Origin of the sequence: Thalassospira sp. MCCC 1A03138 (assembly GCF_002115785.1) — a bacterium.
Taxonomy (GTDB): domain Bacteria; phylum Pseudomonadota; class Alphaproteobacteria; order Rhodospirillales; family Thalassospiraceae; genus Thalassospira.
The window spans coordinates 1-115,343 of sequence record NZ_JFJY01000004.1; the positions used below are offsets into that span (position 1 = coordinate 1).

Below are 115,343 nucleotides of genomic sequence, written 5' to 3' on the forward strand. Positions count from 1 at the left end.
CCGCACCCCGTCGGTGGAGGCGGGTTATAGGCCCCACCCAAGGAACTGTCAAACCCTTTTTTGGAAAAAAACGCGCTAAAAACGCAAAAAGTTGGAAAGCCGCTTTTCCCTTAATTTCCGCCACAACCCGCCATATCACTGTCTGATTGAGTGCGCCGCAGCATCATTTTGACCATATGGTTAGGAATTGCATTTCCCCGATTACGCCAACCGCAGAAAACAGCCGTTTCACCCTTAGCACCACCGCGCCACCATTTTGCACAGCACAAAACGGGCATCCACAGCCTTTCACCCCACCCCGGTCGTCTTTTGCGAACACATATATATAACGAGCCGTCGTGAAATCAGATTTCCCCCGAAAAGCCTATGCCAAAACACCGGGCCATCACCGGCAATTTACACACATATATATAAGTGTACGAATCATGGAGTGCGCCGGATGCCGTCCGGCCCCGGCAGCGCAACATTCAGGATGGTGATTCGCAGATACCGGCACACATTTTGGCCAGCGATCATACGCATCGACAAAAGGTGTGAATTTAAATGGTTAACACGCTGCCATTTTCTTGCCATTCTCGCCATTCAGATCAGCGTCGTTCTTGTGAAGCGCCTGCCTTGATCATTTCAACGGTTCGTAAACCATATCCCGGCATCATGACCTTATCGGGACAGTGTCCGACCAGTTGCGAATTGGCATTTCACATTTACGAGTCTTTTTTGTATAAGGTTCGTGCCGATGTTGCCGCAAAGAGCAACTCGCTGGGCACACTGCATTATTAGTTCTAGGGGAGTTCTGCGGCAATGGCCGGAAGAGACTTGGTATCTATTGCCACCATCATGGCAATCTTGGGGGGGACTGCGGGTTTCATCCTCTCTGACCATTACTCCAACGCTTCGGATACCGCTTTATCAGCCAGTGCTGCTGAAAGCGAGTTAAGCGCTTCTCCCCCATCCGGTGTGACCGAAACGGCCAACCTGCCCGATAACGAACCCCGTCTTGAAACGGTTGTGTTGGAAAAAGGTTCCAACCTGATGGCAACTTTAACTGCGGCGGGACTGGAACGGTCGGTTGCGTTCAATGCCATCGAAGCCCTTCGCGATGTTTACAATCCCCGCAAACTGCGCGCTGGCCAGGAATTTGACCTTGTTTATGCCAGCGACACCGAGGGTGACAGCGGACTTTTTGACACGCTCCGTTTCCAGCCTGATCCCGAAACCGTTGTTCTGGTTTCCCGCACCGATGACGGCTTTACCGCGTCGAGTGACAAGGTCGCACTGACCCCTGTGCGCAATGTTTCATCCGGCGTAATTGATCAGAGCCTGTTCCTTGCCGCTGAAAAGAACGGTATGCCGCTTTCGGTGCTGATGGAACTGATTGAACTTTATTCCTACGAAGTCGACTTCCAGCGCGACATCCAGCCGGGTGACAGTTTCGAGGTAATGTTTGAAGAATTGCGCAACGATTCCGGCGAGCGCGTTCGCTATGGCGATGTCGTTTATGCCAGCATGACGCTGAGCGGCAACAATGTCCGTCTTTATTCCTATAAAGACAGCAATGGCGATGTCGACTTTTATAACCAGAAGGGCGAATCGTATCGCCGTGCCCTGATGCGTACGCCCATCAACGGCGCACGCCTGTCATCGGGCTTTGGTGCCCGCAAGCACCCGATTCTCGGTTTTACCAAAATGCATAAGGGCGTGGACTTTGCCGCCCCGCCAGGGACCCCGATTTTTGCGGCCGGTAACGGTACTGTTGCCAAAATCGGTCGCAATGGCGGGTACGGGAACTATATCCGTCTGCGCCACAACGATTCGTACGATACCGCATATGCCCATATGAAGGGCTTCGCCAAAGGCCTTAAACAGGGATCGCGGGTCAAGCAGGGGGATGTGATCGGATATGTCGGCACCACAGGTGCTTCAACCGGGCCCCACCTTCACTTCGAAATCCTGAAAAACAATGCACAGGTCAACCCGATCAAGGTCAAGATGCCCAGCGGCAAGACCCTGAAAGGCAACGAGCTGAAAACTTTCCTGGCCAAGGCAGAGGGGCTCCGCGGACAATATGCCGAACTTTCGATGCATAACCGCAAAGTCGCCAGCGCCGAATAAACAGCACTTCCTGAAAATTTAGCAAGCCCGCCATCTGGCGGGCTTTATGCTTTTGGTGCCTGTTCACCACCCAGCATTTTATCCAGTTCAAGAATAAGACCGTCATAGAAATCACGTGCCATACCCGATAACGGCCGCACGTTGGACGTAATGATTTCCAATGGCTCCATAATGCGAGGACGAAACGGCAGCAACCGGATATTGGGAAAGTTGAAGGCATCGCTGAAATACCGGCAATTAAGAGCATCTACCAATGTCAAACCCATGCCGAGATTGACAAACGACATGGCATGAACCGTCGTATGGACCTCGATGATACGATTGAACGTGATCCCGGCATCGTCATAAGCCCGGCGCAATTCCCGTGTGGTGGCATTTTCCGAATCAAGCGTGATCCAGGGGGATGTTCCGGCATCCGCCAATGTCACTTCATCAAGCTGTGCCGCAGGATGATCAAGTGGAACGGCACAGAAGCATGGCAAATCCATCGAAACCGATTCATGGCTCAGCGAGCTTTCGGATTTATCCACCAGTCCGATCTGATACTGCCCGGATGCCACCCCCTGCCGGATCACTGAACAGCCGGCATGGTGCAGGCTGACCTGCACACCGGGATTCTTTTTCATGTAATCGGCAATCAGTTCCGGCAAAAAGCGATAGGCAGGCCCAAAGATTGAACAGATCCGCAGACGCCCGCCCTTATTATTGCGCGCCGCTTTCAGACTGTCTTCCAGATGGCTGAGCCCCTGCAGGATTGAATAAACTTCATCATGCAGAAAGTGCGCTTCGTCGGTCGGCAGAAGTTTACCGTTATGCCGCACAAACAGCTTGTAACCGATTTCTGCCTCGAAATTCGCCAGCATCTTGCTGGCAGCAGGCTGGCTGACGAAGCTTCGTTCGGCCGCGCGGGTGATGCTGCCAGTGACAAAAACCTCGTGAAATATCCGTAAACGCTTGATATTCATCAATCATAACTCAAAGTTATCGAACCATTAAAAACATTCAATACCATTATTCTTGTTCTTATCCTAGGATCACGATGATTTTGCGCCGGGGGCCGGAAATCGCGTCTGATGCAGCGGCATCACAGACTGCGATACGGAAAACCGGTTTGCAGAAACAGCATCAACAAGAACCTTAATCAGGGAAGCATAATGAATAAATTTGCCTCGGCTCTGGCTGTCAGTGCAGCCATGATTTTCGTCCAGACGTCGGCCAGTCAGGCCGAAGAAGGCACATCGACACTTCAGACCGTCAAGGATCGCGGCAGTGTTAGCTGTGTGATCGGGAACTCCTTCCCGGGCTTTTACAGCCTGAACAAGGAAGGCGAATGGCAGGGCATGGATATCGATATGTGCCGTGGTGTTGCCGCAGCCGTTTTCGGAGATGCAGGCAAGGTCAACTTCCTGCCGGTTCAGTGGGCACAGAGCTTTACCACGATCAAAAGCGGCAAGGGCGACATCCTTTCCAAAGGCATGACCTGGACGCTGTCACGTGATGTAAGCCAGGGCCTCGACTTCCTTGACACCTATTTCTATGACGGTCAGGGCTTCATGGTCCGCAAGGACCTTGGTGTCACGTCCGTCAAAGAACTTAAAGGTGCGACGGTCTGCGTGCTGACCGGCACTTCAAGCGAACTGAACCTTGCCGATTACAGCCGGACACATGGTCTGGACCTGAAAACGGTTGTTTTCGATGATTCGGCCGTGCGTAACACCGCGTTCTTTAACGACAACTGCGATGCACTGACCAATGACAAGTCCGGCCTTGCGGCACAACGTTCCGCCGCACCGAACCCGGCAGATTATGTTGTTCTGCCCGAAACCATTTCGAAAGAAGCCCTGTCATTTGCCGTCAAACAGAACGACAGCGAATGGGCCAATGTCGTGAAATGGACCTTCCAGGCGATGGTGGCCGCCGAGGAATACGGCATCACCTCGGAAAATGTTGATGACATGCGCGCCAATTCGGAAAGCCCGATCGTCCGTCGTATTCTGGGGGTCGAAGGCGATCTGCATGTCGGCCTCGGGTTGCCGCAGGACTGGGCCTATCAGGTCATCAAGAATGTTGGCAATTACGGCGAAATCTATGAACGCAATGTCGGCCCGAACAGCATTCTCGGTCTGGATCGCGAAGGCACGCTGAATGCCCTTTGGCAGGATGGCGGCCTGATGTATGCAAAGTCATTCCGTTAATTCCGTACATTCAGGCGGGCTGGTGATCCAGCCTGCCTGAATGCCCCACATTCCCACGGTTATCCGGTATGAACTTTATTTCGCCATCGCGTCCAAAACCTGGCATCGCGAACAGCATTTTCTCCTGCCTGAACAAGGATTCAACACGTGGCGTGGTCATACAGGCCGCAACGCTTGGCCTTGTGCTGGCAGTTCTTTTGTATCTGTTTTCAAATTCGGCACAGAACCTTGACAGGCTCGGTCTGAGTTTCGGGTTTGACTTTCTGCAAACGACCGCCGGCTTTGACATAAGCTGGAGCCTGATCGCCTATGACCCGAGCATGAGCTATTGGCGGGTCTTTCTGGTCGGGATCGTCAACACCCTGTTCCTGTCCTTCTGTGTCATTGTCTTTGGCACCCTTATCGGCACCATTGTTGGCATTTTGCGCCTGTCCCATAACCCGTTGGTATCGCAACTGGCGCGTTGTTATGTCGAGGTCGTCCGTAATGTCCCGCTGCTGATCCAGATTATTTTCTGGTTCACCACCGTCTTTTCCGCCCTGCCGCCACCGCGCAGTGGTTACGGGTTTGCCGGGCTGGTCTTTTTGAACAATCGCGGCTTTTACATGCCATCCGCTGTCACCGATATGTCCGGCTGGCTGATTGCGGCAGGAAGCCTGACTTTGTTTGGCACACTCTGGTTCCTTCTGCGTGGCATACGTCGCCAGCAACGCCAAAGCGGATCGGTCAGCCGTTCGTATCGGATCGCCTTTGCCCTCTGGGGGCTTGTGTTATGTGGCATGGCCCTGATCGTTGGCAGTTCATTGCGCTGGTCCGTCCCGGCGTTGCAGGGCTTCAATATCGAGGGTGGCATGTTTTTGCCCTCGGCATTTGGCGCGGCCTTTATCGCAATGACGGTTTACCGGTCCGCCGCCATTGCCGAAACCGTGCGTGCGGGTATGGAATCCATCAGCAAGGGACAACATGAAGCCGCCGCGACCATCGGCTTTTCACGGTTTCAAACGCTTCGCCTGATCCTGATTCCGCAGGCCGTTCGCGCCATTATTCCCCCGCTTGCCAATTCCTGGCTGGTCGCGACCAAGGATTCGTCGCTTGCCGTTGCCATCGGCTTTCCCGAACTGGTGTCGGTCTTTATGCAGACATCGGTCAACCAGACGGGGCGCGCGATCGAGATCATTTCGATGGTGATGGGCTTTTACGTCGTGGTCAGTCTGATCATTTCATATCTGCTCAACAAATATAACGCCCACGTGCAAATCAAGGCGAGGTAAGCAATGTCTGAACAAAAGCTCAAACATTTCGTTCCCACCCCGCCCCGCCTTCCGGCCACGAACGAGCAAAACCTGCTACGCCGCATTCAAAAGCAATGCTTTAACAGCATCGGCAACAGCCTGCTGACCATCTCGGTTCTGGTGCTGATCTACTATGTCGCAAAATCGTTTCTCGACTGGGCTGTCTTCAACGCGGTGTGGAATGCGGCCACCCGGCGCGAATGCATGGATATAAGCCCGGATGGTGCCTGCTGGGCCGGTGTGATCGACTGGTTTAACGGCCTGATTTACGGGCGTTATCCGGATGAAGAACAATGGCGCGTCAATGGCGGTGTCGTCATGGGGCTTTTGTGGTTATTGCCCCTGATGAACCGGCGCATTGCCTATCGCAATTCCATCCTGATCAGCTGGATCACCCTGTATCCGTTTCTTGGGGCCTATATGTTCCTTGGCGGCACCTTCGGACAGGATGTCGGGATCATTCATATGGTCTTTACGTCGCTGGCGGCGGGCTACTTCATCCTGCTTTATCTGAACTGGATGCTGTGTGCCGCCGGGCAATCTTCGCTGCCGGAAAGGGTGACACCGCTGACATCAAAGCTGTTTCGGCGCGGGCAACATATGAACGGTTTCCTGCTGGTCTGGGCCGTTCTGTCGATCCTTTGCGGCGTCGCACTGGCGCAGGTAAATCTGGAACCTGTTCCAGTGGATCGTTGGGGCGGATTGTTCCTCACACTGATCATCGCGTCCTTTGCGATTACCATGTCCATTCCGGTTGGTATTCTGCTGGCACTCGGGCGACGCTCGAAACTACCAGTCATTCACTGGTTATCGATGATGCTGATCGAACTGGTGCGCGCGGTGCCGCTGATTACCGTTCTGTTCATGGCCGTCACCCTTTTGCCGATCTTTTTGCCAAGTGGTGCCGAGCCCGACAAACTCTCGCAAGTCCTGTTTGCGGTTTGCCTGTTTGCCGGGGCCTATATGGCCGAAAACATCCGCGGCGGCCTGCAAGCCATTCCCGACGGCCAATATGAAGCCGCCCAGACACTGGGGCTTGGCTATTGGCTGACGATGGGCCTGATCATTCTGCCACAGGCGATGCGGCTGATGATCCCGAACATCATGACATCCTTTATCAGCATGCTCAAAGACACGACCCTGGTTTCGATCATCGGCCTGTTCGACATCATGCTGATGGCGCGCAATATCTCCAACGACAAAAACTGGATCGGCCTGCATACAGAGCCGCTTGCCCTGATTTCGATCCTGTTCTTTGTGATGTGCTACGGCATGTCGCAATACAGCCTGAACCTTGAAAAACGACTGAAAGCGCATCGCTCATGACTCTGTCTGATCCGCAGGCACCGGCAGGCAAACTGTCCCGCCCGGCCATTGAAATCGATAACCTGAACAAATGGTTTGGATCCTATCACGCATTGCGTGACGTCTCCCTGACCGTTGGCGAGCAGGAAATCATGGTGGTGTGCGGCCCCTCTGGCTCCGGCAAGTCCACTTTGATCCGCTGCCTCAATCATCTTGAAGAATATCAGGAAGGCCGGATTTGCGTCTTTGGGCAGGAGCTTGCCCGCGACCAGAAAAGTGACCGGTTCATTCATCAAACCATGGGCATGGTATTTCAGAACTTTAATCTGTTTCCCCATCTTACGGTTTTACAGAACTGCACGCTTGGCCTGACATGGTTGCGTAAGAAAACCGAAAGCGAAGCCCGCGATATCGCCATGGGATTGCTTGAACGTGTTGGCATCGAGCACCTTGCGGATCGCTTCCCCGGGCAGCTCTCCGGCGGTCAACAGCAGCGCGTGGCGATTTCGCGGTCACTCGCGATGGATCCGAAAATCATGCTGTTTGATGAACCGACATCCGCCCTTGATCCGGAAATGGTCAAGGAGGTGCTTGATGTGATGGTCAAACTTGCTGAAACCGGCATGACCATGGTGTGTGTCACCCACGAAATGCAGTTCGCCCGTCAGGTCGCAGACCGCGTGGTGTTCATGCAGGACGGCGAAATTGTTGAAGTTGGCCCACCTGAGCAAGTCCTCTTGCATCCGCAATGGGATCGCACGCGGGAGTTCCTCAATCACATTCTTTAGGTCCTAGTCCCCTAATCCCCGATACACGCCCTGAAACGGAACACATCGAGATGTTGGCAAAACATTCATCGAACTATATCCATGCGCCTTATTGGCAGGCGGCCATCGCGCCGAAAAAACCTGAAACATCGCTCAACCATCGCGATCTTCCCGACCGTGCCGATACCGTAATTATCGGCGGGGGCTATACCGGCATCTCGGCCGCCATCACCCTTGCCCGCGCCGGTCAGAAGGTCGTCGTTTTCGAAGCCGACGCGTTCGGCAACGGTGCCAGCAGCCGCAATGGCGGGATGCTTGGCCCAAGCTTCAGCAAGCTGGGTGAAAATGGCCTTGAACGCCAATATGGCCGCGAACAGGTTCACGCCACGATCCGCGAAAGTCTGTCGGCCTTTAACTGGCTGGTGAATTTCATTCGCGACGAACAGATCGATTGCGACCTTCAGATATGCGGACGTTTTCGCGGCGCCAGTCACCCCGCTCACTATGCCGGTCTGATCGAACAGGCCAGCGAAATCGCCAAGATTGTCGACTTCCCCGCGATTGAAATCAGCCGCGCCCAACAGGGCGACGAAGTCGGATCAAACGCCTATTACGGCGGTGTGGTTTATCCGACTGATGGTGCGGTTCATCCGGCCAAGCTTTTTCAGGGCCTGTGTGAAATTGCAAAGCGCGACGGGGCATTGCTGTTTGATCACAGTCCCGTACGTCAGGTGATCAAAAACAACAGCCAGTTCATCGTCGGTGTCGATGACAAAAATATCACCGCCGATCATGTCATCATCGCGACCAACGGCTATACCGGCGGGCCGTTTGGTAAATTCAAACGCCGCCTGATTCCGATCCGATCCGCGATGATCGCAACCGAAGAATTGCCGGAATCCGTCATCCGGTCGGTGTCACCCAAACTACGCTGTCATGGCAGCACCGAACGCCTGTCGGTCTATTACCGCCCCTCCCCCGATGGCAAACGCATCCTGTTTGGCGGGCGGTCGCTTGGTTATGGAGATTGCCCGCAGATATATCATAAATACCTGCAAAACTTCATGACGCGCCTGTTCCCGCAGCTCTCAAACGCAAAACTTGATTACGTCTGGTCGGGCAAAATCGCCTACACGTTCGATCATGTCCCCCATATCGGGGTAATGGACGGCATGCATTATGCCATGGGCTATTGCGGATCGGGTGTGGGACGGGCGAATTACTTCGGACGCAAGATTGCGCAAAAGGTGCTTGATCAGGCCGAAGGCTACACAATCTTTGAAGAATTCCCCTTCAAGACCCGCCCGTTCTATACCGGCCATCCATGGTTCCTGCCCGCGATCATGAAATGGCACAGTCTGGCGGATCGACTTGGGTTTTAGGGGCGGCATTAATCCCCTCGGAAACAAGAAAAGGGCGGCCCGACGGGGCCGCCCTTGCTCGTTTTTCAATCCATAGCCGATTGTTAGCGCCTATGCCGCGTCCTGTTCGAACTGCAACCTGGCCAGACGTCCATAAAGCGGGTTTGATTCCATAAGTTCCTGATGGGTGCCAATAGCAATCAGCTTTCCGTCATCAATCACCGCGATCCGGTCCGCATGCAGCACCGTTGCCAGACGGTGGGCAATCACAAGTGTGGTGCGGGTTTTCATGATGGTTTCAAGTGCCTTCTGAACCACCTGCTCGCTTTCGGCATCCAGCGCACTGGTGGCTTCGTCAAGCAGCAGTACCGACGGGTTGCGCAGGATTGCGCGCGCAATCGCGATGCGCTGGCGCTGCCCACCAGAAAGACGAACTCCCCTTTCCCCCAGGAAGCTGTCAAAACCGTCGGGCAACCGATCAAGGAATTCGGTTGCATGGGCAGCATCAGCCGCCGCCCGGACGTCCTCGTCGGACGCGTCAGGGCGGCCATAGCGGATGTTTTCCCACGCATTGGCGGCAAAAATCACCGGATCCTGCGCCACCAGACCAATCCGCTCGCGTACGGCTATCGGATCGGCGGTGCGAATATCGACATCATCAACCTTGATCACGCCGCTTGCCGGATCATAGAATCGCAGCAGAAGCTGAAACACCGTTGTTTTGCCCGCACCCGACGGGCCGACAAGCGCCACGGTTTCCCCCGGTTTGACCTGCAACGAAAAACCGGTCAGTGCCGAGCGGTCCGGACGCGCCGGATAATGGAAAGTGACGTTTTCAAAACTGACATGGCCAAGATGTTTTTGCGGCATCTGGACCGGGTTTGCCGGTGCGGCAATCGCCGGTTCGGTTTCAAGCAACCCCATCAGGCGTTCAGCCGCGCCCGCCGCACGTTGCAGATCACCGATCACTTCGCTGATCGCGCCAACGGAACCGGCAACCACAATGGCATAGAACACAAAGGCAGAAAGGTCCCCGGCCGAAATCGTACCATCCAGCACGTCATGCCCGCCGATCCACAAAATCGTCCCCACCGCACCAAAGACCATGACGATAACGATGGCGGTCAGAAGGGCGCGTGCCGAAATACGCGAAATCGACGTTCTGAATGCACCTTCGACGAAGCCGTCAAACTTTTCGCTTTCGATCTTCTCGTGGGTATATGCCTGCACGGTGCGCAGAGCATTGAGCGATTCTTCGGAAAAGGCACTGACATCGGCGATGCGGTCCTGTGCCTCACGCGAGAGGCGGCGCACCCGGCGGCCATAGCCGATAATCGGCACAACCACCAGCGGCACGACGAGCAAAACAAGTGCAGTCAGTTTGGGGCTGGTGATCGCCAACATGGTCAGACCGCCGACAAACATCAGGATATTGCGAAGCGCAATCGAAACACTTGATCCGATCACGACCTGCAAAAGGGTGGTGTCGGTTGTCAGCCGCGAGAGGACTTCACCCGTGCGGGTAACCTCAAAGAATCCCGGATCCAGCCGGATGATATGGGCATAAACCGCCGAACGGATATCGGCAACCACGCGCTCCCCGATCCACGATACCAGAAAGAATCGGGCATAGCTTGCCCCGGCCATAAGCAGCGTTACGGCAAACAGAACGAAAAGCGCCTGATCAAGCAGGGAGGCATTGCCATCGGCAAACCCCTGATCAACAAGCATGCGCAACCCGCTGCCAAGTGCAAGCACCGTGCCCGACGCAACAACCAGTGCCACCATCGCACCGGCAACCTGCAACCTGTAGGGCCGAACGAAGGGGATAATGGCGCGAAGAGCGGAGAAATTACGACTGGAGTCCCTGTCTGCAAGACGGGGTGAAGTACGAGGATTTAATGCCACAGCAGCCTTCCAGTTTACGCTTTTCCTGCCATTTCCATGATCGGATCAGTCGAGATCAAGTCGCCGACCGGTCTTCACCGCAAGATCAGCCGAAAGCTGATCGGTCAGCGTCGTCGACCCGCGGGTCGAGGTCCAGCTTTCATTGTCTTCATCGAAATCATAATGGCTGGCTCCGCTGACCGGCGAGGACATCCATATCTGGCGGTTCGGACCATGTTTATTGATGATGAACTGTTCACCCGAGTCGAGCTCGATCGTCAGGATTCCCGATTGCAGATCGACATCAAGATCATCGCCCATCTCGTCATCTATATGATCCGAGAGGGTTTCGATGGTGTCATCAGCAAGCTGATGGAAGCGGGTTTCATCAAGGGCCACGATCAACACTCCGTCTGTCAAAAGGGGCAAAACGCCCCCTAGCAAGGCGACAATTTCATATGTTGGCGCACCATACTATATAAAGAGTCTCGCGCAAGTCTGCATCACACAGGAACCACGGATTATTACCCGATGCGGTGTGCAATATCACCCGGACCGCTGGGAAAAAACGCCTGCCGCAACCGTTAATCAGGCTTTATCCAATAATTCCCGGATACAGGGGTTGCATAGGTCGATTTTTTCCCTTATACACCGCGCTTCAAATTCCGGAGTGATAGGCGATGAAAAAAGATATCCATCCCGATTACCATGAAATCACCGTTCAGATGACGGACGGCAGCAGCTTCACCACCAAATCGACCTGGGGCAATCCGGGCGACGTTCTGAAGCTTGACATCGATCCGAAAAGCCATCCGGCTTGGACTGGTGTTCATCGTCTGCTCGACAGCGGCGGTCAGCTCGCGAAGTTCAAAAAACGCTTCGCCGGTTTCAATATCGGTAATAACTAAGCAGATTTCGCCTTTCTGGCGATCTATGGGATCAGCGCCCGCTAGCGTCTTCATGATGCTGCGGGCGTTTTTCTTTTGTGCTGTGGTACGGTCAAATAGCCTCTCCCAAATGTACTGCCTGCCCTCTGCAACCCAGCTATACGAGGGCATTAGCCATATTTGATGGTCATCTGGACATTTTCTTGCCATAATCTTCAACCGGCGCTATACCGCGCGGAGAACGGGGATGGGGTCCCCCTATTGTCAGGAAGACTGGGCGAACCGAATGAACCAGGTGATTGCGCGCACCCAGGTCAGTTATGAAGTCTATGTAAAAGACCGTTCAGGGCGTTGGGAAATTCACGCCCACTTTACCGGTGCGCAAAAAAAGCAGGCAGAGGAAGAGGCACGCTCGCTTGAAAAGATGGCGCACGTCTCGGCTGTGAAGGTCATTCGCGAAGTCTATAACCATGCGACCAATGCCGCGGATGAATATGTCATCTATGAAACGCGGCAAAGCGGCGCAAAGGACAAAGCCCAGACAACCCCACCTGCACCATCCCGCCCGACCCCGGCGCGCGCGCCGACAAGCCCCCCCGAAAAGGTTTCAACCCCGGCCCTAAAACCGGCCCGGACAAAGGTCAAAACAGCAAGCCCCGATGAAAGCCCGGGCCTCATTGCTGTGGCGCTGAAACTGGTGATGGCGTTTTGCATCGCGATTGCCATCGGTCTGGCCGCGATGCTTGGCGCATCTCACGGGCTTGAATATCTGCCGCGTATGGGGCTTTCGATCAGTCAGGGCTTCTACGACAAGGCCAATTTCATATCCTTTATTGTCGGCTTCCTTGCCAGTGCGACACCGATGCTGATGAGCATCACAAGCAAATTCAAGGGCAAGGCACGAAAAGAGCCGGCGCAGCAGCCCGTGGCCAAACGTTCCGCCAGACCGGGGCGCAAGGCGGCATCGCCGAACCGGCCGTCCTTATCAGGCAGTTTTGCAGAAATGGCAGCCGAGGTTGCGCGTTCTGAAAATGAAGCAATGCCCGACATCGATACGGATGAAACCGAAGATACCCAATCCGCATCCGAACAGCGCGATGACGGCATCCCCGATCAGCCAATGACCGTAACGCCAGCCCTTCAGGCCACGCGCGAGGTCATGAAATCTTTCATCGCTGGCTCGATCGAAGCCATCAAGCGGACCGTCCCGAACATGGACGCCTATCACAAGTTCGGCGTCAATCTTTACGTTGCCGGTGCCTGTGACGCGTGTAGCGAGAAGAACGCCCTTGGCACCAGTCAGGGACGAAGTGTTCTGAAAGACTGCATTTCCGCACTTGGGGCAACCCGCAATATGGCCGACACATTCTGCAAGAATGTCGACAGCTATATCCTGGAACCAAAATACAAGGACATGTATGGCGCGGGCAGAAGCTCGATGGATGCCTACATGAAGGATGAGCAGAGCATCACCACATCGGTGTCGCGTGCGATTGCGTCATGGTCCGAAAAGCCGACTGGCGCGCCAGCAAACGCAAATAACAAGCTGCATGCGCTGATGTTTACCGACATCGTCAATTCGACCCAGATGACCCAGCAACTGGGTGATGTCGGCGCCCAGAAGATGGTGCATATCCACAACCAGATCGTGCGCACGGCCCTGATCAATAACTATGGCAAGGAAGTGAAGCATATGGGGGATGGCATCATGGCCGTGTTCCCGTCATCTGCAAGCTCCGTCGAAGCCGCCATCGAAATTCAGCGCAACATGGCACAGCATAATGGCCGCGAAGATCTGAAATTCCAGATTCGCATCGGCATCAATGCTGGCGAGGCCATTGCCGAAGAGAACGATCTGTTTGGCACTGTCGTGCAGCTTGCCGCACGTGTCTGCGCACAGGCGGGCGGTGATGAAATTCTGGTATCGCAGAACGTGAAGGATACCTACGCCGGCAGCCGGGCGGTCTTCACATCCAAGGGCACACGCCAGATGAAAGGCTTTGCCGAACCGATAGAAGTCTTTGCCGCGACCCCGCGCGCCTGACGGGCACTGTTTACCGGCATCGGCACGCAATTCCGCATAAGGTGAAGGTGGCTAAACCGTTGTTCAGGCTGAACAGCGTGCCGCGACCTGAAGCTCCATCCGCGCCGTTCGCATATAAAGCGAATGGGCCCGTTCCATAAGATCGCGAAGGGCGGGGGGAAATCCTGTTTCTTCGTCGCAGTCGTCGCGAACACAGATTTTCAGATCGACCATCAGATCATCAAGATCAACGGCATCTTCCCAATCAATCTCGCCCTCTTCAACCGCCCGCACCGCAAGCAGCCACGCCATCGCCCGGATCAGGCGGCTGGTCATACGCATCTCCTCAACGAATTGCTTCATTTTGGCACTGCCGTGAATCCCATGGCGCGATGCGGTTCGATTTGCGGAAAGATAATTACGCGCCTCCACCAGCAGGGTGAAAGCCTCGTCATAGGTTCGCGAAAGAGGAACAATCGCGAAGTTGCTTTGATAGGGTTGCCCGATCCCGGTCGGGTGATCCTTTTTTGCCATAAAGCTTATATGGGAAACGGACACCGGGCTTCAAGCATCCGCCAGAATTTGCCCTGAATTTGCCCCGAAATAGAAAGACCGCCCCAAAGGGCGGCCTTGCCTCAACCTGCTAAACTTGCCGGACTTTTTTGTTATTCTTGATCTTGTTTGTGGCGGAACTCTAGCCAGCGGTTGGCAAGGGGTCAAGGTAATTAATGTCGGAAATATGACAGTACGTATTAATACGTACCGAAATACGTATAAACAGTACGTAGAAGGCGAAAACATAAAAAGAACCGCCCTGAATTTGGGCGGTTCAGTTTAACAGGGAGGCATCGAAACATCACGTTCGACAAGGGGCCAAGCTCTGGCCCACTACTCATATATAAGACGGGAAGCTTAACATTCAATTAACCGGAGGTTTAAAAATATATCCTCACGTTTAATGTTTTGGCGCACCCGTCCCGTCAGTTCTTGAAAAGCGCCTCGGCCCCGGCACGCACGCCATTGCGATGCTCCATTGCCGCATCGACGCGCACCAGTTCCTGTTCAAGGGCGGATCGATAATCGACAAGGTTTTCAATCGACATTCCGTCAAGGTTCCGCGGCAGGCCGAACATCGCGGCCAAAGGTTTTTGCAGGTCGTCTTCTTCCACAGTCATCCTCCTTTGACATTTTGCCCTTGGCGTTTTTCCCGCTATTACATAGTGACCGAATTTATCATTCGCCATGGAGTTTTGTCATGACCTTGCCAGACCTTGCCCCGGACCTTGCCAAAGACATGCAGGCAATCGAAATCCGTATCGACGGCGACAACCGGTATCTTGCCGCTGGCAAGGTGGCGACGCCCGAAATCGCAAAGGGCGAGGTTCTGGTCCGCATTCATGCCGCCGGCGTCAACCGGCCCGATCTGATGCAGGTGGCCGGGATGTATCCGCCGCCCCCCGGCGCGTCGGAAATCCCGGGGCTGGAGCTTTCGGGCGAAATTGTCGCCACCGCCCCCGATGTCACGCAATGGAAAATCGGTGATCGCGTCTGTGCCCTGGTCACTGGCGGCGGCTATGCCCAATATGCCGCTGTCCCCGCCGCGCAATGCCTGCCGATCCCGGCCGGTCTTTCCATGACAGAAGCAGCATCCCTTCCCGAAACCTTCTTTACCGTCTGGCATAATGTGTTCGACAAGGCCGGGCTGAAACAGGGCGAAACATTCCTTGTCCATGGCGGCACATCGGGGATCGGCACCACCGCGATCCAGCTTGCCAGGGCTTTTGGCGCGCGCGTGATCACAACGGCGGGCACCGATGAAAAATGCCAGGCCTGTCTGGATCTTGGCGCGGACATCGCCATCAACTACAAAACACAGGACTTCGTCGAAGAGGTAAAAACCGCAACCAACGGCAAGGGGGCGGATGTCATCCTTGATATGGTCGCAGGCGATTATGTCAGCCGCAATTTCAAGGCGGCTGCGATGGAAGGCCGTATCTTGATCATTGCCTTCCTGAACGGACCAAAGGCCGAAACCAACTTTACCCCGCTTCTGTTAAAACGCCTGACCCTGATGGGATCAACCCTGCGCGCCCAGCCGGTTGCCAACAAGGGCGCAATCGCAGGCAAACTTCGCCAGCAGGTCTGGCCACTATTTGAAAACGGCACGATCAAACCGGTCATTTACCAAACCCTGCCGATGAATGAAGCCCAGGCCGCACACGACATTTTGCGGGGTGGCGCACATGTTGGAAAAGTGGTACTGGAAGTGCCTTGATCGTTTACGGATCGGGGTTGAAGGCATATTCGGTCAGTACCGGCTTCACCCTTTCCTGGCAACTGGCCTTTGATTGCGGGACGAAAAGAAATATTCTTTTCGATAACCTGCAACAGATTGTTGCTTTTAACCGCACATTGATCGAAAAGAGCGCTGTGGCGGTTCCAGCGACGCGCGGCACCCACTTTGGGTTGCCTTTGCAGCGTTGCCGGAACACCAAAACAGATTATATTCTGGGGCAAATATTCCCGCGTTTTTGGGGTTCATCCCATCGCCGGTCTCCAGATGAGAAAGAGTAAACAGGAGGAATTATGGCTCAGCCCCTCATGCCCAAAGCAACGGCCGTATGGCTTATCGACAATACCGGCTTGTCGTTCCGGCAGATTGCAGCCTTTACCGAGCTGCATGAACTGGAAATTCAGGCCATCGCCGATGGCGATGTCAATCAGGGGATTGTCGGCCTTGATCCGGTTGCCAATGGTCAGTTGACCAAAGACGAGATCGCCCGCTGCGAAGCCGATCCGCGTGCATTGCTGAAAATGGCAAAGTCCGATCTGCCGCGTCCGCGCGCGCATGGCAAAGGCGCACGTTACACCCCGGTTTCAAAACGCCAGGATCGCCCGAATGCGATTGCATGGCTGCTCAAACACCATCCGGAACTCTCGGATGCGCAGATTTGCAAACTGATCGGGACCACCAAGGACACGATTGGCAAAATCCGTGATCGTACGCATTGGAACTCGGCCAACCTGACGCCGCGCAACCCGGTGACCATGGGTCTTTGCATCGAACTGGACCTTGAAAAACAGGTCGTGATCGCGCGCAGCAAGAACCCGGAAAAGGTCGTCAAGAATGTCGAGCCCGATCCGCTGCCCGAAGAATTGCAGATCAATCCGGAACCGGATTATCCCGGCAAGAAAGACGATCGCAAAAAAGACGAACCCAAAACATCCGATTACATGGAAGCAGCAGAAAACCTGTTCCGCTCCTGATCGATGCAAAGGCCGCCCACCGGGGCGGCCTTTTCTCTTTGGCGACCAACCCAAAAGCGAATATGTTTTGTTTCATATGAATGCCGTGAAACGGTAATATTCCTGAAATGAACACGACATAACATTCGTTTAAACAAAATCGCGAAACAACCGCCAAAGAAGCCCCTCATGCAAAAACGTCCGACTGAACGTCAGGCCAGTATCGTTGAACTTGTCCGTGCTGACGGTTTCAAGACCATTGAACAGCTTGCCGAACGTTTTCAGGTAACCCCGCAAACCATCCGCCGCGATGTAAACGCCCTTTGCGACGAAGGATTGCTGCGCCGTCGCCATGGCGGGGTTGAACCGGCGCTCGAACATGAAAACATCGCCTATCGGGCGCGCAAGGTTCTGCATGTGAATGAAAAGCGCAAGATCGCGGCACTGGTTGCGCGCGCCATTCCCGATGGCGCATCGCTGTTCTTTTCAATCGGCACCACGCCGGAACTGGTCGCAAGCGCGCTTTTGCAGCATCGCGGTTTGCGGATTTTCACCAACAATCTCAATGTGGCTTACGTCGCCGCCACCAATGACAGCTTTGATGTCACCCTGATCGGTGGCCGGTTGCGCAATCGCGACCGCGATGTGCTGGGGCCAGAAGTCGAGGCATTCTTTAACAGCTACAAGGTCGATTACGGCATTTTCGGTGTTGGCGGCATTGATGCCGATGGCAGCCTGCTTGACTTTGACGAACAGGAAGTCCGCGCACGTTCCGCCATTCTGACCAACTCGCGCCAGACCTATCTGGTGGCCGATCACACCAAATTCGGGCGTAACGCCGTGGTGCGGGGCGGCTCTGTCACACAGGTCACTGCCTTCTTCACCGATTGCGCACCGCCCGCTGCAATCACCCAGATGATCGAAAAAAACGGCGTTGCCCTGCATATCCCCGAACCAAACGCCGAATTCCCGACCTTCTACGTCCCCGAAGAGGACTAGGCACCCGTCCAGTCCCGTGCCGCCGCAATCAATCCATTGCGGACTTCGCGCAATCCGCTGCCCATCACCTTATCACGCCGGACCACAAGCGCCAGACTGCGCGCTAGGTCCGGGGCAAGCTTGCGGGTCTTGATCGGAAACTGTGTGCGGCCCAGCCGTGCCCCCATCGCGGGCAAAATCGTTGCCCCCAACCCGGCCCCGACCAGCTCCTTGATCGCCTCGACACTGCCCAGTTCCATGATGGAATGCCCGGCAACCCCCGCCGCACGCAGCCAGTCATCGACAATGGTGCGTGTCTGGCCGCCGCGTTCATACAAAACCAATGGAATATCTGCCAGATCAGCCGGCCGAACCAGATCGGGCACATCCATCCCGTCGGGAAAGATCGCGACAAACGGATCGGTCAGAACCGGCACGATATCAAGACTGCGCCCGCTGGCGGGCAATGTCACCAGCCCGATATCAAGGCTGTTTTCCTCAATCGATTTCAGAACGTCGCTGGTATTGCCGGTCCGAACGATGATTTCCAGCTTCGGGAAACGCCGCTGCAACTGTTCCAGAACCTTTGGCAGGAAATAGATGCAGGCCGTTGCACCGGTCCCGATGCGCACCTGCCCGACCGTGCCACTGGCAAATCCCGCCACCGCATCCAGGGCGTTCTGAACGGACGCGTCAATCTCCCCCACCCGATCCAGCAAGGCCTGCCCGGCCGGTGTTGGCATCGCGCGTTTGCCGACGCGCTCAATCAACCGCACACCAAGACGATCTTCAAGCTGGCGGATCTGCTGACTGATCGCAGGCTGGCTTAAATTCTGCCGGGCGGCGGCGGCAGAAAAACTGCCAAGTTCGATCACATCGGCAAAGGCATGCATCTGATCAAGGTTAAGACCACGCATCTAAAACTATTCCTTATGATTTGCATAAGAATACAAATCTTATCTTATTTCAGATGACCGGCTAATGTCACGCCATACAGTTAATCTCTGATATGGAATCCCGATCAATGTCGACCGATACACTGCCTGCAACCGCCAAAACGTCCGATCTCGTCATACGCGATGCCAATCATTCCGACATTGCCGCCATCACCGCGATTTACCACCACCATGTTCTGACCGGCACCGCCTCGTTCGAAGAAATCCCGCCGTCTGAGACCGAAATCACCAATCGCTTTGATGCCATCCGTGGCTATGGCCTGCCCTATCTGGTCGCCCTGCGCGGTGATGTCATCGTCGGCTATTGCTATGCCAGTCTCTATCGCCCGCGTTCGGCCTATCGCCACACGGTGGAAAATTCGATCTATGTCGCGCCGGATTGTATCGGGAACGGGATCGGGGCGGCCCTGATGGCGGCTCTTCTCGAACGCTGCGAAGCAGGTCCGTGGCGGCAGATGGTTGCCGCCATCGGCGATAGCAAAAACCACGCATCCATTGCCCTGCATCGGAAATTCGGCTTCGACATGACCGGCACCTTCCACAATGTCGGCTACAAGTTCGGCAAATGGCTGGACTCGGTTCTGATGCAACGCCCGCTTGGTTCCGACAAACCGGTCATCCCCGGCCCGGCCGATAAATGATCACCCGCGCGCTTGTCATAAAGCTGGGGCTTGGGCAGCTCATCAGTTGGGGCACGGCCTATTATCTGATTGGCAATTTCGGCACCCTGATCGCCCAACATCACGGCTGGTCCAGCAGCGTGGTTTATGCAGGCTTTTCGCTAAGCCTTCTGACCATGGCTGTCGTCTCCCCCTTTTGCGGCAGGATGATCGACCGTCACGGCGGGCGGATCATCATGACGATGGGATCATGCCTCAATGCCCTTGGCTGTCTGATCCTTGCATTCGCCGATCAGCAGGTGCTTCATTTCATCGGCTGGATCATCCTTGGGCTTGCCATGCGGGCCACCCTTTATGATGCGGCCTTTGCAACCCTCGCCCGGATTGGCGGGCGCGATGCCAGACGGGCAATGGGGCAGATCACGCTTTTTGGCGGCTTGGCCTCAACCGTCTTCTGGCCGCTCGGGCATTTGATCCAGTCTGAATTCGGCATCACCATCGCCCTTGTCGCCTATGCCGGTTTTGCCCTGTTGACCGTCCCGATGTACGCCGCCATCCCCGATGCCCGACATGGCGCACCTTCGGGAACGGGAACCAACCCGACCAATGATACCGATGACCACGGACTGGCAACGCATCAACGCCTGTGCGGCTTTCTGTATGCCGTAATCGTCACCCTGCTCAATGTCGTGAATGCCGCGATGTCGGCCCACATGATCGCGATCCTGATCGGTCTTGGCTTAACCACCGCCGCTGCGATCAATGCCGCATCGCTGCGTGGCATCGGCCAATCCGCGGCGCGTGCCGCCGAAATCCTGTTTGGCAAACGCATCGCCCCGGCAAGCCTGACATTGTTTGCAACCGCCGTTTTACCGCTGTGCTTTGTCCTTGCCTTCTGGGGCGATCAGTTTGCGCTTGCCGCCATGACCTTCACCCTGCTTTACGGGGCTGCAAACGGCGTCCTGACAATCACACGCGGAACCCTTCCCCTGATGATCTTCGGCAATGCCCGATACGGCCATCAGGTCGGACGATTGCTGGTGCCGGGCTTTATCCTCTCCGCCCTCGCGCCCAGCCTCTACGAACGCGCCATCGCACACTGGGGGCCCAGCGGCGCGCTCTGGCTTTCCATCGCCCTGCTGGCCTGTGCCTTCGGTGCAGCCATGTGGCTTTATCTGCTCTTACGCCCGCAAAGGTCTGAACCCCGCCCTGCGCTGATTGCCCGATAGATATTTCTCATAAAAAAGCCCGCAAATCAAATCTGCGGGCCTCACTAGCATCACGTCGCGTTCAGAACTTCAGGTCTAAGGTAATCATCACATCTGCGCGCTGCGCAGCCGGATCCCCGGACAGGCTGAGCTTGCTCGAAAATCTGTCATCAATATCTGCCAGTGTTGCGCCAGCGGAAATTTCAGGCGTGCCGCTATCAGACAGGCTGGTACCGACATAAGGCGACGCCGTTCCGGCAAAGCTTCCATCCCGCCCCGTAAACGAAATACCATAAGCAACCAAACCGCTCAGGGTATATTCGCTGTAGTCATCACGCCCAACCATGCGCGACCCTTCGATTGACCCCGACAGGCCAGTCCCGCCCGAGGCAAACCGCACACCACCACCAAGGTCAAACGCCCCGGCATCGCCGTTGGTCTGGTCGGTGAAATCGTGGATATAACCCGCTTTGACATATGGCGTCAGGGACGTCTCGCTTATCTGGAAAGAATAGGCCAGCTCGGCATTCGGCTTTAACTGAACGGTATTGACCGAGGATTCAGCAACCCGGCTACCGTCACTTTCGGTATAGGCAGCAAGCGTATTGCGCGACGTCAATGCACCCAGCCCCCCCGTAACCCGAAACGGGCTATCTGCAATTGGCTGGAAAGTCTGGCGTGCATCAACCTGCAGATACCAGGTCTGGCTGTCGGTATTTCCCGTCACAGTGCTATTGCGGCTTCTGGCGACATCCCCGAACGCATATCCCGCAATCGCCGAGAAGGTCAGCATGTCCGACGGTCTATAGATCACATAGGGCGAGAGGTTCCACGTATCCTCTTCGTAAGTGCCGCTCTCAAAGGTCGTCGTAATGTCGGTTTGAGCGTATCCAACGGACATACCCGCCACCAGTGCGGGCGAAAAACGATAGTCCGCACCGACATTGTACCCCCAGACGCTGCCGTCGTAACGGCTGTCCTCGCCCGTCCGGTTGCGCGTATTCTCGATATCGGTAAAGGAGCCATACCCCCAGATCGTAATCGGACTTTCACGAGACAGCAGCGTTCGTTGTTCCGCCCCATCCGTTGCACTATCAGCGTTTTGCGCCGCCGCAAGCACACGTGACGTATCGAAAGACGCAAGCATCGCCAACCCGCCCAGGGTTGTACCCTCCGTGCGCGTTTTCTTGTCCATCGGATCATCAAGCAAGCCCGCCGAAGCAAAACCGAATTGCTGTGTCGATGTGGTGTTCGTATTAGCCGGCGCCGTTTCAACGGATGCGCCAGCGGCCACATTGGCCACCCGCGATCCAAAATTCTGCCCGATGATCACGGATTGTGACCGTGTCACCGACCCCTGAACCGCGCGCAGGGCGGCGGCCGAGCCCCCCGAAGATGCCGCGTCAACAGTCGTGATTGTGACCGATGCACTGTGGAAGGTCGTACCACCTCCTACCACTAGGGTATAACTGACGGTCATCTGGATCGTCGCCCCATTCTCCCCATCAATGGTGACCGTCGCGGTTTCATTAGCGGCATTTAGGCGGTCACTTGTGCAATGAGCACCAGCGGGGGCGTTATAAGCGCCAATCCGACATCCTCTATGCGCAGTATCGTCGCTGCTACCCCCAGTTCCGATCCTGAATTGCTCGGCTGAGAGGTTCGCGTTTTGGACCTGGAAGACGATATCGCGCAATGCGGTGCTGAAGTTAGTACCACTTGCCGCATCGCAGCGGGCAGCACTGTCGTCGTAGATCACATAAGCGTTTAATCCAGCGGTTGCTGCGGAGACGTCGCACGTGATTGTCGTCGTTGCCGCAAATGCGTCACGCCCATCACCGGTCATAAAGCCACAAAAGATGGTCATCGCCAAAAGCAGCGACGATGGCAATTTAACGATATTGATCATACAGGTCCCCCCGAACCATTCCGCACCCAACAGCTTAACCACAAGCAACTCTGCGTTGCATAACAACCTGATTAGCCAAAATTTTTATTGTGATCAACCTTTTATGAGCCACAAAAACGACGCGCGGCTCCAACGCGCGCGCACTTTCGGCCCTGTGTCGCTTCTTTTTGGTCGGGAGCCTATCTTCAATCCAAAGTGGTTTAACCAGCCTTCTATGCGATTTACAGCATGTCCGAAATCGCTTTGTAAAGATGCCCCGACACGGGCAAGGTGGGCGGTATATTTCCGGCAATCATCGGACAACGGATCATCCATCGGTACCTTGAACGCATCACGATAATAAATCATGTCATCAATACTCTTCCCCGGCGCATTGGCCATCTGTCCGTAACTGGCAGTTCAAACCCCGCCAAGGGCTGGATAAATCAACGCCGCGCCCGGACCGCAATCCCGGCAGCCAACATGCCACCTGCACTGTCGCCAGCCAGAACGATCTTCTTGCCTGAATGCGCCCGGCGATCTGATCCGTGCCTTTGCCGATCCGCCGGTCTTGCATTTCACGGGTTGGGCTGGGCTGGGCTGGGCTGGGCTGGGCTGGGTCGGGTCGGCTTTGCTCGGCTCTGGCCCTGCCATGCCTGCCCCGCCATTCCGATGCCGCCTTTGTGACATTGGCCGGGCTTGGCGGACGTGATCCAGCACGGGCAACGGGCAAATCCCCTGCCCGGCCTTCGCATGGCTTGGCGGTCTGGCAGTCTCGCGGCCTGACGGTTTCGCAGCTCCGCCGTCTGGCGATCTGGCATCGACGGACCAGTCGGCCCTGCCGATCTGATCCAGTCGCAATTCGGCCCTGCCGCAACCACAGTCATTGCCATCGTCACCCTTTTCGGGTTTGCCTCTTTCGACTTCCCGACACTTCCGGCACGTCCCCCTGCCCGAAGGACACATTTCTCCCGTCATGACTAACAACCGTTTTTCGCCAATGCTCCCCGAAACTTATCGAGGCTGTCGGGCATCACCGCCCGGACGCACGTCCCCCGTAATGACTTTTCCATCCGCCATCAATACCCCTGTGGCAACGTCGTCGTCGCCCTTTCGGCCTGTCATATCGCTGAACATTCATTGTCACTTTCCTGTCTTCCCGGCCCGAATACGCAAAAACCCGCGAAAGCGCATCACGCTTTGCGGGTTTTTGATCCGGGTGCATTTGTCCCGTTGACTTCGCCTTTATGACACAAACAAAAGAACAAATAAAGAACATTTTACCGAAAACTCGAAAAAACTTCCGGTGAAAACTCACTCTCCAGAAAATGATTTGTTTTTCAATATGTTATGAACCGCATCCCCGGCCCCAATAAAAGCCGCCCGCAGGATAAATCCGGCGGGCGGTCAAGTTGGCCCGTGCTTATCCGGGCATCAGGAGTTTGCATTACTCGCTGCTTACGCCGATTTGGCGTAACCGATATCTTTCAGGGCTTCGGCAATTTCCGGTAAAATGCCCGGATCATCAATGGTTGCCGGGGCGTTGTAGGCCTCCCCATCCGCGATGGATCGCATGGTTTTACGAAGGATTTTGCCCGACCGGGTTTTGGGCAAACGGTCCACGATGGTTGCCTGCTTAAACGCCGCAACCGGCCCGATCTGATCGCGCACCATCGCAACCACTTCCTTGATGATCGCCTCGTGCGGGCGGTCCACCCCGGATTTCAGAACCACAAAGCCAAGCGGTAATTGCCCCTTAAGGTCATCATGCACCCCGATCACCGCACATTCGGCGACATCGGGATGACCCGAAAGCACTTCTTCCATTGCCCCGGTCGACAATCGATGCCCCGCGACATTGATGATGTCATCGGTTCGCGACATCACATAGATATAGCCGTCCTCATCGATAAAACCGGCATCCCCGGTGGCGTAATAGCCCGGAAATTCTTCAAGATAGGCCGATTTAAACCGCTCATCATTCTGCCAAAGGGTCGGCAATGTCCCTGGCGGCAACGGCAACTTGGCCACCAGTGCGCCGATCTTGCCACGTTCAAGCGGCTTGCCGCCCTCATCCACCACCTGCACGTCCCAGCCACAGGCCGCAACCGTCGGCGAGCCATATTTGATCGGCAGCATCTCAATGCCGCGCGGATTGGCACAGATCGACCAGCCGGTTTCGGTCTGCCACCAATGGTCAATCACCGGTACGCCAAGGCTGTCTTCGGCCCAGTGCAGCGTATCGGGGTCGGATCGTTCCCCGGCAAGATAAAGCGCCTTCAGGCATGAAAGATCATAATTGGCCATCAACGCGGCCTTGGGATCATCGCGCTTGATCGCGCGAAATGCGGTTGGTGCGGTAAACAGGACCTTGACCCGATGCTGTGATATCACCCGCCAGAAGGCCCCGGCATCCGGCGTTCCGACCGGCTTGCCTTCATACATCACCGTCGTGCATCCGGCCAGAAGCGGCGCATAAACGATATAGGAATGCCCAACAACCCAGCCGACATCGGATGCTGCCCAATAGACATCACCGGCCTCGACGTCATAGATATTTTTCATCGACCAGTTAAGCGCCACCATATGGCCGCCATTGTCGCGCACGACCCCTTTGGGCTGGCCGGTCGTGCCCGACGTGTAAAGGACATAAAGCGGATCGGTCGCCGCCACCGGCACACAATCAGCCGGGGCCGCCTTGGCGCATTCCGCCATCCAGTCAAAATCACGCCCGTCAATCAGGGGGGCCGAACATTGCGCGCGCTGGAACATCAGCACCGTTTCGACCTTGTGCTTCGCCTGATCAATCGCCCGGTCCAGAAGCGGCTTGTATTCGATCACGCGTGATCCCTCGATACCGCAACTGGCACTCAGGATCAGCCTAGGCTTTGCATCATTGATCCGGGTTGCAAGCTCGTTGGATGCAAAGCCACCAAACACGACCGAATGGATCGCACCAATGCGCGCACATGCCAGCATCGCCATCGCCGCCTGCGGGATCATCGGCATGTAAATGATCACCCGGTCACCCTTGGTCACCCCCTTGGCATGCAGGGCTCCGGCAAGGCGCGCAACATCATCGCGCAGCCGGTTATAGGTGAATGTTTCGATCGTATTGGTGACGGGGCTGTCATAAATCAGGGCCGCCTGTTCGCCGCGGCCATTTTCGATATGACGATCCAGCGCGTTAAAGCAGGTATTGACCATCCCGCCTTCAAACCAGCGATAAAACGGCGCGTTGCTGTCATCAAGCACCCGGTCCCACTTCTTGTACCAGGACAGACTTTCCGCAGCTTCTGCCCAGAAACCTTCCCTGTCCGCGATCGAACGATCATAGATTTCCTGATAGCGACCCGTCATTTGTGAAACTTCCTCCCGCGCGTCTGGATCTTTGCCCAAATATACGCGTCTGGCTTGTGTGCTGCGTTACCGCGACATCATCATCCGCAAATGTTGTGACATCGCCTGCCCGATCTGCGTCAAGGACCGGATCAAAGACCGGACCTTAATTCGGCATCATAATACCGATTTAAGTTTCCAATGCCCCTTAGACATTGGTAGAGGGCAGAAAACCGGGGTTTTGCGGATTGAAATCAATCCAGGAAATATCTTTCCGCGTATGCTGTCCTATACAGATCGGGACGCCAAAAGGTGCTTACAAGAATGCCGCCTCTCGTTGTGGGCGACAATCGGAGGCGGCAAAAAATGAAGGAACTGATCCTGTCGTCAGGAGATGCATTTTTCAGGCAATCGGCGCAGCCTTACCATCACGCTGTGCGGATTTTGCCAGCATCCTCTTGACGGCTAATGGGTTATTCGACTTATCTCGTCCTTGATTTCGAGCTTGCGGCGTTTAATGTCTGCGACACGGGAATTGTCTGGCGCCGGGCGGCGCTGCTCGTAGTGGAGTTCCTGCTCAAGTGCAGCATGTTTGGCAGTGAGAGCTTCGACATGGGATTGAACACTCATTCGCCTACTCCTCAGTTCTGACTTTGCCCACACAAAGATGGTAGTAATTCTGTAATATGATTTCCAGTCTTTCGACGACGCAATCGTTCAAATAGTGACCCGGATAACACACAAAATGTCTCAAAAGGATCGACTTATCATTGGCATAACCGGCGCGTCCGGGGTGATTTACGGCATCCGTTTTTTACAGCTGCTGAAAAATTCGCCAATCGAAACCCACCTGATTCTTTCAAAGGCAGCCGAGCGCACAATCGCTTATGAAACCGATTTTAAAATCCGCGATATCAAAGAGTTGGCAGATGTTGTCCATGACAATGCGGATATCGGTGCCTCAATCGCATCCGGTTCTTTTCGCGCACGCGGCATGGTCATCGCCCCCTGCTCGATGAAGTCCCTGGCCGAGGTCGCAAGCGGAGTCGCAGACAACCTGATCGCACGCGCCGCCGATGTGATGCTCAAGGAACGCCGCCGACTGGTTTTGATGGCACGTGAAACGCCGTTGCATGCCGGCCATATCCGCAATATGGCATTGGCGACTGAAAACGGTGCGATCATTGCCCCGCCGGTGCCCGCCTTCTATGCGCGTCCGCAATCGCTTGATGAAATGGTCACACAAAGCTGCGGCCGGATCCTTGATCTGTTTGATATTGATCTGCCGGAAACGGCCCGCTGGGGTGATCCGGATGCCCAAAACCACATTCCGGTCACCGGCAAACCGCGCAAAATGGATTAATATCCGCTGCCTGCGCCTACGTACCTTGATTTAACATCATAAGACCGCACAGCCGATCCAGCGTTGCATCGCATTCTGACTGGCTCAGTTTGAAACGTGTCGGCGATAGATAAGCCCTTGCCGGCGCCATCGGATCACCGGCCGGGATGGTTTCAACCACCTTGCACAGCAGTTCCTGTTCGATCCGTTCGGCTGCAAGCTCGTCATTCTTGACCTTGCCACGCAGTTTTTGCGCACTGTCCCAATCGGCATTGCGCAAAAAGCGACGGGTATTGCGCAACGGTACAATCACTTGTTCACGCCAGTCCCGCACCGCATTTTCAAGGGCGGATATGCTATGCGGTGCCTGCCCCTTCTGGCCAAGATAGAACATGAACAGCAACATGTTCACATCCAGATCACAACGTTCCTGCAATTCCAGACAAAGCGGCGCGACACCGTCCCGTCCATACATCTCGACCGTAAAGGCCCAGACTTCCTCTGCGTTCATATCCAACCTGTGCGTTTTTCGTTTTTATAAGCGTGCGGTCTTTTGATCAGACCGTCTTTGCCGTCCGCGCTGTTTTTGGCGGATGCCCCAGATAGGCACCAAGCCCTTTTGCGGTCGATACCATGGTTCCATTGGTATCAACAAGTCGCGGACCGACAATCACATCGGCCATCGCAACATCGATCACCTTGCGCTTTGACCAGGCGACGACACGGTCAAAACTTTTCTGCGCAATCAGGTCCACCGCATGCACCCCGAAGGCCGATGCAATCACCCGGTCGCGCGGCGATGGAATCCCGCCGCGCTGCACATGGCCCAGCACGGTCACACGGGTTTCCCAGCCGGTTCGTGCGCCCAACTCATCGGCCAGCCAATGACCGATCCCGCCATAACGTATTTTCTGGCCATCATCACCTTGCGTTACCGCCGCACCGTCATCACGCTTGACCGCCTCGGCAACGATCACCAGCGCATGATTGCGTCCACGCTTGCGAATGTTCAGGCAATGCTCGGTCAGGGCATCCAGATCGTAATCCATTTCCGGGATCAGGATCGCATCCGCCCCACCGGCAACCCCGGCAAAAAGGGCAATATGCCCGGCATCGCGCCCCATGACTTCCAGGATCATGATACGGTCATGCGACGCGGCTGTCGGCTGCAACCGATCCAATGCCTCGACCGCAACATTGACCGCCGTGGTAAAGCCGACCGAATATTCCGTCAGTGCCAGATCATTATCGATGGTTTTGGGAATCCCCACCAGATTGATGCCACCCATTTCGGCCAACCGATGCAGGATCGCCATACTGCCATCCCCGCCAACCCCGATCAGGGCATCAAGGCCAAGCTTGCGATACCCGGCAATCACTTCGGCCGAACGGTCGGCAAAACTGCCATCGGGCATCGGATAATGGAACGGATCCCCCTTATTCACGGTGCCAAGAATCGTACCGCCAAGGCGCAACATTCCGTCATTATTGACGTAGTCGTTCAGATCAATCGCCTGCGGCGGGTCCTGCATCAAACCGTGTGTTCCCTGCCGGATGCCAACCACGTCCCAGCCATAACCAAGTACCGCACGGCGCACAACCGCCAAAATAACCGCATTCAGGCCCGCGCAATCGCCGCCACTGGTCAGAATTCCGATCCGCATCCGTATCCTCCGTCCTGTCCGATCTTATTCACTAGTCACATTACAAATCATATGGGTTGCCAACCCGAATTCTGATAGTATTACAGGCTCTTCGCGTCGCTAACCAAGCTGGATCAAAAATGGACGAAATCAATCAGATCGCGGTTGAAAAAAGACTGCTGTTTCTGCGCGAGGAACATCGTGATCTCGATATCGCAATCGAACAATTGGCCCACGGGGCCCATCACGATCAGTTGCGTCTGGGGCGCATGAAAAAGCGCAAACTCGCGCTTAAGGACGAGATTCTGTATCTCGAGTCGCAGCTCGTACCCGATATTATTGCCTGATAAACAATCCGGCTTTTCCGGCCCAATAACCATTTCGGAAAATACGAAAGGCACGGCAGGACGCCGTTCTCGCCTCAAAGGCCGCTTGGAATACGTTGTAATTGCGCTGATTTCATTTCTTTTTCAGCACGCAGTGCATAATCGACAGATACCAGCGCTTCTTCGGCGGTTTCCCCCGATTTGACGTGATAAATGCCAAATGCCAGAACGATGGTGATGTATTTTCCGTTCCAGAAATAGGGATGCTTTTTCAGCCGACGCGTAATCGCGTCTGCCCGCTGCCAGGCATCCTGTTCATCCATGTTGTAAAGCAGCGCAATGAAATCGTTGCACCCAAGATAACCGACCTGATGGGGCGGCATGATGAACTCGGTAATAGTGCGATACAAAAAGGTAAACACACCTTCCTTGCAGCCATGCCCGTGACGCTGCAATATATCGTCAAGATTGGCTATCTCGCACAGCAAAAGTGCGCGCATCGTCCGATCCGACCCAACCAGCACCATTTCATTTTCAACGATCTGCATGAAACTGTTGCGGCTGAGCGCGCCGGTAAACGGATCACGTCCCTCTGCGCGGGCCAGTTCCACCTGATGACGCTGCAATTCGCTAAGGTTTTCAGAAAGTCCGTTCACACGCAGCATCAAACGCGAAATCGCCCGCTCCACCGCGGGGGTAACCTGTTCATCCGGTATGCCCAGCACATCGGCTATGTCATGAATATCGGGCGTCACCGCCGGTTCGGCGATCAGGATATCGCGATTGATGATGTCAACCTTGTGCTGATCGGCGTCGGAAGCACCCTTCTTGCGCACCTGCTTGCCATAGGTGTACGCAGCATAAGGATTGGATGGATACCGTCTATCGCCCGCCCCCATGGAAGATGGGGTTGCGGAACCGGGTCTCGTGACTTTCATGTCTGCCCTCTCTTGTGCTACCTGCACAGAGATAAAAATTAAGATGAATAACTATAAACCCAAAATACTTATAATTCACTTAAATTATCAACTGTAAGCAAGGATAACATCCCTACCCTTATAGCTACCTGCACGCAATATTGCGTGCCATGCAAAATGATGTCCGGAATGGCGTCGTGTCGGGCCATTGGCGGGCTTGCATGATCACCCTTCCTGCCTATAATGCGGGCCTTCTGATAACGCCCGAAAAACGGAGCCGCCAGCATGAGCGATCAACGCCCGGTCATCGGCATTATCATGGGCAGCCAGTCCGACTGGGAAACCATGAAAAATGCAGCAGATGTCCTCGATGCGCTGCAAGTCCCCTACGAAACCAAAATCGTATCGGCCCATCGCACCCCGGATCGCCTGTATGACTATGCCAAATCCGCAAAGTCGCGCGGCCTTAAGGTGATTATCGCCGGTGCAGGCGGTGCCGCCCACCTGCCGGGTATGGCCGCGGCCATGACCCCGCTTCCGGTTCTGGGTGTTCCGGTGCAAAGCCGCACGCTTAAAGGCCTTGATAGCCTTCTGTCGATCGTTCAGATGCCGGGTGGCGTTCCGGTTGGTACCCTTGCCATTGGCTCCGCAGGGGCGAAAAATGCCGGCCTGATGGCCGCCGGGATCATGGCACTGATGGATGATGCGCTGGCCGGGCGTCTTGATGACTGGCGCGAACAGCAGACTGACGCGGTCGCCGAAGAACCGGTTGATCCCGCACTGTAACGCATCAGGCGCGCCCGAACGGGCGCGTTTTTCTTTGGCATCATTCAGGCCAATGATGCCCGCCCCAACCGGGGAATGTGAAGGAATTCGAGGAATAAATGACGCAGGATTTCGCGACACGCATCATCGCACCGGGCAGCACGATTGGCATCATGGGTAATGGCCAGCTTGGCCGCATGGCTGCCCTTTGTGCCGCCGAACTCGGCTATAAGGTCCATGTTTTCGGCCCCGGAACCGACAGCCCGACCGAACAGGTCTGCGCCAAGGCCACGGTTGCTGATTACACCGATCTCAATGCGCTTCGTGCCTTTGCCGCCGATGTTGATGTCGTGACGTTTGAATTTGAAAACGTGCCCCATGACAGCGTGAAACTGCTATCCGAACTGGTGCCTGTCCGTCCGGGCTGGAAATGCCTGCATCTGTCGCAGAACCGCCTGCGCGAAAAGACCTTCTGCAATGAAAACGGCATCGGCACGGCACCTTTTGCCGCCGTCCGTTCGCTTGCCGATCTTGAGGCCGCCGTTGCCAAACTTGGCCGCCCCGCCGTGCTTAAAACCACCGAAATGGGGTATGACGGCAAGGGGCAGGTCAAAATCACCGATGAAACCAGCCTTGCCGACGCATGGGCGGAAATGAACGGTGCCGAGGCCATCCTTGAAGGCTTCATTTCGTTCGAACGCGAAATCTCGGTCATTGTCGCACGCGGGGTCAAGGGGGACACCGCCTGCTTCTGCCCGGTTGAAAATGTGCATACCAATCACATTCTTGATGTCACCATCGCCCCGGCGAAAATTCCCGCCGATCTTGCCCAAAAGGCCGAAGACATCGCCACCCGTCTGGTCGAGGCGATGGAATTTGTCGGGCTTTTGGCCGTCGAAATGTTTGTGACCGCCGATGGCGACGTTCTGGTCAACGAAGTCGCCCCGCGTCCGCACAATTCCGGCCACTGGACGATTGATGCCTGTGTCACCAGCCAGTTTGAACAGTTCATCCGTGCTGTTTGCGGATTGCCACTGGGCAATCCGGCTCACCATTCAAATGCCCGGATGAAGAACCTTCTGGGCCATGATATTGATGACTGGCAGGCAATTTTGGCCGAGCCGGATGCAAAACTGCACCTTTATGGCAAGGCCGAAGCCAAAGTCGGTCGCAAGATGGGTCACGTCACCTGGGTCCTGCCCAAAAAGGACTGATATCCATCCGAATGCAATTTATGCCAATGCCCCGAACCATGCTGGTTTCGGGGCATTTTTCATTGGATCACAGACACTTCGCCCGACAGGCAGTTTCTTCCTGCCAAACTGGCATTGCGCTTGCTGATATCCCGGCAGGAAATACTTTTCGGGTAACAGGCGTGATGAAAAAACTTCTTCTCATCCTTGCAGTCATAATCGGCTTTGCATCAGCCACCGGCACAAATAACGCCGCCCACGCCGCACCGGGGGCCGCGGGCTTTCCGGATGTGTTGCAGGGCGACCAGCTTCGGTTTGGCAATATGATTGTCGAACTGTTTGGCATCCGCGCCCCGCGACCGGGCATGATCTGCCGGGCGGGCAGTGTCGAGTTTCAATGCGGAGCCGCCGCCGCACAGGCGCTTGACCGCATCATTGAAAATTATGCTGTCGCCTGCCAGCAGGTTTCGGATTCCCAGCTGTTCCCAATGCTGACCGAATGCCGCATGGGGCAGACCGATATCAACCGTTTGCTGCTGCGTGCCGGCTGGGCGATTGTCGACATGAACAGTTGCGATGGCAATCCCAACTGCCTGACCTATTTGGCCGATCAGGCCCATGCCAAGGAAAACCGCAAAGGCATGTGGATGGGTGACTTGCCCTATGAACTGGTTGCATTGGCCGCCAAACCAAAGCCGATTGATATCGACAACGCCAATGGCGAAACGGAAGTCGCCAACAACAACGGTGCACCGTTCAGCATCAATCTTGCCGCCGAAATGGAACAGGCGAACAAGCCCGATGAAACGCTACTAAGCTTCCTGATGCGCTAGGCGCAATCGCGCCAGCTTCGTCAAGAACTCCTCCCCAACGCAAAACGCCGCCCGATGCAGGGCGGCGTTTTGTCTTTGAAATATAAATCTGTATCGGGCTATGCCCCGAACTGGCGACGAACACGCCCCGGGGTTGGCATGCATTTGGCCAGCTTCGCACCAAGCTTGAACGGGGTTGCGGCGAATTTCCCGGCCTTTTTGACCGCTCCGGTGATTTTCGGGATCTGCATGACATTGCCGATCCGGCGATCCAGAAAGGCCCAGCTGTCCGCATGGCCTTCGGATTTGTCATCCAGCCAGTAGGCAAGGGTTGAACCATAAACCCCCGCCAGCAACATCCGTTTGGTGTACCAATTGTGATCTGTCGATGTATCACCGGCCGCAATCCACATCTTGTCGACTGTACCATGCGTCAACTTAAGGCTAAGCGGTACGTTTTGCGGCAGGGTTAGATAGGAAAGGGCGGCGCGCACCGTATCCTTTTCGTGCTCCACCAGCGACAGACGGGTTTTGACCGCAGTCGCGATCCGTTCACGGATTTTCATCGATGGCAGATCAAGCTTGTCGAGTTCCTCGACCATTTTGCAATCCGTCATCTCGACATAGGTAATGATGGCCTGACGAATGCCGCCGGGCAAAAGACGATCCACCTCGCCCGGTGCAAGTTCAAGGTCCTCGGCACCGCTGCGAAGGGCGGCCATGCTCCAGCCGTCAAACGGGATATGTTGAAGTGCCGCCGCAACCAGCGCCTCGCGCTGCGTACGCAGGCGGTTCATGCTTTCGGAAACGGTCATTTCAGGCCTCCTTGCTTTCGTCATTGGCACCATCATCGGAACTTTCACCTGATGATGCCCCCTGTCTGAGGGGCGTCTCGGGCGGGTTTTCACGCAACTCGTCGGCAAAGCCCAGCAACGCCATGTCTTCCATACGTTCGGGATACATGACCCCGATCAGATGGTCATATTCATGCTGAACAACGCGCGCATGGAAACCGCCGGCAATGCGTTCAACGTCCTTGCCATATTCATCTAACCCACGGTAACGGATTTTGTTCCAGCGCGGCACCACGCCCTGCAACCCGGGAATGGACAGACATCCTTCCCAGCCATCAACGATTTCATCGCCAATCGCCTCTATTTCCGGATTGATCAGCACGCTTAACGGCACTTCCGCATCGTCGGCATCATCGCTTTTGCGAAAGGCCGGGACATAAAAAACCATGATCGCCTTGGACTGAAACACCTGTGGCGCCGCAAGGCCAACGCCCCCGGCATCCTTCATGGTGTCCTTCATATCCGCGATCAAACGCTGGATTTCTGGATCAAGCGGGTTTTCGACCCGGTCCGCGACCCTGCGCAGAACCGGGTGGCCCATCCGGGCAATTTTAAGGATCGACATGGCTCTATATCCAACCAAAACACCCTGACTGTAAAGCCCCTACGCATGATCCGCCGCCTAATGAGCCGACAAAACCAGCGTCTGTAGCGGCCAGAGCAGCGCCTGAATACGCAACAGCAAGGCATGCACGATCCCGACCGTCTGCACCATATGCAGGAACAACCATTCGCCCGTACCGATTTCCGGGTTTTCAAGCTGATCATGGGTATTGGTATAGGCATTGGCAACGCACTGGCTGCCCCTTGGCACATCCTTGATCTGCTCAGGATAAAGCGGGATCATTTTGGCAAGGAACGTACCCGGTACGGCCCGTTCCGAGATATCTAGCAATCTGTCTGTCGGGCGGAACTGACCGGCAGCAATCACCGGTTGCACGCTGGTTACTAACATCGGGATGACTTCAAACGGCAGCGACGCACACGACATTTCCGCAAGAACCCCGGCTTTGACAACCTGGGCGGAAACCTGCTGAAAACCGGCTTGGAATATGACCTCCTCGGGTTCGGCTGGTATAAGGATACCGGCCGGGCGTAACAACGGATTGACGATATCACCGATCTGCAATGCAAATTGCTGTATCACGCCATCGACGCCGGCCCGGACAACGGTTTTGCCAAGGGCAACCTCGGCCGAACGAAGCGACGCTTCCGCGCTGGCAAGCTGGGCAGGCAGAAGCGTTTCCATTCTGGTTTCCACGGCATTGACATTGGCCTTGGCCGCATTAACCGATCCCTGTCGTGTGGTTAAGGCCACTTCAAGCCGTTCGACCTCCCGCCGGGAAACCGCATTGGTACCGCGTGACAAAAGATCAGCCTTGACCGCCAATTCCTCGCGCACCTGCTCATAGGCCCCTTGCGCCTCTTCAAGATTGCCGTTCGCCACCGCAAGATCAGCCTGCGTTACCGCCATCTGTGCACGGATTTCCTGCACCTGCTGCCGGGCGATTTCGACCGCTTCGGTTTCTGTCCGGTCATCAAGGCGGAATAACGGTTCGCCCGATTTTACCTGATCATCGTTATCGACATAAATCTCGACCACCCGGCCATTTTTCTCCGGCAAGATGGTCAGGGTCCGATAGAACGACGCAACGTTCTGGCTTGATGGGTGGTAATAAAAGATCAGCGTAATCAGCGAAATTGTCAGGATCGCACAGCCGACAATCCCGTATCGCAGCTCATACCAGACCGAAAACAGGGTGATTTCCTTGCCGATACGTTTGCCCTGCGCATATCGGCGGATCAAGTAATCAGGCAGGATCGTAAAAATGGAACATAGCATAAGTTCAAACATCTTTACGGCCCTCCTGCACATTCATATCGGCGGAGATCGTCGTGGCATCACCATCGGTGACCGGTTTTGGCCCGGTGGAGTCGCTCATTACCCCCTTTTCCCGTGCCATGGCCTTCACGGCATCGGCAATCGCATTAATCGGGGTGTGAAAATCGGGAACCTGAACCACGGCAATCACCAAAGCCGCCAGCCAAAACAGGTTGTTATGGGTAAACAGCGCCAGAAGCGTCAGGATACTGATAAGCTGGATCTGGGTGTGATTGGCATGATGGGCCAACCGTTCAGGCAGGGCATGCAGGCTCAGATAAAGCGCCCCCAACCCAAACACCCCCAGAACGACAGACCAGACAACAATCGTGAACAGCACATCCGACTGTCCGGGCCCGGTAATGAAGAACGGCGCATGTGCAATTGCCGTCTCCCGCAATGAGCTTTCCATGTCCAAATATCCCACCGTTATGAGGGCTCTCCGTGGATGCAAACCTACGCCACCGGCGGCATACCCAAACTCACCCCCAGCGATAAGCCCAATTTTGTCAAAGCATTATATCAACTTTTTAGTTTTTTTACGCCCACACAATTCGCGCTTAACGCAACATAACAACACCGTCATCAGAAAATGCGGGTTTTGCCTTGGCGTTTTGCGCCTTTGGCTCAACAAACGCCAAAGGCGAATATCTCCTTCCCTCTTTTCTTTTGCACCGCTTTACACTATATAAAGCCCACGGTCATACAGGCCGTGTAACCAACCGGAAGGCATGATGCTCTTCCGGGTGTTTTTGTTTTTTTGAAAGGAGCGTGGTTTCCGTGCAGGTAATCGTTCGCGACAACAATGTCGATCAGGCTCTGAAAGCGCTTAAGAAAAAGATGCAGCGCGAGGGCATTTTTCGTGAGATGAAACTCCGCCGCCACTTTGAAAAGCCGTCGGAGAAGAAAGCTCGCGAAGGGGCGGAAGCAGTCCGCCGTTCCCGCAAGCTGGAGCGTAAGCGCATCGAGCGCGAAGGCTTCTAGTCTTTTTCACTTTCGGGGTTCCTCGAACGTGACTGTACGATCGGTTTTGGCTTGCTAAAACCGGACCCGTGCGCCAAGCCCGCCTCGGAGCAATCCGGGCGGGTTTGGTTTTTTATACCCCCCCTTTTTCCAAATCTCTCCCCGGATCGCATAGCTGTCATTCCTGCTAAGTTTTTTGTCTTGGCATTGGATTGTTTTAAACAATTACCCGGCAGGTCTTCACCCGCCATGCGCAAACACTTTTGCGCCACCACCAACCAGTCAATCGGGGAGACATGACTGTGAACACACAAACCGATACCGGCAACGCCCCCGCCGGATCCGATTTCAATGGATATTACCGACTGACCCGCGTCCTGCCAGCCATCGCCGTGATGGTTGCGATCTATGGCATTGCCGCACTGGTCGATTACCATATCAATGCTGTCTTGCTGACCATCATCGTCATGATTGCGCTGTGTCTTTTGCGCGTGCCCGTACCTATCGCATTGATTTCCGCCGCCTTGCTTGGCGCATTACACGCCGGGATGGATACAACCACCGCCATCGGCGCGCTTAATGACAACCTTCTGGTCGGTGCCCAGGTCGGCATGACCTATGTGATGATCGGCGCCTTTGCGGTTGCGATTGCGCGTTCGGGCATTCTTGATCTGTTTGCCCAAAAGATCGCCGCGCGTGTCGGAAGCGATGCACAAAGCACGTCAAAGGGCCTTAAATGGTTCCTGTTTGCGATCTTCATTTTCTGCTCGTTGATTTCGCAGAATCTGGTGCCGGTTCACATCGCCTTTATCCCGGTGATGATCCCGCCGCTTCTGGCGGTCTTCAACCGTCTGCGGATTGATCGTCGTGCCGTTGCCTGTATCCTCGCCTGTTCGATCAGTTTTTCCTATCTGCTTCTGCCGACTGGCTTTGGGGCGATTTACCTCAATGAAATCCTGATGGCCAATGTCAACGAAGTTGGCGCGGCCTACGATCTTTCCATGACGGCCGATATGGCGCCCAAGGCCATGTTCCTGCCTGTTATGGGGATTGTTGCCGGGATGCTGGTTGCGGTTTTCATCACCTATCGCAAACCGCGCGATTATGTGACCGACCCGTCTGCCGAGCGCCATATCAATCCAGCGAAGCCCGTGTCGATCAATCCGCTTCAACTGCTGGCAACCGTTGCGGCCCTTGCCGTTGCGCTGATCTGCCAGTTGCAGTTTGACAGCCTTCTGGTCGGCGCGATGATCGGCTTTGTCATTCTGGCCACGGCGGGTATTTTCCGCTGGCGGGCACAGGATGATGTCTTCACCGAAGGCATGCGGATGATGGCCCAGATTGCCGTGATCATCACCATCGCGTCGGGCTTTGCCGGGGTGCTTGATGCCACCGGCGAAATCGCCCCGCTGGTGCAGGCAAGTGCCGAACTGATCGGCGATAACAAGGCACTTGGCGCGCTGATCATGCTTCTGGTCGGCCTGTTCATCACAATCGGCTTTGGCGACAGCTTCGCCAGCGTGCCAATCCTGGCTCCGATCTATATCCCACTCGCACTGGCCCTTGGCTTCTCACCCATGGCGACCATCGCACTTCTGGGGGCGTCCGCTGCCCTTGGCGATGCCGGCTCGCCCGCATCAACCATCACGTTGGGCGCAACATCGGGCCTTAATGCCGACGGCCAGCACGACCATGTGAAGGATTCCGTGATCCCGACCTTCATTCACGCCAATTTCGGCATGGTTCTGTTTGCTTGGGTGGCAGCGATGATCCTTTGATCAAATCGGCACAATAAAGCCGGGACCAAACAACAAACCCGTCCGATATTCGTCGGACGGGTTTTATTTCGACCCGAACAGCCAGTTAAACAGACCATCGACAGCGCCGTTGCTGGTCGCATCCGACTGTGCGGCGTCTTCGCGTACCAAAAGCCCGAACTGGCTTTTATAGACCGTATAGGTATTGGCTACCTCGATGTCGGTGAAAGTCGAACTGCCATATTCGGCATCAATCAGAAAATTCCAATCCGCCACCAGCTTGCCAATATCGATCCCCTTGGTCGCGCCAAGGTCATAGGCCATATGCGGACGGGTGTTCTGATCTTCGATGTCCTGATATCGACCTTCCAACCGCACCAGCTTGTAACGGGAATCCACACCAAGAATATTGGCCCATGGCTTGATCTTCACAAATTCCGCATCAATCCGCCATTGGTCACCATAAATCACGTATTTGCCGGGAATATCGTTGCCCGGTAATGTCAGATAAGCGTTGTATTCCTGATCCCCGACTTCCTCGAACGTAATCCGCGCCACCGGCTCCTCGGCTGTCAGCCGGAAATAGGTGATGAAAATCCCCGAAACCGATGCCACCACCGCCAGCGACAACAGCACAATCGTAAAAACGGATACTTTCAGAAGTCGGAACACTCAGCCCTCGAGATATGATTTCTGAATAAAAGATCACGAAAATTCGTATTTCGTTTCACATAGAAAAAGGGCGACCAAATGGCCGCCCTTCTCGTATTCGAACAACAAGCCAAATCAGCTATCCAGATGCATAACAATCTCTTCGCACATCTTTTTGGCATCACCGAACAGCATCATCGTATTGTCCTTGAAGAACAACTCGTTCTCGATACCGGCATAACCGGCCGACATCGAACGCTTGATGAACAGAACGGTTTTGGCTTTTTCGACCTCGAGGATCGGCATGCCGAAGATCGGCGATGACGGGTCGGTTTTGGCTGCCGGGTTGGTGATGTCGTTGGCACCAATCACAAAGGCCACATCCGCCGTGCCGAAATCACGGTTGATTTCTTCCATTTCAAGCACGTCGTCATAAGGCACACTTGCCTCTGCCAGAAGGACGTTCATGTGCCCCGGCATACGCCCTGCCACTGGATGGATAGCATAGCGGACATTAACGCCTTCGGCTTTAAGGATATCAGCCATTTCGCGCAACGCGTGCTGAGCCTGTGCCACCGCCATGCCGTAGCCCGGCACGATGATCACATTTGATGCGTTCTTCATGATAAAGGCCGCATCATCGCTGGAGCCGGATTTGACAGCCCGATCACCGGTATCAACGCCGCCTGCTGCGGCACCGGCTTCCGCGCCAAAGCCGCCAAAGATAACGTTGAAGATCGAGCGGTTCATGCCCTTGCACATGATGTAGGACAGGATCGCACCCGAAGCACCCACCAGTGCACCGGTAATGATCAGGGCGTTGTTCTGAAGCGTAAAGCCGATGCCGCAAGCCGCCCACCCCGAATAGGAGTTCAGCATCGAAACAACGACCGGCATATCCGCCCCGCCAATCGGAATGATCAGCGTCACACCAAGAACAAGAGCAAGAATAACCAGAATCCAGAATGCGGTGTGGCTTTCAGTCGCAACAAGGATGACACCAAACACCACAATGCCAATTCCGATGGCAAGGTTAAGCATATGCTGCCCGGTAAAGCGTACCGGCGTACCCGATACAATCCCCTGCAACTTGCCAAAGGCAACAAGCGAGCCAGTGAAGGTAATGGCACCAATGGCAACGCCAAGGCCCATTTCAATCAGGCTGGCAGCACCGATATTGCCTGCAGTACCAAGACCATAGGCACCCGGCGAATAAAGCGCCGCCCCCGCCACAAACACAGCCGCCAGACCGACCAGCGAATGGAAGGCAGCAACAAGTTGCGGCAGTGCCGTCATCTTGATCTTGAGCGCAATGACCGTACCGATGGCCCCACCGACCAGGATGCCGACAATGATGGTTGTATAGGACACGACTTCGGGTGATGCCAGGGTGGTCAGAATGGCAATCGCCATCCCCACCATGCCAAGGATATTCCCGTTACGTGCCGTTTCCGGTGAAGACAGACCGCGCAGCGACAGAATGAAGCAGACGGACGCCACCAGATACAGGAAAGCCGATAGGTTTTCCGACATTGTGTGTTCCCCCTACTTCTTTTTCTTGAACATGTGCAGCATGCGCTGTGCCACGATGAAACCGCCAAAGATGTTGACCGACGCCAGCACCACGGCGAGGAAGCCCATCGCCTTGGACAGGTTCATCTCGATCGGGCCTGCCGCCAGAAGCGCGCCGACAATGATCACCGATGAAATGGCATTGGTCACCGCCATCAGCGGCGAATGAAGGGCCGGGGTTACTTTCCACACGACGTAATAGCCGACAAAGCAGGCCAGAACGAAAACCGTCAGGCCAAGCACCGTCGGGCTGACACCGCTTGTATGGACAACTGTGGTCGCCGAACTCGCCATGTCGCCCGCCTGATTGGCAAGACTATCGGCAAGTTTTGCGGCCTTTTCGGCCAGACCAAGGGCCGCATCGCGCAGCTCGTTGGCGTTCTGGGCGGCATTTTGGGTTACGGATTGATCAGCCATTTGCGACCTCCTCACCACCGAATTTCGGATGAACAACCTTGCCATCACGGGTCAGCATGGTTTCGGCAATAATCTGGTCTTCGGCATTGAAGGCCAGCGCGCCTTTTTCCTTGTCGACCGACAGCGTGATGAAATTCAGAAGGTTCTTGGCATACATCGCCGTTGCATCGGTTGCGACGGAACTGGTGATGTTTTCCGGACCGATGATTTTCACACCATTGGCCGTGACAACCGTTTCACCAAGTTTCGCACCCGCGACGTTGCCACCGCGTTCGGCAGCAAGATCGATGATGACCGAACCGGGCTTCATGCCCGCGACCATATCGGCGGTAACGATTTCCGGTGCCGGACGGCCCGGGATCAATGCGGTCGTGATGACGATGTCGGTTTTTGCCAGAACTTCCTTAAGCTTGGCCGCCTGTTTGGCCTTGTATTCGTCCGACATTTCCTTGGCGTAACCGCCTGCGGTTTCGCCGTCGGCTGCGTCGTCTTCAACCTCGATAAAGGTTCCGCCAAGCGACTGAACCTGTTCCTTCACCGCCGGGCGCACGTCGAATGCGGAAACCACCGCACCAAGGCGTTTGGCAGTCGCAATCGCCTGAAGACCGGCGACACCGGCCCCGACAACAACGATACGTGCAGGCGGCAATGTCCCGGCTGCGGTCATCATCATCGGATAAATCCGCCCGAATTCATGGGCAGCATCCAGAACGGCACGATACCCGGCCAGGTTGGATTGCGACGACAGAACGTCCATTGATTGCGCACGCGAAATACGCGGCATCAGTTCCATGGCAAAGGACGAAACCCCTGCCGCAGCCATTTTTTCAATCAGGTCCTTGCGATCATATGGATCAAGCAAGGCGATGACGGCAGCCCCTTTTTTATAGGCGGCAAGCTCGTCGGTTTTTCCATCAACAACCGGTGGGCGCACCTTCAGGATGACATCGGCATCCTTGACGGTGGTTTTCATCGTCTTGGCAATGGTCGCACCGGCGTCGGCAAAGCGATCATCCGGTATGGCGGCGTCAGTTCCGGCACCAGCCTCGATTGCAACGTCAAACCCCAGACCGATCAGTTTCTTGACGGTATCTGGCGTAACGGCAACGCGCTTTTCCCCGGGCCATATTTCCTTTGGAACGGCCAGTTTCATCGCGTTCAACCTCCTTCCCTATCATTATGAATAAGCACGGCATTTTTGTTTTTATAAAACGCGGTCCGCGTCCGGTGCCTGCGCATCAGACTGGCCACGATTACCCTTGCCCGGCAAGAAAAAAGGCGGTTCTTCCGCTTTAACAGAAGAAACCGCCCACTTTCCCACCACGCATTCCGAGGCAAAAAGCCTTGGCGACAAGTCAGGTCCCACCCGTCATTGGTGCTCAGGACAAACAATCAATGACGCCCTGCCTTGTCTGCGTTGAATGCAAGATGCGATTTCTTCCGGCCTGCGACAACATCAAAACCCTATAAAAAATCACTTTAACTTAATTTAAGTTTAAATTATCTCAAAACACATATGAGCGGATTTTCGCACATATTATTTCCTCCCTGTAACAGGTCCTTATCCCGAACAGGTAGAATCAATCCCTTGATTTATGGAAGTTTCCCCTATTTCACGCCATCGCGGTAAGTGAATATTATTTGAAAAACACACCCATAGGTTTCCTATCAAACCCATCACAACGCAAGAAAAGAAAGGAAAAAGTTTTCAACACCCGGGGTCGTTCAAGTCGGGAAATTTCGGATTAAATAGCAGAAAAAGGATCATGCAAAACCGTATTGTTCCGAAATAGCCGATCAATTCGCAAATCGGCCCAACCGATTCTTTCGATCCGGAACGTCAAAAATAAAAATCACAAAACAGGGAAATCGGATCAGTTTTCTGGACGATCCAGCCCGACTTTGGAAAGGGCAGCGTCCTGATTGCGGGTCAATATGTCCGCATCAAAGTTTCCGACCAGATCGTTGAATATCTGATACCAATTCAGATGCGCATCAAGGCGCAGGAACACCGCACCAAGCCCAACGGCCGCACGATCCACCAGAACAAATTCACGCGGCGGCTTGACCCCACCGACGCGGCGCAACTCACGGTGCACCCTACCCGCGACCTCGGCCCCATAGGCCACCGAATTGGTTTCATCCATCCGGCGTTCGCGATCATCAAGGATCGGGCCATAGACAAAACCAGCCCAGATATTAAGAACATCAATCAGTTCTCGTGACGGGTTATCGAATCCCCAGCTTTGATAGGCATGAACCGCTTTTTCCTCGTCCTTATCCCGCAATGCTTCATAAAGCGTGATGACGGCATTGACGAAAGCAGGCGGGAAAATACGGATACAGCCGAAATCAAGCAGATTGACCGACAGATCGTCGCGCAGCGAATAGTTCCCCAGATGCGGATCGCCATGAATCACACCATAACGATAAAATGGTACATACCAGGCGCGAAACATGTTCAGCGCCACCTGATTGCGTGCTTCCTGCGACGGATCACTATCAAGGAATTTCTGGAATTTCTGCCCGGTCTGCCACGTCATGGTCAGAAGCCGCTTGGTCGTAAGGTCCAACACGGGTTCGGGCACATGCACGCAATCCTCATCGGCCAGCATATGGCGATACAGCAGCATGTTGCGGGCTTCGCGTTCGTAATCGAGTTCTTCACGCAGGCGCGCAGTCAGTTCCAGCTGAATGTTTTCTGCATCAATTGCACTGTCATACCGGCGATAGATCGCAAAGGCGGCGCGAAGCTGTTTAAGGTCGGCCTCCACCGTTGCAGACATATCGGGATATTGCAGCTTGCAGGCCACAGTTCGACCATCATCAAGTGTGGCACGATGAACCTGCCCAAGCGATGCGGCGGCCACCGCATCACGGCTGAAATCGCCAAATCTTTCCTGCCATCCCGCCCCCAGTTCGGTGCGCATCCGGCGTTTGACAAACAGCCACCCCATACTTGGCGCATCGGCCTGAAGCGTTGCCAGCGCCTGGGTATATTCCTTTGGCAAGGCATCGGGAATTGTCGACAGTATCTGCGCGACCTTCATGAGCGGGCCCTTAAGCCCGCCCAATGCAGAAGTCAGTTCGGCGGCATATTTCGCGTGATCGATATCGCCGCCGAACATTTTCCCCGTGGCAAGGCGTGCAGCCAGCTTCCCAGCTGACGCCCCCACCTTTGCATAACGACGAACCCTCCCGCCGAACCGATTGCTCTCGTTTTGGGCGGTATAATCATCGTCGTCATTGCTCATCTCAGGAAAGTTCCTCCAACTCGTCGATCATGCGTTTGATCATGTTAAGGCCGCGCTGCCAGAATGCTGGATCGGAGGCATCCAGACCGAACGGCGCCAATAGTTCCTGATGGCGTTTGGTGCCACCGGCTTTCAGCATTTCGAAATATTTCTGCTGGAAACCGTCTTCGGCATTTTCATAAACGTCATACAGCGAATTCACGAGGCAATCGCCAAACGCATAGGCGTAAACATAAAACGGCGAATGGATGAAATGCGGGATATAGGACCAGTAATATTTGTACTCGTCCTCGTAGCGGATCGCATCACCCAGACTTTCATGTTGTACGGCAAGCCAGATCTCGCAGATCTCATCGACCGTCAACTCACCTTCGCGGCGCTTGGTATGGACGCGTTTTTCAAATTCAAAGAACGCGATCTGACGCACGACGGTGTTGAGCATATCCTCGACCTTGCCTGCCAGCATGATGCGTTTCATCTTCGGATCGGTTTCCGCACGCAGCATCGACTGGAAGGTAAGCATTTCACCGAAAACAGACGCGGTTTCCGCAAGTGTCAGCGGTGTATCAGACAGGAAATAGCCTTGATCGCCGGCAAGAACCTGATGAACCCCGTGGCCAAGCTCATGCGCCAGCGTCATCACATCACGTGTTTTGCCGTGATAGTTCAGCAGTAAGTACGGATGAGCCGACGGTACGGTCGGATGGGCAAAAGCGCCTGATGATTTACCGGCACGCGGCGGCACATCAATCCACGGATTATCAAAGAATTGCTGACCAACCTCGGCAAGCTCGGGCGAAAATTCACCATATGCCTTAAGCACGGTTTTGCGTGCGGTATCCCAATCGATATGGCGATCATCATCATCGGGAAGCGGTGCATTACGATCCCAGTAATCAAGCTGATCAACGCCAAACCATTTGGCTTTCAGGCGGTAATAACGATGCGACAGATCGGCATGGCTGCTGGCGACCGCGGAATTGAGCGCTTCGACCACATCGTCTTCGACCTGGTTTGACAGATTGCGCGCCGACACGGGGGTTGCGAATTTACGCAGCCGGTCGTCAATTTCCTTGTCCTTGGCCAGCGTATTGGTGATATGGGCCAGAAGCTTGATGTTTTTGCCCAGGACATCGCCAATCGATTTTGCCGCGGCCTTGCGTTCCGCGACCTTGGTCGAAGACAGCATATTGGCGACATCCGACATGGTCAGTTCTTCGCCATTCATCGGGAAACGCAAATCGGCCATCGTCTGATCGAACAATCGCACCCATGCACTTGAACCGGCAACGCGGCGTTCATGCAGGACTTGTTCGACCTCGTCCGAAAGTTGATGCGGACGGAAAGCACGGTTTTCATCAAGCCACGGGCGATAACGGCGAAGGGCGGCACTTTCGTCATACTTGGCCGAAAGGATGTCTTCTTCGATGCGGTTGATTTCAAGACCGAAAAACAGCGAAAGGCAGGAAATGGTGGTCATTTCTTCCTGGACAGACTGATAAAACTGCCCAATAGCGGCATCCGAACTATCGCCCGCATAAAGCAGCTGCGCAAATGATCCGATCCGGCCACAGACTTCGCTGACGGCTTCGTATTCGGCAATCGCGGCGGCAAGTTCATTCCCCGAAAGACCGGCAAGCTTGCCCTGATAGTTTTTCTGGAAGGCGTCCGAGCGGGCTTTCGCATCATCAAGATCACGCCGGATGGCCGGGTCTTTGGGATCGTTATAGAGATCGGTCAGATCCCAGGTCGGCAAATTCTTGTCGGTCGCGTTCATTTGTCCTCCAGACAGTCGATTATGCCATCAGGCCTTTTGCATTCAGGCCCGAAACATCCATGCCCCGATATATGCTGGCCGGGGGGCCTGCGCCAGTGCCGATCAAAGCTTTGTCTGCGCGCGCACACCAAACGGGGCGAATTTCAGTACCGACAATAGCGTTTTGAACCCGGCTTGTGAAATCGCTAACATCGATGAAACCCAACGAATTTTTCCTACGGTGTGAAGTCGCACGCATTTGAATGGTTCAAAGATCATTTTCCGGCTGCGTAACGCCGCAATCCCTGATAACAAAAGCAATGTGGCCCCGTGCATCTGTGATGGAAGCGCCGAACTTTTGATAGTTTGCGATCACAATGCGGTGACAGACGTAAACAGTGACGCCAAGATCACTGTATGAAGGTAAGAGAAACGACAACAAGGCAAGGAAGCGTCATGACGAATTTGCAGGATTATGCCGATTGGCAGAACTTGCCGTCGATGTTTTTCAAACAGGCTGAAAAATACGGGGATTCACCATTCTTATGGACCAAGGATGGTGAGACGGGCGATTTTGTCCCGACCAGTTGGAATGACGCCGCCGATCAGGTACGTGCATTGGCGCGTTCGCTTTACAAAATTGGCGTTCGCCCCGGTGATCGGGTTTTGCTGGTGTCGGAAAACCGCACCGAATGGGGTATTGCCGATCTGGCGATCATGTGTGTAGGCGCGCTTACCGTTCCCGCCTATACCACCAATACCGAACGCGATCATCTGCACGCGATCGAAGACAGCGGTGCAGGCATTGCCATCATATCGACCAAAAAACTCGCCCAGCCGTTCCTGCATGCGGCCCTTGATAGCGGGCGCTGTCGGCATGCCATCATGATGGAAGACTGGGGTCAAAGCTTTGTTGGCGACATTACCATCACCCGATGGGAAGATATGATTTCGCAGGGGCGCGGACTAACCGATGATATCGATGCATGGGTTGCCAATATTGAACGCGATCAGCTTGCCTGCCTGATTTACACATCGGGTACTGGCGGTGCTCCCAAGGGCGTGATGCTCAGCCACGGGGCGATCCTGTCAAACTGCATGGGGGCGTTTGATATCATCGAAACCCTCGGGATCAAAGAAGAGATCTTCCTGTCCTTCCTGCCGCTGTCGCATTCGTATGAACATACGGCGGGCCTTTATTTCCCGATGAGCATCGGCGCGCAGATCTATTACGCCGAAAGCCTTGATCGGCTTGCGGCAAACCTTGCCGAAGTTCGTCCGACCATCATGACCGCGGTGCCGCGCCTTTATGAAATGCTCTATCAGCGCATGAGCCGCATGGTCGAAAAAGAAGGCGGCTTTAAACAGAAGCTGTTTAACCTGACGCTCAAACTCGGCCGCAAGACCTACGAAAAAGAACCGCTCAGCCTGATTGAAAAAATCCAGAATTTCGTTTGCGAGATTCTGCTACGCCGTAAACTGCGCCAGCGTTTCGGCGGCCGGATCAAGGCCATGGTATCGGGCGGAGGTCCTCTGAACTATGAACTGGGTGTTCTGTTTGTTTCGTGTGGCATTCGTATCCTTCAGGGATATGGCCAAACCGAATTTGCCCCGGTCGTGTCATGCAACCGTGCTGAAAACAACAAACTGCGTTCGGTTGGCCCGCCGATGGTCGGAGCCGAAGCAAAAATTGCCGATGACGGTGAAATCCTGCTGCGCGGCGAAAGCATGATGAAGGGTTACTGGAACCTGCCCGAAGTCACTGCAGCCACCATCATAGATGGCTGGCTGCATACCGGTGATATCGGCAAGTTTGACGAGGAAGGCAGCCTTGTCATCACGGACCGCAAAAAGGATATCATCGTCAATTCCGGGGGCGACAATATCTCTCCCCAACGGATCGAGGGTCTTCTTACGCTGGAAACCGAAATTTCCCAGGCGATGGTTTACGGCGACGACAAACCTTATCTGGTTGCTGTCCTGTGGCCGGACGAAGATTTCCTGCGCGAATTCGCCAAGGAAAACCGGATCGAGGACAATATTGATCTCCTTGGCGAGAACGAGGAATTCCGCAAGAAAATCCGCACCGCGGTTGATCATGTTAATCGCCGTCTTTCGACGATTGAAAAGGTCAGAAGCTTTACCTTCGCCGAAAGCCCGTTCTCGATTGATAACGAGATGCTGACGCCATCAATGAAAATCCGTCGCCACAAGATCAAGGCGGCCTATGGTCAGGCTCTTGATGCTCTGTATCAGCGCAAGCGTGGCGGGCAGTAACAGAAACCAATGGCAAATCATTTGGCGGACAAACCGATATTAACCCTGATCCGGGGCCTTCCCGGGTCAGGCAAATCAACCCTTGCCGCCGCGATTTGCCAGATAACCGATGCAGTCCATCTCGAAGCCGATCAGTTCATGATCGACCGCAACGGCAATTACCGGTTTGATAGCCGCAAACTGCGTGACGTTCATGCACGCTGTGAAGCCGAATGCGACGGGCATCTATCAGCCGGGCAAAGCGTCGTTGTTTCCAACACATTTAGTGAAATCTGGGAAATGCAGGCCTATCTCGACATGGCAGAACGCCACCATGCCGCATTGCAGATCATCGAATGCCATGGACGATTTGGCAATATCCATGGCGTCCCCGATGATAAAATCAACGCCATGCGCAAACGCTGGCAACAGCTTCCTGAACGTTATAGCTAAGCCGTTCAGTTCACGGTCGAAAAGACCTTTTTCAACACATCCGTTGTCCAGCGCGCCGGGTCGTTGCGGATATCGGCTTCCTGTTTTGCGATGTAATAAAACAGGCCATCCATCGCCTTGTCGGTGGCATGATCGGAAAGTGATGCCTTGATATCGGGCACCATCGGCAATGTGTCGTACTGCCCCATCATCTGATCATAAAGCTGCAACGCGCCGGTTTCGGCCAATGCTTCGCCAATTACCGGCCGCAATCTGCTTTCGATATCCCCGCCCGATACACGGCGCAGATATTTCGTCGCGGCATCTTCCGGCCCATCAAGAATACCCTTGGCATCTTCAAGAGTCATGCGGCTGACAGCATCGGCGAGAATATCGCCGGCATCCCGCATGGTCTGTTCGGCTGCACGGTTCATTCGCAATTCAATTTCCTCGCCATAACTGCCAAGCCCGGCAGCACTTAGCAGGGATTGCGCATGCTTGACGCTATCAGGCAGCGGAATATGCGCCACCGGATCAGCATTGAAGCCATCCGTCACGCCAAGATCGGTGGTGACAACCTCAACCCCCTTATCAAGCGCCTGACGCAGGGCATCGGAGACCGTTTCATCGGATAACCCCGCCATCGACGCAGAACTGCTGCCCGATCCGCTGCCAGTCGTGTTCCCTGTCACGCTGCCAAGTGCTTCCTTGGCCTTGTCAAAAAACGATTGCGCAGAAGCATCGACCGATAGTCCGGCCATCAGGGCCAGAAACGACGCAGACACAATCAATCGAGTAAAGGTCTTGGGTTTTGGTGGCAGTGATCGCATGGATGTCCCCTTGGATTTGGTATTTTCATCATCCTGCAGGCAGATCATGGCCTTGAAAAGACAAAACCCCGATCCGGGACCGGGGTTTTGCAAGATTTCAAATCTGCGATGATCAGTCGACCAGTTCGACCTTCTTGCCGTTCAGAAGCAACTGACCGCCTTCGGCAGAAACCGGAATGGTATCGCCATCCTTGATCCCACCTTCAAGGATTTGCATCGCAAGCGGGTTTTGCAGATAGCGTTGAACGACACGTTTAAGCGGACGCGCACCATAGACCGGGTCATATCCCTTATCGGCCAGCCAGCTTTTGGCAAACTCGTCGAGTTGCAGGGTGATCTTGCGATCAAACAGCAGCTTTTCAAGACGCCCCAACTGGATATCGACAATCGTATCCATCTGGGCACGTTTCAGGCGATGGAACAGAAGGACTTCATCCAGACGGTTCAGGAATTCCGGGCGGAACGACGCTCGCACAACTTCCATCACCTGACTACGCAATTCGCTGCTATCATGACCTTCTTCCTGATTGGCCAGAATGTCGGCCCCCAGGTTCGACGTCAGGATGATCAACGTATTGCGGAAGTCGACCGTGCGTCCCTGCCCATCGGTCAAACGACCTTCGTCAAGGACCTGCAACAGAACGTTGAACACATCGGGGTGGGCCTTTTCAACCTCGTCAAACAGAACCACCTGATAGGGGCGACGCCGCACCGCCTCTGTCAGTGAACCGCCTTCCTCGTACCCGACATAGCCCGGAGGCGCACCGATCAAACGCGCGACCGCATGTTTTTCCATGAATTCCGACATATCAATGCGAACCATGGCCTGTTCATCATCAAATAGGAACTGCGCAAGCGCCTTGGTCAATTCGGTTTTACCAACACCGGTCGGGCCAAGGAACAGGAACGATCCCATCGGCCGGTTCGGGTCCTGCAACCCGGCACGTGCACGCCGTACTGCATTTGAGATCGACCGAACGGCTTCATCCTGACCGACGACGCGTTTGCGCAGGATGTCTTCCATCCCCAGCAGCTTTTCACGTTCGCCTTCCAGCATCTTGTCGACCGGAATCCCCGTCCAGCGCGACACGACCGAAGCAATGTGCTTTTCAGTCACTGCTTCTTCTTTCATGCCGTCGGCCTGATCGTCTTCGGCCTTTTCAAGCAACCGTTCCAGTGCAGGGATTTCTTCATATTGAAGCTGTCCCGCACGGTCGAGCCGCCCGTCACGCATCGCACGTTCAAGTTCGCCGCGTGCCTGATCAAGCTGCTCCTTAATATGGGTCGATGCCGCCAGTTCCTTTTTTTGGGCTTCCCATTTCGCGGTCAGTTCCGCCGATTTTCCTTCAAGCTCGGCCAGTTCCTTGTCAAGACGACCCAGACGATCTTTCGATGCCCGGTCTTCCTCTTTCTTAAGGGCTTCGCGCTCGATCTTCAGCTGAATGATGCGGCGATCAAGTTCATCGATTTCTTCGGGCTTGGAATCAAGTTCCATCCGAAGACGCGAAGCCGACTCATCCATAAGGTCAATTGCCTTGTCAGGCAGGAAGCGGTCCGTGATGTATCGGTTTGAAAGGGTTGCCGCCGCAACCAGCGCATTGTCGGCAATACGCACACCGTGATGGAGTTCGTATTTTTCCTTGATGCCACGCAGGATCGAAACCGTGTCGGAAACGCTTGGTTCGGAGACAAACACCGGTTGGAAACGACGGGCAAGTGCCGCGTCCTTTTCAATATGCTGGCGATATTCGTCCAGGGTTGTCGCCCCAACGCAATGAAGTTCGCCGCGCGCCAGTGCCGGTTTCAAAAGGTTGGAGGCATCCATCGATCCCTCGGCCTTTCCGGCCCCGACCAGCGTGTGCAATTCATCAATGAACAGAACAATCTGCCCTGCTTCAGCCTCGATCTCAGACATCACCGCTTTCAGACGTTCCTCGAACTCACCACGGAACTTCGCACCAGCAATCAGCGCGCCAAGATCAAGCGACAGAAGTTTCTTGTCCTTGAGCGTTTCGGGCACGTCACCCTTGACGATGCGCAATGCCAGACCTTCGGCAATGGCGGTTTTACCCACGCCGGGCTCGCCGATCAGAACCGGGTTGTTTTTTGTCCGGCGCGACAGAACCTGAATCGCACGCCGAATTTCTTCGTCACGGCCGATCACAGGGTCAAGCTTGCCCTCACGTGCCGCCGCCGTCAGATCACGCGCGTATTTCTTAAGCGCATCATACTGGCTTTCCGCACCGGCACTATCAGCCGTACGGCCCTTACGGATATCGTTGATCGCCCCGTTAAGGGCCTGTGCGGTAACACCGGCATCGGCCAGAACCTTGCCAGCCACCGATTTTGGATCAAGCGCAATAGTCAAAAGCAACCGTTCGGCTGTGACATAGCTGTCACCGGCTTTCTTGGCGACTTCCTGTGCCTGATCAATCAGGCGGGCAAACTCGGATGATAGATAAATCTGGCCATTGCCGCCCGAAACCTTGGGCAGTTTTGCCAGTTCCTGCGCACAACGATCCTGTGCGGTTTTGGGCTTTCCGCCCGCTGCCTTGATAAGATTTGCCGCCAGACCTTCTTCGTCGTCAAGCAGCACTTTCAGAAGGTGGATCGGCACAAATTGCTGATGGTTTTCACGCAGCGCCAATGATTGCGCCGCCTGAAGAAAGCCTTTGGACCGGTCCGTAAATTTTTCTAATTCCATGCCTGCCACTCCTTGAGCCAACAGTATCGTAACATGCGGACCTTCTTGGAAGCATCCGCGACCTTAAGTGGTTTTATCCGCAATGGAAATTATCACCCTTTCCATTGCCAACGTCTTTGATATGTCTCAGTTTCAGGGCTTTGCAAGACGATACCCCTACAAAAGTTGCAAGAATTAATTGTGCATCGCAAAACCGTTTTCTGGCATCATTCAATATTGCGACGAAAGGCACTGTCATTCCCGGCAAATCCGTTGCGCAAGACCGCACAGGAGGTCTTGCCCTTGGGAATGCAAGGCATTAACGTCGCCCTTCATATTTTTACGGCTTGCAACCCGGCCCGCCCCGTTTGCCGATATGCATATTATGCCACACAGGATCGAATGCCATGACTGTCCAGCTTAAAGCCATCAAACGTTACCCCGTCAAAGGGCTCAGCGGCATTGAAATGCCTGCCGCCGACATCACTGCGCACAAGATGCTGCAAGATGATCGTCGCTTCATCATCGCCACCCAATCATCGGTCGGTCAGGACGGTGTGCACGAATGGGCGCGTAAAAGCAATTTCCTGCAACTGGTCAACACGCCAAAGCTGGCTGAACTCGGCATTGAATATGACGATGCCACAACGACACTGGCGATCCTGCGCAACGGCCGGGCAATATGCAAAGGCAGTATTCACGACAAGATGGGCCGCACCGTGATCGAGGATTTCCTGTCGGCATTCCTGAAAAACGAGATCGCCGGAACACCCAGAATTTATTCTGTCCCCGATGTCAGCTTCGGCGATATGAAGGAACCCTATATCTCGATCATCAATCTGTCATCGGTGCGCGATTTCGGCGACCGTGTCGCCCAGACAGAAATCGATCCGATGCGTTTCCGCGGTAATCTGCTGATTGACGGGCTTGAACCATGGGCGGAACTGAAATGGGAAGAAGGCCAGATCATTCAGATTAACGGCGTTGATTTCCGCGTTATCCACCCGATCACCCGATGCAAAGCAACCAGCATCAACCCCGGCACGGCAGAGTCCGATATCAATGTGCCCCTGCTGCTGCGTAAAGGTATGAACCACCTTTATATGGGGATTTATGTCGAAGCACTCGGTTCCGGTGCCATCCATCCGGAAGATATAGTCACCGTTGCATAATGCTAGCTGAATGTCGGGGCATGGACGGCCATGCCCTGAAACATCTCGTCATGGTACCAGTCGATCCGGTACGCCCGGATCGGCGGGGTTCCTTTGCGAAACAGGATCTGTTCTTCGACCGGGAAACGCGCAACTTCGGTTGATCGCAGGATTGGCTGATTATCCTGGGGTCGCAGATGCACCGGGCGATCACCGCTGACACCGCCCCCGGTATCGTCAAATTTTGACATCGCGGTCAGCCCGGCAACCCAATCCAGGTTGAAAGCCCCATCCTGGCTCAGCACCGAAATCGCATCGGCCTTCCCAACGACATTTTCCCAATTCAGGCAAACATCCATCAGGCCGCTAACACCTGAAAAACCGGGCCAGATGATCATGCCATCACCAAGTCCGCCGCCCAGAAGGCGTTCAAACAACGGCATCCGGCCAACGGCCTCGATACCGTCCAGCAGCACCAGAAATTCCGCGTCCCCACTTTTCCAGTCCCGACGGGTAATCAGCTGCATCATCGCACCAATCATCACCCGACTGAATGCGGTTTGGGTAGAGGGTGCATCCCCGCCCATTTGCCCAACAATAAAAATCGAAACCGGTCGACCGATCAGGTCATCAATGCCAAATGTGCTGTTACTGACGACACGCGCAATTGCTGGATTATCGAAATCGGCGGTCGCCATCCGGCACGCTTCGATAATCGACATCCGCTGATCCTCCGTCATATCAAGGATCGTCAGGGCGATATCGGAAATCCTGCCATCGGCAGACTCGATTCCCATCAGCTCTTCCAGAATTTTATAGAAGCGGTGCGATGGCATAACCAAGTTGCGCCGAACTTCGGCAAGGCTTCGGTTCTCTTTCAAGCTCTTTTGCATGGTATAGACGATAAAACTCTGCAAAAGGGTACGAGCTGTTCGGGTTTCCTGTTCATTAAGCGCCTGAACGAAAATTGGCGCCAGTAGTGTATCAGCTATCAATCCTGCATCGGAAATCAGTCCTTCGCCTTGCTGACGCATAAAATCACACGGATTAAACTGATCAGTCTCCATCCCGGTCTGACCATGTGGATCAATAAGGATGACCCTCTGTCCCAAATTCTTACGCCTCTCGTGGACAGCACGATAAATGCCCCCATAACGTTCGTAGACAAACAATGCTCCAGTGTGGAGCAAGGCATTGGGCTCTGCCGACACCCGACAATATTCTTCTGGTTTGCTGGTAAATGTAATGACCCTGCGCACGCCAGACGCCCCGATCAAACGCTTTTCCCCACCCCATCGTCCTAGAACGATTGATGGCTTTGTATCAAAAAGCTTCTGGCGATCAATATCCTCTGCGTTCGCCCACTGGCCTTCCGCCTTCATCTTCGCTTTCAGCATTGGCGAAACAGATTGTTGTTTCTGCAACGGAGACGATTGCATGCGTCTGAACACGATCACAAAGAGTGGCAGGAACATTGGAATGATAAAGCATACCGCTCCCATCAATGCTAATTCGTAGTCAGCAGTGAACATACCGAACGCGACAACCATCGCGCCCAGCGCCCATAGCAGCACCGTGATGACACGGAACAATCCGGTCCCCATCATCGCCCCCCAAGAATATTCACTCGTCTTTTAGCGAAACAACCCCATTGGCACTAGAATGCCATTTGTCTCGCAAGCAGGTCCAATTATTATCGAATAATACCAGTTAATGCCTGCACCCACACTACATCAGAAAAAATTAATTCAAAGGATTTCATATACGAGACCCAAGCGACGGTATTGTAGATAATGCAATCGGCAAACGTCACCTTGCCCAGCCGTAAAACAACAAACCCCGTGGGATTTCTCCGACGGGGTCTGTTGTAATCGTGACAAGCCAAAAGATCAGGCAGAAACCGGCTCCGCTGATTTGTCTTCGCTTGTACCTTCATCGCCATCTTCGCGACCGGCAGCACGGCTGCGGCCGCGACGCGCTGTCGGATGACGGCCACGTGTGCGGCTTGTTCCGGCAGCAGCTTTGCGCGGTTTCTTCTCTTCGCCGTCCGCCGACGTATCGGTATGAGCATCGGCATTATCAGCTGGGCCAATATCCAAAGACGGCTGATCGCTGTCTTCGGATGCCGCTTTTGGCGGGCGGCCACGCGGCGCAGCACGGCGTGCACGCGGTGCACGTTTTACCGGTGCAGCATCACCATCGTTGTTGTCCGTGGAAGAAGCAGCAGCAGAAGCTGCAACATCATTGCTATCGGCCGAATTGGCGCCGGTCTCATTGGACGTATTATCTGCCGACGCCACAACATCATCCTGATTGACAGAATTGTCGCTGCTGTCGTCCCCATTCTGATTCTCGCTGCGCTCGTCACGGTTCGGGCGGTTGTTGCCCCGATCGTTACGGTCATTGCGATCATTTCGCTGCGGACGCGGGCTGTTATTGTCGCCACGCTCTTCACGACGCTGGTTTTCCCAGTCAATCGCGGCTTGCAGGATACGATGATAGTGTTCCGCATGCTGGTAATAGTTTTCAGCAAGGACCGGATCGTCAGTACAATCCTTCGCCAGCGAAACGTATTTTTCGTAAACCTGCTGGGCGTTTCCACGGACGCGCCCGTCCGGACCGTTACTGTCAAAAGTCTGAAATTTCGGATTTACAGGACGTTTATTCGGCTGCTGCCGACCGCGCGGACGCTTATTGTTGTTGTTGTTGTTGTTGTTATTTCTCATATCAACATGTCTTTGGTGTTGAAGGACAAATCCGGATTCATAAAGGAATCCCGGAACCACTCCGTCTGAAAAACATATTTCCCGCTAAACAGCACCGATTGAACGGCACTACGACAAACCTGCCGAAAACCTTAAAGGGAACGGAGATTCATTACTGTTTACAGGGGAACACGGCGCTTTCACAGCGCGTCGGGCACCCGGCCCGTAAAAACAACCTATATGGCTTGAGGCCTTATTCCAACTGTTTTTTTCAATGCCCGTATTTTTTTTGCAATGACGTGGCAGATCGGTCAGATCACACAGCGCCCGACAGAACAGCGGGTCTTTTTCGCTGCAACGCAGCGCACGATGCCCCCCAGATCCTCCCGATATTCCACGCCTACAAATCCGGCTTCGACCAAAAGGCGGGCAACGTCTTCTTCCTGTCCCTGCCCGATTTCAAAAATCACGAACCCGGCCGGTTTGACGAGTGAAAATGCAACTTGTGACAGAATGCGATACGCACCAAGCCCGTCACCTTCATCGGTCAGCGCCAGACGCGGATCATATTCGCGCACTTCAGGCGATAATATTTCCATATCTGCCCGCGTGATATAGGGCGGATTGGACACCACCAGATCAAAACCTTCCTGGCGTTCCTCGTCCGTAATGGCACTGTCCCAGTCCGACACACGAAACTCAACCTGATTGCCAAAATCAAGGCGGTCGGCATTTTCAAGTGCGCAGGCAACTGCCCCCGCACTGATATCAACGCCAAGCCCACGGGCATTTTGCAGATCGCCGACGATGGATAACAACAGGCATCCCGTGCCGGTTCCGAAATCAATAACCGTCGGCGCGTCGCGGTCTTCAAGCCAGTCCAAAGCCAGTTCGACAAGCGTCTCGCTATCGGGGCGTGGATCAAGGGTTTCGGGGGACAGCTTGAAACTGTGACGCCAGAAATCCCGTTGCCCCAAAATCCGTGATACCGGTTCGCGCTTCAAACGGCGTGCGACCATGTCCCGGAATTTTGCTGCACGTTCATTGGCAACCACATCCTCGGGCCATGCCGCAATCCGGCTGCTATCGACTTCTGCTGCGTCGGATAAAAGAATACGGGCATCCATTCGGGCATTTTCGATACCAGCATCATGCAGTGCACCAACCGCCTCGGCCATCAGCGCGCCAAGGGTTACCGAATTGTCTGTCGTGCTGGCACCGTCTGCCCTCATGGGATCAATTCTCGATCTCGGCCAGTTTCTGGGCCTGATCTTCCGCAATCAGGGCATCAATCATTTCATCAACCGACGGTCCGCCCGTAATGAAATCTTCCAGTCGATAAAGGGTCAGGTTGATACGATGATCCGATACACGCCCCTGCGGGAAGTTATAGGTCCGGATACGTTCCGAACGATCCCCGGAACCGACCTGTGATTTACGGTCGGCCGCGCGCGCACTGTCCTTGCTTTCACGCTCCTGATCATACAGGCGCGAAAGCAGCATCTTCATCGCCTTTTCCTTGTTCTTGTGCTGCGACTTTGCTTCCTGGCTGGCGGCGACCACACCGGTCGGAATATGGGTGATACGCACAGCACTGTCCGTGGTGTTAACGTGCTGGCCACCCGCCCCTTGCGAACGATAGGTATCGATACGCAAATCTTTTGGATCGATATGGATGTCGACCTCCTCGGCTTCGGGCAGAACGGCAACGGTTGCCGCCGAGGTATGAATGCGCCCGCCACCTTCGGTCACAGGCACACGCTGCACCCGATGCACGCCACTTTCAAATTTCAAGCGCGCAAACACGCCCGAACCCGATACGTTGACGATAACTTCCTTGTATCCGCCAAGGTCGTTTTCATTGGCGTCCATCTGCTCGAACTTCCAGCCGCGGTTTTCCGCATAACGCTGATACATGCGATACAGGTCGGCGGCAAAAAGTGCGGCTTCCTCACCGCCGGTACCAGCCCGAATTTCAAGGATGGCGTTCTTTTCGTCCGCATCATCCTTGGGCAGAAGCATAAGCTTCACTTCGTGCTCGGCCTTGGGCAATTCGTCGAGGATTTCATATTTCTCGGCTTCGGCCATTTCACGCATGTCGCGATCAGCCCCGGCATCGTCAAGGATTTCCTGCGCGCCCTCCAGATCAGCACGAAGCTTTTTGACCTTTTCGACCGCTTCGACAATCGGGGACAGCTCGGCATACTCGCGCGACAGTTTGGCAAACGAGTCACCATCCACCGCTCCACCTGACAGCAGGGATTTGAGCTCGTCGAACCGGCGTACAACGCCATCAAGTTTACCGGGGTCCAGACTCACTCTTTTTCCTCCTTCGGGGGTTCATCATTCTGTTCGGCGTTGTTGCCATTCGGTTCGGACTGCAACGCGAACAAACGCGTCAAAAGCTTTTGCGCCTTCATCCATTCGACCGTTCCCGCACCATCCGTAGTCGCCGCAAGGTCTTTAAGCGCTTGGGTCGGTGCATGCAACAACCTATTGATCAAAAGCCGGGTTGCCTTTTCAGCATCACCGTGGCTCTCGCGCAGCGCATCATCACGCACCGTTTCGAAATGCGTTCTTAAATCCGCCATCGCCGGGATCGCGGCACGCTCAGCCCGGACACGGACGAAATGCTCAACCTCTTCCTCAATCAGCGCCCAGGCTTCGTCAGCCTTTTCCTCGCGCCCGCCACGCCCTTCGGCGGCAATTTTTTCAAGATCATCCAGCCGGTAAAAGAACACTTCGTCTATTTCGTCAACCTGGGGGTCGATATCACCAGGAACGGCGGTATCGATCATCAGAACCGGTCGATATCGTCTACGTTTGATTGCGGCAAGTGCGCGCGTTTTGTCAATAATATAGCGGCGCGATCCACCCGCGGTCAAAACCATGTCCGCCTCGGCCAACAAGCGGTCCAGATCATCAAGTTCGGACCAGTGGCAATCAAGGCGGCGCGCCACAAGACGCGCCCGTGCCGCCAGCCTATCGGTCACAAGAACCCGACCCATACCGCGTTCGGCAAGGGATGCGGCAATCAATTCGCCCATGTCCCCGGCACCGGCCAAAAGCAATGTGCAGTTGGCTATATCACCATGCAGGTCACGCGCAACAGACTGTGCCGCCGCGGCAATCGAAACCGCCCCCTGCCCGATCCCCGTCCGACTGCGCACCTTTTTGGAAATGGCATAGGCCGTCTGATAAACCAGTTCCAGTTCGCGTCCGACAAGCTGATGCTGCCGTGCGATCCGGTGGGCATCCTTAACCTGTCCGAAGACTTCCGGTTCGCCGATCACCAGACTGTCTAGCGACGCGGCAACCGCAAACACATGGCGCAACGCATCCCGCCCGGACCGGATATAAAGCTCGCTTGCCAGCTTGTCGCGATCAATATCCGCCCAAAGCGCCAAAAGATCGATCAACCGTTCCCGGCCGCGTTCGGCTTCGGACGCAAGCAAATGGATTTCGGTGCGGTTGCAGGTCGAAACCACGATCGCCTGCCCCAAACGGGCCTGCAAAATCGCCGACAGGAACTGCGGCAGGCGGGCTTCGTCGATGAACAGACGGTCGCGCGTATCCTCGCTGGAGCGCCGATGATTGGTCCCGATCACCATCAGGCGATCCAGTGGCCAGTCTCCGGCTTCTTCACGCGCGAATGCGTCTGTCACCCTGCACTTACCTTTTGCCGATTACGCCTGCAAGCTGATCAAGTGCTATTTCCTGCTGCTCGCCACTGTCAAGGTCGCGCAACTGTGCTATCCCCTTGGCCAGTTCGTCATCGCCAAGAATAACCGCAAGATGCGCATTGGCCTTGTCGGCACGCTTCATGCGCTTTTTCATGTTACCGGCATAGCCAAGCTCGACCGCGATCCCCGCCTCGCGCAAGGTCTGAGCCAGCGTGCGGCATCGTGCCTCGGCAGCATCCCCCATCGGGATCAGCGCGACCGGACGCGGTGCTGCCGGGGCTTCACCGACCATCAAAGCCAAACGTTCAACCCCCGCGGCCCAGCCAACGCCAGCCGTCTGCGGCCCCCCCATGGTCGAAATCAAGCCATCGTAACGGCCACCGGCCATCACAGTTCCCTGTGCACCAAGGGTGTTGGTCGTGAACTCGAAACAGGTATGACAATAGTAATCCAGACCACGCACCAGACGCGGGTTCAACTCATAGCCGATCCCGATATCACCAAGTCCACCAGTCAGCGACTTGAAAAATTCCTGACTGTGTTCATTCAGATATTCGGCAAATAGCGGTGCATTGGCCACAAGTTCCCTGTCGCCTTCATCCTTGGAATCAAGGATACGCAGCGGGTTCTTTTCAAGACGCGCCCGGCTATCTTCCGACAGCCTGTCGAAATGTCCCTTGAAATAATCGACCAGAACATCGCGGTACGCAGCCCGGCTTTCGGGATCGCCAAGGGTATTGAGCTCAAGCGTTATGCTTTCCCAAAGACCAAGGCTTTTAAGGATATGCGCACCGTATGCGATCATTTCGATATCGCCCGCGACCTGCTCGACGCCCAGAAGCTCCGCACCGATCTGGTGGAACTGACGCTGGCGGCCTTTCTGCGGGCGTTCATAACGGAACATCGGCCCATAGTAGGAAACCTTGACCGGTGACATCTGCTGCATCCCGTTCGAGATGTAGGCGCGCGCGATGCCTGCCGTCCCTTCGGGGCGTAGCGTGATCTGTTCACCACCGCGATCCTCGAACGTATACATTTCCTTTGTCACGACATCGGACGTATCGCCAAGGGTCCGTGCAAAGACATCGGTAAATTCGAAGATCGGCGTGGTCATGCGGTGGTAACCATACAACTCGCCAATGTCGCGCGCGACCTGCGCGATATGATCCTGCAGACGGTTCTGTTCAGGCAGAAGGTCATGCGTGCCACGGACGGGTTGAAGCGATGCCACTTTTGGGGTCTCCGATCTAACTTGAATTCCAGATATTTGCGCCAAAATGATCGGCCCAAATTCATGTGAACATGAAAATAGCTTTCCACCCGGACGGCGGAAAGCCAAAATTCGTCAATTCTGCTAGGCTATTCTGCCGCGGCCAGCTTTGCCGCTTCTTCGGCTTCGATCTTGGCGGCGCGTTCTTCGACCAGTTCGACGATATGGTCGACCATTTTTTCGGTGCTGATATTGTGATCCGGGCGACCGGAAATATACATCTTGTGGTTTCCACCACCGCCACCGGTAAGCCCGATATCGGTTTCACGCGCCTCGCCCGGGCCATTGACGATACAGCCAATGATCGACAGCGAAATCGGCGTCGAAATGTGCGCCAGCCGTTTTTCAAGCTCGGCCACGGTATCAACCACATTAAAGCCCTGACGCGCACAGGACGGGCAGGAAATGATCTGCACGCCGCGGGTCCGAAGGCCCAGCGATTTCAGAATGTCATAACCAACATGGATTTCCTCGACCGGGTCAGCCGAAAGCGACACGCGCAACGTATCGCCGATACCGGCCCACAGAAGGTTGCCCATGCCAATCGCCGATTTAACAGTACCACCACGAAGGCCACCGGCCTCGGTAATCCCCAGATGCAAAGGATAATCGCATGCCTCAGCCAAGCCGTAATAGGCGGCAACCGCAAGGAATACATCCGATGCCTTGACCGAAATCTTGAACTCGTAGAAATCCTGGTCTTCAAGGATTCTGGCGTGGTTCAGCGCGCTTTCGACCATCGCCTCCGGGCAGGGTTCGCCGTAACGTTCCAGCAATTCCTTTTCGAGCGACCCGGCATTAACCCCGATACGCATCGAACAGCCGTGATCCTTTGCCGCCTTCACGACTTCGCGCACGCGTTCTGTCGATCCGATATTGCCTGGGTTGATTCGCAGGCACGCTGCACCGGCTTCGGCGGCTTCGATCGCACGTTTGTAATGGAAATGGATATCGGCAACGATCGGGACATGCACCTGCTTGATGATGTCTTTAAGCGCCGCGGTCGATTCCCGATCCGGGCAGGAAACACGAACAATATCGGCACCTGCTTCTTCAAGGCGCAAAATCTGATCCACGGTTGCCGCAACATCGGTGGTCAGGGTGTTGGTCATCGACTGCACCGAGATCGGCGCGTCTCCACCAACTTCCACATTACCAACGCGGATCTTGCGGCATTTGCGGCGTTCAATATCTCGATAAGGGCGGACGCTCATTTCCGGTTCCAAGCAAATCTGTGTCTCTAGGCCGACTATATAGCTTATCAAGTGCCAATTAGAAACCGTTGCCTTACGGTTTTTCCGTCAGATTTTGCAAAGCTGTCATAAAAAAAGCGGCCTAATATGGCCGCTTTCTTCAAAATCTTTGGTGCCCTCATGATAAAGAGAGGGCCCGGCACTACTGCGCCGGTGCCGAACCGCCCCCTTCAAGGGCTTCAACATCAAGAGAGAAGTCCGAAATCACCGCACCATATTCACCGACCGGCAAGGCTTCCTTGCCATCAATGCTGTAGGTAAGTGCCCCGGCATTACCGACTTCAAGCATCAGCCCATTTTTATTGGGCACGCGATAGGTATCGCCCGCACTCAGCATCCGGGTCAGCAGGATGTTGCCATCGCCTTCGCGAATGCGCACCCAACTGGTTTCGACCGCCTCAATGGTAACACGGCTATCAAGATTAACCGCACCAAACACACGCCCGCCACCAACTTCGTCAACAGCCGGTGCTGCCGGAACAGAAGCTGTTTCCGCCGCTGGTGGAACTGGCGCCGATGACGGCGACTGTGCGGTTGATTGTTCCGGTGCTTGCGCCGCCGGGACAGGTGCTTCGGCGACTTCGTTCTGTGCCGCCGGTGTTTCTGCCGGTACCATATCAGCCACTTGCGGGGCTTCTGCAGTTTCCACCACCGGTTCCTGTTCTGTCACGGCAGATGCAGGTGCATTTGAATCATCCGCTGGCGCTTCCGCCGTTTCGGCAGGTTGCTCTGCCGATGCGGATGGCTCGACTTCTGCCGCACGGGCATCCGCCGCATTTTCAAGATTGCGTTCAGGAACGGCCTGCTCACCACCCGACGTATAACTTGCAAGACGTTCAGGCAGCGGATCAACGAGATCCGCAATCGTTTTGCCCTGGCTCGACAAGTAATACCAGCCACCATAGGCACCGATACCAAGCAATGCCGCAATCAGAAGAACCGCTCCACCGGGAACGCGGCTTTCCTGAACAGGTTTTGGGAAACTAAGCTCGCTTCGGGCTGCGGGCGCATTGCTTTCCACGCGGAAACGCCGCACGATTTCTGCCCCGTCAAGTCCGAGATGTTCGGCATAGGCTTTAACAAAGCCCAAACCATACGGGCCACCGGGCAACACCGAATAATCGCTGTTCTCGATCGCCTCGATATAAATTTTGCGGATACGCAATAACTGACAAACGTCTTCCACGCTCTGACCAAGGCTGTTCCTGGTATGGCGCAAAAGGCGTCCTACCTCGGTCTGGTCAGCGGAATTACCGGTATCTGCTTCCATCTTAATGTCATTTGACGGCCCATTTCCAGGCAAAGGCCTGAAACGCAAGCGCCCCCCGGATTGCTCGTCCAAATGATCTTCCTTTCGCTTTCCGATCGCCAACTCCGCACCCCCACGTTACGATCTAGCAATAAAAATAGCAGAATCCCCACCAAAAGCGATTGTTTTTAAAGTTTTACACCGTGATCTATTGCGAAAGCCTTAAGACGCGATCGCAATGACTTGGTCGAACTTCCCATCACCGACAGGACATATCCTTCAACGCTTCTCACATTCAGGCTCCGGACCATTTCCTTTACAGGACCGATAGAAGCCGGCGCCATGGACAAGCGGCGAATACCCAATCCGATCAGGGCCATCGCTTCAAGTGGTCGTCCGGCCATCTCGCCGCAGATGGTCAGACGCACGTTCCGTTCGTCACACAATGTGACAAGCTGCCGCATAAATGCAAACACACTTGGCGAAAGTGTATCATATCGCCCTTCCAACCGCGGGTTTCCGCGATCAGCAGCGAACATGAACTGCAGCAGGTCGTTGGTTCCAACCGACAAAAAGTCGACACGCTCCAGAAGCGCCGGTGCTTGCCATATCAGCGCCGGAACCTCCAGCATCGCCCCAACCTCGACCCGGTTCGGTGCACAGCCGCGTTCTGCTTCGCGTTTCAACTGCTGATCCAGAAGCGCCCTTGCCTGGTCGAACTCTGCGACTTCGGCAATCATCGGGAACATGACATACAGGTCCCGCTCATGGGCAGCCCGGATCAACGCGCGCAACTGATGAACAAGCACTGCAGGCCGATCCAGCGTAATGCGGATCGAGCGCCAGCCCATCGCCGGGTTCTCTTCTGTCATATCCTCCCAATAGGGCAACAATTTGTCACCCCCGACATCAAGCGTCCGAAACACGACCGGACGACCTTCCGCCTGCTCAAAGATCCGGGTGTACAGCCGGGTCTGATCGCCAATATCCGGCATGGCCGATCTGACCATAAATGGAATTTCCGTCCGATAAAGCCCGATCCCGTCCGCGCCGCTTTCAATCACATGGGGTACATCGATCAAAAGCCCCGCATTGACGTTCAGCGAAATATCAATCTCGTCACATGTCCGGGACGGCATATCGCGCATCTGCGCATAAAGCGCCTTGCGCTCGGCCCGCGCACGAAGCGCACCGTCAATAACCGAACGGACATCTTCACTTGGCCGGACGAACAATTGTGCATTGTCGGCATCGACAATCAGCGGATCACCGGTTTCGACCTTGTCGAGAACCCCTTTAACCCCGCCCAGCACCGGAATATCCAGCGCACGCGCAACAATTGCCACATGTGACGTATGCGACCCCTCTTCAAGGGCAAGGCCGCGCAGGCAGGTATGATCATAATCCAGAAGTTCCGCCGGGCCGATATTTCGCGCCACCAGAATGATATCGTCGGGCAACTCGCCAAAGGCCGGGGACTGATACTGCCCCGAAAGATGCTGCAGCAGACGGTTCGCCAGATCTTCAAGATCATGCAAACGTTCGCGCAGATACGGATCGCTGACCTGGGCCATGCGCGCACGGGTATCATCATGAACCTTCTGAACCGCTGCTTCCGCCGTAAGGCCGGTATGGACCGCCTCGGTAATGCGGTTAAGCCACCCGGTATCCTGCGCAATCATTTTATAGGCTTCAAGAATATCGCCCGGATCATCATCGCCGCCACTGCTATCCATTCCCGCAACAGCTTCAAGCATTTTGTCGAGATGGTCCTGAAGCCCGCGCATGGCGTCTCGAAGCCGGATCAGTTCCTCGTCCGGATCATCGGACACCATCCGGTCGATGACAATGCGCGGCTCATGAAGAACCGCAACGCCCTTGCCAATCCCCGGTGCCAGACGCGCCCCACCAAGCCGCAAGGGCAAAAGCGCAATCCCGTCGGTCGGAATCAGTTCATCGCGGCTGACCAGTTCGCCACCGGCGACCATTTCGGCCAGCACCATGGCAACGTTTTCAAGCGCTTCCTGCTCGTCCTCTGAATAAAGACGTTCGGTCCGGTTCTGCACGGCAAGGACGCCAATGATACGGCCCCCACGCAGGATCGGCACACCGATCATGGAATGATAGATTTCCTCGCCGGTTTCCGGACGATAGGCAAAGTTCGGATGGCCTTGCGCATCTTTAAGGTTAAGGGGCCGCGCATGGGCCGCCACATAACCGACAATCCCCTCGCCCACCCGAAGGCGGGTCATATGAACTGCCGCCGGTGCCAGACCGCAGGTCGCGAAAAGTTCCAGCACCTCGCCCGCGCGCATCACATAGACCGAACATACCTCCGCCACCATATCGGCGGCGATGATGGTCACGATCTGCCCAAGGCGCTCTTCTGCCGTCCCCGGACCAGCCATGACGTCGCGAACGCGCTTTAACAGGCGTCGCGGACCAGTGACTGCGGCGGACGGCATGCTCATCGGGTTTAACTGTCTCTTCTAACGAGGGACTGAACGGCCTGTTCGACCAGTTCTTCCAGAATTTCAGATACCGGTTGTTCTTTCTTTACCATACCAACCGACTGTCCTGCCATAACCGATCCGCCATCGACATCACCATCGATAACAGCCCGGCGAAGCGCACCGGCCCAGAAATGTTCGATCTCAAGCTGGGCTTCACCCTGATCAACCTCACCGGCGCGGAATTTGGCAATTACCTTGCGCTGGGTTTCAAGGAATTCATCGGTTCCCTTATTGGCAAGGGCACGTACCGGAATAACCGGGAAACGTTCATCAAGCTGAACCGTGGTGACCGCATCACGTGCGCTGGCACGAATGAAGGCCTTTTTGAAATCGGGATGCGCAATACATTCGGTTGCGCACACCAGTCGCGTACCGATCTGAACACCGGCCGCCCCCTGTTCAAGCAATCCGGTAATGGCTTCGCCGCGCGCGATACCACCGGCACAGAACACCGGAACATCGCGCATTTCCGGCAGGATTTCCTGCGCCAGAACCGTCAGGGAAACCGGGCCAATATGACCACCAGCTTCGCTGCCTTCGATCACCAGCGCATCCGCACCCGAGCGCACCAGTTTTTTGGCCAAAACCAGTGCCGGGGCAAAACAGATGACCTTGGCAAATTCCTTGGCTTTCTTGATCGCTGCCGATGACGGCAGACCACCGGCCAGAACGACATGACCGACTTCATGCTCACGGCAAACCTCGATCAGGTCATCAAGCATCGGGTGCATGGTGATCAGATTGACGCCAAACGGCTTGTTGGTCAGGGCCTTGGTCCCGGCGATTTCAGCCGACAGCAATTCCGGGGTCATCGACCCGCACGCAATCACACCAAAGCCACCGGCATTTGAAACCGCCGCCACAAGGTGACGTTCTGAAACCCAGGACATTGCACCCGCCATGATGGCGTAATCCGTTCCCAGAAATTCCTTGCCCGCCGCCCACAATTTTTCAAGGCGGGCGCGTGCGACATCGAATTTCGGATCTCTCATATCATTCTGTACCCCAAAGCAGAAATGCAGGAAACCAAGGGTTCCCTGCCATTTCATCATAAAGGCCGAAACCGATAGTTCCAGCTAGTATGTAATAATTGACGCAATTTAACAGTGACTTAATCACAGGCCATGCAAGTCACATTATATTAAATTACTCGGCATCAAGGCCATAAGCGGTATGAAGCGCGCGAACTGCCAGTTCGGTATATTCTTCGGCAATCAGAACGCTTACCTTGATTTCCGAGGTCGAAATGACCTGGATGTTGATGCCTTTCTCCGCAAGCGTTTCGAACATCTTGCGCGCAACGCCAACGTGCGAACGCATGCCCACACCAATGATCGACACCTTGGTCACATCTGATGTGCTCAGCAATTCCTTATAGCCGATCTTGGCCGAATTGCCCTCAATCACCGACAGCGCACGTTTGAATTCGCCGCGCGGCACGGTAAAGGTCATGTCGGTGCTTTTACCGTCTTCTGAAACGTTCTGCACGATCATGTCGACATTGATATTGGCCTCGGCCAGCGGGCCGAAGATAGAAGCAGCGATTCCCGGTTTGTCGGCGACTTTCACCAAGGTGATCTTGGCTTCGTCACGGCTATAGGCAATCCCGCTGACGACTTCCTGTTCCACGATTTCGTCCTCGTCTACAACAAGTGTTCCTTCCGCATCACTAAAGGAGGAGCGGACCTGTACCCGGACGCGATGGTTCATGGCCATCTCGACAGAACGGGTCTGAAGGACCTTCGCACCAAGCGATGCCAGTTCCAGCATTTCTTCGTAGGTAATCTTTTCGATCTTGCGCGCCTTGGGCACGATGCGCGGATCGGTCGTGTAAACCCCGTCAACATCGGTATAGATATCGCAACGATCCGCCTTCAGAGCCGCGGCAAGCGCCACCGCAGAAGTATCCGAACCGCCACGGCCCAGCGTGGCAATGCGGTTGTCAGGTGCGATCCCCTGGAAACCGGCAACACAGACAACCTCGCCGCTATTCATGCGCTTGTCGAGTTCGGTTGTATCGATTTCCTTGATACGTGCCTTGGCATGCGCGCCATCAGTCTTGATCGGAATCTGCCAGCCAAGCCATGAACGTGCTGGTACGTCAATGCTTTGCAGCGCCATGGCGATCAGGCCAACTGTCACCTGCTCACCCGATGATACGATCACGTCATATTCACGCGCGTCATACATCGGCGAAATTTCATCAGCCCAGCCAACCAGTTCGTTGGTCTTGCCCGACATTGCCGAAACAACAACCGCTACCTGGTTCCCGGCATCGACCTCGGATTTGACCCGACGGGCGACGTTCTTGATCTTTTCGACATCGGCGACCGATGTGCCGCCGAATTTCATGACAATACGGGCCATGAAGTATCCCCGCTAAGCTTGCCATCCATCGGTGTTCCGAAGAAGACGGCATGTGATCCGGCCCTCGATCGATTGGCGCAGGCCATCAATGCGGCGCGCCACCTGATCCGGGCGGCGTTATCAATACTGCCATACTCTTTTGGAAACAAGCATCAACGCAGGGGAAAATTGCATCGATTCATTTTTTATTCGGGTTTGATGCGCCAGATGCCTCCCCAAGGGCGCGAACCGCGAAATATCCTGCGAATTCTTACCTGAAAACCCTGACAACACATGCGATTGGCGCAAGGCACGTTTCGATTTCCCTCATGCTGGTAAAGCCCTCATTCGCCCGGCGTCAGGACCTTGATATCCGGCAAACTATTGCCTTGCCGGACGCGCCCGCGTAAACAGGGCAAAGAAAATCAACGTCACGCCATCGGAGCCGTCCATGTCGCACGCATCCGCCAATAACAGCCGCACCGCCAATGCCGAGGAAATCGCACGCTTTTCCGCAATGGCCGAAAAATGGTGGGACCCGAACGGCGCGATGAAGCCCCTGCACAAGTTCAATCCGATCCGCTTGCAGCTTCTGCGCGACAATATCGCTGCCCATCTCGGACGCGATGCCAACCAGCTTGACGTCCTGAAAGATGTCGAAATCATCGATATCGGTTGCGGTGCCGGTCTTCTGTCCGAACCGCTGGCACGCATGGGCGCAAAAATGATGTCAATCGACGCAGCCGAAAACAATATCGAAGTCGCAAAAGTCCACGCTGCGCAGTCGGGCCTTGCCATTGATTATCGCAATTGCACCCCGGAAATGCTGGTCGACGAGGGCAAGCAGTTCGATATCGTTCTGAATATGGAAGTCATCGAACATGTCGATGACCCGCAATTCTTCATGCAGGCCTGTGCAGCGTTACTCAAACCCGGCGGGTTGATGTTTGTTGCCACCCTGAACCGGACGATCAAATCGCTGGCTCTGGCAAAATTCGGCGCTGAATACATCCTGCGCTGGTTGCCTGCTGGCACCCATAACTGGCGCAAATTCGTCAAACCATCAGAAATGTCAGGCTTGCTGCGCGGTGCCGGTCTTGATCTCGTGGATATCACCGGTGTGACCTACAACCCGATCACCGATAAATGGTCAGCCGCCCCGCGCGATCTTGACATCAATTACATGGTGATCGCGCAAAAACCCGCCAAAGCCTGATCCTATAGCTGAAAACGTATTTTAGGACAGCACATCAGGCATGAAGGGAGCAAAGCGGGATCGAGCCCCTAATTCTTCTTGCTCTCGTCAAGCCATGGCAACGCCTGAACATCAATGCCTTCATCGATCAGTTCGGCTGTTTCTTTAAGCGATGCCTCGCCATAAATGCCGCGCTTTTCGGTCTCGCCGTAATGGATTTTGCGGGCTTCCTCGGCGAACTTAGTGCCGACATGCTCGCAGTTTTCCTCGACCTGCTTGCGGATTTCGGCCATCGCCGTGCGGGTTGCTTCGGCCATGGCAACCTGGCGGGTCTTTTCGGCGGCCTCCTCTTTCTGGCGCGACGTCCGAAGCCGCGGTGCCATCAACGCCTTTCCCACATTCGCCGTCCCACAAAACGGGCATGACAATTCACCGCTGGCAGCCTGGGTGTCATATGTGGCACCGTCTTTGAACCAGCCTTCAAATTCGTGATCATGTTCGCATTTAAGCTGAAAGAGGATCATGGTGTTGTTTTGTTCAAGCAAACCGTAACAATTGCAAGGTGTTTTGATATCAATGATATAGCGACACCCTGCCCGAAACGCCAGTTTCAGGCGGCTTCTTCAATAACCAAGATTTTTGAAAATGTCATCATTAATGCCATCGGACTGGGTTACCCGTCATTGCCCACCCTGCCCCGCGACCGGCGGAACCGCACTTGATCTTGCCTGCGGCAAGGGGCGTCACAGTTTCTGGCTGGCGGATCAGGGATGGCAGGTCACAGCCCTTGATCGCGATCTGTCGGATACGGGAACCGGTGAAAATACCGGAATTGAGTGGATCGAAGCAAATCTTGAATCGGGTCCCTGGCCGCTTGGGGACCGGCAGTTTGACCTGGTGGTGGTCGTCAATTACCTGCACCGACCACTGTTTGAAAATCTTCGCGATGCGGTCAAATCCGGTGGCACTTTGCTTTATGAAACCTTCATGATCGGCAACGAAGCGTTCGGCCGCCCCCGATCACCAGAATTCCTTCTGCACCCTGGCGAACTGCCAAACGCCTTTTCCGGCTGGAAAATCAACGCATTCGAACAGGGCCCTCAATACAAACCATCCGCAGCCGTTCCCTTCGCTGTGAAACAATTCCAGTCGGCCTGCAAACCATAGGCAAAGCAGACTGCAACAATTCCGTAACACACTGGAATAAAAATAAAAATAAACACAAGTGTCATAATTCAAACGGCGTGTTTCTGGCATCTTCCTCGGCGCTAGTTTTAGCATTTGGCAGAGAGAGAAAACCATGACCGAACAATTTGAAATCGTCGAGGATCGCGATGACATTCCGTCGAACCCGACAAACAACCCACGTGTAGCCGACCTGATCAATGCCCGCCTTTCCCGCCGCGGCTTTTTCAAGGGGCTGATGGCAACGTCGGCCGTCGCCGGTGCCGGTATCGCCACCTCGGGCATGGCCCGTGCGCAAGACGCATCGACCCTGACCTTCAAATCGATCCCGCAGAAAATCACCGAAACCCATGCGGTAGCCGACGGTTACGATGCCGACGTCCTGATTCGCTGGGGCGACAAGGTTGCTGCCGATGCCCCGGCATTTGTGCCAGGTGCCGTCGATGCCACCGCCCAGAACAAGCAGTTCGGCTATAACTGCGACTATATCGGCTATATGCCGCTGCCGGTCGGCTCGGACAATTCCGAACACGGCCTTCTGTGTGTCAGCCATGAATACACCAACGCGGAAATGATGTGGCCGGGACTCAAGGATGCCATGGGCGCATCACAGGAACAGGCCCTGCACGAAATTGCCGCCCACGGCCATTCCATCGTCGAAGTCAAAAAGACCAGTGGCAAATGGCAGGTCATCGACGGGTCAAATTATGCGCGCCGCATTTCGGCCCTTGATACCGACATGGTCATCACCGGCCCGGCCGCCGGCCATGACCGCCTGAAAACCAGTTCTGACCCGACCGGCACGCGCGTCATCGGCACGCTGAACAACTGTGCAGGCGGCAAAACCCCTTGGGGCACCATCCTGATCGCCGAAGAAAACTTCAACGGCTATTTCGGGGGCGACATCGCCAAAACCAGCGAAGAACGCAACTACAAGCGCCTCGGCATCGAGCCGGACAGCTGGTATTCATGGGTCAAATATTTCGACCGTTTCAATGTCGAAAAAGAACCGAACGAACCGAACAAGTTCGGCTGGATGGTCGAAATCGATCCCTACGATCCGACATCAATGCCCAAAAAACGCACCGCCCTTGGCCGCTTCAAACACGAAGGCGCAACCGTTATCGTCAACAAGGATAACTCGGTTGTTGCCTATTCCGGCGACGATCAGCGTTTCGACTATCTTTATAAATTCGTCGCGTCGAAAAAATACAATCCGAACGACCGCGCAGCTAACATGGACATCCTCGAAGACGGCACGCTTTATGTCGCCAAATTCAACGAGGACGGCACAGTAAACTGGATGCCGTTGGTCCATGGTGATGGCCCGCTGACCACCGAAAACGATTTCCATAGCAAGGCCGACGTTCTGATTGAAACCCGTCGCGCCGCCGACCTTTTGGGTGCGACCCAGATGGACCGCCCCGAAGACGTCGAACCGAACCCGGTCAACGGCAAGGTTTACGTTATGCTTACCAACAACTCGAAGCGCAAGGAGCCGAACATCGTCAACCCGCGCGCCTCGAACATCCATGGCCATGTTCTTGAGCTCACCCCTCCGGGCGGCATGGGCAAGGATGCCGATCACACCGCAGATACCTTCAAGTGGGACATCTTCCTGCTTGGCGGTAACCCGGAGAATGCCGATGACCGTGCAGTTTACCATCCAGGGGCTGAAAGCTGGGTATCCTGCCCGGATAACCTTGCGATTGACCATAAAGGCCGCCTGTGGATTTCGACCGATGGTGCGCCGAACTCGGATATTCCAGATGGCATGCATGCCGCAGACGTTGAAGGTGCCGGTCGTGCACTGACCAAATTCTTCTTTGCCTGCCCGGAAGGTGCCGAAATGTGCGGCCCGGAATTCACCCCGGATGGCACGACCCTGTTTGTCGCGGTTCAGCACCCGGCAGATGGTTCGACCTATGACGCACCCAGCACCCGCTGGCCGGACTTCAAGGACGGCGTTCCGGCGCGTCCGTCGGTGGTTACGATCACCAAGCAGGGCGGCGGCGAAATCGCAAGCTGATCCTGGTCATACTCGATCATCGTCAAACCGGCCCCGCTTGGGGCCGGTTTTCATTTTTCAGTCACGTTACCTTACCTGATCGGTGCAGTGCCTGCGTACGTGCCGTTATTGTCCGCAATTGCCTTCCAGCTTTTGTCCGAAGCGCCCTTGGCCTCAAGCGAGGTCCAGTTGCCTTCGGACTTGTTGATATTGCCGCTGATATCGCTATTCCAGAAACCAACCACCGTCGGTGTGATATTCAGATAAAGTGCCCCGTCAACAATCCGCCACAGATTCGGATTGGCCGGGACCTTACCGCCCTGTGCGACGCCATAGGCGCAATGCCCGTCATATTTCGGCGCGTATTTTTCCGGATTGGCGGTGAACATGTCGCGATACTCTTCGGATGCAAACGCCCATGTCGCCCCGTTATACTCGGCGGTGATATCGGATCGCCCCGGCACGGCCCGGGGCTGCGCGCCCCCCGGCTCCGCCTGCTTCAGATCGAAATAGGCCACCGGATCATACCCGCTGATCGCAAAGCCTGTTTCATCAACATATTGCTCCCCCGCGAAAGCCGCACCCGAAGCTGCCATGATCAGGGACGTCGCCAGTAACATACGCTTCAGCATCACCCAAACACTCCATTTGCTGTTTTGATAAGTCGATATTGAAAGAGCATGTGCGAAAGGCAAAATGACGTTGCGACACTGTTTCGTGAAACTGCGTGACCGCGGGGCTCAGCATCCCAATCGGTTGCGAATTTTCTTCTTGACCTAAACTTAAGTTAAGGAATTACACAGAAGATAGTTGAGGAAAAACAAAAAGGAATATTCCATGAGCACCGCGTTTCTGGAACATGTGAATTTCACCGTCGCTGATCCGGCCAAAACGGCCACACAATTATGTGACTGGTTTGGCTGGCATGTGCGCTGGAACGGGCCGTCAAAGGATAACGGCATCACCTATCACGTCGGCAATGATACAAGCTATGTCGCCGTCTATTCCGGCGGAACGCCGATAAGTTCGGATGAAAATTCGTATCGCACTCTGGGCGGGATGAACCATGTCGCCATTGTGGTTGACGACCTTGACGCGACTGAAAAGAAAATCCTCGCCAGTGGTCTGAAAACCCACAGTCATGCCGATTATGAACCCGGCCGCCGGTTTTACTTCCATGACGAAAACGGCATCGAGTTCGAGGTGGTCAGCTATAGCTAACCACCTGCGAAATGCTGCTTAGATCAGCAAGGCTTGTATGCCCGGTCATTATGAAGCGATGGTACCATCCGCCGAATATCTTCCACCCGATCCAGATCGATCTCGGCGGTGATAAAGCCGGGATCGGTCCCCGCATCGGCAAGGATCTCTCCCCACGGATCGATAATCAGCGAATGGCCGAAGGTCTGCCGGTTGCCCGGATGATCGCCGCACTGTGCGGCCGCAATCACATAACAACCATTTTCAATCGCGCGTGACCGCAACAGATTATGCCAGTGCGCCTGCCCGGTCGTACGTGTAAACGCCGCCGGGATAGACAGGATCTTTGCCCCCGCCTTGGCATAATCACGGAAAAGCTGCGGGAACCGGACGTCATAGCAAATCGCAATGCCGATATCCCCGATATCGGTTTTGGCAAGCCGCGCCTGATCGCCCGGGCGGAAAGTTTTGCTTTCGCGGTAACTTTCCCCGTCCGCCAGATCGACATCAAACATGTGAATCTTGTCATAGGATGTGATCACCGCCCCGTCCGAGCCAATCACAAAGCAGCGATTGGCAACCCGGTCTTCGCCCGGCACCTTCACATGCAATGACCCGACAATCAGGGTCGATTTCAATTCTTCCGCCAGATCGCGGAAAAATGTCAGGGCTGGGTGATCGGCCTCGTCAAAGGCCGCCGTCCTGACCTTTTCCCCGCCAAACGACATCATCGAAACATTTTCCGGAAACGCAATCAACGTTGCCCCCGCCGCATGGGCATCGCGCGCATAGGTCGCGGCACGTGCAAGGTTGTCGCTCATATTGTCACGCGCATTCACCTGGACACAGGCAGCAATGAAACGGGCCATGACATCGTCTCCTTATCGTTGTTCTGCGATAATCATGGAACGCGATCGGACCACGGACAATACACAATTGGGCTATCGCGCCACCAAAACAGTGTTTTAATCTGAGCACACAACCACAGAGTCATTTTTTATCGATTTGATCTTCCAATGGTTAAATTTAGTGTATACAGTATTCCACATGCGAAAGAAGGATTGAAGATGGAACCGCTTTCCGGTCGTAAAAGTCTGACTGACGAAGTGCATGATCGCTTGGTCGATGCCCTGTGTTCCGGTGCTCTCCCTCCCGGAACGCCTTTGCGTCAGGAAGCCTTGGCCGAGGAGCTCAATGTCTCGCGGCAGCCAGTGTTGCAAGCTCTGGGGTTGCTGCGTCGTGATGGGCTGGTCGTACCGATGGGGCGGCGCGGATACCGCGTTGCGCCGGTCGATGCCAAGCTGGTCGAGCACGTTTATGACTTGCGCGAAGCGTTTGACGGGCTTGCCGCCCGTCTGGCGTCAAAATCCACGGAAGACGAACGGAAATCGGCCCTGCGGGCTGCCATCCAACAGGGACACCACGCCCTGGACAGCAATACCACCGCAGACCTTGTTGCAGCCGACGTCGCGTTTCATCAAACGATCTATCGCCTGTCGGGCAATCCCCTGTTGCCCGAGGCATCAGCCGCAATCTGGCTGCAGGTTCGGCGCGTCATGCATGCCGACCTGCAGACTGGAACCGGTCGGGACCCTGTCTGGACCGAACATCAAGCCATCGCCGACGCGATTTGCGCCGGCGATGGTGCGGCGGCCGAACAATTGGCAATTGCACATACACGCAACGCTGCAAACCGCCTGATCACGCATATGAAAGAAACAGCAAAGAAAAACAATTAAATCGCCTGGCGCATAAACCGCCCGAAACGGGCACATAGTCGCATAATAAAAATCAAAACCTTGCGACACGGAGGAACGTCATGAAACTCAATGAAGCGGCACTTGCCGAATTTCGCGAACAGGGCTTTGTCTTTCTACCGGAACTTTTCTCTCCCGAAGAAGCCGCCCTTCTTCTGTCCGAAGCCCGCCAGATTTATGCATCCGACCGCGAAGAAGTCTGGCGCGAAACATCGGGCGTCGCCCGCACGGCTTTTGCCGCCCACACCTATAACGAAGCCCATCGCCGCCTTGGCGCCCATCCCCGTCTGATCGAACCTGTTGAACAGTTCCTCGAAGAACAGGTTTACATGCACCAGTACAAAATCAACGCCAAGGCCGCCTTTGATGGCGCCGTCTGGCAATGGCATCAGGATTACGGCACCTGGCAGCGCGACGATGAAATGCCCGAACCGCGCGCATTCAACATTGCCCTGTTCCTTGAAGACGTCACCCCGGCCAATGGCCCGTTATTATTCATCCCCAAAAGCCATAAGGCAGGCGTGCTAAAGGCCGGTCACGACCTTGAAACCACATCCTATCCGCTTTGGACGCTTGATCGCGAAACAGTTACAAAGCTTGCTGCCGAAGGCGGTTGCGAGGCCCCGATTGGTCCCGCTGGTTCGGTTGTGATGTTCCATGGCAATCTGGTCCATGCCAGCCCGCCCAATATCAGCCCGTTTGACCGCACCATTGTTTATCTTAGCCTGTGCGCGGTTTCGAACCATATCCGGGCGTTTAATCGCAAACCGTGGATCGCGCATCGCGACTTTACCCCGATCACGCCGCTTGCCGATGATTGCCTTGACGAACTGGTTGCCAGACAGCCTGCCGCCAAAAGTTCCGCGGCCTGATCGCCCGGCGACGGAGTATTTCGAATGAACCTTGATGCAAAGCTGCGCAAACGTGCCGCAGACGGCAATCCTGTTCGTGTCGGCATTATCGGCGCGGGCAAATTCGGCTCGATGTTTTTAAGTCAGGCCGGACACCATCCGGGCTATCACGTTCTCGGGGTTGCAGACCTGAGCGCGGCCCGCGCCAAAGAGGCCCTCGACCGTGTTGGCTGGCCAAAGGAACGCTATCAGGCAACCGATCCGGACAATGCGCTTAAAAACGGCACCACCTGGATCACCGAGAATGCCGACGCCCTGATCGAAGCCAACGGCCTCGAAGTCATCATTGATGCCACCGGCAGCCCCGCTGCCGGTATCCGTTATGGCCTGAAGGCCATCGAACATGGCCGCCACCTTATCATGGTCAATGTCGAGGCCGACGTTCTTGCAGGGCCGCTTCTGGCACGCAAGGCCGGGCAGGCAGGCCTTGTCTATTCCATGGCCTATGGCGATCAACCCGCCCTGATTTCGGAAATGGTCGATTGGGCACGTGCGGTCGGCCTTGATGTCATCTGCGCGGGCAAGGGCACCAAATATCTGCCCGCCTATCACCATGTCACGCCCGACGATGTCTGGACCCATTATGGCCTGACACCAGAACAGGCAAAGGCAGGTGGCATGAACCCGCAGATTTTCAACAGCTTCCTTGATGGCACCAAATCCGCCATCGAAATGGCCGCGGTTGCCAATGCCTGTGATCTGGTGCCACAGGATATCGGCCTTCGTTTCCCTGCCTGCGGTGTCGATGATCTACCCCGCTTGCTCTCGCCACGGGAAACCGGTGGTTTGCTTGATCGCAAGGGTACGGTCGAAGTGGTTTCAAGCCTTGAACGTGATACACGCCCGGTCTTTCGTGATCTGCGCTGGGGTGTTTATGTCACGTTTGAAGCCCCCAGCGACTATGTCAAACGCTGTTTCTCGGAATATGGTCTTCTGACCGACCCTACCGGGCAATATTCGGCGATGTATAAACCCTATCACCTGATCGGACTGGAACTGGGCATCTCGGTTGCGTCGGCCGCCCTGCGACACGAGGCGACGGGCGCACCGCGCGCATGGTCAGGCGACGCGGTCGCCTTTGCCAAACGCGACCTTCGCGTCGGTGAAAAGCTCGACGGTGAAGGCGGTTACACGGTCTATGGCAAACTGATGCCCGCCCGCATGTCAAAGGCCCAAAATGCCCTTCCCATCGGCCTTGCCCACCACCTGACACTCAAACACAAAATTGCCACCGATCAGGTCGTTACATGGGACGACGTAGATTTCGACGTCACTGATCCCGCCATCCGCTTCCGCAAGGAAATGGAAGATACCTTTGGCTGACGATCTTTCCCTGCTCGTGTCACCAAACTCTACCCCGGTCAGACTGACCGGGGTTTTGTTTTTCGATCTTACTTTCTGCGAGCGACCTCGAACTCCTGCATCAGGGTCGCCACAAGCTCTGCGGCAGGCATCGCACGTGCTAATGGCGCCCCCTGTCCGGCCCACTGCGCGCCAAAGCCATCTTCGCCTTTGGCTTTGGCGGCGGCGTTCAATGCTTTTCCCGCGTCATAAGCAATGGGGTAGGACGGCACTGCCGCATTCAGCGTATCTTTAAGGGCCGTAAAACGATTTGCAATCGCGCGCGCCGGTCGCCCGGAAATCAACGATGTCAGTTGCGTATGATATGCCCCCGCCCCCATCAGCGCACGGCGATATCCCTCGTCGGCTGAGGATTCCGGACACGCAACAAAGGCCGTGCCCAGCTGGGCGCTCACAGCGCCAAGATCAAGGGCGGCAGCAATACCCGCCCCATCCATAATGCCGCCCGCGGCAATAACCGGCAGCTTGCAATCACGCACCAGCAAACGGGTCAGTGCGACAGTGCTCAAACAATCATCATGCGCATCCGGGTCAAAAATACCGCGATGACCACCGGCCTCGATGCCTTGGGCAACGACCACATCAATACCAGCAGCCTCGATCTTACGAGCTTCGTCCAGACTGGTCGCAGTTGCAAACAGTATAATTCCGGCCTGCTTTAGCACCGCAATCACATCTGCCGACGGCAATCCGAAATGTAAACTGACCACGGCCGGTTTCATCTCGATCAAAAGCGCCAGCATATCCCAATCATCGGCAAAGCTTTTATAGATGGTGCGCAAACCTGACGGTGGCCTTGCACCGAATTCGGCAAAATGCGGCCTTAAGGCATGAAGCCATGCAGCCTCACAAACCGGGTCCGGCTTTGGTGTTTCATGGACAAAAACATTGACGTTAAAGGCGCGATCCGTCCGGGCGCGAAGTTCTTCGATCATCTTGCGCGCCGCCGTCGCGTCACTTGCGCCGACACCAATCGATCCCAGACCACCGACATTCGAAACTGCCGCCGCAAGTGCCGGGGTGGAAACTCCGGCCATCGGGGCCTGCACAATCGGCAATGTCATACCAAGCCTGTCCAGCATTTCAGTCCTCCCGAATGCCCTGCCCGTATCGAGGCAAACATTCTTCACAATTTCAGAATTAAGATTGACATATATTCTTAAATAAAGAATATAAATTCAAGTAAATTCCGCATCGGAGAATTATGATGGATCTTGCGTCGCTGGCGGTTTTTCGTACCGTTGCCAAAGAACAGGGCATTACCCGTGCCGCCGAACTGCTTGGCCGGGTGCCATCCAATGTCACCACCCGCGTTCAGCAGCTTGAAACGGAAATCGGTGTTGCCCTGTTTCAGCGCGATAAAAAACGCATGATCCTGACACAGGAAGGCGAAACCTTTCTGGAATATGCCGACCGCATCCTGAACCTTGCCGACGAAGCACGCCAGATGGTCAATCCCTCGACCCCGGCCGGAACCCTGCGTGTCGGTTCAATGGAAAGCACCGTCGCCAGCCGCCTTCCCGTTCCGCTCGCTGCCTATAACAAGGCATTCCCCGACGTCACGATTGAACTATCAACTGCACCCACCCGACAGCTTGTCGATGGCCTTCTGGCCCGCCGCATTGATTGCGCACTGATTGCGATACCGTCGGGGGAATGGTGGCTGGAACCCGGAATTCTTGATACCCGCGCCATGTTTCGCGAAGAACTTGTATTGCTTCTCCCACCCGGACATGCCGCTATTCTTAGCGCCAGCGACATCCAGCCAAATTCACTGGCGGCCTTCGCACCGGGTTGTACCTATCGAGCGTTGGCCGAAGAATGGCTTACCGGGTTCGGATCCATCAGGGAACATTTCACGGTTCAGGAAGTCGGGTCTTATCACGCCATGTTTGCCTGCACCGCTGCCGGATCATGCATCAGCATCATGCCACGCAGTGTCGTTGATCTGATGCGTCATCTTGGCCCGGTCAGGGAACATCCCCTGATGAAGGTTGATACCTTTCTGGCCTGCCGTCCGGGTTTTGATACCCCGGCATTTTCGGAATTCCGCAAAACGCTTGAAACGGCATCCGATATCAAAAAATAAACGGGTGGCAACAATCGTTGCCACCCGTTTTGGAAATCCCGAACTTATGCCGACAGCTTGCTGTCCAGACCGCCCTTGGCGTTCAGCGCCATAAGTTCGTCGCAGCCGCCGATATGTTCGTCATTGATGAAAATCTGCGGCACGGTATGACGGCCACTCGCACGATCCATCATTTCCTTTTTGCGACGCGGTTCCATCATCACATCAATCAGTTCGTATTTGGCACCCTTTTCTTCCAGAAGCTTGCGGGCACGCTTGCAATAGGGGCACCATTCGGTGGCATAAACTTCGACTTTTGCCATCTGGTCATGTTCCTTTTTCATCGGGTCGTTATGGGTGCTATGGCGCATATTTCCACGGCCTTGCACCAGAATACGACCAGCAATCCGTCCTGTATGGGCGTTCTATAACAGATATTTTGCGACGCGTCATCGGACCACCCGTGCAACCGTGATCACATCGACGTGCATGGCTCCGGCGCGCTTCAAAATCCGCGCGCATGCATTGGCCGTCGCCCCCGTGGTCAGCACATCATCAATCAAAACCACCCGTGCCCCCGAAAGCCCGATCTGCGCTGCGATCCTGTCATCAACACCAAACGCACCACCGACTTCGCGCTTGCGCGACGACGGCCCCAAACCGCCCAGACTGCGCGTTTTTCGCAACCGCCGCAGCACCGTGCCATGCCATCCAATGCCGGTCTGGCGCGACAGACTGGCGGCCAACAACCCAGACTGATTATATCGCCGCATCAAAAGCCGGGTACGATGCAACGGTACCGGAAGAATGATATCCGCATCTACCCAGAAATCCCGCCCGGCCTGCACCAGCCAGCGACTTAAAAGCGGCGTCAGATCGGTGCGATCCCCGTGCTTGAACCGTAAAAGGTAATCACGACTTGCGTCGTCATAAATCAGTGCCGCACGGGCCCGATCAAACGCAGGCTTTTTACGTAAACATTCGCCGCACAGGATGCCATCGCCCTCATTGTCGTCAGCGGCAAGCTCGAACGGATAGCCGCAACACGCGCACAGTGGATCGGAAATAAATCGAAGCCCGATCCAGCAATCAGCACAGACCGCATGCACCGTATCGGTAACCGCACCGCATCCACCACAACGCGGCGGCAAAACGGTGCGCAAACCGATCTGCATCACATTGCCGACAATACGACCAATCTGTGCCGATAAAATCCCCACCCGATCATCCCTGCTTATGCATCGTCACCGATCACAAAACATCCGATCCTATCACGCGTGATGATTGAAACGATGCGCTAATTGATCCGCTTATCCGAACGTAGACGATCCACCGCCAGATCGATAAAGGCCCGGACCTTGGCAGGAGCATGGCGACCTTCGGGATGGACGATATGGATGGGGATCGGTTCGGGCTCATAATCACGCAGAACCACTTCAAGCGATCCATTCTCGATAAAAGGTGCTGCCTGATATGACATCATCCGAACCAATCCCCATCCGTCAATCGCCGCCTTGCGGGCCGCTTCAATCGAATTGGTTTGCAGTCGTGCATTGACCGAAAGACTGATCTTCTGATCCCCTCCGAACTGCCAATCCAATGGTGCGGATGATCCGGTTGATGCGACAACCCTGTGCATCCCGATATCTGCCGGCACCGCCGGCCTACTATGGCGGTCCAAATAGCCGGGGCCCCCGCAAATGATACGCCGCACGGTCCCGACCTTGATCGCACTCATCGATGTATCGGCCATATGTCCGATACGGATGGCAAGATCGATGCCTTCCTCGACAATATTGACAATGCGGTCAAACAACAGCACCCGACCGCGTACTTCAGGATACAGGTCAAGAAACTCGGTCATCACCGGAAATATATACATCTGCCCGAACAGAACCGGGGCCGTGATGGTCAATGTGCCGCTGGGTCGGGCATAGGCACCACCTGCGGCGGCTTCGGCTTCTTCCAGATCACCAAGCAATCGTTTGCAGTCATCATAATAATTTGCCCCTGGCTCTGTCAGGGTGACGGACCGGGTTGTCCGTGTCAAAAGCCGGGCACCGGTGATTTCCTCCAGGAACGCGACTGCACGTGTGACGGCGGGCGGGCTTGATCCCAACTCCCGTGCAGCCGCGGCAAAGCTTTGCGCCTCGACAACGCGCACAAAAATCCTCATCGCCTGAAATCGATCCATGGTGCTTTTCCTGCACTGCCAACACATCATTCCATTTTACGGAATAATGAATTCCCGGAAAACCATATTCTATAAAATTAAGGAAACAGTCATGGTCATTGGCATCGCATCAACCTTGTATTTGAAGAAGGACTTGGAACAATGAAGCTGCATTATTTCCCCCTCTCGGGCCATGCCCATCGTGCCCACCTGTTTCTAAGCCTTTTGGGCGTTGACCACGACGTCGTGGTTGTAGATCTACCCAACGGTACCCATAAATCGTCGGAATTCCTGAAACTGAACCCGCTGGGTCAGGTTCCCGTACTTGAAGACGGCGACGTGGTGATTGCCGATTCCATCGCCATCATGACCTATGTCGCCAAGAAATACGGTGCGACCGACTGGTTGCCCGAAGATGCCGAAAGTGCCGCCAAGGTCCAGAAATGGCTTTCGATCGCGGCAGGCCAGATTGCCTATGGCGTCTGTGCTGCCCGTCTCGTCACGGTTTTTAATGCCCCGTTCAATGCAGACGAGGTCATTGCACGCGCGCATGCCATTCTGGCCCACATTGAGGCCGCGCTTTCCGGCAAAGACTGGCTCGAACTGGACCGCCCGACCATCGCCGATGTCGCGCTTTACAGCTATATCGCCAATGCGCCCGAGGGCAATGTTGACCTTGCCCCCTATGGCAATGTTCGCGCCTGGCTCAAACGGGTCGAAGCCCTGCCCGGTTTCGTGCCGTTCGAACAGACTTCTGCCGGCCTGCGCAAGTCAGCCTAATGGTCCGGGCCGGTCTTTCACCGTACTTGCCCCCCTGCACCAACTCGGTGCCCCCTCTCCCCGAACCGGCCCGTCCCCTTCTTTGTGTCGTAAAGGAAACTGCCATGAGCACGCCCTTGATGTCGTCTGCCCCCCTGCAATTTACCCCTTCTGGCACGGACACCAACAGCCCGTGGCACGAAGGTGAAATTCACATGCAGAAGCTGGTCGGGGTCGATGCCCGCATGGCCGAGGTTGGCAAACGTGTTCTGCGCGACCACCTGATCGAACAGCATCGCCAGTTTTACCCGCAACTGCCCTTTGCCGTGTTTGGCGCGGTCGATGACAATGGCGACGTCTGGGCAACCCTTCGCGCCAACCATCCCGGTTTTCTGCATTCGCCCGATCCCTATCAGCTTGCGGTCAATATCCCTCGTGATCCGGCAGATCCGGCCGATGCCGGGATGGATGATGGCAAGGCAATTGGCATGATCGGGATTGAACTGCACACAAGACGCCGCAACCGTCTGAATGGCACAATCGCGCGTTCATCTGATAGCGGTTTCGCAATCCGGGTCGGGCACAGCTATGGCAACTGCCCGCAATATATTCAGTTGCGTGATTTCGAGTTCACCCGCGATCCACTTTCGCCTCAAACCGGTTCGCGGGCGGATTTGGAAAGCACGTTGAATGATAAGGCGCGCGCGATGATTGCCGCCGCCGACACCTTCTTTGTCGCAACCTATGTCGATCGTCCTGGTGAAAAGCGCGAGGTTGATGTTTCTCATCGTGGTGGCAAACGCGGATTTGTCCGCGTCGATGCCGATGGCAGCCTGACCATCCCCGATTTTGCCGGAAACCTGTTTTTCAATACGCTGGGTAATATCCTCGCCAATCCCAAGGCTGGCCTTGTTTTTACCGATTTCGCCAATGGCGATGTCCTGCAAATCACGGGCGATGCCGACGTCATCGTCGACGGGCCGGAAATTGCCGCCTTTCAGGGGGCGGAACGTTTGTGGCGGGTTTTCCCGCGCAAGGTCGTGCTGCGCAAAGCCACCCTTCCGATCCGCTGGCGCGATCAAATCGACGGGGCATCCCCCAACAGCCTTCTGACCGGCGACTGGGAAACGGCGGAACGTAAAATTGCGGCCATGCAAAACGCGATTATTTGGAAAAATTTCAAAATCGCGCGGATTGTGAAGGAAAACAGAATAATCAAATCTTTCCATCTCGAACCACCAGACGGGACTGGAACCCTGCCTTACAAGGCCGGACAGCATCTGCCGATCCGGGTTACTGTGCCCGGCCATGACAAACCACTGATCCGTACCTATACGCTTTCGAGCGGTCCGTCAGACAATTGCTATCGCATCAGCGTGAAGCGCGAAGGCGTGGTTTCAAGCCACTTGCACGATAACCTTGCCGAGGGCGATGTGATCGAGGCCCGTGCGCCTGCAGGCGATTTTTCAATTGATGCCCATGTCAAGCGCCCGGCAGTTCTGATTGCGGGCGGGATCGGTATTACGCCAATGATCTCGATGTTGCGCCATGTCGTTTATGAGGGGCTCCGCACCCGCGGCTTCCGGCCGACATGGCTGTTTTATGCCGCGCGAACCCTTGAAGACCGGGCGTTTGATGACGAGCTGGTCGAACTGGTCAAAGCAGCCCAAGGCAGCATTCGCCTTGTCCGCATCCTTGCCGATCCGACTGATGCCGAACCGCGCAAGGATTACGAGGCATCCGGGCATATCGATATGAATTTGCTGCGTTCCCTGCTGCCGTTTGATGATTTCGATTTTTATCTGTGCGGTCCGCCACCTTTCATGCAAGCGATATATGATGGTTTGCGCGGCCTTAACATTACCGATACCCGCATCCATGCAGAGACCTTCGGCCCTGCATCGCTGCAACGAAGCCAGGACAGCCAACTCGAATTGCCGGAACTGGCACCGGCAAGCAGCACGGAAATTAAGGTCGATTTTTCAAGCTCGGGCCAAAGTACAATCTGGAAGCCGGGTGATGGCAAAACCCTGCTGGAACTGGCCGAAGATGCCGGATTGGCGCCAGAGGCAAGCTGCCGGGGTGGGAATTGCGGCACCTGCCGGACCAAAATACTGCAAGGAAACGTGACCTATAAAACCCGGCCATCGGCCAAGACCACCCCGGACGAGGCATTGATCTGCTGTGCCGTGCCTGCTGCAGCGGCGGCGGAAGATGACAGCAATGAGCCACTCGTTCTGGCGCTCTGATCCGGTCTTGGATTGCAAGGGCGGGCGCGACGTTCTATCTAGGTCGTAACTTTTAAAACGACTTTTGACGGAGCTTCCCGCCCCATGGCCGATCCGATCACCGTTTTTGATCGCCACATCCTGAAACTGCGCCGCGACCGCGCGGCAAAGCGCGCCAGCGAATTCAATTTCCTGTTTGCCGAAACTGCCGAACGGCTTGCCGACCGGCTTGACGACACCACGCGCAAATTCCCGCTGGCGGTTGATCTTGGCTGTCACAATGGCGAGCTTGGCCAGATCATCGGCGCACGTGGCGGGATCGAAACCCTGCATCAATGCGATATTTCATATGGTTATGCACAGTCAGCCAAAATGCGCAATGAGCGCACGACATTCGTTGCCGACGAAGAATTCCTGCCGTTTGGTGATGGATCACTTGATCTGATCCTTTCGAACCTGTCGCTGCACTGGGTCAATGACCTGCCCGGTATGCTGCTTCAGGCACGGCGTGCGCTTAAACCCGATGGCCTGTTTCTGGCCTGCCTGCTGGGCGGCGATACGCTGCGCGACCTGCGCGAGGCACTGATGACCGCCGAAGCCGAAGAAGAAGGCGGCGTGTCGCCCCGCGTATCACCCTTTGTCGATGTTCGCGATGCCGGGTCGCTGTTACAGCGCAGCGGCTTTGCCCTGCCAGTGGTCGATAGCGACGATATCACCATTGATTACCCTGATGCGCTGAAACTGATGCGCGATCTTTCGGGGATGGGCGAAAGCAACCTTGTCGCCATCCGGTCCAAGAAATTCACCAAACGCAGCACATTGGCCCGTGCGACGGCAATTTATCACGAACGTCACGGTCGCCCGGATGGCCGCGTTCATGCCAAATTTCAGGTGATCTACCTTACCGCCTGGGCCCCCGATGAAAGCCAGCCCAAGCCGCTTAGACGCGGTACCGGTCAGGTCAGCCTTGTTGATTTTCTGGGTGACGTCCCGGACAAGCCCGATCCGGCGAAAAGCAATTAGTCATACTTTTTGATTTGACCGATCAAAAGCAAACAGCTACCGGTATTTGACATGCTCCTTCCTTCTCCCCTGATTCAGGGCAAACTGATCAAACGTTACAAACGGTTTCTGGCCGATATCGAGCTTGAAAATGGCGACATGATCACCGCCCACTGCGCCAATCCCGGCGGGATGATCGGATTGAAGGAAGCCGGGATTGATGTCTGGCTATCGCAATCAGACAATCCGAAACGCAAACTGAAATACAGTTGGGAACTGTGCCGGGTTGGCGGTGCGATGGTTGGCATCAATACTGCCCATCCCAATGCAATTGTCGAAGAAGCGATACTGGCGGGCAACGTGCCCGAACTGGCCGGGTATGAGACGCTGAAACGCGAAGTCAAATATGGCAAAAACTCCCGTATCGATATTCTGTTATCCGATCCGGTCAAAGGGCTTTGCTATGTCGAAGTCAAGAACGTCCACCTGAAACGCGATGATGCTGTGCCGGGACTGGCCGAGTTTCCCGATGCGGTCACCGCACGCGGAGCAAAGCACCTTGACGAAATGGCCGACATGGTCGCAGAAGGTCACCGTGCCGTGATGTTCTATCTGATCCAGCGCGATGATTGCGACCAGTTTGCCCTGGCATCCGATATCGATCCGCACTATACAGCGCGCTTTTCCAAGGCGACCAGCGCCGGGGTCGAGGCATTGGCCTATGACTGCATCATTGATATCAAGACACCATCGGTAACCGTAAACAAGGCCGTTCCGATCCGGGACATCAGCGCAAAGTGACGGCATCCTTGCCAATTTCGCCCTGTCCGATTATGTCATTGAACGATGTTGCGATACAGCGACCATTGAATTTACTGCCGAACCAAGGAGATTTCGGGTGGCGAACGGAAAAGTAAAACTGCACGGACCCGAAGCATTCGAGGGGATGCGCGCCGCCGGAAGGCTGGCTGCGGAAGTGCTCGATTACATTACACCTTTCGTTGTCCCGGGCGAAACGACCGGCAGGCTTGACCAATTGTGCGATGAATATATTCGCGACCATAATGCGGTTTCGGCCTGCCTTGGCTATCGCGGCTTTCCGAAATCGATTTGCACCTCGATCAACCATGTTGTCTGTCACGGGATTCCCGGCGACAAGAAACTGATGAATGGCGACATCATGAATATCGATGTCACGGTCATTCTCGATGGTTGGTATGGCGATACGTCGCGCATGTATATCGCGGGCACGCCAAAGGTCATGGCGCAGCGCCTTGTCGATGTGACGTACGAAGCATTGTGGCGCGGGATTAATGCCGTCAAGCCGGGGGCGACACTTGGCGATATCGGCCATGCCATCCAAAGCTATGCCGAAAGCGAACGGTTTTCGGTTGTACGCGATTTCTGCGGTCACGGCCTTGGTCAGGTGTTCCATGATGCGCCCAATATCCTTCATTATGGCCACCCGGGAGAAGGACTGGTTCTGGAACCCGGCATGATTTTCACCATCGAACCGATGATCAACCAAGGCACTTATACCTGCAAGATCCTGCCTGATGGCTGGACAGCGGTGACGCGGGACCGCAAACTGTCGGCACAATTCGAACATTCACTTGGCGTCACCGATGACGGGTTTGAAATCTTTACCCGTTCGCCCGCCGGGCTTGAAAAACCACCATACGACATTAGTGCTGCCGCCGAATAAGGCCGCGAACGAGGGGGAAGCGGATTTGAGCGAAACAGAAGATCGCAAAGCTGCTTCCCGTCCTGACGCGCCGATTGATGCTCAGATTGATGACGGCGCACAGGTCTTTTTCGATCGGACGCGCGATGCCGTCCCGGTCGGACAAAGCAGCCAGTTACCGGCATCCCCGACCGACGCAAAGTCCGCCAAACCGCATTATCACGGCCATCGCCAACGCCTGCGCGAACGGTTCCTTAAAGGAGGGGCAAATGCGCTTGCCGATTATGAATTGCTGGAACTTCTGCTCTGCATGGCGATGCCGCGTGGCGATGTCAAACCACTGGCGAAATCGCTGATTGCGCAGTTTGGCAGCTTTGCCAATGTTCTTGCCGCACGGCCCGAAGATTTGCAAAAGGCCAAGGGGCTTGGCGATGCCGGAATTGCAGCGATCAAGGTGGCCGAGGCAAGCGCGCAATATCTGGCGCGTGAACGCGCGATGGAATTACCCGTGATCGCTAGCTGGGAACAGCTGATTGATTACTGCCGGGTGCGTCTGGGCCATCGCAAAACCGAAGAACTGCATCTGCTGTTTCTGGACCGCAAGAACCGGTTGATTGCCGATGAATGCCATCAGACCGGCACGGTCGATCACACCCCGGTTTATCCGCGCGAAGTGATCAAGCGCGCCCTTGAATTGCACGCCAGCGCGATCATTCTGGTCCATAACCATCCCAGCGGCGATGCAACCCCATCGCGCGGCGATATAGACATGACGCGCAAGATTGTCGAGGCCGCAAAGGCGATGGAAATCACCATCCACGACCACATCATTATCAGTCAGGCCGGGTATAATTCGTTTAAAACCCTTGGCCTGATCTAATCATCTGCTCCCGGATTATCGCATGCCCCATATCGGACTGGTATCACTTGTCGTGGCAGATTACGACGATGCCATTGATTTCTATGTCAACAAGGTCGGGTTCGAACTGATCGAGGATACCGACATGGGTAACGGCAAACGTTGGGTAATTGTCGGTCCGAAGGGTGCGCGTGAAAGTCTACTTCTGCTGGCAAAGGCATCGGGGGAAACACAAACCGCTGCCATCGGCAATCAGACCAGCGGGCGGGGCGGATTTTTCCTGAATACCGATGATTTTGCCCGCGACCACGCCCTGATAAAAAAGGCGGGGGTTCAGTTTCTTGAAGAACCGCGGTACGAGCCATATGGCACCGTTGCCGTCTTTGCCGACCTTTATGGCAACAAGTGGGATTTGCTGGAACTCAAAGCCCCCTGACGACCACGATCAAAGGGCGCGTAGTCATAAAAGCACTGTATACCGGCTGAAACAATCAGAAATCCGCTACAAATACCGATGACCAGCAAAGCCACAAGCGTCATGCCCATACAAAAACGCTTAAACCAAACCATGGTCCTCCGCGGGAGTTTCATTTCGGCTAAAAACAAAGGGCGGGTCGGTCCACTGGAAATGACCAACCCGCCAGAAACCGGTCGCCTGGATTGGGGCGGGCAGGAGACCGGTATACGACGATCAGGATCAGAAGTTGTAAACCAACCCCAGACCGATGCTGTAGACATAATCCTCGTCAATCAGGGGACTATCGGTATAGCTGTCAGGCAGGAACTGGATACCGCTGGTGCCCAGCAGGACAAGGCTTTCGGTAATCGGGTAGGTTACCGAAAGATCAAGATGCGGGATGAATGCCCCGTCCGCGTCATAGGCACTACGGTCGCTTCGAACTTCATTGCCACTAACCCCGACATGGTAATTGGCCAGCTTGTCGTTTTGCCAGAGTACACCTCCACCCCAGTCAAAGGTGACGTCCCACAAATTCATCGGGATCGTGTAGGTCAGGTCAAGTTCGTGCCCGTCGTGGGCATCGGACACATCCATCAGGTGATAAGCAGCCAGCTCACCGCGCCACAGCCGGGTTTTGAACGCACCACCGACTTCGAACGCCATATCACGCTCATTCATGCCACGCAGATAATTGCTGTCGTCATTATCGAACGGCTTCATACGCACGTTTCCAATCACGGAAAAACTGGCATAATCGTTTTTCCATGCGGTTACGGAAACGCCATCCGTCCCGATATGCATGCGTTCGGCGTCGTAAGCCAAAAGAGGCAGAAGATCGACATCCACACTATCCGCACCGCGATACGGGTTGCTTTCCACCCCGCCAAAAGCCCCGAACTGCCAAATACCGCCAAGCCATGGGTCGGCGGCTTCATCCTGTTTGGGATTGACCTGCTCACGCAGGGTGTCGCGTCTGCCCTGTTGCTGGGCATTTGCTGTTGTGCCGATAAAAAGCAGAAGCGCGCTTGCGCATAATCCGGTCCCCAACAGGATCAAACCGTTCCCGACCAGATTTGAAACTCTATAAAAACTCATTTTGTCCGATCACCCTTGTATCAGTTTTGGTGATCCGACTATGCCGATCCGCCCTGTGTATGGCGTCCGGCTCTGTATCCTCGAACCTGATTTACACACCCCAAAGGTACGAATGCACATTCGTACGCGCTAAGTGTTTGTATTTAATATCTTCTCATCCCGGTACGCACTGGGCGTTTTGCCGGTGATTTTCTTGAAAGCCAGATTGAAAGTTGATTTCGAATTAAACCCGACACTGATTGCGATATCGAGGATCGTGCGATCCGGCTCCTCGATCAGAAGGCGGGAGGCCTCGTTTGTTCGGACTTCGTTGACGAAATCAAAGAAGCTTTTGCCTAGATGCTGGTTCAGCACATAGGAAAGCTGGTTGGGTGTCACGCCGACCGCATTGGCAACTTTCGGCATAGTCAGAAGCGGATCGAACATCAATTCGCGTGCGGCGACGATACGATCCAGCTTTGCCCGTATCCGGCTTACATCGTTAGGATCAACCACACTGCGCACCAGACCTGATCTGGGCCTTTTTTCGTCGCTTTCACGGGTGTTTTCAACCTCGTCACGTTCGGGCTGAACGAACAATGCCGGGTTCACTGCGATAACGTGACACATACGGAAGAACACCAGAACGAAGGTTGCCCTAACGCCGAGTTGCAACCATTCACTGCGCGAAACGATGGTATCGAAAAGATTGATCAGTGTAAAAAGAGTGAAAATAACACTCAACCCGACAAGCAGCTCCAGCACCCAACGCCGGAGTCCTTTCCGATCCACTTCAAGCTGCCGACTGACATCCTGTAGATACCGAACCGCAACACGCCAAATACGGAACATGTAACTTGCAAACTGAAGACAGAATGTCGTTATTAGCAAAAGCAGCAGCATATTGAAGATCTTACCTGGCCGGAAATCCAGATCGACATTGATTTCCTCAATGGTCACCCCAGACAAAGAAGTATCAGGACCGAGCAAGTACACCACCCCCATCATCACCACCGACACAGGAAGCATAACCGCAAAATGCCATGTCGGCTTGGCAGAAGGTTTCCCCGATATTTCCAGAAAATACAGATAGATGGCCGGGATGAAGGCAAAATAGAAAGGGGTAAAGACGGGGGCCAGATACAGATTTACAAGCGGACTGACCATTGTATCGATAATGTCATCCGCAAAACTCATTCCCACAGCCACCGCGAATATCATCAGCCAGCGATTGGCCCGAAATGCGCGCCTGCCCTCGCCCCGCAGAAGAATAATCAGGAAAATGGTCTGGGCCGCACCGAGTGCCGAAATCAGCAGCAGCAACAAGTCAATCGGTTCCAACATTCATGCGTCCGTGATTTGCGGTGATACGGGAGGGAATCTGAATTCCGACCAAGACTAGTCAGGATATCGGGCTACTGACCAGTGCTACACTGCGAAAGGGTCTCCGATCGATAAACACTTGGCGTTTTGCCGGTAGTTTTCTTGAAAGCCAGATTAAAGGTGGATTTGGAATTGAACCCCACACTGATTGCGATATCGAGGATCGTGCGATCCGGCTCCTCGATCAGAAGGCGGGATGCCTCGTTTGTTCGAACCTCGTTGACGAAATCAAAGAAGCTTTTGCCTAGATGCTGGTTCAGGACATAGGAAAGCTGGTTGGGTGTCACGCCGACCGCATTGGCAAGTTTCGGCATGGTCAGAAGCGGATCAAGCATCATATTCCGATCTGTGACAATCCTTTCAAGCCGGGTGCGAATGCGTTCTATATTGGAAACGTCTATAATTGCACGCGACATTGGGGCATCTTGGTCATCAGGCTCTTGTGCGGGACCATGAGGCAGAGATAGATCGTCAAAAACGCCGCCTTCGGTTTCCGGCTGCACAAAAAGCGCAGGATTCTGCGCAATCACCTGGCACATCCGGAAAAAGACAAGCACAAACCCCACCTTGACACCAAGCGACAGCCACTCCGCCCGCGACACAAACAGATCAAACAGATTGGTCAGGGTAAAGACAGTAAACAACACGGTCATGCCGACAAGAAGTTCCGTCACCCACCGGCGCAGCCGTTCACTATCGGCCTGAAGCTGCCAGTCGGCCTGTTGCAGATAACGCCGCGCACACCGCCAGATGCCCGTCATGTAAACGGTAAACAGGACACAAAACAGAATCACGATGGCCAGCAACACCATATCGGCAAGCCCGGTTGCCGAAAACTCGATCTGCAAACCGGCATCACGAATATGACCATTGTTGGCGATCATACGCGCACGTTTCAGGTAGACCATAAGCCCGATGGCCGCAGTAACCGGCAACAGCACCAGAAAATGCCGATATGGTCGTGGAGCCGGGTCGCCGGAAATCTCCCGGAAGTACAGATAGATCGACGGGATCAAGGCAAAAAAGAATGGCGCAAAAACCGGGACAAGATACAGGTTCGTCAGCGGGCTGATCATCGGATCGAACGTATCATCGATAAAACTCATGCCGACAGAAAATCCGAATACCATCAGCCATCGATTGGCCGTAAATGCCCGTTTCCCTTCATCCATCAGCAGGACAATCAGGAAAATCGCCTGTGCAGTTCCAAGAACCGAAACGATCAGAAAAAGAAGATCAAGTGTTTCAAACATTCATGTGTCCGTCGCTTGCGACGATAAAGGTTACAACAGCGATATCATACCCACGCTCCCCCGCTGAAAAGCAGAAAACAGCCCTATGGTGCCGTGTTACGCTGCGACATGGTTTCTGATCGGTAAACACTGGGTGTTTTGCCCGTGATTTTCTTGAAGGCAAGATTGAAGGTCGATTTCGAATTGAAACCCACACTGGTCGCGATATCAAGGATCGTGCGATCCGGTTCATTGACCAGCAACCGGGATGCCTCGCCGGTTCGGACTTCGTTGATGAAGTCAAAGAAGCTTTTGCCAAGATGCTGGTTCAGCACATAGGAAAGCTGGTTGGAGGTTGCACCGACTGCATTTGCAAGCTTTGGCAGACTGATAAGAGGATCAAAAAGCAGGTCGCTTCTGGTCCTGATGGCGTCAAGCCGTTTACAAATTCTGCTGATTTCATCGGCATCCACCAAGTTGCGAGGCGCAAACCGGTTTTGCCTGGACCCGGTTGCCGTGAAATCACGGGCATCTTCATCCATTGCCATCTCTTGCGCCCCGTCCCATTCCGCCTGAACGAACAAAGCCGGGTTGTGCGCAATCACGTGGCACATACGAAAGAATACGAGCGCGAACGCCCCCTGTACAAGGGTCGTCAGCCATTCGCTATCGGTAATGAAAACATCAACAATCGTCGTCGCGGTAAAAATCAGGAAAATCAGGCTGATGCCAGTCAGCAGTTCCGTGACCCAGCGGCGCAGAACGCGCTGATCCGCACCGAGCTGTTCACTCGCCTGCCGCAGATAGCCAATCGCAACCCGCCAGATTTTAACCATATAGCCAAACAACTGCACATAAAGCGCAATAATGATTGTCAGCAGGATCACAGCCACAGGCAAATGACTTTCAATATCGGTATCCAGTTCGAAATCGATTTCTCCGCCAATGTCGCCCGGAAGTATACGGGTGCGCATTATGTGTACTGCGACCGCCGTCAGGATGGCGACCGGCACCAGAATGACGAAATGCCCCCCCGGATAGCGCACGGGACGGTCAGCAATTTCGCAAAAATACAAGTAGATAGATGGTAAAAAGGCAAATGTGACCGGTACAAAAATAATCGCCAGATACAGAATATAAAGCGGCGAGAGGAAGACATCACTGATGTCTTCGACAAAGCTTGCGCAGGCTGTCAGCGAGAACACCAGCAACCAGCGATTCGCACGAAATGCGCGTTTGCCCTCGTGCCGCAACAGCAGCATCAGGAATGCGGCCTGTGCAAGGCCGACTGCAGCAATAAGCAAAAGAACGATTTCGGACGTATCCATTCTTTATCCTGATGGTCGCTGTCTGTTGTTAACCGGGGCCGGCGACAGCATCCCCAACAATTCCGGGGGCGGTCGCGTGCGTATCTGCAGCAACTCGGTATTTGCTTGGTGTTGTACCGGTTACACGCCTAAACGCAAGATTGAAGGTGGATTTTGAATTGAACCCGACGGTCATGGCAATATCAAGAACCGGCCGATCTGGCTCGGCAAGAAGCAAGCGAACGGCTTCTTCGATCCGGACGGTATTGACGAATTCAAAGAAGCTTTGGCGTAGATGCCGGTTCAGGACAAAGGATAACTGATTAGGCGTTGCCCCAATCGCGCTTGCCAGTTTGGGCATCGTCAGAAGCGGATCAAACATCAAATTACGTTCGGTGCGAAGAACATCAAGGCGTTTTCGGATGCGTTCACTTTCGTCGGTATCGACCAGCGAACGTAGTGGTTCATGATCTTTGTCGGCAAGATCGGTCAGCGGGTCGACCGACAGGTGCGCAACCCGTACCGGAATGGTATTGAACGGCTGGCTTGCGACCAGAAAACTCAGCCGCATCACTATGCACAGGAACACGAAATTCGTCACCGACCCCGCCCAGTAAAGGCTTTCGGTCCACCACTGAATTATCTGAATACCGGCAAAAACGACGAAGGCAAGATGCAGGCTTCTTACGACATTGCCGATCCATTGCCGCTTGGCCAGGCTTTGCTCGGTTCCCTGTTTTGTCAATTCCGTCGCAAAGGACCGGGCGGTACGCCACATCATGAGATGATAAGTGCCGACATGAACAAAAAACGCCGTCATGATGGCAACCACAAACCAGGACAGCGCCGGATCGGTTTCAAATGTCAGATGGATAGGCGCACCGGCAGAAATTTCATCGCCATATCTGGCAAAAACCGAGGCGGTCAGAATAGTCGAAAAGACCATACCGACCAGAAGCGATACAAAATGCCACCAGCCATTGGATACCCAACGCCCGGCGACAGTGCGAACATAAAGAAAGATTGCCGGACCAAGTGCAAAATAGGCGCTGAAAAGTAACGGTTCGGTTATCAGCGCGATTTCAGTTCCGAACAGCAGAAATACCGCATCCCGAAGGAAAATCAGGGCAAAGCACAGTATGAAAATATAGAGCCAGCGATTGGCATAGAAGGCAGATGGCCCTTCTTGGCGCAAAAGCAGAATAAAGAAACCGGCCTGAGAAATGCCAAGTATGGCAACCATCAGGGCCGCCAGATCAAACGGGCTTAAAAGCATCTTTCGGTCGCATTTGTTGATCAAGGAAATCTGCAAAACAACATACGCAAAAACCCGTATCTTGAATGACGATGTTTCTCAACGGCAATTTTTTGAATTCACGCTTGTTTCATCAAGCTACCATGACGCGATACTGGGCTTATATTCCGAAATCTTTTCACGCGCGAAAATGTAACCAGAGCACGCTAATTTTCGCGCCAAGATATTGAAATCGCCTGAATTGCCGAAAAATAATGCAGAAAACCACAAAGCCCGATTCGTGATCACCGAATTTAGCGGCCAACCCTTTGAATGTGAACTATTTCACTTTTTGCGCATATAGCCGCAAGGCGCGACGCGACAATCACCATTACATGCAAAACGTTTTACAGGCGAAAGTTGCAGGCTTCTTCAGCCGCAGAACAATCTGTTATTTCCGAATAAAACGCAAAATAACACCACAAAATGACCATTATCACGCAAACAACCACCATTTATTTCAGATTTGTGGAATCGTGACTTGCAGATAGCGCATGTCAGTCTCAGTATTTTTGCGTACGTACTTTCAGGGAGTACGTCGTCAACAAAGCAAAATGATGAGGGAGACATTACAGATGTCACAACACGCGAAGACCGCAAATGGTCTCGTGAAGGGATTGCTCAATTCCTCGCGGGCCTTTGTGCTGGGTACGGCATTGATTGCCGGTTCCATGACCATGCTGTCCACCACACATGCACAGGCTGAAAAAATCCTGCGCGTCGGCAATGATGGCGAACCGCAATCAATGGACCCGCATTTCATTTCAACGATTCAGACCAGCCGCCTGTCGGATGATATGTTCCTGGGTCTTCTGACCTATGGCCCGGATGGTGAACCGGTGCCGGGTGCGGCTGAAAGCTGGACAGTGTCCGACGACGGCATGACCTATACCTTTAAAATTCGCGATCACAACTGGTCGGACGGCGTGCCGGTAACTGCCGATGATTTTGTCGCGGGCTGGAACCGCCTGCTTGACCCGGCGACCGGTGCGGAATACGCATCCCTGCTTTATATTATCGAGGGTGCCGAAGCTGTTAACAGTGGCAAGGAAGGCGCGAAACTCGCGGCCACCGCACTGGATGACAGAACCCTGCAGGTCAAACTGACCGCGCCAGCCCCTTATTTCCTCGCCCAGCTGACCCACCAGACCGCCTTCCCGATCCCGCAGCATGCGATTGCCAAATTTGGCAAAGACTGGGTAAAGCCGGAAAATATCGTGGTGAACGGTCCGTACAAACTGACCGAATGGCTACCGAACGTTCATTCCAAGCTTGAAAAGAATCCGGAATTCTATGACGCTGCCAATGTGCCGATCGACGAGGTGATCTATTACACCTATGAAGATCGCACCGCGATGCAGAATCGTTTCCGTGCAGGCGAACTTGACGTCGCACGCGATATCGCGTCCGAACAGATTTCCTGGCTGCGCGATAACCTTGCCGATAGTCTGCGCATCGCACCGTATGCCGGTATCTATTACTATGCGATCCGTACCGACAAGGACATGTTCAAGGATGTCCGTGTCCGCAAAGCCCTGTCGATGGCGATCAACCGCGAAGCCATTACGGACTCGGTTCTGAAAACCGGTGAACTTCCGGCCTATTCCTTTGTCCCGCCCGGAACCGGTAATTACGGCGAGCCAGCATACATTTCGTGGAAAGACCTTTCCTATAATGAAAAGCTCGAAGAAGCCAAAAAGCTTCTGGCAGAAGCCGGTTATGGCCCTGACAATCCGCTTAAATTCACCCTGCGCTACAACACGTCTGAAAACCACAAGCGCATCGCGATTGCGGCCCAGAACATGTGGAAGCAGATTGGCGTTCAGGCCGAACTGTTCAACACCGAAGGCAAAATCCACTATGCCGATCTGAAGGTCGGTAACTTTGAGGTCGCACGTGCGGGCTGGATTGCCGATTACAACGACGCGCAGAACTTCCTGTTCCTCGGCGAAGAACGGACCGGGCCGCTGAACTACGCGGCTTTTGACAACCCGCGTTATAACGAACTGATGCTGGAAGCCGAAAAGGAAGGCGACCTGAAAAAGCGTGCCCGCCTTATGAAGCAGGCCGAAGCCATCATGATGGAAGCACAGCCTTACATCCCGATTTACTACTATGTCTCGAAACAGCTCGTCTCGCCGAAGATCGAAGGCTGGATCAATAACGCCCCGGATCGCCACCTGACCCGCTGGCTCGACATCAAAGAGTAAACGCCGGAGACTTTGCCGCAGGTCCGGATCACGGACCTGCGGCAACCCACCGGCCCCCAATGGGGATGAGAGAGAATTATGTTATCTTACGCCATCCGGCGCCTGATGATCGCGATCCCGACGCTGTTCATCGTGATCACGGTTGCCTTTTTCATGATGCGCATTGCACCAGGCGGACCGTTCGATCAGGAACGTGCCCTGCCGCCGGAAATCGAAAAAAACATCAAGGCCGCCTATGACCTTGATAAGCCGCTGCTTGAACAATACACGATCTATATCGGCAAAATCCTGCGTGGTGACTTTGGCCCGTCGATCAAAATTCGCGATTTTTCCGTCGCGGAGCTGATCATGGCTGGCGCCCCGGCATCTATGCAGCTTGGCCTGTCGGCGATCTTTCTGGCGCTGATATTCGGGGTTGGCTTTGGCACCTATGCCGCCCTTCGACAGAACAGTGCGGTTGATTTTGCGGTAATGGGCGTTGCCATGGTCGGCATTGCCATCCCGAACTTTGTCATGGCACCGCTTCTGTCGCTGGTGTTTGGCCTGTATCTTTCGATCCTGCCAACAGCAGGTTGGGGAGACGGCGAAATTCAATACAAGATATTGCCGATCATCGCCCTTGCCCTGCCACAAGTCGCCTATATCGCGCGTCTGACGCGCGGGTCGATGGTCGAAGTCCTCCATTCCAATTACATCCGCACCGCACGCGCCAAAGGTTTGCGTGAAAAGCTTGTTGTCAACCGGCATGCGATCCGCGGCGCGCTTTTGCCTGTCGTATCCTATCTGGGCCCGGCAACCGCGGCGGTGATGACCGGCTCTGTGGTGATCGAAACCATCTTTGGCGTGCCTGGTATCGGCACCTATTTCGTCAAGGCAGCATTGAACCGCGACTACCCGCTGGTGATGGGTGTGGTGATTGTCTATGCGGTGATGATCATCCTTCTGAATTTCCTGGTCGACATGGTCTACGGCCTGCTCGATCCCAAGCTGAAGTCACGCTCATGATGAACAAGAATCAAAAAACAGCGATGCTTCAGGCGGCCGGCGCCGCCGGAGAGATCGAGGGTCGCAGCCTGTGGCGCGATGCCCGTATTCGCCTGTTTCGCAACAAGGCCGCCGTCGGGTCGATGATCATTCTGGCCATCATTACCCTGATGGCGATTTTCGCCCCGCTGCTCAGCCCGTTTGAGTACGACCAGATCGACTGGGGCTATATCCAGGAAGGTCCGAACTGGGAAAACGGCCATATCCTTGGCACGGATGGCAATGGCCGCGATATTTTCATTCGCATCCTTTATGGCGCGCGTGTATCCCTTGCGGTTGGTTTACTAGCAACGGCGGTGTCGCTTGTGATCGGCGTTACCTATGGCGCTGTTGCCGGCTATTTCGGCGGACGGATCGACAACATCATGATGCGGTTTGTCGATGTGCTTTATTCCCTGCCCTTCATGTTCTTTGTGATCATGCTGATGGTGGTGTTTGGCCGAAACATTTTCCTGATTTTCGTCGCCCTTGGCGCGGTTGAATGGCTGACCATGGCGCGGATTGTGCGCGGTCAGACGCTTTCGATCCGGCGGCGCGAATTTATCGAAGCCGCCCATGCCACGGGTGTTTCGAACTTCAAGATCATTTTCCGCCATGTAATCCCCAACGTTCTTGGGCCGGTCATTGTTTACATGACGCTGACCATTCCGCAGGTGATCCTGACCGAGAGTTTCCTGTCGTTCCTGGGCCTTGGTGTTCAAGAGCCGCTGACAAGCTGGGGCGTTCTGATTTCCGAAGGGGCGAAAGTGATCGAAGCAGCGACTTGGATGCTGATTTATCCGGCGATCTTCCTGGCACTGACGCTGTTCTGTTTCAACTTCATCGGCGACGGATTGCGTGACGCCCTTGATCCGAAGGACAGATAGGCACATGACAAATCATATTCTGACTGTTGAAAACCTGCGTGCCCGCTTCCAGACCCCCGACGGCGAGGTCGAGGCTGTCAACGATGTGAACTTCCATATCGATCCGGGCGAAACACTTGGCGTTGTGGGGGAATCCGGATCGGGCAAAACCCAGATTTTCCTTGCCGTGATGGGTCTTCTTGCCAAAAACGGCAAGGCCACAGGTACGGTGCGCTACAAGGATAAGGATATCCTCAATATCCCGTCACGCCAGCTTAACAAAATCCGCGGTGTGACGATGTCGATGATCTTTCAGGATCCGATGACGTCGCTTAACCCGTTCCTCAAAATCTCCAGACAGATGACCGAGGTACTGGTGGAACATCGCGGCATGTCCGAAGGCGATGCGCTTAAACGCGCGATCAACATGCTTGACCGTGTTGGTATTCCGGGCGCGGCCCAGCGCGTGCATATGTATCCGCATGAATTTTCCGGCGGCATGCGCCAGCGCGTGATGATTGCCATGGCGTTGCTTTGCGATCCCGAAGTCCTGATTGCCGACGAGCCAACCACCGCCCTTGATGTGACGGTGCAGGCACAGATCCTTGATCTGCTGCGCGACCTTAAAAAGGATTTCAATACGGCCATTGTCATGATCACCCACGATCTTGGCGTGGTAGCAGGCCTGTGTGACCGGGTGATGGTAATGTATGGCGGGCGGATTGTCGAAACCGGTTCGGTGCGTAACATTTTCTATGACAGCCATCATCCCTATACCGAGGGGCTTTTGAAATCGATGCCGCGCATCGACACGGCAAGCGAAGAACACATGTTTGCCATCCCCGGACAACCGCCGAACCTCCAAAACCTGCCACAGGGTTGCGCCTATCAGGAACGCTGCGCCTATGTGATGGATCGGTGCTGTGTTTCCCGCCCAAGCCTGTTTGGCTTTGACGATGGTCGCGCCAGTGCCTGCTTCCGGGAGGACCGTCAATGAATGCGATCCGTAAAAAGAAAAACGTCCCGATCCTGTCGGTTCGCGACCTCAAGGTTCACTTTTCCCTGCCGGGCAAGGGATTTTTTGGGGCAGAACGCCAGCTTAAGGCCGTCGACGGGATCGATTTCGATCTGTATCCCGGCGAAACGCTTGGCATTGTGGGCGAATCCGGTTGTGGAAAATCGACCCTTGGCCGTGCGATTCTGCAACTGATCCCGCCGACCGACGGGCAGGTCGTGTGGCTGGGGCGGGATATTGTCGGCGCGCCCCATCGCGAAATGCAGCCGCTACGCCGGGACCTGCAGATCATTTTTCAGGACCCGCTGGCCAGCCTTAACCCGCGCATGACGATTGGCGAGATCATCGCCGAGCCGCTTGTGACCCACAAATCCGAACTGGGTAAGGACGAAATCAAGGCACGCGTTAAACGCATGATGGCGCGTGTCGGGCTTTTGCCACAGATGATCAACCGCTATCCGCATGAATTTTCGGGCGGCCAGTGCCAGCGTATCGGCATTGCACGCGCGATGATCCTCGAACCGAAACTGATCATTTGTGACGAGCCGGTTTCAGCACTTGATGTATCGATACAGGCGCAGATCGTAAACCTGTTGCAGGAATTGCAGCGCGAATTTGATCTGTCGATGATTTTCATCAGCCACGATCTTTCAATTGTGCGCCATATCTGCCACCGCATATTGGTGCTGTATCTCGGCAATCTTATGGAGCTGGCCGACCGCGACAGCATCTATGCCAACCCAAAACATCCCTACACCAAGGCGCTGATTTCCGCAGTTCCGATCCCGGATCCCGAGATTGAACGCACCAAGGAACGCATCGTGCTGACCGGTGATTTGCCCAGCCCGATCAACCCGCCATCGGGTTGCGTGTTCCGCACCAGATGTCCGTTTGCCAAGGATGTCTGCGCGACCGATGTCCCGACCGTTGACACCGTCAACGATCACCATCAGGTGGCCTGCCATTTCCACGAACGGATGTAGGAGGGCAACTTCCCTTTGCACCACCCAAACTTAGTCGGGCCGTCTTGCGACGGCCCGTTTTTTGTTTGGATCACTCAGTAGTCTTCAAGATCAACCATGCTCAGCGTATCGATGATCTTTGTGCGGTCCTGACCATCACGTTTGAAATAGACAAGCGCATAGGGTGCGTTGCTTTCAAGCGCCTGCCCCATCACGGCTTCGAACTCCTCGGGTGTGGAAATCTCGGTATCATTGATCCGGGTAATGAAATCACCCTTTGTAAATCCGGCCTGATCGCCTTGCCCCATCTTTTCCATCCGATCAACGACAAGCCCCTTCGTGCCAACGGGTAAATCCAGTTTTTCCCATGCCTTTTCATTAGCCGGAACCAGTTCGAGGCCCATGACTTTCTTCCGACCATCATCCTTCGGCGTTTTACCAAGAATCTTGTCGCGTTCGGCCTGGCGGCGGCGGCTTTTGGCTTCGTCCATATCGCCGGGGATCATCGTAAAGCTTTTAAATCCACCATCGCGCCAGACGGTAACGGTCGTTTCGCCTTTTGCCTCCGCCGCCTGCATGCGGAAATGCAGGCGCGATGTGACCGTTTCGCCATTCACCGCAACAATCACATCTCCTGCACGAATACCTGCCTGATAAGCCGGTTCGTCATCGGGGGCCCGGTGGATCAACATTCCCTCGTCATGGTCCATCCCCAGAAGCTTGCCGATACCCGGCTTGACTTCAGAATAGGCAATCCCGAACCATCCGCGTTTGATTTCACCATCTTTGACAAGCAGATTAATGATCCCCTGCGCATGTTCAGCCGGGATGGAGAAGGCCAGCCCCTCGTTCCCGCCAGAGCGGGTATAAAGCGCGGAGTTAACGCCAACGACCTTGCCATCCATCGACAAAAGCGGCCCGCCGGAATTGCCCTTGTTTACCGCGGTATCGGTTTGCAAATACGGGTTATATTCGCCTTTGGACAACTGGCGCTGCTTGCCTGAAATCACCCCAGTCGTCAGACTTTGATCAAAGCCATAGGGATAACCAAGCGCAAAAACCGGATCGCCGATACGGATCGCATGCGAGTTACCCCATGAAAGCGGCTTAACATTTTCAGGCCTTTCAACACGAAGGACGGCGAGGTCGGTCAGAAAATCCTTCCCCACCAGATCAGCACGAACACGACGACCATCTTTCAAAACAACGACAAAACGCGCACCATCGCGGACCACATGCTCGTTGGTAACAATCAGGCCGTCATCGGTAATGAAAAAACCGGTCCCGGTCGACGCATTGCGCTTCTTTTTCTGCCAGTCGTATTTCGGTTCTTCGCCCTTTTCACTTTCCTTGTTCTTTTCATCGCGATCATTGCGATCCTCATCCTCGTCCTGATCGCCACGTTCGTTTGGCGGCAGATAGAAATCCTCACCGTTTTCCTTTTTCTCCCGTTCTTCGGCGACGATCTCGGCATAGCTTTTCTTAATGACATTGATGCGAACAACGCCAAGTGAAACAGCGTCATAAACTTCGGCAAGGCTTTTATCGGACAGTGCCATGCTTGCCTGTTCTGCCATTGCATGAACGGGGACAAGGCTTGATGTGGCAAGCATCGCGGCAAACAGGGTCGCGGTCAGGGTTCTTTTCATATTATCGATCTCACAAGCAGGTTTGGCCGGGGACCAAGCCCCGGCAGGATTAACGTGGAATTTTCAGTAGGTGTAAGTCAGTCCGAGCCAAACTGTCCGGCCCTTGCGGTAGGGGGTAGATGACGCAAGCGTATGGGCGCCGCCGCGGTTCAGAACATTCTCGATGGAAGCATTAAGAGTCAGAACACCCTTTTCCCGGCTGATAATGTCGTAATCAAGCGTCATATCCAGATCGAAACGCGCCTTGGCGTCGCCGTCCTCATAGACATCATAGGTCGCGCCATTGATGGTGGTGTTCGATCCGCTGTCATCTATCGTGGAATAGGACAAGGTGTAGCGCCCGGTTAGTCCGGTACGCAGGCGATTGTCATCAAAACTCGAAAACAGGCTGGCGTTAAAGAAGATCGGCTCGTCCAGATTACCGGTCAGGATCGACAGATCCGTGGTCGATATGATCTTGCCGTTATAGACCACACTTTCGCTGTCATCGCTGGTCAGGAAGTAACTGTTGTTGGAAGTTCTGCGTTCGGAATATTGGCCATTGATATTGAACACATGACGCCCGCCGAACGGCCCGGAACCAATTCCCCTGCTCCATTCCGCGGAATAGGAGGTGTAGAGGCTGGCGCCCTCATTCGACAGATTATATTCGGTTGTTCCGGTGTCATCGGTGGCACGCGAAAACTGGTCACGGCCTTTTCTTTCCAGCCATTTCAACCGTGTTACCCCGCCAAGAAACGGCAGCGGGAATGAAACGGACGCTGTCTGTTCGTCGGAAAAGGGGGTGCTCAAACCTGAACCGGAAAATGACCGCTTTATCCCCGATGAAGACGCCGCCCAGTCATCATAGAAAATAGATGAACCCGGTGTCGTGGTAGTATCGGCAGTTCGCGTTTCACTGATGGTTGCCGGCGTTGCATCCTGAAAGGCGTAACTCAGCATGTTTGCTGCGTAATAGCGGTTCCACCCCGCATTGAAGCTGATATCCCAATCCGTGTAATAGGTCGCGTTGAAACGCGGGGCGAAGTTGGTATTACCAAGATAGGTATCGTGTTCAAGCCGTGCACCCGGCCTGATTTCCAGTTCGCCAAAAGGAACATGATCAAAGACAAGCGTATATTCATTATAAAGGGCTGTGCTTACGAAACTGACACTTCCTTCAAACGCTTGGTATTTTGTCCGCCGCCGGTTTGCCTGATCACCGTCATCGCAGAAGATGTCATCGGCACTGGCGCAAACGACGTTGGTTCCTGTGGTACGCGTTGTTGCATAATATGCATCTGCGCTACGTTCACGGGTTCCACTAAGACGATGGATATCCGCCCCCAGAAGGAAGTTCGTTCCAAAGATATCGCCGGTAAGGTCGGCTGTATAACCGATATCCTGCTGTGTCTGGGCCAAATCCCCGTACCAGCCGGTCACACATGTACTGGAGTCACACAAATCAGCATATTTTGATCCGGCCACCGTCGTGCTGATCTGACGACGCACATTGCTTTCAGAATCACGTGCATTTTCAGATGTATTAAAGGAAAGCTTGGTATCCAGAAACAGATTGGAAACCCCATAACCATCATATTCAAACGGCTTTTCGAGACCAACATAGGTGGTCAATCCATTGCCGATGATATCCATCTTGCTGTTGTAGTTTTCTGATGCTTCCCATTCCTGGGCATAGGGCGCATAAACGATCTGGGTCGTGATCGCAGCACCCGTATCGCTTTCGTAGCGCAGTTTTCCCAAAACGTTGTCGGCTTCGGTACTGGTCGTTACCTGACGACCGTAATAATTGTCACCCGCCGTCTTGGTCGTTTCGGCAGTACGTCGACCTGCCGAAACCAGCATTCCCCAATTATCATTGATCGGTGTGCTCGCAGACGCGGAATAAAACCATTTTTCATAAACCGGTTCTTTGGCGTCAGTGTCGGGGGTTTCCTCGGATTTCAGATGATAGTCGTTCCAGTTCGATCCACCCCGTTTAATGCTCGCGCCAAATGTTGGTTCGCTTGACGGGTTTTTGACCTTGTAATTAACAACGCCGCCTTGAAATCCGCCGTATTTAGCCGACACGTTGCTGTCGATGATCTCGGCCTGCTCGAGAATATTTGCATCGACATAGACGGTTTGAGGATGCAAACCATGAAGTGTGTCTGCATTGATCGTATTGTCGTCATCTTCTGGCATGTTTGAGTCGTTATAATTCGACTCAGTTCCGCCAAAGGAATTGATCCCGACACCGTCAAGCATGAAGTTGTTCTGATCAACCGCTGCGCCGGATATGCTGATATTTTGCGGACGCAAATCCTGTTCGGCTGTTGCAGTTGCACCTTCTTCGCCGCGTTGTCCCGCAATCACATACTGGACATTCGGATTGGCGCGAAAAATCTTGTTCGGGTCACTGTCACCCTGAACCACCGCACCGATCATCTCTTCGCCATACACGGTTGACCCGCTGGCCGCACCGGTTCCGAGTTGGAAGATCGTTGTGCGATTTGCACTGACAGAAACGGGGGCGGTAACGATTTCTTCGTCAGATGACTGGTTGGATAGCTTGGGGGAAATAACCAAAACACCGTCGGTAACGGCAAAGGTAACTTCCGTCCCCTCAAGCATTTGAAACAAGGCGTTTTCAATGCTGAGCTGACCAACCACGGCCTGACCATTCATCGCAAGGTTGGTGCCATCCTGGACCGAAAACGGAATACCGGCCTGCTGCGATAATAGCTCCAAGGCGCGCATCAGCGGCACGTAGGGAATGTCAAAGCTGTAAAGTCGTGATGCGACCGGCTTATCGACAACCGCACGTTCCTGTGCATGCAGAAAATTCGACGACATCCCCCCCAGCAAGGCAGAGGACGCAACAGCGCAGAACAGAAAATCCTTCCATGCCCGCCCCTTTGAGGTTTCGAAGAGGTTGCGGACTGTGTCCTGTTGTCTGGTAGGCTTCATTCGGCACGACCCAATGCAAGTTATTGCGTATCACTCGCACTTAAGGACGGAAGGCCGGACAGTAACCGGACATCTTTTTTAATATTTTTGTTCAAATAGGGAATTCATCGGGGAGTTCAGGCGAAATCCGCACCATTTTCAGGCCGAACCAATCTGGAACCTTGATTTCAGCGCACCAGAAGATACTGATCAAACGGCAGTTCAATCATTCTTGTTCCGGTTGTCCGCGCAATCAGATCAAGTGACACCATTGCATCGGCAACATTGAACCGCCCACGGATTTCGAGATCGGCAATGCCGGGATCAAGCCAGATTTCCATGCCACTCTGTCGGCTTACGGCATGTATCACATCAGACAGCTTTGCTGGTGAAAACACCCGCCAACCTTCAAGGATTTGCGTAATATTGTCGCCATTGAAGTCATGCCGCCGGACATCGCCCCCGCTGGATACAGTCACCCCTTCACCTGCATGAAGGGTGACTTCACGGGCAGGCGGCGATTGTTGTTGTTGTACCCGGACGGTTCCTTCGGCAACGCCGACTTCGCTGGTTTGATCATCACCGATCACAACGAAACGTGTCCCGACAACAACAGCCCGACTTTGTAGCGTGGTTACCACAAGCGGGTGGTCCTTATTCGGTGCAGCCGAAATCACTACCGCCCCATCCTCCAGAACGATATGGCGTTCGCGTTCGGTAAATTTCCAATAAAGCCGGGTACCAGGTGCCAGTTGCAATTCGCTGCCGTCCGGCAAAAACTGACGAACCGGTGCCATGTTCGCCGCGATATACCCCGGATGACCAGAATGGTCTGCCGGGGACAATGTCAGGACGGCAACAAGAATCGCCACGCACATTGCAACACCGCCCCAGATTGCTTTTCGCACATTTGATGCCCTTGGCGGGGTCGAACGTCGCGGCTTACCGACAGGCATCGATATTTGCCGCGTGCTTGATGGTGCATGGTTTCGCGCACCGGTACCTTTCTCAGTATCGAATTTCCGCAAGATATCATCGAAATCACGGTCACTGAGAAAGGCCCGAACCGCGCGCGCCGCCTGTTCATGATCCGCACTTTGGCCACACCACTTCTGAAATGCGACATGCGTATCTGTGCCCTCAATATCCGCACCATCGCGAGCAAGCCATTGCAGTGCCTGATCAACAAGGCGGCTTTGCAGATCTTTCTGTTCTGTGGTCTCCGGTTTATGGCCGGTATGGCGGTTGCCGCTCATAAGCAAAGGCCTAGTCATAGTGTTTCATCAGACCACGGCACGTTGTCATGGCACGATAAAGATGCTTCTCGATCGCGGCCTTTGACAATCCGGTCGCTGCGGCAATTTCATCATGGGTCTTACCATGCAACTTACGCAAGATGAAGACTTCTCTGGATCGCGTCGGCAAGGATGAAATTGCTTGCTCAAACGCCTGAAGACGCTGACGATGGTATATAACATTGTCTGCAAGCGGGCGGTCCTCCGCTGTCCATTCCAGCGGATCAAGCCCGGATTTAAGTTCGACAATATAACCGACATTGCGACGTCTTTGATGATCCCGGATCAGATTAAGAACCACGGTCCGAAGAAATGCAGGTGGATCGCTGATCGGTTCTTGCCTGTCTTTTGCCCCGGCAATCCTTACAAAGGCATCTTGGACAATGTCCTTTGCCTCATCAGGATTTCCCAACTTCCGCATAGCCAAACGCAGCAGGGACGCACGTTCCTTTTCAAAGGCGCGGACAAGATTTGCCGTTATGTGATGGGGCGCAAAAAAGTTCATGAAAACAGACAGGAACGTGAATTTGTTCCTGCTGACATACACCAGCAGCACTTAGATGCAAATAGTTATTAATAACTATTTCTGGACATCACAGCAGCTAGAATAACATCAGCCAGACCGGGATCAGCTATTTGGCGTCATGGAAAATGATGCCAAGCGTATGGCGTGTCCCTGCGCGCAGGCGCGAAACGCCGTGGCGCATATTCACCCGGTACGTGCCGCGCGTTCCCGCGACCGGACGACGATGAACCGGGAAAATCACGGCGTCACCTTGCATCAGCGGCACGACTTCGGCGCGGGACTGCATGCGCGGGCGCTGTTCGGTCAGGACAAATTCGCCGCCTTCGAAATCCGTTTTCTGGTCGCTTAGAAGGATCGCGACCTGCAGCGGAAACACGCAATCGCCGTAAACATCCTGATGCAGGCAATTGTAATCCCCCGCACCATAACGCAGCAAAAGCGGCGTCGGGCGGGTCTGCCCCGCATCATGGCATTGGGCAACAAACCGGGCATGATCGCCGGGGAAATGCCGATCCAGCCCCATCTCCCGGTTCCACCGGTTGGCAATTTCGGCCAATGGCGGATAAAGCGATTGCCGCAGATCCGCAATAATATCGGGCAGGGGATAGGCAAAATATTTGTATTCGCCGCGCCCGAAACCATGTCGGGCCATATGGATGTGGCTGCGAAATGTATCCGGCTCGTCATAGCGGTCAATCAATGCCCGGCAGGTGTCTGGATCGATCAGTTTTTCAAGGATTGTGCAGCCATATGCGTCAAGCTCCCGGGAATGTTTTTCCCAATCAAGCGATCCGATCCTGTCACGGGTCATCTCGTTCATTGCCCGGCCTCCCCGCTTTCAAGGTCCAGCAGGGTTTGCTTGCGCTCCACGCCCCAGCGATATCCGGAAAGATCACCATCCTTGCGCACCACCCGGTGGCAGGGAATCGCAACCGCGATGCTGTTGGCGGCACAGGCCTGTGCGACAGCACGGGTAGCACGCGGCGATCCGATCTTTTCGGCGATTTCGGCATAGCTTGCCTTTGTCCCGACCGGAATTTCCGAAAGTGCCTGCCAGACGCGTTGCTGAAAGGCAGTCCCGCGGATATCGAGCGGCGGGTTATGGCCAAGTTGCGGGGCTTCAACCAGACCGATGACCTGCGCCATCCAGTCTTCGAACGCCGGGTCACCGCCGATCATATCTGCCTTGGGAAAGGCATCCTGCAACTGACGCACCAGCGCATCGGGGTCATCGCCCAGAAGGATCGTGCAAATTCCCTTGGCACTTGCCGCACCAAGGATCGCGCCAAGTGTGCATTGAGCCACGGCAAACCGGATTTTTTCGCCCTTGCCCCCCGCACGATAGCTGCTTGGCGTCATGCCCAGCATCTTGTGCGAGCGTTCATAAAACCGGCTGTTGGAATTGTAACCCGCGTCATAGATCGCCTCGGTCACGGTATTGCTGCTGCGCAATTCCTCGCGCACGCGCCCTGCCCGATACGCACTGGCATAGGCCTTTGGCGTCACCCCGGTTAGCGATTTAAACACCCGGTGGAAGTGAAAGCGGCTCATCCCGGCCTGTACAGCCAGATATTCAAGGCTTGGCATTTCTTCAGCATTGCGGATGGTTTCGCATGCCTTTGCCACCGCATCGGCATTGCGTTCAGCAATCGATGCACTGTTCGGAAGGCACCGTTTGCACGGGCGAAAACCCGCCTGCTCGGCATCGTCGCAACTGGCATGGAACGCGACATTTTCCCGGCGTGCCAACCGTGCGCAGCAAGACGGGCGGCAATAAACCCCGGTAGTTGCCACTGAATAATAAAACCGCCCATCGGCTTTGCCATCGCGTTTTGCCACGGCCTGCCATTTATCTTCGTCACTGATCCAGCGGATCGTTTTGTTCAATCTCGTCTCCGTCAGCATGGGATGGCTCCTTTATCAGAATACAGGGATGCCAAATGCATCCGTTTGACCGGCATTCTGATCGTCCATTCCGTTGACCGCACTCCGTTCCTTGCTTTCGAATTCGTGGCCGTCATATTTACGAATTCAATGCCAATAACCGGAGTGATCCGTTTCCGTTCGCAATCTAGCGTCATGACATTCGGCCTTGCTGGCCATCCTATCATGACACAGGAGACGGAAATATGTTCACACTGGACGGTAAAACCGCAATCATCACCGGGGCCAGTTCCGGCATCGGTCACGCCATGGCCGAACTTTTTGCCAAACAGGGCGCACAACTTGTCCTTAATGCGCGGCGCGCCGATCTGCTTGACGATATGGTCGCCAATATTCGCGATGCCGGTGGCATGGCGGTTTCGGTTCCCGGCAACATCACGGACGAAGCAATTTCAAAACAGCTGGTCGAGGCCACCCTTGATCATTTTGGCAAACTTGATATCGCGGTCAATAACGCCGGGATGGTCGGGGGAATCGGTTTCGATCCCTGATATGGCAACCGATGACTGGCATGAAATGATCCAAACCAACCTGACATCGGCGTTTTTCGGGGCGAAATATCAATTGCCCGCGATGCTTGCCAATGGCTCGGGATCAATGATCCTTACATCAAGCTTTGTTGGTTATTCTGTCGGCATGCCCGGCATGGGGGCCTATGCCGCCAGCAAGGCAGGCATGATCGGATTGATGAAGTCGCTGGCAGCCGAATACGGACCACAGGGCATTCGGGTCAATGCGCTGCTGCCCGGTGGAACCGATACTCCGGCCAGCATCACCAACAAACCCGGTGCGGGGCCGGAGGTCGAACAGTTCGTCAACAGCCTGCATGCCTTAAAACGCATGGCAAAACCGTCCGAAATGGCGCAGGCCGCCCTATTTCTGGCATCCGACGCGGCAAGCTTTGTGACGGGCGTGCCGTTCCTTGCCGATGGCGGGGTTTCAATCAACCGGACCTGATGACGGGACGGGCCGGATGCATCGTGTCCGGTCCGTTTTCAGTTGCGCAAAAACTGCGTGATATCAACTTCGTCGCACTGTCCGGGTTGCAGGTATTTACGTCCGTATTCGATGTAAACGCCCGACGACAGCAGCAATTCGAACAGATCATTGTCGATCTGCCCCTTGTCGCGCATGTCAGCCAGGATCGCGATGCATTCCGATAACATTTTGGGCCGTTTATAGGGACGGTCAACCGCGGTCAGGGCCTCGAATATATCGGCAATCACCATCACCTTTTCGAGGATGCCCATATCTTCGCCAAGCAATCCGTTGGGATAGCCCGAACCATCCATTTTTTCGTGATGGTTGCCCGCAATCGCCGGAATGCGTTGCAGTTCCCGAGGATAGGGCAACTGTGCGAGCATTTCCTGTGTCACCACCACATGATCATTGATGATCTTGCGCTCTTCCGATGTCAGGGTACCGCGCGGAACCGAAAGGTTATAAAGTTCTCCGCGGTTAATGCCCAGATAGGCCTGATCGCGGCGGTCATCCAGAAGCCTTTCAACGCCGGGCTGGCTGAATTTGGCACGGTCATCTTCGGTCAGGCGTTGATTTTCGGCCCATGAAAGCCCGAGGGTACGGTCAAAATGGCGCACCCATTCCTGCGCCCCGATTTCATGCAGGACAAAGACCGCGTCGGTATCAAGTTCGTCATCACCAATATTGCTGTGCGCAACCATTGAAAACTGGCTTTCAAGTTCGGCAATCCGGGCGTTGAAATCGGCATCGCAACGTTTGGCATCCTCGCCCGCGAGCTTGCGTTTGAGCATCTCGATTTCGGCATCGCGGCGAAGCACTTCGAACCGGGTGCGGACTTCATGAATTCGGTTATGGATGGTTTCAAGTTTGGTGGCCTTTTCCACCACATGATCGGGTGTGGTGATCTTGCCGCAATCATGGAGCCACGCCGCCAGATCAAGCTCGTACCACTCCATATCCGTCAGATAGAAATTGGAAAATGTTCCCCGTTTTTCATCGACGGCGGCCTTGGCCAACATACGGGCAATGATGGGTACTTTTTCACAATGATGGGCTGTATGGGGGGATTTGGCATCAATTGCCTGCCCCAGAACACGCACGAAACTCTCCATCAGGTCGCGCTGTGCCATCAAAAGGCGGCTGTTTTCAAGTGCGACCGCCGCCTGGCTTGCCAGCGCATTGATGATCGGTTCGATTGCCGGATCAAAGGCAATAATATCGCCCGCATCGTTGCGCGCATTGATCAACTGCAACACGCCGATCACATTGCCGCGCGTATTTTTAAGCGGTACCGTCAGGAATGATTTCGACCGATAACCGGTTTTGGCATCAAAGGCGCGCGTGCCGGAAAAATCGAACCCGTCGGCGAAATAGGCATCCTCGATATTGATCGATTCACCACTTAACGCGACATAGGTGGCGATGTTTTTGTGATTGGGGATGCCCGCTGCATCATAAAGCGGCAGGGGTGGAAAAGGTTTCTCGTTTTCGCGGCCCGATACGAAGAACGTATCAAGCGTATCGTTCATCAGAATACGAAATTGAAGTTCCGTCTCGTCCTTGTTGACCAGATACAGCGACCCGCCATCGGCATTGGTAAACTGCCGGGCTGCCATCAGGATTTTCTGATGAAGTTCCTCACGACCCTGCTCTGCCGACAGGGCAATACCAAGATCCACCAGCTGCGCAAGATAGCGCGCATCGGTGTCTTCGCTTCGGGCTATGCGGGTTGGAGGATTTTTCAAATCATCCCCGGTGCGGGTCATAAATACGCGCCATTATCTGTGTCCACTCGCGATCAGAGCGGTTTGCCCGCCCTTGTTCTGGAATGCTCGTTTTACGAACTGTATCCATCAGGAGATTGAGATAATCTTAGCAGATGGCAAGTTCCACACAGGTAAAAAGCGATAATAAAGCTGTTATGCCCCAAAACAGGGTCCAAGCATAGTAATGCGTTTGGTGCGTGTCACTCCCTGATAAAAAAGATCAAAACTGCCAATTGGCCGGGACCCAGGCATAGCCGACATCCGTCTTGAGCATCCGGCCAAGGCCCGGGAACGGATAGTGGAAGCCGAGAACAAGGAGTCGGTCTGTCGCTGCCATGTCAAAGATGCGACGGCGAGAGGCAAGAGCCGTTTCCTTGTCGCGATCCGGCCCCGGCAGCCATGACCGGTCGACATTGACGATCGGATGATACGCAAGATCGGCCGTCAGCAGGAGCTGATCATTTCCGGATTGAACAAGGAAATTTGCCATGCCAGGTGTATGGCCCAATGCCGGAAGCGTGGTCAGCCCGGGGACGATCTCCTCACCGGCTTCGTACAATTCGATCCCGTTTGTGACCGGCTCGACACTCCGCCTGATGGCGGCGGCGAAATTGCGACGGAAATCCTCGGGCACCGGCATGTAGGAAAGGTCTGGATCGTTGGCGACAAAAAAGTCCCAATCGGCACGGGGCGCAAAGACAGTCGCCCTTGGAAAGGCCTTGCCTCCATCGACTGTTCGAAGATTGCCGACATGGTCCGGGTGCGTGTGCGAAACAACCACAATATCGATATCCTCGGGCCTTAAGCCTATGGCCGCCAGATTCTCGAAGATGCGACCACCTTGCGGGCCCATCGTCTGCCCGGCTCCGGCCTCAAGAAGGATACGCCTGCCATTCGTTTCGATAAGAAGCGTGTTGAGGTTCAGTGTCAGGCGGTCGGTCGGCAGGAAGGCTTGTCTCAGAACCTCCTCCAGTTCTGCCTCCGGCGCGTTGCTGGCGTAAATCCGTGGCGGGCCGCCGATCAGCCCGTCGCTCAGTACGGTGGCAGATATGTCGTCTCCGACGCGAAAACGGTAATGGCCGACATTTCCACCGGCATTCCCACTCTGGACGGGAGACGGCGCGCCGGAAGCAGCCTGCGCAAAAGCCATGTCGCCGGTTGGCAGGATCAGTCCCGCCGCTGCCGATGCAGCTGTCAGCATGATCTTTCTGCGATTCAATGTGATTCCGCTCATACTCATCATCCTGTCCAAATATCTGATTGCAGATGCCGTATTTGATTTCAGCTTGGTGCAGCATCGCGATTATCCGCAAGCGACGCCTCACAACATGCTTTCTAGGGATGACACAGATCGAGCGCGCAGATAAGCTAATAAGAACAGATCAACTTATTAAGCAAAACTTTGCAATGAAACCGCTACGCCTTGACAGCCTGGAGATATTTGAGGACGTCGTCCGATGTGGAGGCTTTAGAGCCGCCGCGCTTGGCAGGGGCGTATCATCCTCTGCCATCAGCCAATCGATCAGTGTGCTTGAGGAAGCGCTTGGCATCCGTCTGCTGAACCGAACGACACGCAGCGTCTCGCCAACCGAAGCAGGCGAACGACTTCTTGAACGACTTGGACCTGCCCTTCACGACATCAGAACAGCGATCGACGATCTCAATCAGCTTCGAGAACACCCATCCGGTACTGTGCGGATCAATGCGCCGGGCCCGGCCGCCGACCATGTTCTGTGCCCACTTGCTTTTGAATTCATGGAAATTCACCCCGACATTAATGTTGAAATCGTCAGCGATGCTGCGATCATCGATATTGTCGAGCATGGTTTCGACGCCGGTGTGCGTTTCGGACATCAACTTGCCCAGGACATGATCGCGATGCCGCTGGGTCCCGCCTTACAATATGCAATTGTGGCTTCCCCCGATTATCTGCGCAAGAGGGGGCGCCCCGGTTCGCCGGACGATCTTCTGATGCATGACTGTATTCGCCGTCGTTTTCCTGGCGGAACCATGGTGACGTGGAAATTCGTGAACAACGGGAATGAGGTCGAAATCACGCCGAAAGGCCGGTTGACGCTGAGTTCCGCGCATCAGGAGCGTCAGGCAGCCCTTGCAGGATCGGGCATCGCGCATCTGTTTGAGGATTATATCCGCGACGATGTCAAACAAGGCAGACTTGTCGAATTGCTTGTCGACTGGAAGAAGAAACTGCCGAGTTGGTATCTGTATTATCCGAACCGGCGCCACACAAGTGCGGCCATGCGAGCCTTTCTCGAATACATCCGCAATCGGAAATGGCCCCCGATTGGAGACTAATGCCCGGCAGGCATATCGGGAAACATGTAGCAGCAATCCGAAAAACACCGGCAAAGATGCCCCCGGACGGGGACGCTGCACGATGCAGGGTTGCCAATCGCGGCAATTTGGACTATCCGACGCGTTGAAAGCGTGCCGGAACCAGCATCGCACTTCGCTGATCACGCAATCTGGTCATGACC

Annotated in this window: 104 protein-coding genes; 47 read left to right on the plus strand and 57 right to left on the minus strand. The window is 54.8% G+C overall.

Annotated elements, in window-relative coordinates:
• Nucleotides 1–801 precede the first annotated feature (801 nt).
• Nucleotides 802–2,112 (plus strand): peptidoglycan DD-metalloendopeptidase family protein, encoded by a 1,311-nt coding sequence (locus TH468_RS09765; protein ID WP_246832282.1) that lies wholly within the window; start codon nt 802–804, stop codon nt 2,110–2,112.
• 44 nt (nt 2,113–2,156) lie between these two features.
• Here the strand turns inward: TH468_RS09765 and TH468_RS09770 are convergent, their stop codons facing one another.
• Complete coding sequence (locus TH468_RS09770; protein WP_085643679.1) at nt 2,157–3,077, minus strand: LysR family transcriptional regulator; 921 nt, start codon at nt 3,075–3,077, stop codon at nt 2,157–2,159.
• 189 nt (nt 3,078–3,266) lie between these two features.
• On the opposite strand from TH468_RS09770, the gene TH468_RS09775 reads away from it, so the two are divergent.
• The 5 genes from TH468_RS09775 (at nt 3,267) to TH468_RS09795 (ending at nt 9,053) form a co-directional block, all read left to right on the plus strand.
• Entirely contained in the window at nt 3,267–4,307 is a 1,041-nt protein-coding gene (locus tag TH468_RS09775; protein WP_085644189.1) for an amino acid ABC transporter substrate-binding protein, read from the plus strand.
• 68 nt (nt 4,308–4,375) lie between these two features.
• Complete coding sequence (locus TH468_RS09780) at nt 4,376–5,578, plus strand: amino acid ABC transporter permease (protein ID WP_085643681.1); 1,203 nt, start codon at nt 4,376–4,378, stop codon at nt 5,576–5,578.
• 3 nt (nt 5,579–5,581) lie between these two features.
• Nucleotides 5,582–6,925 (plus strand): amino acid ABC transporter permease, encoded by a 1,344-nt coding sequence (locus tag TH468_RS09785; RefSeq protein ID WP_085643683.1) that lies wholly within the window; start codon nt 5,582–5,584, stop codon nt 6,923–6,925.
• Nucleotides 6,922–7,692, plus strand: coding sequence for an amino acid ABC transporter ATP-binding protein (locus TH468_RS09790; protein WP_007092404.1), 771 nt, complete (start codon nt 6,922–6,924; stop codon nt 7,690–7,692). The genes TH468_RS09785 and TH468_RS09790 overlap by 4 nt, the downstream gene beginning before the upstream one ends.
• 50 nt (nt 7,693–7,742) lie before the next feature.
• Nucleotides 7,743–9,053 (plus strand): FAD-binding oxidoreductase, encoded by a 1,311-nt coding sequence (locus tag TH468_RS09795; RefSeq protein WP_085643684.1) that lies wholly within the window; start codon nt 7,743–7,745, stop codon nt 9,051–9,053.
• Nucleotides 9,054–9,143: 90 nt separating this feature from the next.
• On the opposite strand, the gene TH468_RS09800 is transcribed toward TH468_RS09795, so the two are convergent.
• A complete protein-coding gene (locus TH468_RS09800) occupies nt 9,144–10,940 on the minus strand; it encodes an ABC transporter transmembrane domain-containing protein (protein ID WP_085643686.1) in 1,797 nt (598 codons plus the stop codon).
• A gap of 45 nt (nt 10,941–10,985) precedes the next feature.
• Nucleotides 10,986–11,318, minus strand: a complete 333-nt coding sequence (gene cyaY / locus TH468_RS09805) for an iron donor protein CyaY (protein ID WP_007092401.1) — start codon at nt 11,316–11,318, stop codon at nt 10,986–10,988.
• 281 nt (nt 11,319–11,599) lie between these two features.
• Between cyaY and rpmE the strand changes: the two genes are divergently transcribed.
• Both rpmE and TH468_RS09815 read left to right on the plus strand, forming a co-directional pair.
• Entirely contained in the window at nt 11,600–11,827 is a 228-nt protein-coding gene (rpmE, locus tag TH468_RS09810) for a 50S ribosomal protein L31 (protein WP_007092400.1), read from the plus strand.
• 226 nt (nt 11,828–12,053) lie between these two features.
• A complete protein-coding gene (locus tag TH468_RS09815; RefSeq protein ID WP_246832283.1) occupies nt 12,054–13,850 on the plus strand; it encodes an adenylate/guanylate cyclase domain-containing protein in 1,797 nt (598 codons plus the stop codon).
• Nucleotides 13,851–13,913: 63 nt separating this feature from the next.
• On the opposite strand, the gene TH468_RS09820 is transcribed toward TH468_RS09815, so the two are convergent.
• Nucleotides 13,914–14,387, minus strand: coding sequence for a DUF1465 family protein (locus TH468_RS09820; protein WP_246832284.1), 474 nt, complete (start codon nt 14,385–14,387; stop codon nt 13,914–13,916).
• Between the two features lie 422 nt (nt 14,388–14,809).
• On the minus strand, nt 14,810–15,004 hold the full coding sequence (locus TH468_RS09825; RefSeq protein WP_062953427.1) for a DUF1192 domain-containing protein: 195 nt from the start codon (nt 15,002–15,004) through the stop codon (nt 14,810–14,812).
• A gap of 80 nt (nt 15,005–15,084) precedes the next feature.
• Here TH468_RS09825 and TH468_RS09830 point away from each other — a divergent pair, with 80 nt between their 5' ends.
• The 4 genes from TH468_RS09830 (at nt 15,085) to TH468_RS09845 (ending at nt 18,074) form a co-directional block, all read left to right on the plus strand.
• A complete protein-coding gene (locus tag TH468_RS09830) occupies nt 15,085–16,104 on the plus strand; it encodes an NAD(P)H-quinone oxidoreductase (RefSeq protein ID WP_085643692.1) in 1,020 nt (339 codons plus the stop codon).
• Nucleotides 16,101–16,403 (plus strand): hypothetical protein, encoded by a 303-nt coding sequence (locus TH468_RS09835; RefSeq protein WP_085643694.1) that lies wholly within the window; start codon nt 16,101–16,103, stop codon nt 16,401–16,403. Before TH468_RS09830 ends, TH468_RS09835 begins: the two co-directional genes overlap by 4 nt.
• 12 nt (nt 16,404–16,415) lie before the next feature.
• Nucleotides 16,416–17,096, plus strand: a complete 681-nt coding sequence (locus tag TH468_RS09840; protein WP_040060006.1) for a DUF1013 domain-containing protein — start codon at nt 16,416–16,418, stop codon at nt 17,094–17,096.
• Between the two features lie 168 nt (nt 17,097–17,264).
• Nucleotides 17,265–18,074, plus strand: coding sequence for a DeoR/GlpR family DNA-binding transcription regulator (locus TH468_RS09845; RefSeq protein WP_085643696.1), 810 nt, complete (start codon nt 17,265–17,267; stop codon nt 18,072–18,074).
• Here the strand turns inward: TH468_RS09845 and TH468_RS09850 are convergent.
• Nucleotides 18,071–18,970, minus strand: coding sequence for a LysR family transcriptional regulator (locus TH468_RS09850; RefSeq protein WP_085643698.1), 900 nt, complete (start codon nt 18,968–18,970; stop codon nt 18,071–18,073). The genes TH468_RS09845 and TH468_RS09850 overlap by 4 nt on opposite strands.
• A gap of 107 nt (nt 18,971–19,077) precedes the next feature.
• On the opposite strand from TH468_RS09850, the gene TH468_RS09855 reads away from it, so the two are divergent.
• The gene (locus tag TH468_RS09855; RefSeq protein WP_085643700.1) at nt 19,078–19,650 is read left to right on the plus strand and encodes a GNAT family N-acetyltransferase; all 573 of its coding nucleotides are present in this window, start codon (nt 19,078–19,080) and stop codon (nt 19,648–19,650) included.
• Nucleotides 19,647–20,858 carry an MFS transporter gene (locus tag TH468_RS09860; RefSeq protein WP_085643702.1) on the plus strand — a complete coding sequence of 404 codons (1,212 nt, stop codon included), beginning with the start codon at nt 19,647–19,649 and terminating at the stop codon, nt 20,856–20,858. Before TH468_RS09855 ends, TH468_RS09860 begins: the two co-directional genes overlap by 4 nt.
• Before the next feature lie 61 nt (nt 20,859–20,919).
• Here TH468_RS09860 and TH468_RS09865 read toward each other — a convergent pair whose 3' ends face one another.
• The 5 genes from TH468_RS09865 to TH468_RS09875 form a co-directional block, all read right to left on the minus strand.
• Nucleotides 20,920–22,746 carry an autotransporter outer membrane beta-barrel domain-containing protein gene (locus TH468_RS09865; protein WP_139834682.1) on the minus strand — a complete coding sequence of 609 codons (1,827 nt, stop codon included), beginning with the start codon at nt 22,744–22,746 and terminating at the stop codon, nt 20,920–20,922.
• Between the two features lie 93 nt (nt 22,747–22,839).
• Nucleotides 22,840–23,127, minus strand: a complete 288-nt coding sequence (locus TH468_RS21175) for a hypothetical protein (protein ID WP_246832285.1) — start codon at nt 23,125–23,127, stop codon at nt 22,840–22,842.
• A gap of 44 nt (nt 23,128–23,171) precedes the next feature.
• Nucleotides 23,172–23,240: a hypothetical protein gene (locus TH468_RS22000; protein WP_371268748.1), complete on the minus strand. Its 69-nt coding sequence runs from the start codon at nt 23,238–23,240 to the stop codon at nt 23,172–23,174.
• A gap of 943 nt (nt 23,241–24,183) precedes the next feature.
• A complete protein-coding gene (locus TH468_RS09870) occupies nt 24,184–26,124 on the minus strand; it encodes a propionyl-CoA synthetase (RefSeq protein ID WP_256376255.1) in 1,941 nt (646 codons plus the stop codon).
• A 405-nt stretch (nt 26,125–26,529) separates the two neighbouring features.
• Entirely contained in the window at nt 26,530–26,694 is a 165-nt protein-coding gene (locus tag TH468_RS09875) for a YdcH family protein (RefSeq protein ID WP_007091085.1), read from the minus strand.
• A 115-nt stretch (nt 26,695–26,809) separates the two neighbouring features.
• Here TH468_RS09875 and TH468_RS09880 point away from each other — a divergent pair, with 115 nt between their 5' ends.
• Nucleotides 26,810–27,427, plus strand: a complete 618-nt coding sequence (locus tag TH468_RS09880) for a UbiX family flavin prenyltransferase (protein WP_085643708.1) — start codon at nt 26,810–26,812, stop codon at nt 27,425–27,427.
• A 16-nt stretch (nt 27,428–27,443) separates the two neighbouring features.
• Here the strand turns inward: TH468_RS09880 and TH468_RS09885 are convergent, their stop codons facing one another.
• Nucleotides 27,444–27,917 carry a TIGR02444 family protein gene (locus TH468_RS09885; RefSeq protein ID WP_085643709.1) on the minus strand — a complete coding sequence of 158 codons (474 nt, stop codon included), beginning with the start codon at nt 27,915–27,917 and terminating at the stop codon, nt 27,444–27,446.
• Between the two features lie 46 nt (nt 27,918–27,963).
• Nucleotides 27,964–29,070, minus strand: a complete 1,107-nt coding sequence (locus TH468_RS09890; RefSeq protein WP_071239518.1) for an ATP-dependent 6-phosphofructokinase — start codon at nt 29,068–29,070, stop codon at nt 27,964–27,966.
• Between the two features lie 119 nt (nt 29,071–29,189).
• Here TH468_RS09890 and TH468_RS09895 point away from each other — a divergent pair, with 119 nt between their 5' ends.
• Nucleotides 29,190–29,396, plus strand: coding sequence for a YdcH family protein (locus TH468_RS09895; RefSeq protein WP_007091089.1), 207 nt, complete (start codon nt 29,190–29,192; stop codon nt 29,394–29,396).
• A gap of 74 nt (nt 29,397–29,470) precedes the next feature.
• On the opposite strand, the gene TH468_RS09900 is transcribed toward TH468_RS09895, so the two are convergent.
• Nucleotides 29,471–30,313 (minus strand): diguanylate cyclase domain-containing protein, encoded by an 843-nt coding sequence (locus tag TH468_RS09900; protein ID WP_085643711.1) that lies wholly within the window; start codon nt 30,311–30,313, stop codon nt 29,471–29,473.
• A gap of 264 nt (nt 30,314–30,577) precedes the next feature.
• On the opposite strand from TH468_RS09900, the gene purE reads away from it, so the two are divergent.
• The 3 genes from purE (at nt 30,578) to TH468_RS09920 (ending at nt 33,083) form a co-directional block, all read left to right on the plus strand.
• Nucleotides 30,578–31,078, plus strand: a complete 501-nt coding sequence (gene purE / locus TH468_RS09910) for a 5-(carboxyamino)imidazole ribonucleotide mutase (protein WP_085643715.1) — start codon at nt 30,578–30,580, stop codon at nt 31,076–31,078.
• Nucleotides 31,079–31,176: 98 nt separating this feature from the next.
• A complete protein-coding gene (locus tag TH468_RS09915; protein WP_085643717.1) occupies nt 31,177–32,271 on the plus strand; it encodes a 5-(carboxyamino)imidazole ribonucleotide synthase in 1,095 nt (364 codons plus the stop codon).
• Between the two features lie 164 nt (nt 32,272–32,435).
• Entirely contained in the window at nt 32,436–33,083 is a 648-nt protein-coding gene (locus TH468_RS09920) for a thermonuclease family protein (protein ID WP_085643719.1), read from the plus strand.
• Nucleotides 33,084–33,181: 98 nt separating this feature from the next.
• Here TH468_RS09920 and TH468_RS09925 read toward each other — a convergent pair whose 3' ends face one another.
• Genes TH468_RS09925 through TH468_RS09940 form a run of 4 tightly spaced genes read right to left on the minus strand, consistent with a single transcriptional unit; the run spans nt 33,182 to nt 36,210 of the window.
• A complete protein-coding gene (locus TH468_RS09925; protein WP_085643721.1) occupies nt 33,182–33,877 on the minus strand; it encodes a COQ9 family protein in 696 nt (231 codons plus the stop codon).
• Between the two features lies 1 nt (nt 33,878).
• The gene (def, locus tag TH468_RS09930) at nt 33,879–34,481 is read right to left on the minus strand and encodes a peptide deformylase (RefSeq protein WP_085643723.1); all 603 of its coding nucleotides are present in this window, start codon (nt 34,479–34,481) and stop codon (nt 33,879–33,881) included.
• 57 nt (nt 34,482–34,538) lie between these two features.
• Nucleotides 34,539–35,771: an HlyD family secretion protein gene (locus TH468_RS09935; RefSeq protein WP_085643725.1), complete on the minus strand. Its 1,233-nt coding sequence runs from the start codon at nt 35,769–35,771 to the stop codon at nt 34,539–34,541.
• Nucleotides 35,764–36,210 (minus strand): hypothetical protein, encoded by a 447-nt coding sequence (locus tag TH468_RS09940; RefSeq protein WP_085643727.1) that lies wholly within the window; start codon nt 36,208–36,210, stop codon nt 35,764–35,766. Before TH468_RS09940 ends, TH468_RS09935 begins: the two co-directional genes overlap by 8 nt.
• 368 nt (nt 36,211–36,578) lie before the next feature.
• Here TH468_RS09940 and rpsU point away from each other — a divergent pair, with 368 nt between their 5' ends.
• Nucleotides 36,579–36,782: a 30S ribosomal protein S21 gene (gene rpsU, locus TH468_RS09945; RefSeq protein ID WP_007091098.1), complete on the plus strand. Its 204-nt coding sequence runs from the start codon at nt 36,579–36,581 to the stop codon at nt 36,780–36,782.
• Between the two features lie 275 nt (nt 36,783–37,057).
• Nucleotides 37,058–38,539 carry a Na+/H+ antiporter family protein gene (locus tag TH468_RS09950; RefSeq protein ID WP_085643729.1) on the plus strand — a complete coding sequence of 494 codons (1,482 nt, stop codon included), beginning with the start codon at nt 37,058–37,060 and terminating at the stop codon, nt 38,537–38,539.
• A gap of 63 nt (nt 38,540–38,602) precedes the next feature.
• Here the strand turns inward: TH468_RS09950 and TH468_RS09955 are convergent, their stop codons facing one another.
• From TH468_RS09955 to TH468_RS09980, 6 genes are all read right to left on the minus strand, one after another.
• Nucleotides 38,603–39,190, minus strand: a complete 588-nt coding sequence (locus TH468_RS09955; protein WP_062953403.1) for a hypothetical protein — start codon at nt 39,188–39,190, stop codon at nt 38,603–38,605.
• Nucleotides 39,191–39,304: 114 nt separating this feature from the next.
• A complete protein-coding gene (locus tag TH468_RS09960) occupies nt 39,305–40,702 on the minus strand; it encodes an NAD(P)(+) transhydrogenase (Re/Si-specific) subunit beta (protein ID WP_062958330.1) in 1,398 nt (465 codons plus the stop codon).
• 12 nt (nt 40,703–40,714) lie between these two features.
• Nucleotides 40,715–41,158 carry an NAD(P) transhydrogenase subunit alpha gene (locus TH468_RS09965; RefSeq protein WP_062953401.1) on the minus strand — a complete coding sequence of 148 codons (444 nt, stop codon included), beginning with the start codon at nt 41,156–41,158 and terminating at the stop codon, nt 40,715–40,717.
• Entirely contained in the window at nt 41,151–42,311 is a 1,161-nt protein-coding gene (locus tag TH468_RS09970) for a Re/Si-specific NAD(P)(+) transhydrogenase subunit alpha (protein WP_062958332.1), read from the minus strand. Before TH468_RS09970 ends, TH468_RS09965 begins: the two co-directional genes overlap by 8 nt.
• 721 nt (nt 42,312–43,032) lie before the next feature.
• Nucleotides 43,033–44,412, minus strand: coding sequence for an AarF/ABC1/UbiB kinase family protein (locus tag TH468_RS09975; protein ID WP_085643731.1), 1,380 nt, complete (start codon nt 44,410–44,412; stop codon nt 43,033–43,035).
• Between the two features lies 1 nt (nt 44,413).
• Nucleotides 44,414–46,189 (minus strand): M3 family oligoendopeptidase, encoded by a 1,776-nt coding sequence (locus tag TH468_RS09980; protein WP_085643733.1) that lies wholly within the window; start codon nt 46,187–46,189, stop codon nt 44,414–44,416.
• Nucleotides 46,190–46,624: 435 nt separating this feature from the next.
• Between TH468_RS09980 and TH468_RS09990 the strand changes: the two genes are divergently transcribed.
• Both TH468_RS09990 and TH468_RS09995 read left to right on the plus strand, forming a co-directional pair.
• Nucleotides 46,625–48,445, plus strand: coding sequence for a long-chain fatty acid--CoA ligase (locus tag TH468_RS09990; protein WP_085643737.1), 1,821 nt, complete (start codon nt 46,625–46,627; stop codon nt 48,443–48,445).
• Nucleotides 48,446–48,454: 9 nt separating this feature from the next.
• Nucleotides 48,455–48,877 (plus strand): ATP-binding protein, encoded by a 423-nt coding sequence (locus TH468_RS09995; RefSeq protein ID WP_007091109.1) that lies wholly within the window; start codon nt 48,455–48,457, stop codon nt 48,875–48,877.
• A gap of 5 nt (nt 48,878–48,882) precedes the next feature.
• On the opposite strand, the gene TH468_RS10000 is transcribed toward TH468_RS09995, so the two are convergent.
• Nucleotides 48,883–49,686 (minus strand): DUF4197 domain-containing protein, encoded by an 804-nt coding sequence (locus TH468_RS10000; RefSeq protein WP_233421783.1) that lies wholly within the window; start codon nt 49,684–49,686, stop codon nt 48,883–48,885.
• Nucleotides 49,687–49,798: 112 nt separating this feature from the next.
• Entirely contained in the window at nt 49,799–52,390 is a 2,592-nt protein-coding gene (clpB, locus tag TH468_RS10005; protein WP_085643739.1) for an ATP-dependent chaperone ClpB, read from the minus strand.
• 386 nt (nt 52,391–52,776) lie between these two features.
• On the opposite strand from clpB, the gene TH468_RS10010 reads away from it, so the two are divergent.
• The gene (locus tag TH468_RS10010) at nt 52,777–53,541 is read left to right on the plus strand and encodes an MOSC domain-containing protein (RefSeq protein ID WP_085643741.1); all 765 of its coding nucleotides are present in this window, start codon (nt 52,777–52,779) and stop codon (nt 53,539–53,541) included.
• A 2-nt stretch (nt 53,542–53,543) separates the two neighbouring features.
• Here the strand turns inward: TH468_RS10010 and TH468_RS10015 are convergent, their stop codons facing one another.
• The 11 genes from TH468_RS10015 to TH468_RS10065 form a co-directional block, all read right to left on the minus strand.
• Nucleotides 53,544–55,124, minus strand: a complete 1,581-nt coding sequence (locus TH468_RS10015) for a type IV secretory system conjugative DNA transfer family protein (protein WP_085644191.1) — start codon at nt 55,122–55,124, stop codon at nt 53,544–53,546.
• 285 nt (nt 55,125–55,409) lie between these two features.
• On the minus strand, nt 55,410–56,246 hold the full coding sequence (locus TH468_RS10020) for a DUF4167 domain-containing protein (protein ID WP_246832286.1): 837 nt from the start codon (nt 56,244–56,246) through the stop codon (nt 55,410–55,412).
• Between the two features lie 290 nt (nt 56,247–56,536).
• On the minus strand, nt 56,537–57,457 hold the full coding sequence (gene prmC / locus TH468_RS10025; protein WP_085643745.1) for a peptide chain release factor N(5)-glutamine methyltransferase: 921 nt from the start codon (nt 57,455–57,457) through the stop codon (nt 56,537–56,539).
• A 4-nt stretch (nt 57,458–57,461) separates the two neighbouring features.
• Nucleotides 57,462–58,544, minus strand: coding sequence for a peptide chain release factor 1 (gene prfA / locus TH468_RS10030; RefSeq protein ID WP_085643747.1), 1,083 nt, complete (start codon nt 58,542–58,544; stop codon nt 57,462–57,464).
• Entirely contained in the window at nt 58,541–59,890 is a 1,350-nt protein-coding gene (gene hemA, locus TH468_RS10035; RefSeq protein WP_085643749.1) for a glutamyl-tRNA reductase, read from the minus strand. Before hemA ends, prfA begins: the two co-directional genes overlap by 4 nt.
• Before the next feature lie 7 nt (nt 59,891–59,897).
• Nucleotides 59,898–61,139, minus strand: coding sequence for a histidine--tRNA ligase (hisS, locus tag TH468_RS10040; RefSeq protein ID WP_007091118.1), 1,242 nt, complete (start codon nt 61,137–61,139; stop codon nt 59,898–59,900).
• Nucleotides 61,140–61,267: 128 nt separating this feature from the next.
• The gene (ispG, locus tag TH468_RS10045) at nt 61,268–62,392 is read right to left on the minus strand and encodes a flavodoxin-dependent (E)-4-hydroxy-3-methylbut-2-enyl-diphosphate synthase (protein ID WP_085643751.1); all 1,125 of its coding nucleotides are present in this window, start codon (nt 62,390–62,392) and stop codon (nt 61,268–61,270) included.
• A gap of 181 nt (nt 62,393–62,573) precedes the next feature.
• Nucleotides 62,574–63,701, minus strand: coding sequence for a RodZ domain-containing protein (locus TH468_RS10050; protein ID WP_085643753.1), 1,128 nt, complete (start codon nt 63,699–63,701; stop codon nt 62,574–62,576).
• A 167-nt stretch (nt 63,702–63,868) separates the two neighbouring features.
• Complete coding sequence (gene ptsP / locus TH468_RS10055) at nt 63,869–66,151, minus strand: phosphoenolpyruvate--protein phosphotransferase (protein ID WP_085643755.1); 2,283 nt, start codon at nt 66,149–66,151, stop codon at nt 63,869–63,871.
• A gap of 5 nt (nt 66,152–66,156) precedes the next feature.
• Nucleotides 66,157–67,185, minus strand: coding sequence for a nitronate monooxygenase family protein (locus TH468_RS10060; protein ID WP_085644193.1), 1,029 nt, complete (start codon nt 67,183–67,185; stop codon nt 66,157–66,159).
• 154 nt (nt 67,186–67,339) lie between these two features.
• Entirely contained in the window at nt 67,340–68,560 is a 1,221-nt protein-coding gene (locus TH468_RS10065) for an aspartate kinase (RefSeq protein WP_085643757.1), read from the minus strand.
• 430 nt (nt 68,561–68,990) lie between these two features.
• On the opposite strand from TH468_RS10065, the gene ubiG reads away from it, so the two are divergent.
• Entirely contained in the window at nt 68,991–69,755 is a 765-nt protein-coding gene (gene ubiG / locus TH468_RS10070; protein ID WP_085643759.1) for a bifunctional 2-polyprenyl-6-hydroxyphenol methylase/3-demethylubiquinol 3-O-methyltransferase UbiG, read from the plus strand.
• Nucleotides 69,756–69,823: 68 nt separating this feature from the next.
• Here the strand turns inward: ubiG and TH468_RS10075 are convergent, their stop codons facing one another.
• Complete coding sequence (locus tag TH468_RS10075) at nt 69,824–70,258, minus strand: DUF1178 family protein (RefSeq protein ID WP_037991038.1); 435 nt, start codon at nt 70,256–70,258, stop codon at nt 69,824–69,826.
• Nucleotides 70,259–70,379: 121 nt separating this feature from the next.
• On the opposite strand from TH468_RS10075, the gene TH468_RS10080 reads away from it, so the two are divergent.
• Nucleotides 70,380–70,901 (plus strand): bifunctional 2-polyprenyl-6-hydroxyphenol methylase/3-demethylubiquinol 3-O-methyltransferase UbiG, encoded by a 522-nt coding sequence (locus tag TH468_RS10080; protein WP_246832287.1) that lies wholly within the window; start codon nt 70,380–70,382, stop codon nt 70,899–70,901.
• Between the two features lie 133 nt (nt 70,902–71,034).
• Nucleotides 71,035–72,948, plus strand: a complete 1,914-nt coding sequence (locus TH468_RS10085; protein WP_085643763.1) for a PhoX family phosphatase — start codon at nt 71,035–71,037, stop codon at nt 72,946–72,948.
• A gap of 71 nt (nt 72,949–73,019) precedes the next feature.
• Here TH468_RS10085 and TH468_RS10090 read toward each other — a convergent pair whose 3' ends face one another.
• Nucleotides 73,020–73,559 carry a YHS domain-containing (seleno)protein gene (locus TH468_RS10090; RefSeq protein ID WP_210402239.1) on the minus strand — a complete coding sequence of 180 codons (540 nt, stop codon included), beginning with the start codon at nt 73,557–73,559 and terminating at the stop codon, nt 73,020–73,022.
• A 205-nt stretch (nt 73,560–73,764) separates the two neighbouring features.
• Between TH468_RS10090 and TH468_RS10095 the strand changes: the two genes are divergently transcribed.
• Complete coding sequence (locus TH468_RS10095; RefSeq protein WP_085644197.1) at nt 73,765–74,148, plus strand: VOC family protein; 384 nt, start codon at nt 73,765–73,767, stop codon at nt 74,146–74,148.
• Between the two features lie 23 nt (nt 74,149–74,171).
• Here the strand turns inward: TH468_RS10095 and TH468_RS10100 are convergent, their stop codons facing one another.
• A complete protein-coding gene (locus tag TH468_RS10100; RefSeq protein ID WP_085643765.1) occupies nt 74,172–74,996 on the minus strand; it encodes a carbon-nitrogen hydrolase family protein in 825 nt (274 codons plus the stop codon).
• Nucleotides 74,997–75,194: 198 nt separating this feature from the next.
• Here TH468_RS10100 and TH468_RS10105 point away from each other — a divergent pair, with 198 nt between their 5' ends.
• The 3 genes from TH468_RS10105 (at nt 75,195) to TH468_RS10115 (ending at nt 78,118) form a co-directional block, all read left to right on the plus strand.
• Complete coding sequence (locus TH468_RS10105; protein WP_085643767.1) at nt 75,195–75,866, plus strand: GntR family transcriptional regulator; 672 nt, start codon at nt 75,195–75,197, stop codon at nt 75,864–75,866.
• A gap of 80 nt (nt 75,867–75,946) precedes the next feature.
• Complete coding sequence (locus TH468_RS10110; protein WP_085643768.1) at nt 75,947–76,756, plus strand: phytanoyl-CoA dioxygenase family protein; 810 nt, start codon at nt 75,947–75,949, stop codon at nt 76,754–76,756.
• 24 nt (nt 76,757–76,780) lie between these two features.
• Nucleotides 76,781–78,118, plus strand: coding sequence for an NAD(P)H-dependent oxidoreductase (locus TH468_RS10115; protein WP_085643770.1), 1,338 nt, complete (start codon nt 76,781–76,783; stop codon nt 78,116–78,118).
• 68 nt (nt 78,119–78,186) lie between these two features.
• Here the strand turns inward: TH468_RS10115 and TH468_RS10120 are convergent, their stop codons facing one another.
• Complete coding sequence (locus tag TH468_RS10120) at nt 78,187–79,239, minus strand: nitronate monooxygenase family protein (RefSeq protein WP_085643772.1); 1,053 nt, start codon at nt 79,237–79,239, stop codon at nt 78,187–78,189.
• Between the two features lie 125 nt (nt 79,240–79,364).
• Between TH468_RS10120 and TH468_RS10125 the strand changes: the two genes are divergently transcribed.
• A complete protein-coding gene (locus TH468_RS10125) occupies nt 79,365–80,246 on the plus strand; it encodes a LysR substrate-binding domain-containing protein (protein WP_085643774.1) in 882 nt (293 codons plus the stop codon).
• Between the two features lie 44 nt (nt 80,247–80,290).
• Here TH468_RS10125 and grxC read toward each other — a convergent pair whose 3' ends face one another.
• The 3 genes from grxC to TH468_RS10140 form a co-directional block, all read right to left on the minus strand.
• Nucleotides 80,291–80,596 carry a glutaredoxin 3 gene (gene grxC, locus TH468_RS10130; protein ID WP_371268743.1) on the minus strand — a complete coding sequence of 102 codons (306 nt, stop codon included), beginning with the start codon at nt 80,594–80,596 and terminating at the stop codon, nt 80,291–80,293.
• A 78-nt stretch (nt 80,597–80,674) separates the two neighbouring features.
• On the minus strand, nt 80,675–81,445 hold the full coding sequence (locus tag TH468_RS10135; RefSeq protein ID WP_139834683.1) for a ComF family protein: 771 nt from the start codon (nt 81,443–81,445) through the stop codon (nt 80,675–80,677).
• A 77-nt stretch (nt 81,446–81,522) separates the two neighbouring features.
• Nucleotides 81,523–82,419, minus strand: coding sequence for a LysR family transcriptional regulator (locus TH468_RS10140; RefSeq protein ID WP_085643775.1), 897 nt, complete (start codon nt 82,417–82,419; stop codon nt 81,523–81,525).
• A gap of 141 nt (nt 82,420–82,560) precedes the next feature.
• Here TH468_RS10140 and TH468_RS10145 point away from each other — a divergent pair, with 141 nt between their 5' ends.
• The 7 genes from TH468_RS10145 to TH468_RS10175 all read left to right on the plus strand — a co-directional run bounded on the left by TH468_RS10145 (nt 82,561) and on the right by TH468_RS10175 (nt 89,366).
• A complete protein-coding gene (locus tag TH468_RS10145) occupies nt 82,561–83,178 on the plus strand; it encodes a glutathione S-transferase family protein (protein ID WP_085643777.1) in 618 nt (205 codons plus the stop codon).
• A gap of 104 nt (nt 83,179–83,282) precedes the next feature.
• Nucleotides 83,283–85,406: a pyridoxamine 5'-phosphate oxidase family protein gene (locus TH468_RS10150; RefSeq protein ID WP_085643779.1), complete on the plus strand. Its 2,124-nt coding sequence runs from the start codon at nt 83,283–83,285 to the stop codon at nt 85,404–85,406.
• Nucleotides 85,407–85,490: 84 nt separating this feature from the next.
• Nucleotides 85,491–86,408 (plus strand): methyltransferase domain-containing protein, encoded by a 918-nt coding sequence (locus TH468_RS10155; protein WP_085643781.1) that lies wholly within the window; start codon nt 85,491–85,493, stop codon nt 86,406–86,408.
• 51 nt (nt 86,409–86,459) lie between these two features.
• A complete protein-coding gene (gene sfsA, locus TH468_RS10160) occupies nt 86,460–87,188 on the plus strand; it encodes a DNA/RNA nuclease SfsA (RefSeq protein WP_085643783.1) in 729 nt (242 codons plus the stop codon).
• A 97-nt stretch (nt 87,189–87,285) separates the two neighbouring features.
• Nucleotides 87,286–88,092: a type I methionyl aminopeptidase gene (gene map / locus TH468_RS10165; protein ID WP_085643785.1), complete on the plus strand. Its 807-nt coding sequence runs from the start codon at nt 87,286–87,288 to the stop codon at nt 88,090–88,092.
• A 25-nt stretch (nt 88,093–88,117) separates the two neighbouring features.
• Nucleotides 88,118–88,951: a DNA repair protein RadC gene (radC, locus tag TH468_RS10170; protein ID WP_246832288.1), complete on the plus strand. Its 834-nt coding sequence runs from the start codon at nt 88,118–88,120 to the stop codon at nt 88,949–88,951.
• Between the two features lie 22 nt (nt 88,952–88,973).
• On the plus strand, nt 88,974–89,366 hold the full coding sequence (locus tag TH468_RS10175; RefSeq protein WP_085643788.1) for a VOC family protein: 393 nt from the start codon (nt 88,974–88,976) through the stop codon (nt 89,364–89,366).
• A 261-nt stretch (nt 89,367–89,627) separates the two neighbouring features.
• Here the strand turns inward: TH468_RS10175 and TH468_RS10180 are convergent, their stop codons facing one another.
• The 5 genes from TH468_RS10180 to TH468_RS10200 all read right to left on the minus strand — a co-directional run bounded on the left by TH468_RS10180 (nt 89,628) and on the right by TH468_RS10200 (nt 95,662).
• Nucleotides 89,628–90,485 (minus strand): MipA/OmpV family protein, encoded by an 858-nt coding sequence (locus TH468_RS10180; protein WP_085643790.1) that lies wholly within the window; start codon nt 90,483–90,485, stop codon nt 89,628–89,630.
• A 129-nt stretch (nt 90,486–90,614) separates the two neighbouring features.
• Nucleotides 90,615–91,808 carry a helix-turn-helix domain-containing protein gene (locus TH468_RS10185; RefSeq protein WP_085643792.1) on the minus strand — a complete coding sequence of 398 codons (1,194 nt, stop codon included), beginning with the start codon at nt 91,806–91,808 and terminating at the stop codon, nt 90,615–90,617.
• A 71-nt stretch (nt 91,809–91,879) separates the two neighbouring features.
• Complete coding sequence (locus TH468_RS10190; RefSeq protein WP_085643794.1) at nt 91,880–93,100, minus strand: helix-turn-helix domain-containing protein; 1,221 nt, start codon at nt 93,098–93,100, stop codon at nt 91,880–91,882.
• Nucleotides 93,101–93,183: 83 nt separating this feature from the next.
• A complete protein-coding gene (locus TH468_RS10195) occupies nt 93,184–94,407 on the minus strand; it encodes a helix-turn-helix domain-containing protein (protein ID WP_085643796.1) in 1,224 nt (407 codons plus the stop codon).
• 28 nt (nt 94,408–94,435) lie between these two features.
• Complete coding sequence (locus tag TH468_RS10200) at nt 94,436–95,662, minus strand: helix-turn-helix domain-containing protein (RefSeq protein ID WP_085643798.1); 1,227 nt, start codon at nt 95,660–95,662, stop codon at nt 94,436–94,438.
• 593 nt (nt 95,663–96,255) lie between these two features.
• On the opposite strand from TH468_RS10200, the gene TH468_RS10205 reads away from it, so the two are divergent.
• The 5 genes from TH468_RS10205 to TH468_RS10225 all read left to right on the plus strand — a co-directional run bounded on the left by TH468_RS10205 (nt 96,256) and on the right by TH468_RS10225 (nt 101,777).
• Nucleotides 96,256–97,890, plus strand: a complete 1,635-nt coding sequence (locus TH468_RS10205; protein ID WP_085643800.1) for a peptide ABC transporter substrate-binding protein — start codon at nt 96,256–96,258, stop codon at nt 97,888–97,890.
• Between the two features lie 78 nt (nt 97,891–97,968).
• Nucleotides 97,969–98,895, plus strand: a complete 927-nt coding sequence (gene oppB, locus TH468_RS10210) for an oligopeptide ABC transporter permease OppB (protein WP_037989890.1) — start codon at nt 97,969–97,971, stop codon at nt 98,893–98,895.
• The gene (locus TH468_RS10215) at nt 98,892–99,800 is read left to right on the plus strand and encodes an ABC transporter permease subunit (protein WP_139834684.1); all 909 of its coding nucleotides are present in this window, start codon (nt 98,892–98,894) and stop codon (nt 99,798–99,800) included. The genes oppB and TH468_RS10215 overlap by 4 nt, the downstream gene beginning before the upstream one ends.
• A 4-nt stretch (nt 99,801–99,804) precedes the next feature.
• On the plus strand, nt 99,805–100,776 hold the full coding sequence (locus TH468_RS10220; protein ID WP_085643802.1) for an ABC transporter ATP-binding protein: 972 nt from the start codon (nt 99,805–99,807) through the stop codon (nt 100,774–100,776).
• Nucleotides 100,773–101,777 carry an ABC transporter ATP-binding protein gene (locus TH468_RS10225; RefSeq protein ID WP_085643804.1) on the plus strand — a complete coding sequence of 335 codons (1,005 nt, stop codon included), beginning with the start codon at nt 100,773–100,775 and terminating at the stop codon, nt 101,775–101,777. Before TH468_RS10220 ends, TH468_RS10225 begins: the two co-directional genes overlap by 4 nt.
• Before the next feature lie 74 nt (nt 101,778–101,851).
• Here TH468_RS10225 and TH468_RS10230 read toward each other — a convergent pair whose 3' ends face one another.
• From TH468_RS10230 to ada, 6 genes are all read right to left on the minus strand, one after another.
• Nucleotides 101,852–103,405 (minus strand): trypsin-like peptidase domain-containing protein, encoded by a 1,554-nt coding sequence (locus TH468_RS10230; RefSeq protein ID WP_085643806.1) that lies wholly within the window; start codon nt 103,403–103,405, stop codon nt 101,852–101,854.
• 63 nt (nt 103,406–103,468) lie between these two features.
• On the minus strand, nt 103,469–106,240 hold the full coding sequence (locus TH468_RS10235; protein WP_085643808.1) for a TonB-dependent receptor: 2,772 nt from the start codon (nt 106,238–106,240) through the stop codon (nt 103,469–103,471).
• A gap of 281 nt (nt 106,241–106,521) precedes the next feature.
• Nucleotides 106,522–107,607: a FecR domain-containing protein gene (locus TH468_RS10240; protein WP_085643810.1), complete on the minus strand. Its 1,086-nt coding sequence runs from the start codon at nt 107,605–107,607 to the stop codon at nt 106,522–106,524.
• Nucleotides 107,600–108,133, minus strand: coding sequence for an RNA polymerase sigma factor (locus tag TH468_RS10245; protein WP_139834685.1), 534 nt, complete (start codon nt 108,131–108,133; stop codon nt 107,600–107,602). Before TH468_RS10245 ends, TH468_RS10240 begins: the two co-directional genes overlap by 8 nt.
• 127 nt (nt 108,134–108,260) lie before the next feature.
• Nucleotides 108,261–108,974: a 2OG-Fe(II) oxygenase gene (locus TH468_RS10250; protein WP_085643814.1), complete on the minus strand. Its 714-nt coding sequence runs from the start codon at nt 108,972–108,974 to the stop codon at nt 108,261–108,263.
• Nucleotides 108,971–110,059, minus strand: a complete 1,089-nt coding sequence (ada, locus tag TH468_RS10255) for a bifunctional DNA-binding transcriptional regulator/O6-methylguanine-DNA methyltransferase Ada (protein WP_085643816.1) — start codon at nt 110,057–110,059, stop codon at nt 108,971–108,973. The genes TH468_RS10250 and ada overlap by 4 nt, the downstream gene beginning before the upstream one ends.
• A 224-nt stretch (nt 110,060–110,283) precedes the next feature.
• On the opposite strand from ada, the gene TH468_RS22005 reads away from it, so the two are divergent.
• Nucleotides 110,284–110,589 (plus strand): SDR family NAD(P)-dependent oxidoreductase, encoded by a 306-nt coding sequence (locus TH468_RS22005; RefSeq protein ID WP_371268744.1) that lies wholly within the window; start codon nt 110,284–110,286, stop codon nt 110,587–110,589.
• Nucleotide 110,590: 1 nt separating this feature from the next.
• The gene (locus tag TH468_RS22010; RefSeq protein WP_371268745.1) at nt 110,591–111,055 is read left to right on the plus strand and encodes an SDR family oxidoreductase; all 465 of its coding nucleotides are present in this window, start codon (nt 110,591–110,593) and stop codon (nt 111,053–111,055) included.
• 38 nt (nt 111,056–111,093) lie between these two features.
• Here TH468_RS22010 and TH468_RS10265 read toward each other — a convergent pair whose 3' ends face one another.
• Together TH468_RS10265 and TH468_RS10270 are read right to left on the minus strand one after the other, a co-directional pair.
• Nucleotides 111,094–112,824 (minus strand): GAF and HD-GYP domain-containing protein, encoded by a 1,731-nt coding sequence (locus tag TH468_RS10265; protein WP_371268746.1) that lies wholly within the window; start codon nt 112,822–112,824, stop codon nt 111,094–111,096.
• A 241-nt stretch (nt 112,825–113,065) separates the two neighbouring features.
• Nucleotides 113,066–114,079, minus strand: coding sequence for an MBL fold metallo-hydrolase (locus TH468_RS10270; RefSeq protein WP_246832289.1), 1,014 nt, complete (start codon nt 114,077–114,079; stop codon nt 113,066–113,068).
• Nucleotides 114,080–114,111: 32 nt separating this feature from the next.
• Here TH468_RS10270 and TH468_RS10275 point away from each other — a divergent pair, with 32 nt between their 5' ends.
• Nucleotides 114,112–115,161 carry a LysR family transcriptional regulator gene (locus TH468_RS10275; protein WP_371268747.1) on the plus strand — a complete coding sequence of 350 codons (1,050 nt, stop codon included), beginning with the start codon at nt 114,112–114,114 and terminating at the stop codon, nt 115,159–115,161.
• The last annotated feature ends 182 nt before the right edge of the window (nt 115,162–115,343 follow it).

What these genes read in the sequence shown, in the direction of transcription:
- prmC (WP_085643745.1), bottom strand. Translation starts at nt 57,457, where the DNA reads ATGAGGGCAGACGGTGCCAGCACGACAGACAATTCGGTAACCCTTGGC.
- TH468_RS10010 (WP_085643741.1), top strand. Translation starts at nt 52,777, where the DNA reads ATGACTGTCCAGCTTAAAGCCATCAAACGTTACCCCGTCAAAGGGCTC.
- TH468_RS10190 (WP_085643794.1), bottom strand. Translation starts at nt 93,100, where the DNA reads ATGTTTGAAACACTTGATCTTCTTTTTCTGATCGTTTCGGTTCTTGGA.
- TH468_RS10020 (WP_246832286.1), bottom strand. Translation starts at nt 56,246, where the DNA reads ATGAGAAATAACAACAACAACAACAACAACAATAAGCGTCCGCGCGGT.
- TH468_RS09795 (WP_085643684.1), top strand. Translation starts at nt 7,743, where the DNA reads ATGTTGGCAAAACATTCATCGAACTATATCCATGCGCCTTATTGGCAG.
- TH468_RS09775 (WP_085644189.1), top strand. Translation starts at nt 3,267, where the DNA reads ATGAATAAATTTGCCTCGGCTCTGGCTGTCAGTGCAGCCATGATTTTC.
- TH468_RS09975 (WP_085643731.1), bottom strand. Translation starts at nt 44,412, where the DNA reads ATGAGCAATGACGACGATGATTATACCGCCCAAAACGAGAGCAATCGG.
- oppB (WP_037989890.1), top strand. Translation starts at nt 97,969, where the DNA reads ATGTTATCTTACGCCATCCGGCGCCTGATGATCGCGATCCCGACGCTG.
- TH468_RS10155 (WP_085643781.1), top strand. Translation starts at nt 85,491, where the DNA reads ATGGCCGATCCGATCACCGTTTTTGATCGCCACATCCTGAAACTGCGC.
- TH468_RS10220 (WP_085643802.1), top strand. Translation starts at nt 99,805, where the DNA reads ATGACAAATCATATTCTGACTGTTGAAAACCTGCGTGCCCGCTTCCAG.
- clpB (WP_085643739.1), bottom strand. Translation starts at nt 52,390, where the DNA reads ATGGAATTAGAAAAATTTACGGACCGGTCCAAAGGCTTTCTTCAGGCG.
- rpmE (WP_007092400.1), top strand. Translation starts at nt 11,600, where the DNA reads ATGAAAAAAGATATCCATCCCGATTACCATGAAATCACCGTTCAGATG.
- TH468_RS10120 (WP_085643772.1), bottom strand. Translation starts at nt 79,239, where the DNA reads ATGCTGGACAGGCTTGGTATGACATTGCCGATTGTGCAGGCCCCGATG.
- TH468_RS10240 (WP_085643810.1), bottom strand. Translation starts at nt 107,607, where the DNA reads ATGACTAGGCCTTTGCTTATGAGCGGCAACCGCCATACCGGCCATAAA.
- TH468_RS09790 (WP_007092404.1), top strand. Translation starts at nt 6,922, where the DNA reads ATGACTCTGTCTGATCCGCAGGCACCGGCAGGCAAACTGTCCCGCCCG.
- TH468_RS09855 (WP_085643700.1), top strand. Translation starts at nt 19,078, where the DNA reads ATGTCGACCGATACACTGCCTGCAACCGCCAAAACGTCCGATCTCGTC.
- TH468_RS09935 (WP_085643725.1), bottom strand. Translation starts at nt 35,771, where the DNA reads ATGTTTGAACTTATGCTATGTTCCATTTTTACGATCCTGCCTGATTAC.
- TH468_RS09845 (WP_085643696.1), top strand. Translation starts at nt 17,265, where the DNA reads ATGCAAAAACGTCCGACTGAACGTCAGGCCAGTATCGTTGAACTTGTC.
- TH468_RS10050 (WP_085643753.1), bottom strand. Translation starts at nt 63,701, where the DNA reads ATGGAAGCAGATACCGGTAATTCCGCTGACCAGACCGAGGTAGGACGC.
- purE (WP_085643715.1), top strand. Translation starts at nt 30,578, where the DNA reads ATGAGCGATCAACGCCCGGTCATCGGCATTATCATGGGCAGCCAGTCC.
- TH468_RS22010 (WP_371268745.1), top strand. Translation starts at nt 110,591, where the DNA reads ATGGCAACCGATGACTGGCATGAAATGATCCAAACCAACCTGACATCG.
- TH468_RS10275 (WP_371268747.1), top strand. Translation starts at nt 114,112, where the DNA reads ATGCCGTATTTGATTTCAGCTTGGTGCAGCATCGCGATTATCCGCAAG.
- TH468_RS10225 (WP_085643804.1), top strand. Translation starts at nt 100,773, where the DNA reads ATGAATGCGATCCGTAAAAAGAAAAACGTCCCGATCCTGTCGGTTCGC.
- TH468_RS09980 (WP_085643733.1), bottom strand. Translation starts at nt 46,189, where the DNA reads ATGAACGCGACCGACAAGAATTTGCCGACCTGGGATCTGACCGATCTC.
- TH468_RS10095 (WP_085644197.1), top strand. Translation starts at nt 73,765, where the DNA reads ATGAGCACCGCGTTTCTGGAACATGTGAATTTCACCGTCGCTGATCCG.
- TH468_RS10235 (WP_085643808.1), bottom strand. Translation starts at nt 106,240, where the DNA reads ATGTCGTCGAATTTTCTGCATGCACAGGAACGTGCGGTTGTCGATAAG.
- TH468_RS10195 (WP_085643796.1), bottom strand. Translation starts at nt 94,407, where the DNA reads ATGGATACGTCCGAAATCGTTCTTTTGCTTATTGCTGCAGTCGGCCTT.
- TH468_RS09960 (WP_062958330.1), bottom strand. Translation starts at nt 40,702, where the DNA reads ATGTCGGAAAACCTATCGGCTTTCCTGTATCTGGTGGCGTCCGTCTGC.
- TH468_RS09765 (WP_246832282.1), top strand. Translation starts at nt 802, where the DNA reads ATGGCCGGAAGAGACTTGGTATCTATTGCCACCATCATGGCAATCTTG.
- TH468_RS09865 (WP_139834682.1), bottom strand. Translation starts at nt 22,746, where the DNA reads ATGATCAATATCGTTAAATTGCCATCGTCGCTGCTTTTGGCGATGACC.
- ptsP (WP_085643755.1), bottom strand. Translation starts at nt 66,151, where the DNA reads ATGAGCATGCCGTCCGCCGCAGTCACTGGTCCGCGACGCCTGTTAAAG.
- TH468_RS09770 (WP_085643679.1), bottom strand. Translation starts at nt 3,077, where the DNA reads ATGAATATCAAGCGTTTACGGATATTTCACGAGGTTTTTGTCACTGGC.
- TH468_RS10200 (WP_085643798.1), bottom strand. Translation starts at nt 95,662, where the DNA reads ATGCTTTTAAGCCCGTTTGATCTGGCGGCCCTGATGGTTGCCATACTT.
- TH468_RS21175 (WP_246832285.1), bottom strand. Translation starts at nt 23,127, where the DNA reads ATGGCCAATGCGCCGGGGAAGAGTATTGATGACATGATTTATTATCGT.
- TH468_RS09920 (WP_085643719.1), top strand. Translation starts at nt 32,436, where the DNA reads ATGAAAAAACTTCTTCTCATCCTTGCAGTCATAATCGGCTTTGCATCA.
- TH468_RS10000 (WP_233421783.1), bottom strand. Translation starts at nt 49,686, where the DNA reads ATGCGATCACTGCCACCAAAACCCAAGACCTTTACTCGATTGATTGTG.
- grxC (WP_371268743.1), bottom strand. Translation starts at nt 80,596, where the DNA reads ATGCGCCATAGCACCCATAACGACCCGATGAAAAAGGAACATGACCAG.
- TH468_RS09880 (WP_085643708.1), top strand. Translation starts at nt 26,810, where the DNA reads ATGTCTCAAAAGGATCGACTTATCATTGGCATAACCGGCGCGTCCGGG.
- TH468_RS10105 (WP_085643767.1), top strand. Translation starts at nt 75,195, where the DNA reads ATGGAACCGCTTTCCGGTCGTAAAAGTCTGACTGACGAAGTGCATGAT.
- TH468_RS10100 (WP_085643765.1), bottom strand. Translation starts at nt 74,996, where the DNA reads ATGGCCCGTTTCATTGCTGCCTGTGTCCAGGTGAATGCGCGTGACAAT.
- TH468_RS09970 (WP_062958332.1), bottom strand. Translation starts at nt 42,311, where the DNA reads ATGAAACTGGCCGTTCCAAAGGAAATATGGCCCGGGGAAAAGCGCGTT.
- ispG (WP_085643751.1), bottom strand. Translation starts at nt 62,392, where the DNA reads ATGAGCGTCCGCCCTTATCGAGATATTGAACGCCGCAAATGCCGCAAG.
- TH468_RS09965 (WP_062953401.1), bottom strand. Translation starts at nt 41,158, where the DNA reads ATGGCTGATCAATCCGTAACCCAAAATGCCGCCCAGAACGCCAACGAG.
- TH468_RS09915 (WP_085643717.1), top strand. Translation starts at nt 31,177, where the DNA reads ATGACGCAGGATTTCGCGACACGCATCATCGCACCGGGCAGCACGATT.
- TH468_RS09785 (WP_085643683.1), top strand. Translation starts at nt 5,582, where the DNA reads ATGTCTGAACAAAAGCTCAAACATTTCGTTCCCACCCCGCCCCGCCTT.
- TH468_RS09860 (WP_085643702.1), top strand. Translation starts at nt 19,647, where the DNA reads ATGATCACCCGCGCGCTTGTCATAAAGCTGGGGCTTGGGCAGCTCATC.
- TH468_RS10250 (WP_085643814.1), bottom strand. Translation starts at nt 108,974, where the DNA reads ATGAACGAGATGACCCGTGACAGGATCGGATCGCTTGATTGGGAAAAA.
- TH468_RS10145 (WP_085643777.1), top strand. Translation starts at nt 82,561, where the DNA reads ATGAAGCTGCATTATTTCCCCCTCTCGGGCCATGCCCATCGTGCCCAC.
- TH468_RS10205 (WP_085643800.1), top strand. Translation starts at nt 96,256, where the DNA reads ATGTCACAACACGCGAAGACCGCAAATGGTCTCGTGAAGGGATTGCTC.
- TH468_RS10140 (WP_085643775.1), bottom strand. Translation starts at nt 82,419, where the DNA reads ATGGATCGATTTCAGGCGATGAGGATTTTTGTGCGCGTTGTCGAGGCG.
- TH468_RS09840 (WP_040060006.1), top strand. Translation starts at nt 16,416, where the DNA reads ATGGCTCAGCCCCTCATGCCCAAAGCAACGGCCGTATGGCTTATCGAC.
- TH468_RS09825 (WP_062953427.1), bottom strand. Translation starts at nt 15,004, where the DNA reads ATGACTGTGGAAGAAGACGACCTGCAAAAACCTTTGGCCGCGATGTTC.
- sfsA (WP_085643783.1), top strand. Translation starts at nt 86,460, where the DNA reads ATGCTCCTTCCTTCTCCCCTGATTCAGGGCAAACTGATCAAACGTTAC.
- TH468_RS09950 (WP_085643729.1), top strand. Translation starts at nt 37,058, where the DNA reads ATGACTGTGAACACACAAACCGATACCGGCAACGCCCCCGCCGGATCC.
- TH468_RS09830 (WP_085643692.1), top strand. Translation starts at nt 15,085, where the DNA reads ATGACCTTGCCAGACCTTGCCCCGGACCTTGCCAAAGACATGCAGGCA.
- TH468_RS10150 (WP_085643779.1), top strand. Translation starts at nt 83,283, where the DNA reads ATGAGCACGCCCTTGATGTCGTCTGCCCCCCTGCAATTTACCCCTTCT.
- TH468_RS10245 (WP_139834685.1), bottom strand. Translation starts at nt 108,133, where the DNA reads ATGAACTTTTTTGCGCCCCATCACATAACGGCAAATCTTGTCCGCGCC.
- TH468_RS10185 (WP_085643792.1), bottom strand. Translation starts at nt 91,808, where the DNA reads ATGTTGGAACCGATTGACTTGTTGCTGCTGCTGATTTCGGCACTCGGT.
- TH468_RS09890 (WP_071239518.1), bottom strand. Translation starts at nt 29,070, where the DNA reads ATGCGGATCGGAATTCTGACCAGTGGCGGCGATTGCGCGGGCCTGAAT.
- TH468_RS09885 (WP_085643709.1), bottom strand. Translation starts at nt 27,917, where the DNA reads ATGAACGCAGAGGAAGTCTGGGCCTTTACGGTCGAGATGTATGGACGG.
- TH468_RS10125 (WP_085643774.1), top strand. Translation starts at nt 79,365, where the DNA reads ATGGATCTTGCGTCGCTGGCGGTTTTTCGTACCGTTGCCAAAGAACAG.
- TH468_RS09895 (WP_007091089.1), top strand. Translation starts at nt 29,190, where the DNA reads ATGGACGAAATCAATCAGATCGCGGTTGAAAAAAGACTGCTGTTTCTG.
- TH468_RS09780 (WP_085643681.1), top strand. Translation starts at nt 4,376, where the DNA reads ATGAACTTTATTTCGCCATCGCGTCCAAAACCTGGCATCGCGAACAGC.
- TH468_RS10065 (WP_085643757.1), bottom strand. Translation starts at nt 68,560, where the DNA reads ATGGCCCGTATTGTCATGAAATTCGGCGGCACATCGGTCGCCGATGTC.
- ada (WP_085643816.1), bottom strand. Translation starts at nt 110,059, where the DNA reads ATGCTGACGGAGACGAGATTGAACAAAACGATCCGCTGGATCAGTGAC.
- TH468_RS10110 (WP_085643768.1), top strand. Translation starts at nt 75,947, where the DNA reads ATGAAACTCAATGAAGCGGCACTTGCCGAATTTCGCGAACAGGGCTTT.
- def (WP_085643723.1), bottom strand. Translation starts at nt 34,481, where the DNA reads ATGTCGATCCTTAAAATTGCCCGGATGGGCCACCCGGTTCTGCGCAGG.
- TH468_RS09900 (WP_085643711.1), bottom strand. Translation starts at nt 30,313, where the DNA reads ATGAAAGTCACGAGACCCGGTTCCGCAACCCCATCTTCCATGGGGGCG.
- TH468_RS10270 (WP_246832289.1), bottom strand. Translation starts at nt 114,079, where the DNA reads ATGAGCGGAATCACATTGAATCGCAGAAAGATCATGCTGACAGCTGCA.
- ubiG (WP_085643759.1), top strand. Translation starts at nt 68,991, where the DNA reads ATGTCGCACGCATCCGCCAATAACAGCCGCACCGCCAATGCCGAGGAA.
- TH468_RS22005 (WP_371268744.1), top strand. Translation starts at nt 110,284, where the DNA reads ATGTTCACACTGGACGGTAAAACCGCAATCATCACCGGGGCCAGTTCC.
- TH468_RS10115 (WP_085643770.1), top strand. Translation starts at nt 76,781, where the DNA reads ATGAACCTTGATGCAAAGCTGCGCAAACGTGCCGCAGACGGCAATCCT.
- TH468_RS10180 (WP_085643790.1), bottom strand. Translation starts at nt 90,485, where the DNA reads ATGAGTTTTTATAGAGTTTCAAATCTGGTCGGGAACGGTTTGATCCTG.
- TH468_RS10015 (WP_085644191.1), bottom strand. Translation starts at nt 55,124, where the DNA reads ATGGGGACCGGATTGTTCCGTGTCATCACGGTGCTGCTATGGGCGCTG.
- TH468_RS10175 (WP_085643788.1), top strand. Translation starts at nt 88,974, where the DNA reads ATGCCCCATATCGGACTGGTATCACTTGTCGTGGCAGATTACGACGAT.
- TH468_RS09875 (WP_007091085.1), bottom strand. Translation starts at nt 26,694, where the DNA reads ATGAGTGTTCAATCCCATGTCGAAGCTCTCACTGCCAAACATGCTGCA.
- TH468_RS10080 (WP_246832287.1), top strand. Translation starts at nt 70,380, where the DNA reads ATGTCATCATTAATGCCATCGGACTGGGTTACCCGTCATTGCCCACCC.
- TH468_RS10075 (WP_037991038.1), bottom strand. Translation starts at nt 70,258, where the DNA reads ATGATCCTCTTTCAGCTTAAATGCGAACATGATCACGAATTTGAAGGC.
- TH468_RS10215 (WP_139834684.1), top strand. Translation starts at nt 98,892, where the DNA reads ATGATGAACAAGAATCAAAAAACAGCGATGCTTCAGGCGGCCGGCGCC.
- TH468_RS10090 (WP_210402239.1), bottom strand. Translation starts at nt 73,559, where the DNA reads ATGCTGAAGCGTATGTTACTGGCGACGTCCCTGATCATGGCAGCTTCG.
- TH468_RS09940 (WP_085643727.1), bottom strand. Translation starts at nt 36,210, where the DNA reads ATGGAAAGCTCATTGCGGGAGACGGCAATTGCACATGCGCCGTTCTTC.
- TH468_RS10230 (WP_085643806.1), bottom strand. Translation starts at nt 103,405, where the DNA reads ATGAAAAGAACCCTGACCGCGACCCTGTTTGCCGCGATGCTTGCCACA.
- TH468_RS09990 (WP_085643737.1), top strand. Translation starts at nt 46,625, where the DNA reads ATGACGAATTTGCAGGATTATGCCGATTGGCAGAACTTGCCGTCGATG.
- TH468_RS09850 (WP_085643698.1), bottom strand. Translation starts at nt 18,970, where the DNA reads ATGCGTGGTCTTAACCTTGATCAGATGCATGCCTTTGCCGATGTGATC.
- TH468_RS10085 (WP_085643763.1), top strand. Translation starts at nt 71,035, where the DNA reads ATGACCGAACAATTTGAAATCGTCGAGGATCGCGATGACATTCCGTCG.
- TH468_RS09995 (WP_007091109.1), top strand. Translation starts at nt 48,455, where the DNA reads ATGGCAAATCATTTGGCGGACAAACCGATATTAACCCTGATCCGGGGC.
- TH468_RS10060 (WP_085644193.1), bottom strand. Translation starts at nt 67,185, where the DNA reads ATGAGAGATCCGAAATTCGATGTCGCACGCGCCCGCCTTGAAAAATTG.
- TH468_RS09925 (WP_085643721.1), bottom strand. Translation starts at nt 33,877, where the DNA reads ATGACCGTTTCCGAAAGCATGAACCGCCTGCGTACGCAGCGCGAGGCG.
- TH468_RS09815 (WP_246832283.1), top strand. Translation starts at nt 12,054, where the DNA reads ATGGGGTCCCCCTATTGTCAGGAAGACTGGGCGAACCGAATGAACCAG.